Raw genomic sequence first — 115343 nt, 5'->3', positions numbered from 1 at the left:
GGTGTAGCAGATAAAGTCATCACAAAAAGGCTAGACGCGAGACAGGTTTTTCAAGAATTTGGAGCAGATGCCTTTGATAAGATTTTGGTAGACGCTCCCTGCTCAGGGATTGGCCTCTTACGCCGTAAGCCAGACATCAAGTACAATAAGGAAATAGCTGATTTTACAGCGTTGCAACAAGTGCAACTAGAGATATTGGACAATGTTTGTCAAAGTCTTAGAAAAGGTGGTATAATGACCTATAGCACCTGCACGATTGTCGCAGAAGAAAACGCTCAAGTGGTGAAGGCTTTCCTAGCCCAGCACCCCAATTTTAGACAAGTAACATTAGAACATAAAAGAAAGGATATTCTGCAGGACGGATGTATTCTGATCACCCCGGAATTATATGGGAGTGATGGTTTCTTCATCAGTCAATTTCAGCGGATATCCTAAGAGGAGGAAATGGACCAAATGGAAATTTCATTATTAACAGATGTAGGTCAGAAACGGACAAACAATCAAGATTATGTCAATCGTTATAAAAATCGAGCGGGTATTGATTTGATCGTTTTAGCAGACGGTATGGGCGGGCATCGAGCAGGACACATTGCAAGTGAGATGGCAGCTACCGATCTGGGGATTTCATGGGTGGATACGCAAATCCATACCTTGAATGATGTTCGTGAATGGTTTGCCCTTGTCTTAGAGCAGGAAAATCAAAAGATTCATGAATTGGGCCAGACAGAGGAATACCGTGGTATGGGGACAACCTTAGAAGCTGTTGTCATCATCGACAATCAAATGATCTATGCCCATATCGGAGATTCACGAATTGGTCTAGTCCGTAATGGCGAATATAGCCAGTTGACCAATGACCATTCCTTGGTAGGAGCCTTGGTTCGAGCAGGGCAGTTGACCGAAGAAGAAGCGAAACATCACCCACAGAAGAATTTTATTACTCAATCCATCGGTCAGCAGCACCCTATTGAAGCAGACATTGCCTTAAAAACATTGGAAGCAGGGGACTATATTCTGGTCAATAGTGACGGTCTAACCAATATGGTTTCTAACGAGGATATTCGAGACATTGTTCTTAGTGATGTTCCATTAAACAGCAAGACCGAAAGTCTTATCCGCTTTGCTAATAATGCTGGTGGTACAGATAATATTACGGTAGCCCTTATCCACATTACCGAGGAGGCTAGGCAATGATTCAGATTGGGAAAATCTTTGCTGATCGCTACCGAATCGTTCGGCAGATTGGGCGCGGTGGCATGGCAGATGTCTACCTGGCAAAAGATTTGATTTTGGATGGCGAAGAAGTGGCGGTCAAGGTGCTTCGGACCAACTATCAAACCGATCAGATAGCTGTGCAACGTTTTCAGCGTGAGGCTAGAGCCATGGCAGATTTGGATCATCCAAATATTGTCCGCATTTCAGACATTGGTGAAGAAGATGGACAGCAATATTTGGCGATGGAATATGTCAATGGTCTCGACTTAAAACGGTATATTAAGGAGAATGCTCCTCTCTCAAATGATGAAGCAGTGAGGATCATGGGGCAAATCCTTTTGGCCATGAGAATGGCGCATACCCGAGGTATCGTACACCGTGATTTAAAACCACAAAATGTCTTATTGACCAAAGAAGGAACAGCCAAGGTAACGGACTTTGGGATTGCAGTAGCCTTTGCAGAAACGAGCTTGACCCAGACAAATTCGATGCTGGGGTCGGTTCACTATTTGTCACCTGAGCAGGCTCGTGGATCAAAGGCAACCGTCCAAAGTGACATTTATGCAATGGGAATTATCCTGTTTGAAATGTTGACTGGAAGGATTCCTTATGATGGAGATAGTGCCGTAACCATTGCGCTCCAGCATTTTCAGAAGGCTCTACCTTCTGTACGAGAAGAAAATCCTAGTGTGCCACAGGCGCTTGAAAATGTTGTGTTAAAAGCGACAGCGAAAAAGCTCACAGACCGCTATAAAACAGTGGCGGAGATGTATACGGATATAGCCTCTTCGCTGTCAAGTAATCGTCTGAATGAAAAGAAGATTGTCTTGGAAGATGGAAAAGTGGATACCAAAACCCTACCGAAGCTATCGCCACTTGCGACCGAGCAACGCTCATCCACTGCTAAATCTCCAAAGGGGACTTCCCTAGCTCAACCTTCAGGGCGTCCAATAGCACCTCCGACAAAGACCAAGCGAAGAATGAGAACGCGTTACAAGGTGTTATTAGGGGCAATTCTATTGATTGTTGCCGCTGTTGCTACCCTTTTACTGAATACTCCTGCTACCATTAAGGTTCCAGATGTGAGTGGACAGACGGTAGAGGTGGCTAAGGAAATGCTAGAGACAGCAGGTTTAAAGGTGGGCAAGGTGATAGAAGAGCCGTCCTCAGAAGTTGGAGAGGGGAAGGTTATTCGTACCAACCCAGCAGCGAGTACTTCTAAACGGGAAAGGAGCCTTGTTGATATCATTGTGGCGACCACCGAAGCAGTAACGGTCCCTGATGTCGTCGGCAAGGACTTTGACGAAGCGAAGATGGAACTAGAGGCGGCAGGATTTGTCGTTAAGGAAACACAAGAATACAGCGACAGCGTAGAAGCAAAGAAGGTCATTGCGACAGACCCGAAGGCTAATTCGTCCAAGACCAAGGGAAGTACGGTGACAGTGACAGTATCAAAGGGAGAGGAGCAACATCAAGTCCCAGATGTCACTGGTAAGAGTCTAGAGACAGCTATGCAAGAATTAAAAGCAGCAGGTTTGGAGGTTGGAACAACGAGGGAAGAGTATGATAGCCGCCAAAAAGGGCTGATCATTCGCACAGATCCAAGTGTCGGAGAGTCCTTGGCTAAGGGTTCTGTAGTGAATCTCGTCATCTCAAAAGGTCCAGCCCCCATTATGCCGAACTTTGGTGTGCTAAAAACGACTTATGCAGATGCGCGCAGGCAGTTACAAAATTTAGGAATCAATATCAGTGTCGAAAAAGTCGAAGATCCTAATTACACTGCTAATGGAGAGTTAGTGGTAGGGCAATATCCAGATGCCGGCAGTGCTATCGGGGAAAGCGTGACCCTCTACGTATCTGTAGCGGTTCCTGCTGGGTCAACAACTAGTAGCAATATTGAGACAAATAATTCTGGAACCAGCTCGACAACGACTGGTAGCTCGGGTCATTAAAAAAGAAGAGCAGATGCTTTTCAGAGGGTAGGGAGGCTCAATATGGATAACAGCCTAGTTTACTTACTCTAAATAAAATGAACTCTTAGAAGCCTTGAATCTTGGTTTCTAAGAGTTTTTGCTTTGTTTGCTTCAACAGTCTAGGAATAGACTGTTGAAGGTTGGCAATAGAGCGAGTGTAACTCGTGTCAAACAGTCTAGGAATAGACTGTTGAAGGTTGGCAATAGAGCGAGTGCCACTCGTGTCAAACGCCCTTTGTATCTTATGTAACTGAGTTCGGACTAAGGTCTGTGTGAAAAAGATAATTCTTCCTAGAGTCTCTAGACTCTGCGTCAGAATTCCTATTTTCACTCAGACCTTTTAACGTCCTCACATCTTAAATGAACTCGAGCTACAACTCACTGAAAAAAAGACCAATCTCATTGGTTGCAAGACAACCTGCTTTGATTGTCTATTTTGTCTAGGAGTTGCTTCAACAGTCTAGGGATAGACTGTTGAAGGTTGGAAATAAAACGAGTATTACTCGTATCAAACGCTCTCGTATCTTGTATTGAACACGGGCTATAACTCGCTGATAATAAAACTAATCCAGTGGAGTGAAACAGTTTGGCGAATTGTTTCAGCTGGTCACCCAAAAACAAGAAAGTGACCATAGAAGCCCGAACCTAGAAATTAAAAAGTGAGAGAATTTGTCACTGAGCTTAAAAACTAAGAAGTGAAGAAAAATACTTCTATTTACTGTCTTTAGTGAATAGGCTGAAAACCTCCACAGGAGCTTTTCACTCGTCGCATTTCCTATTTTCGCTTTGAGTTTTTCACGCCCTTTGTATCTTATGTTTCCTTTTGATTTTTATTGAGTAGGAGTTGTGATGACTATGAATGAGAAAAGGTTGTTTGAGGTGGCTGTTCTTCACTCTGAAAAGAGGACCTTCCTTTTCCTACTCTAGAAGGAGGTAATTCTGAAGAATTTTGGTACAATAGTAGGGAAAGGAATCACGAGATGAGAAAAGTCCAGTTTTTTTTATTAGTAGAAAGTATTATCTTTACCTTGGCCTGTTTTGATGTCTTGGCAAGCGAGGCGGCCCGTATCATCCTGCTTGTCGCTCTCTTATTACTGGTTTTATGGTATGGGACAGGGAAAAAGATAGGCAGTGTATTTTTATCCAGTGCTATTTTTTTAATTCTTCTTGTCTTTGTCCTAAATCCCTATTTTATCATCGGTGTGATTTTCCTTCTAATCTATATGGTTATCAATTTCTTTTCTCGCTATGAGAAGCGGAATCAATACACGCATCTGCATTTTGAGGATACAGCACTTCAAGCCCATAAACAAAAGACTAAGTGGTTTGGCAATCAAGATCATTCGCAGGACTCTTACGGTTTTGAGGACATCAATATCGTTCGTCTCTTTGGCAATGATGTTGTTGATCTCGATGAGACGATTTTGGTCGGTCGAGATAATATTGTCGTAGTGCGTAAGACGTTTGGAAAAACAAAAATTATCCTCCCGATCGATGTCGAGATTTCTTTATCAGCAGCAAGCCTGTATGGCAGGGTCTATTTCTTAGGGCTATCCTACTGGGACTTACGCAATGAGAGTTTTTCTATTGCCAGTCCCTACTACAAGGAGTCTCATAAGCGAGTAAAAGTGGTAGTTAACTGCATCTTTGGCGATGTGGAGGTGGTTCGTGTATGATTAAGAAAGGGACTATTCTTCTTCTCGCCTGGTATGCTACTTTGATTATCTTGGTGGTGCTATCAGCTGTTTTTCCCCTGCTCCCTCCCTCTCTCCTTGATGCTGCGGTGTGGGTCTCAACGGAACAATTTATTTTCACGATCCTTCTTTTAATTGTTGTTCTGACCTTTTTCTTGGTCGTTTTGGTCCAATCTGTTTCAATCGTTGCAACTCAAGGGATACGACAGAAAATCCGTTCCATCATTCAAAATAAGACCATTCGCACGTCATCAGAAGAAGATCAACTCTTACTACAATTATCAGAAAAAGTGCGGAATTTGACCCATCAGGTTCAGTTGATTGATAATCAGGATTTGGTAAAAAAAGAAGAGATTGTAGAAGGTGAACGCAGGCGGATTGCTCGTGATTTACATGATACAGTCAGCCAGGAATTATTTGCTAGTAGTATGATTTTATCAGGTCTGTCTAGTAGTTTAGAAACGCTTCAAGCGGAGACCTTACAAGAACAGCTCACCATTGTCAAAGATACGATTGAAACAGCGCAGCGTGATTTGCGCATCTTACTCTTACATCTGCGACCGAGTGAGTTGGACGGTAAAGATTTGGTGGAAGGTTTTGAAATGATATTGCGCGAGGTCAGTGATAAGAGCGCTATTGAAGTACATTTTCACCATGAAGTAGAGACCTTGCCGACGGCGATTGAGGAGCATCTCTTTCGCATTGCTCAAGAGATTATCAGTAATACCTTACGTCATTCAAAAGCTCGCCATCTGGATGTTTACCTACTACAGTCAGAATATGAAGTTCAGCTAAAGATGACAGACGATGGGGTTGGTTTCATCAAAAGCGATGAGCAAGAAGTGAGCTACGGTCTGCAAAATATTCAAGAACGTGTAGAAGATATGGCAGGAACATTGAAAATTCGCACCGCCCCTAATAAGGGAGTGGCAATCGATATTCGCATCCCATTATTGAAAGGAAAAGAACATGAGCAAGATTCGAGTCTTATTAGTGGATGACCATGAGATGGTTCGTCTAGGATTGAAAGGTTTTTTAAATTTACAGGCAGATATTGAGGTGATTGCAGAGGCAAGTGATGGGCAAGAAGGGGTTGCAAAAACTCTGGAATTGAGGCCGGATATTGTCGTTATGGATTTGGTTATGCCTCAGCTATCAGGGGTTGATGCGACCTTAGCAATCCTCAAAGAGTGGAAGCAGGCGGCTGTTTTGATTTTGACCTCTTATCTAGATAATGAAAAGATTTATCCTGTCTTGAAAGCAGGGGCTAAGGGATATATGTTGAAAACCTCTAGCGCTGAAGAAATTGTTCGGGCTATTCGGAAGGTCTATCGGGGAGAGCTAGCGATCGAAACAGAAGTAGAAAAGAAAATGGAAGATAAAAGACGTCATCCAGCTCTTCACGATGACTTGACAGCGCGCGAAAAAGAAATTCTAACCCTCTTGGCTAAGGGGTACGACAATCAGCGGATTGCTGACGAATCCTTTATTTCCTTAAAAACAGTCAAAACCCATGTATCCAATATCCTCTCGAAATTAGCTGTGAGTGATCGGACGCAGGCAGTCGTCTATGCTTTCCAGCATGGATTGGTGGCGCAAGAGTCGGAATCATGATATAATGGGAAGCACAAAAGGAGATTTATGGACGCGAAATTAAGATATAAGGCAAAAAAGATTAAAATGATCTTTTTTGATATTGATGATACCCTTCGGGTCAAGGATACAGGGTATGTCCCTGCCTCCTTGACCCGTGTGTTTCAATCCTTGAAAGAAAAAGGGATTTTGACAGGACTTGCCTCTGGACGAGCGATGTACGGAGTGGTTCCAGAGTTGCAGGCCTTGAAGCCAGACTATTTTGCCATGATTAACGGTAGTTTTGTCGAAGATGCTAAGGGGACGGTTATCCGTCAAAAAGCTATTCCCAGAGAACTGGTAGAACGTTGTATCGAGTGGACCAAGGCGGAAGGGATTGACTATGGATTGATGGGAAGCCATAAGGCGACCCTATCCCATCGCGATGAGCGAATCAGCAAGACGATTGATATTGTTTATGAGAATCTAGAAACGGAACCGGATTTTTATAAGGATCATGCCATCTATCAGATTTGGACCTTTGAGCAAGAAGGCAGGGAAGTGGAACTTCCTACAGAGCTACAAGAGAGTATGCGGAGTGTCCGCTGGGAAGCCATCTCATCGGACATCATCTTACAGGACGCTTCTAAAGCAGCAGGAATAGCAGCTGTGGTGGAGCATCTTGGTTTGAAACCAGAAAATGTCATGGTCTTTGGAGATGGCTTAAATGACTTGGAGGCCTTTGATTATGCTGGGATTAGTGTCGCCATGGGGGTTTCGCATCCAGACTTGGTAGCAAGGGCAGACTACATCACAAAAACTGTAGAAAACGACGGTATTTTATATGCTTTGGAGGAATTTGGTTTGGTAGAGAAAGAAAAGTATTACCCACAATTAGACTTAGAACAGGTAGAAGGACCACGAGCTAGGATTAAAACAAATCATGGAGACCTGTACCTGCAACTATTTCCTGAGATGGCTCCCAAGACGGTTGCCAATTTTGTGGCGCTTGCCAAAGATGGTTACTATAATGGTGTTATTTTCCATCGGATTATTAAAGATTTCATGATTCAGGGTGGGGACCCAACCGGAACAGGTATGGGAGGTGAATCGATTTATGGTGCTCCCTTTGAAGATGAGTTTTCAGAAGAAGTGTTCAATATTCGAGGGGCTCTTTCGATGGCGAATGCAGGTCCAAATACTAACGGCAGTCAATTTTTTATCGTTCAAAATACCCACCTGCCATATGCTAAAAAAGAGTTAGAACGTGGTGGCTGGCCAGAACAGATTGCAGAAGTGTATGCCACCCAAGGAGGGACACCGCATCTGGATCAACGCCATACCGTTTTTGGTCAATTACGTGATGAGGCGTCCTACAGTGTTTTAGATACTATCGCTGCTGTAGAAACAGGGGCGATGGATAAGCCAGTAGAAGATGTCATTATTGAAATAATTGAGATTGAGGATTAGGATGAGAATTGGGGATAAATTGCGGGGGACGGTGACGGGTATTCAGTCCTATGGCGCCTTTGTTGAATTGGAAAATGGCATAACAGGACTGGTTCATATTTCAGAAATCAAGACAGGCTATGTTGAAAATATCCGTGAGCAATTAAAGATTGGTCAGGAACTACTCGTTCAGGTGGTGGATTTTGATGAGTATAGCCATAAAGTCAGCCTATCTCTGCGGACATTGGAAGAAGAAAAGCAGAAGGTCCCGCGTCCTCACCGCTTTACAAGCGATCGCTACAAGATTGGCTTTGAGCCTCTTGCTAAGAGCTTGCCACATTGGATAAAAGAGGCCAAACGTTATTTAGAAAGACAATCATAAACGCCATAGTGTTTTAGCTTTAAAATAGATTACCGGAATTATCCAATACCTATAAAATAAGTTACCAACAAAAGATAGAATACAAGAAAGCGAGTTCCAATAATCTGAGAGAGTGTTGGAACTCGCTTTCTTGTATTTTAAAATAATTACCCTCAATGAATATCGGAAAATAGTGACTTTCATTATTGAGAACTGTAGCAGGTAAGCGACAAGGAGTCGTGTGTTGGATATTACAGCTACAAGATGTGAGGAGATATTATACTCTTAAAAAATCAAAAGGATAGATAGGTTGGAAATAGAACGAGTGAAACTCGTGTCAAACGCCCTTTATACCACAGCCCAGACAGCAGTCCAAGATTAAGATTAACCTATACCCACAATTTATATGCTGTTCTTATATTCCGCAAAAATAGTACTGGAAATCAAATAAACATCCCCCAATGAACGAGTTAACGCAACATATAGCTTATTTCGTACTTCATTGGATAGAGTATCCCAATTTGATAGAGTGCTGGTTGGTTTGGTTAGTATTATGCAAGTTTTAGGATAGGTATCACCTTTTGAGTAAGACCAATTAATAAAATTACTAACACCTGGGCACTTAAACCTATTATCCCAAACCAATTTGGGAATATTAGAGTTCATTAATATAGGTGTAGCATCAGAAATATTATCTAGCCACTTAATTTCTCCATTACTATCAGATGAAGATTCGATTGGAATACCTAAATGATTATTGATAAAGCTACAAACTTTCGGAGCTACCCTACGACTTTTTACTAGAGTAGTTGTGTCAATTATGACTTTTTTAGGTAATTTTTGGGACAAATCATCAACAGAAGATATTATAGAAAATGGAAGGTCTGAGCCGTTACCGTCTCTTCGTATATTAGCAACCAAGCTTTGAAATATATCACCTACAGCAACAACATTGGTTTCAGGTGACTTCATAAGATATTCTATAAGCTTAAAATCCCAGCCGTTATAATCTTGAAACTCATCTATGTAAATCGTATCACAAAAATATTTCAATCTATTGAGTACATTCTTTTTAAAATCACGATTCTGTTTCATAAAAAACTTACTTAACCTTGTTACATAGAATTTATCATTTAATAAAAAGTGATTAGGATTATCTAGCTTAAAATAGTTACCATAATCACGAGAGTCTGTTGAAGGTTTAATATTTACCTCAACCCCTCTACTTTTTATACCTGGAAAATTAGCCACAGGTTCAAAAGGTCGAACTAATTGATTATAAACAAATGAATCAAATGTCGAAATTCGAATATTTTCTGGAATCATCCCATCAAAACGCTTCAATAATTCCTTACGAATAATCTCAACATTTCGATGAGTGAATGTAATAAGGTATACTCGTTCTTTATCAGAAAAATCGTTTGCAATAAAATACGTTTTTCCAGCACCTGCGGACGCCAATACTACTCTTTTATCCATCGAACCGCCTCAATTAAATATTCCGGAAGAGAGAGTGAGCTAATCTCACTTTCAATAAGTAGAGCATTTTCTGTTTTATTTTTCAACATATGCGCACACGCTTTGGCCATTGTTTTACCATCATATTCTGCCTTCGTCTGTTTATTCTTATATTTTTCATCAAAAAACTCCGTGTTTTTATTATAAAAAGCGACTTCGAGTGTCCAATTATCACAATTACTGTCAGAAAAAATACTAAATAAATCCGTATTGTTATACTGTTCATCTTTACCGTCATTATCGGTAATTACTGCAACTTTCTTATTTAATGACTCTGCAATTTTGCGATATCTTTCATAGGAAATGCTACCCATCGAAATTATTTCAATACCATCCGCTTCAAGTCTACTACCTACAACTTTCTCGTAGATAGCTGGGAGGATGATATATTCTGCAGCCCCCTCAACTAAAATTACTTTTTCAGCCAATATAAACCTTAAAACATCCAAGTTGTCAATTTTTGAAAAATACATTGATGTATCACTATCTAATTTTTCTAACTTTTTTATTTCTTTATCTGACAACCATATTACATTTTTTAAATCAAGTCTACTTACCACCAGAGAGCTGTGAGATACAATAATCACTTGCTCGGTAGTTCTCTGTTTTAGTAAATTAATTAATTTTCTCGTATTGGTAAAGCTTAAGTGGTTCTCAGGTTCATCGATAAAAATAACATCAAATATTCCATTCGATAGAGATACTTCTGTTTTTATTAGGTTTTCCTTACCTTTTCCCATATCTTGAATCGAAACATTATTTTCATAAATATCAATTAATTTAAGAATATCCGTCTTGCTGGAATCAAATCCAATGTGTTTCTCGCTATCAATTTCCAATTCTGTTTTCTGGTTAGTAATAAAACTTTGAAGACTTTGCTTAAATTTAGAGGCTATCTGTCGATGTGTTACCGAATCTACTTTAGCATTATAAAGACTCCGTGCATACCCACCAAATAAGTCATATTTTTGAGTAGAATTATCTAAAAAAATGATATCACCTGAAAGTAGTTGACGCTTATAACTTTTCCCTTGGAACGTGGTCCATGAAGAGCGATAATATTCGATCGGAACTACATTATTCTGAGCAAATTCAGAAAAATTAACATCGTTCAAAAAGTCCATATCGAGACTATATTCGAACTTAATACCACAACGACATTCATTGTTTTTAGGGTTATCATAGTGCAATCCAGAAAATTCTGATGCCTTCAAAGAGTTTCCAAAATCTAAAAATACTTCAATATCAATTCTTGGAAGTGTATCTTTGCTAGGGTTATCGAAAAAGTCCTGAACTTCTTCTTTGTTTAGATATCTATCAAATGATGAATCTGAACGATTAAAAATAGATTGATTCAAGACTATATCTAAAGCTACCAAAAGACTGGATTTCCCGCTTTCATTTTCTCCTACTATCACTGAAACATCATCATTAAATTCCACATTCAATTCTTTAAATTTTTTAAAACCTTTAATTCTAATTTCTTTAATTTTCATTGCAGTACATCTTTCGTATTTTTTCTATAACACTATTGTAACACACCTTAATATTCTATGTTATATTCTGTAAAACTGAATCGAATGTTAAAGTCCTGTTGGAAAGGGAGATTTAAGCCTTTGAATTTTTAGTAGTTAACACCAAATGGTCTATATAAGATTTTGCTCGTCGGTATTCTGAAGAAATAAGAAAATAAATCGAGGTGAAGTTTGGAGGCAAAAAATATTACAAAGCATTGTGAATGTTTTAGAGATTAAAGATAAGTAATAAACCTATTGATGCCTATATTTATGAGTAATTGTTCGGATTTCATAAACTAACGACATAATAACGAAAAAATATTGTAAAAATAAAGTAAAATCAGCACATTTTATGAGATATTATGGTAGAATAGGTAGTAGATGGTTAACTTTTAGTTTTAACTTTTTTAACTGTTTTTGAATTTTTGAGAACTTGAGGGTTGCATGAACGATTAAAATCTGATATACTATTACAGTTGTTACTTAAAAATCGAATCTTTCAGAATCTTGAAAATTTTCTGAAAACATTCATTTTATCAACAATAAAAAACCATTCCAAAAGAGGAATAGTTCTTTACATTTAAGAAGGCAACTGACTACTCCCAATAGTCAGACTGATTGCTTATTTCGAAACGCAACTACTTAGTAGGTGTTTTGAAAATATATTTTATATACCGTGACGATGGAATCGTCGCGGTTTTTTCTTACTCTTGCAAGAGGTGGATGAAGCCTCAAGGGCTTCATTGTTGCTTTGTTCTACTAGAAACACCATTCGACATTTCAAGTAAACAAGGATAGCGACCAACAGCACATTGACCATAAACACAATAATCGTAAAAAGATTTGGGTTGATGAACATTGTAGCTAAGCTATACATCAGATTTTCGAGTGTTGAGTCAAGCGTCGGTTGAATAACACCCTCAGAGACTTGAATCAATTTTGATTTCTCAAATTTTGGCATAGCAACCACCTCCTTTCTTTTAGGATAACCATCTAAAAGAAATAAGCGACACAGTAAAGCCTTTTTAAATTATAAAACACCCACAAAACAATCCAACCACAAACACTAAACCGTTCTTTATGATAGCGTTAATAGAAAAGATAGATGGCTTCCAGAAAACTGGAATATCTATGGTTCTGTCACCTTATCTGAACGATTTGTTTTTTGTTTTATCGTTGAATTATTTTGAAGGTGTTTTTTCCGTCCAGTCTAAATCAGTTTTTGGGGTCTCCCCAACTTCTTCGATATTATCATACATTAAATTTTGAGAGTTGTCAAGAGTGGAACGCTACCATGATATCCCTGCTACAATAGTAAAGCAAGGAGGAAAATGTGAAGAAAATCATCAAGCGATATCAAGAAAAAGGCTCTGTCGTTATCGGCTACGCCCGTGTTAGTTCAACAGACAATCGCCAAGAGTTGGGCTTGGAAGTCCAAAAAGAAGCCCTAAACTTTTGCGACAAACTCTACATTGAAAAAGAATCAGGTGGTAATCAAGAGCGACCTCAGCTTCAAAAAGCTCTCAAGCTCGCCAAGGAATGTGCTGAAAGTGGCATAGAAACCAGCTTTGTAGTATATAAGCTAGACCGCCTAACCAGAAAAATGCTCCACCTATCCGCTATCATATCGGAGCTAACCAGCTACAACATTCGCCTTCAATCCATCCATGAACAAATTGAAACGGATTCGCTAACAGGCAAGTTCTTCTGTCTTATGCTGGGCTATGTGGCAGAATGGGAGCTTCAAGCTATTTCGGCACGCACCAAAGATGGACTGCGTAAAGCTAAAGAACGCGGTGTGAAATTAGGCAATAAAGGCATATCAAAATCCAAAGAAAAGCAAGTTATTAGAAGTTATCTGGAAGAAGGAATGACCGTTCGAGACATCGCCAGCCAGTTCCAGATTTCTACCGCTACCATTTACAGCGTCCTGAAGCGTAACAATATCCAAACAAACAGAAAAATTAACCCAAAAATCGTTGACAAAATCTAGAAAAAATAGTAAAGTAAACTCGTAAAGGTGTTTTAATAAACGGTCGTTTGTTAAAACAATCAAAGCTATCAATAAAAAATATTAGAAATGCTGATTTGACGGGTTTTTTGAAGCCTTGCCAAGTCGGCATTTTTTGATTTTTCATTGTTTTAGTTAACGACCGTTCACTAAAACACGCTCAAACCCTATTGTAGCAGGGATTTTGGGTGATAAACAAAAAATATTCATCATGATATGGAGGAAAAATCATGAAAAAAATCACAAAAAAAATCAACATCGCTCTTGTCTGCACTGCACTTCTTGGCGGAGTTGTATTGCCAGCAACCTCAGTATTTAATACTGCTATTGTCTATGCGGAAACCTATGTAAATACTTCCGACCAACTCATCGGCGTAGTCATATTGCATATCGCGGAAAATACAGACGGAAGTTCATTCCGCTTGAATGGAGATGGGGGCTATATTGAAGTTGAGCCAGGAGCAGAAATCACATCTTCCGCGCCGCAATATGACGGATATACATTGTCACACACCACCTACGCTCCACCAGCATGGGACGGAGGAGATGGTGTACTACGCTATGTATATAAGCAAAACACAACCACGGAACAACCGAAAGACTCAGCGCAAACCGTATCATACATAGTTCAAATGATAGACCAAGATAACAAAGTTCTACAAAGCGAAGTTAGGACAGGTATTGAAGGAGTTGGAGCTACAATTTCAATTCCTCAGCTAGAAGGCTACTTATTTAGAGGTTATCAAATACCGACAGGGTCTGATTTTTCAGGCAAGCAAACTGAAATTTCGTTCCCAATTCAAAAAGATGCTGTCATTACCTTACGCTACCAATTTATTCCTCCAACAGATGAAATCATCAGTCCAGAGAAACGGGCAGAATATCAGTCAGTTTATGATGAATTTCATAGGACAATACTAGAAGCATATACAGTATATAAACAAGAACTAGGAACTGATGGAATCGCCTATGATAAAGTTGAAAATTTATCAGGTGACTTGCAAGCAATCCATAGTGAATTGGTAATAGATACACGATTATTAGACTCTCCTTTAGGAACAGTATTATCAGACGATTACTTTATTAGCGGCTTGGCTTGGACAGATGATTACTGGAACTATCGTATGGAGCAATTAAAAGAGAATACTCAAACTCTTAAAACAGCCTTAGCTAATATTGCTAAATCAAAAGCTGATGTGAATAATAGGGATACCAATACTGATACAAACACTAATGTTGGAGAAAATAATGATAACTCTAATAGTAATGGAGCTGACGCCACGTCTAATACTAACACTGCAATTGTAGACAACCCAGCTGAAAATGGTCAGGAAGACAATAATCAAACTGATACCAATAACTCTGGTGCTACTACAAATAAACAGGATATAAATTCTAAATCTGCTAATACTACCGCACAATCTGCCTTTCAGCAGTCTAGCATTACCGAAAATATTTCAAGCGATAAAAATCAAAAAGCAGATACTAAAGTGCTTCCAGAAACAAATTCTACAAAATCAAGTATATTAAGTTTTGTTGGTATTGGAATTTTAGGGGTTATGGCATTTATTAAGCGATATACAAAAAGACATTCTAAATAGTCTTTAATCTTGCACAAGATACTATTTCACTAATGTGAAAATGATAAATAAAAGGTGGCTAAAATTTTAGCTACCTTTTAACTATTTTATTAAGGTGTGTGAACTCAGATTATTTAGACTGCTGAGTGTCATACTTCTATTTACCGTCCTTTTATTTCTAGCCGCAAGATTTTATACTTTCGTAATTTATTATTTTAAGTAGTGGTCGCTGGAATTTTAGTTACGATACCTATTACTTCTTTTGTAGCATTAGCATTTTACAGAAAAAAGAATAAGTAACTAATCTGCCCATAGATACGGGACAGATTAGTCAAGATACTCATATTATTTTCTACTATTAGTCGTGTTCATCAAAATGAACACTATAAAACTGTTCTTCCGCATCCCAATGTGGCTTAATTATGCTTGCACTGCTTACAGCAAGATAGCCAAATGTTCTTATCTCATCTATATTATCTAGGATTCTATTTACCATTTCATCATCTTTATCCGAATCTCCAGTTCCGTCAACTTTTACGAAATTAACAAATTTACCGTCATAGTACACAGGTTGGTCAAAATCCACAATAATATCATAATCAGAATAGCCAACTTTCTGACACCCGGGAATCACAGCCATCGCCGAACGATTTAATAGGTTAAATGATGCAAAAGTTGATACAGCTATAAATGCAAATACTACAAAACGCTTACCTTTCTTAAATAAAAGCACAGAAGCAACGATAAAAATAACCAACAACACTAATAAAGGCAAGATACTATCTCCACTAATACCAGTATTTGGTGCAGATATAGATGATTGTTGTTTACCATCAACACTTACTATCTTATCTGAATTAGCCTGAGTAGTATTTTTTGTTTCGCTTGTATTATTAGATGCTGTATTGTTGCCAGTAGGCTTATCAAGACAAACCTCGGTCTTTTTTCGAATATTATCCATGGGAACATCCCTTCTTAATTATGCTTATACTTTTATATTATACATATAAATACATATAGTTTCAATAGGATATTTTACGGTTTTTCTGTATACACTAAAACGGCTGAAGATTTTAGCCGTTTTTGCTTGGTTTTAGTATTCGCATCGCTATTCGTTTCGAGTGAGATTTTGTTGGCGCACCACCGCCGTTTCTGAGGTGTTTCGTCAGGCGACTTATTATCTATTCTGGGTTATTTTAGGGTGGTCAAGGTATTTTATTACTGCTGTATAGAAACTCCTATAACTCTTAGTAATGGATACGGGAGGCATACCTAATTCACAAAAACAAACCAGCCATTGCCACCCTCAAAATCAATCAAGCTCAATATGAATTTCCCATACTGTATCAAAAAAATGTCTATTAATATTTGAATAACTACCTTTGATAATTAATCCTCCGTATCGCCAATTCCTGCCCATATAACATCTGTTTTAGCATTAAAATATTCATCAGACTCTGATTTTGAAATCCATTTTCAGATTGTAAAAACTACATCGAAATAGACTGGACTTCCTTACTGGAGAGAGTTATCATTGTCCAGTAATAATAGATAACAGATAAGGAAATTATGAACGACTACAAAGCTAAACAAGAATTAATAACACTTAGCGAAGAAATCCGCCAACAAACTTTTTGGGGTTTGATACCAGAAACGGCAAAGTGGGATTGTACCGAACTTGGAGCCTATTTGCCAGCCATAAGCTTGCCAGCGTTTATTTCTAGCCTAACTGTAAAAAATGGTGTTATGAGCTACGCTGTAACGAGTTTCGAACAATTTACCAAACATACTGAACTATACGAAATTAACGCTACACTTTGGGAATTTATGGTAAAACTTCAAGCGGTTATCGAAAGCCAAACCGAAAAAGAATTTTATCAAAACTTGCTTGAGGTTTTGCATACGGAAGTTTATTTTATCAAAGAATGGGATGATTAGAAATGCCTCAGCTGAATAAGCTGGGGTATTTTTACGATAATCGATACCCCTCTAATTCTTCCACACTTCCTGCCTCCTCCACCTTCTCAACTGGCGCAAGGTAAAAATCAATCGGCAAGCCAGCTAATTGTCGGGCGAATAACTTGGCTAGCTTTTCAAAAAAATCATCATCTGTTTCAATTTCTAAAATTTCCAAAAGTTTCAAGCCGACAGTCGTAAAACTGTAACTTTTGAAAGTTATATCAAACGGCTCTTCATCTGTTTTGAACGCAAAAACCAAATTATCGTTTTGGAAACCCGCAAGCTCGTCTTCTACCGAAACAGGGTTATCCACCCTTGCCCCAATATTGATAAGCCCAAATTCCTCCATCAAAAGAAACTCCGCATTGCCAATCCCGAATTTTTGATAAAGTTGAATCTCCTCAGTAGTCACTGGGGCGTAGAGATAATATTCCTCATCTTCGTCAATAATCACTAATTTTGCCAAGGTCTTGAAAACAGAAATCTCTTTGCTGGTCATCTGCTCAACCGTCGCCCAAAATTTAGGAGGAATATTTCCGTTAAGGGCTACCTCGTCTAGTTCATTTTCCCAAGCTGGCAGAGTTGGGGGATTTTTCACTTCAGAAACTTTTGCGTTATTATAGTTGGCAGTTTTATTGTGTCGACAAACCAAAGCATAGTAAAAGCTCTCAGCTAAGAACAAATACGGTCGGTTGTCTTTATTTTTGACATAGGATTGAGTCAAGCCTAGATAAACTTCTTGACTCAGATTGGAAGATTCTTTAATTAATCCGTAAACTGCCTCGAGCATTTTCTGGATATCAAAATTACCATTTCGGAAGTTTTGATTTCGTAATCTTAGCTCAACGCTCGCGATATAAGTTTGAAAACCTTCGGCAGAGATTAAATCTTCAATCTCGAAGAAAATATTTCTCCCCTGATTGACCCCAGAAAAGACCTTTGATGCAACGTCACTGGGGTAATAATAATCTGTAAGTGCCATCAAAATAGCCTTTGTCATCGAGGTTGGATTTTTCCAACATCGATTTTCTTTTTCTAGTAAATGAAGTAAGTTTTTGACCGTGAATATTTTATCTCCTTTTCGCAATAAAATCGCAAGGATTTGGCAAAAATTGGGCTCTTTATCTTGCTATACTGTAACCAAGTTAGCTAACCCAATTATATCAAAAGGAGGATTCTTATGTCCAATCTACCTCAACATTACAAAGCAGAAACTCTGCCAGCTACCGCTCTCAATCCAGCCAAGCTGGCAATCGCTCGAAACCTGTCGCAAGATATGGCAGTTGTTCAAGCCAACGAGCTTTTGGCTCAAGATATTTTGAACAAGGTCGCCACGCTTTCAGAGCTGGAAAGCCAGATTGTCGCCCAAAATCCCCAAGCCCTGGAGCGGACGGATTTTATTATCAAGGCATTCACTTACGCCTCGATTCAACGGTTCAAATAGGAGGCACTTATGGAAAACTGGCAAATCTGGTGCTTTCTTGGTCTGGCGTTTATCTTCTTTCTTGGTCTGTTCTTGATTGCTTTGGGCGAAGAGGAAGAACAAGCAGAAACTTATTCTCAAGAAGAATTGGCTCTGTTAGAATTTCTCGAAACCCGCCAAGCGGTGAATGAGGACTTCTTAAAAGCCCAAAACCAACTATTGAAAGAATTATTCGATGAAAGGAGACGATTTTAAGTATTTTTTACAACACCGAACAAGTTGGGCGGAAAAATTCCGCCTGACCTCTGTTCTTGGCGTTCGCATCGCTCCAAAAGTTCAAACTGCTCACGGTTTGAAATCCCTTGTTTCTGAGGTATTCTTGGAGCGTCTGACAAGACAGAAAGGATTTTCAAATGAAAACAAATCAAGATACTACCAACCAACACTCGCCTAAAAAGTTCAAAACCATTCTCGCAGACCCACCTTGGGACGTGGCTCAAAAAGGTACGCACGGAGCAATCAAACACTATAAATTGATGACAGTGGAAAACATCAAAAAGATGCCCATCGCAGACCTCGCCGAAGACAACGCCCACCTCTGGCTTTGGACTTATCCAGCCGTTCTCTAACAATCGTTCGACGTGGTGCGAGCCTGGGGCTTTGAGCCAAAGTCTATCTTCACTTGGGTTAAGCCACGCCTCGGCTTAGGAAATTATCTCCGAAATGCCACAGAACAAGTCATATTTGCCACACGAGGCAAGGCTCCTATCAAATTCAAGGGGCAAATCAACTGGGGAATATTCCCCGTTCAAGACCATTCTCATAAGCCCGAAGAACTTTACAGTATCATCGAACGCTGTTCAGGTGGCGACTACCTCGAACTCTTCGCCCGCCGTCCCGTACCATCGGATAAAAATTGGAGCGTTTGGGGCAATGAAATCGAGAGCGACGTTATCATTCCAAATTATCCAGTCCCAGAATACTTGAAAGATGCTCGAGATTTTCGAAAGGTAGGACAGGATGAATGAAAAAGTTAATAGGCTACATTGTCGGTTTCTGCCTGTTGGCGATACTAGTCAATTATTCTGTCCAGCTTTTGGTCGATATTTGGCTGGAATTGGTGGTTGGCTCTATAATGTCTTTAGGCTTTTACGTCGCCATAAAACTCATCAAACATCATCAGGATTGGAGGTAGTATGAAAAGACCAACTCATCTGTCGTGGCAAAGTATGGATTGGACGAGACCTTTCGAATTCGAAACTATCTGTAATTTTACAACGCAACTCAACGGCTATTCTCGTCGCCAGCCCTTTGTCTGGGAAATTCGTTTGACACCAGAAAAAGCCAGCCACCTTATCGGAGCTGACTCAATTGATTTGCGATTCTTGAAAGAAATGATGACCGCACACAACCCTGTTCGTTTTGAGAAAACTAAGCGAGCAAAAGTGACCTCAGCCTATAACATCATTCTATCAAAAAATCACTACGCCTTAAAAACCAAAGAAGTAGACAATCTCGTTCGGAGTTTCCTGTCGCAATCTGGCACTTTAAAAAGAAATGAAGAGATTGTTCTCCAGTTGATTGTCGGTAAATCCTCCTCTCCAAAACCAATTCTCAAGGAACTTGGCAATCCAGACGCTACTTTCTGGCAAAAAGTGACTGGTAATATTCCGCCACTTTCGTCAGATAGCAAGGCTCTGATACGAGAAAAACTTCATCATAGTCAGTTTCAAGTTAGCTTGCGTCTTGGTATTCGAGCTGACAATAAGGCACGAGAAATTCAAATTTTGAAAAGTGTTTTGGCTTCACTTCGAATTTTGGAGCGAGCTGGATCTAAATTCCACGCCAAGCCAACTTCGGCAGAAAAACTAAACCACGGGCATTTGCCGTGGCACTTCCAGACGATTCTTTCAAGTATTGAACTCGCCAGCCTCTTCTTACTACCAGCTGGCGATGCTCAATATAGAGGCGTATCATCTCTGTCGCCCAAAACTATTTTACCACCAATTGGCTTTTCGCAAAATACCAAACGTCTCTTTGGATATAGTTTGGAAAAATCCCCGAGGTTTATCGGTATTCCAGCGCGAGAGGGATTGTCACATACTTGGCTTTTGGGTGGCACTGGGAGTGGAAAATCCACTGCTATGCTCAACTTGATTTTAGCGGATACTCATGATGGTCGGTCTGCGGTAGTGATCGACCCCAAGGCAACCCTGGTTTCAGATATTCTGGAACGTCTGCCCAAGGAACGAGACTCTGATGTGGTGATCTTAGACCCTAGCCAAGCTGGACAGGCTGTTTCAATAAACCCTTTCGACTTGGTAAAATTCGGCGTTCCAGCAGAATTGGTTGCAGATATACTTCTGGGTGTTTTTCAAGAAATATTTGAAGAATCTTGGGGTATTTACACGCAGGATATTCTCAGCCATAGTTTTCACACCTTAGCAAAAGTGGACGGCTCGACGCTCCTTGACCTACCAAAACTCTTAACCAACAAAGCCTTTCGGCACGACCTTTTGAAAACTATTTCAGACCCATTCTTGCTGGATTTCTGGCAAGGTTACGACACCTTGAGCGACTCCGCTCGGCAAACCATGATTGCTCCAGTCCTTAACAAATTTCGGAGCGTCTTGCTTCGTCCAGCCTTGAGAGCGGTACTAGGACAATCTTCAGGCAAATTCCCACTGAAAGACATTTTCGACAAGCCAAGACTCTTACTTGTTCCGCTAAACAAAGGCTTAATCGGTGCAGAAAATGCCAAATTCATCGGAGCGATTTTGTTGGGCTGTTTGTACCAATTGACACTTCTGAGAGCCAAGGAAACCGTTCGAAAGCCTGTCTTCATCTATATTGATGAGGTTGCGGATTATCTCAAATTACCGGTTCCTCTAGAAGATGCATTATCCATGTCTCGAAGTTTAGGTGTTGGCTATATTTTGGCCAATCAGTTTTCGAAACAGTTCCCCAAATCGCTTCGAGAGTCCATTTATGCCAACTGCCACAACCAGATTATCTTTGGGCTTTCAATGAACGAAGCCAAGGAACTGGCTGGGCTTGTTCCTGAACTTTCTGCAGAGGATTTTTACAAATTGCCTCCGTTTCAGGTTTATGTCAAAGTGCCAATCGTGAAAAATACTTTCAAATGGTTATCTGCCAAAACACTACCAGCTCCACCTGCCTTTCGCAAGAAAGATGAGATTTATGGCGAGAGTTTCAAACGATACGGTTCAACTTTCAACGAAGAAGCACCGACCAAAAACATCACAAAACCACTTTCTGGCATTGGACGAAAGAAAAAGGAGGTTTCAGATGAGGTTAACTAAACGAGATTATGAAGTTTTGAGCTTACTCAACCGTTGTCGCTACGCCACAACCAAACAATTAGTGGAACTGTATTTCAGAGAGAATAAACCTAAAACAGCCACAAGGCGAGCCAATCTCCTCACCAAAAAACTATCCAACCTTGGGCTTATCCATCATCTGGAACGCCGAATTGGTGGCGTGCGAGCTGGGAGCGGTTCCTACATTTGGTATATCACACACAAAGGAATTAAGGTTCTGCGCGAGATTGAGCCAAGTGTGAAACTCAAACTGAAAAATCGTTATGAGCCAATACGCAACCACCTCAAACATCAGCTGTTCGTGACACAGTTGTTTGTGGAACTCTACAAACTTCACAGTGAAAACAAGCTATTTCTGGAAGATTTTTCCTTTGAACCAAAATGTTGGCGGAGCTTTGCGACCTTGTTTTCACATTTTACACTCAAGCCTGACGCTTTCGCGAAACTAATCATTGGTGACTTCGAAGATGCCTATTTCTTCGAGGCAGACAACGCCACGGAACATATCGGCAGAGTGATTGCCAAATGCAAGCAATACATCGCCTACTTCAATACAGGTATTGAGCAACGAGAAAACGAGGTCTTCCCATTGGTGGTTTGGATTGTGCCAGATGAAAAACGGAAGATAGGCATTTTGAATCGAATTAGAGAAGATTTAGACGCTTACTGGGAGCTTTTTGAAGTGGTAACATTGGACGAATTTTCAGGTTTTATACTAGGAGGACGAGATGACTAAGGAACAGAAGCGTAAAATCGGCAAAGTGACATTCGTGATTGTGAGGAGGTTTACTGGAAAAGAAACTCTTGAGAAGAAACTCCAGCGCTTGATTTTGGAGAAGAATTGACTGGACTTTTCGCCCCAAGAGAGCTATCATGTCAGTGGGTTATAGGTGAATCGAAAGGAGCACACTATGAACAAAAGTACATTGACATTTGAAGAAATCAAAACGCAGAATTTGGAAAATCTACCAGATAGGATAACCGCTCTGTATTGTCGCTTATCCGCTGAAGACGCTAACGAAGGCGAGAGTAACTCGATTTCTAATCAGAAACAGATCCTCGCTCAAGTGGCTACGCGTGAAAACTTGCCAAATCCATTCTTCTTCGTGGACGATGGTTTCTCAGGTTCGAACGCTCAGCGACCGGACTTTCAGAAGATGATGAACCTAGTTGAGACTGGCAAAATCCAAGCAGTTGTCGTCAAAGATTTAAGCCGTCTCAGCCGAGATTACCTCCTGACTGGGCAACTGACCGAAATCACTTTTCCGTCAAAAAATATCCGCTTCATCTCCTTGAATGAAAATCTGGACAGTAACAAACGCAACAGCCAAGATGCCTACCTCGCACCTCTGGTGTCCCTGTTTAATAACTGGTATTCGCTTCAGTGTAGTGAAAAAATCAAGTTGTCTAAGCACACCAAGGCAAAGACTGGCGAGAAAATCGGCTGGATTGCCCCATACGGCTATCTCAAAAATCCAGAAAATCCCAAGGAGTGGCTGATTGACGATTATGCCAGCCAAATTGTGAAGCGAGTTTTTCGAGAATACCTCGCAGGCAAGCCGCTTTGCCAAATTGCCAGAGGGCTTCGAAGAGACAAGATTTTGACACCCGCCAACTACAAGAAACAGCTGGGGATTTCAAATTATCGAGTTCTTGAAAGTGACCCATTCCACTGGAAAAGTCAGATGATTTGCCAGATGCTCGAGAAAGAGGAGTATACTGGTGCAACAATCAATCTCAAGACTGCAAAAATTTCCTACAAACAACGAGGATGCAAATTGCGACCTCGAGAAGATTGGTTGATTTTTCCAAATACACACGAAGCGATTATTTCGCAGGAGGATTTCGAAATGGCACGCAAAATGCTTGGTCATAAGCGAGTAAAACGCAAGAATCACTGGAAAGATACCGCTGGACACGAAAATCTCTTCGCTGGGTTGGTCTTTTGCGAAAATGGACACAAACTCAGTTTTTGCCCACAACAAAAAGACAACACAAACCTTGACCACTACAAGTGTTATCGCTATCACCGAGCTGGCGACACCTGTTCAGGCTCTCATTACCTTCGCAAAGAAACTCTGGAAGAATTAGTGTTAGGCGACCTTCAGCAACTAATTTCTTCTATTCAATTTAACGAGGAAGAATTGCTCACAAAACTGAAGTCTCGCTTCGACATTCGAGAGAGTAAAAAGCAGGATAGCTTACGCAAACAGTTAAATAAAGCCAAAAAACGTTCGCTGGAGTTAGACACAATTATCCAAAGGCTCTATGAAAAGCAACTGCTGGATGACATTAGCGACGAGCGTTTTCGAAAACTGGCGGATAGCTACGAAAGTGAACAAGCTGAACTCAACCAACAAATTCAGGAATTTCAAGAGGTTCTGATTAGCCAGACCGAATCTGCGGAAAACATTGACAAGTTTATGCGAACTATCCGCCAATACACAAAACTCGAAACTTTAACAACGCAGTTAGTGAATGAGTTAATTGACAAAATTATCATTCACCAACCAACTGGACGTGGCAAAAAACGACAAGTCACTATCGAACTACATTACCGATTTATTGGAGAACTATAAGACAAAACGAGCGAACTAAAACTCGCTCGTAGAATAATAACTAATGGACTGCTCGTTGAGGTGTGGACATTGTATCTTATGTCTACTTTTAATGTTTATTGGGTATTAGGTTATGGAAAAGGCTATGCAAACTGCTAATTTTCATATAGGACAGTGGATAGGTAACGTTCTCCATTGTCAGGGAGAATGGCTAATACCTTTTTACCGGTTCCCAATTCTTTTGCCACTTCAATCGCAGCGTGAATAGCGGCACCAGAAGAAATGCCGACAAGGAAACCTTCCTTTCCTCCGACAGCTCGGCCAGTTGCTAAGGCATCCTCTGATGTGACGCGGATAATATGGTCGTAAGACTGAATATCTAAGGTATCTGGAATGAATCCTGCTGAGATTCCTTGGATTTTATGCGGTCCAGGTGCCTCGCCGGATAAGACAGCTGATTCATCGGCTTCGACAGCGTAGATGCTGATAGCAGGATTAGCCTGTTTAAGGGTACGAGAGACCCCCGTAATGGTGCCACCTGTTCCAATTCCAGAAACGAAAGCATCGAGTCCTGTGGGACCAAAGGCTTCTAGGATTTCTGTACCAGTGGTATCCTCGTGGATTTTTGGATTGGCAGGATTTGAAAATTGCAGTGGCACCCAACCGCCTCGTTCTTCTGCGATTTCATGAGCTTTGGCGATAGCCCCTTTCATTCCTTCGCTTCCTGGAGTTAGAACCAGTTCTGCTCCGTAGGCTTGAATAATTTTACGGCGCTCAATGCTCATGGTATCAGGCATGACGATAATCACCTTGTAACCTTTTGCAGCTCCGACCCAGGACAGTCCAATTCCAGTATTGCCGCTGGTTGGCTCAATAATCGTATCACCCGGTTTAATCCTACCATCTGCTTCGGCTTGCTCAATCATGGCAAGGGCAATCCGGTCTTTCACAGATGACCCAGGGTTGAAAGCCTCTAGTTTTACATAAACATCTGCTGCTCCTTCGGGTACGAGATGATTGAGTTTCACGATAGGGGTATTCCCAACTAATTCAGTAATATTTTGATAAATAGCCATACAGCACCTCCACTTCTTGTTGCTATCAGTATACTCTGGTCGTTAGTATTTGTAAAATATAAAAAACCTATTGTGGTGATAGCTGTTTTTAATGCACAGGAATTTCAACGATACGGGAATCGGCACTGGTAACCTGGATTTTTCCATGGTAAAATTCGGTCAGGCTACTGATAATATCTTGCCTGTCCTTTTTATCGGTGAAAATCATGGTCCGAATATCTGCCAAAAATTCGGTGTCATATTCTTCCAAGTTGTGGGTCATCCGCCATTTAGCAAATTCCTGATACTGGGCGTAGTTCATCGTAATGACCATTCCTTGTTGCTCTTTGACTTCGACCATTCCTAGTTGAGCAATAGCGTGGGCGACAGCACCGGCATATGCCCGAATCAAGCCTCCAGCTCCCAGTTTAATGCCGCCAAAGTAGCGAGTTACGACGGCAGCTACATTGGTCAACTGATTGTTTTCTAGGACTGTGAGCATGGGGACACCGGCAGTTCCAGAAGGCTCTCCGTCATCGGACGAACGCTTTATTTCCATATTTTCACCTAGGATAAAAGCAGAGCAGTTATGGGTGGCGCGGTAATGCTCTTTCTTGATTGTGTTGATGAAATCACGGGCTTCTTCTTCTGAAGCGACTCGCTTTAAATGGCAAATAAAACGAGATTTTTTAATATCTTCTTCTGCGAAACCGTCAGTAGCGATGGTTTTATATTCTTTCATATCATGATTGTACTAAGTTTTTTTGAAGATGACAAGTGTTCTACTCCTAGTAATGACGAATATAATAAGTATGAAGGATCTAACCAATTATTATGGACGCTTGTTTACCCACCACCAACTGACTGACCAAGAGCGCTCGCAGGCTCACAGGCTGGCAAGCCAGACGGTTGACAGGTGCTGTTTCCGTTGCTCAGCGGTATTTGAAGAGAAACATCGACTCCCCAATGGTGCCTTGTATTGTAGAGAATGTATCGTATTCGGACGTGTACGGACAGATGAGGATTTGTACGTTTTTCCACAGCAGGTGTTTTTGCCGCAACAGTCCTTAAAATGGCAAGGGCAGCTGACCGATTGGCAGCAAGAGATTTCAGATGCGTTGCGTCACAATTTTCAAGCACGGCAAGATACCTTGATTCATGCCGTGACAGGTGCTGGAAAGACGGAGATGATCTATCAGGTGGTTGCAGATGTGCTTGATGCAGGTGGCGCTGTCTGTCTAGCTAGTCCACGGATCGATGTTTGTATCGAATTGCATCGGCGATTGCAAGAGGATTTTACCTGTCCTATCAGTCTCTTATACGCCGCAGGTGATTCCTATTTTCGTACGCCCCTAGTGATTGCGACGACCCATCAGTTGCTTAAGTTTTATCGTGCTTTTGACCTGGTCTTGGTCGATGAAGTGGATGCATTTCCTTATGTGGATAACCCCATGCTCTACCGAGCAGTAGAAAATGCTATCAAAAAAGAGGGAGTAGTCCTATTGTTGACTGCTACCTCGACGGATGAACTGGACAAAAAAGTCCGTGCAGGAACCTTGCGCTTGCTCCGCCTATCCCGGCGTTTCCACGGCAACCCCTTAGTCGTTCCACAAAAGGTATGGCTACCTCATTTTGAAGATTCCCTAAGGAAGAACAGGATTGCCTCCAAACTGGTTCACAAGATAGCAGAGCAACAGCAGACAGGCTATCCCTTGCTGATTTTTCTGCCGGAAATTCAAATGGGCCAGCGCTTTGCCCGCCTACTAGCCAACTATTTTCCTAATGGGGCTATCGATTTTGTCTCCAGCCAAACAGAGAATCGCCTTGAAATCGTTGCCCGCTTCCGAAAGAAGGAGAGTAGCATTCTTGTTGCGACAACGATTTTGGAGCGTGGTGTCACCTTCCCTAAAGTGGATGTATTTGTCATCGAAGCCAATCATCCTCTGTTTACTTCATCCTCTTTAATTCAGATTGCTGGGCGAGTAGGCAGAAGCATGGAGCGGCCGACAGGAGAAGTCCTCTTCTTTCAAAACGGGACCAACCGTGCGATTGAACGGGCAATTCGAGATATTCAAGTGATGAATAAGGAGGCAGGTTATGGCAGTATGTCTACTGTGTCAGCAAGCTCTTAAAAAGCGCTTGCTATTTTCAGATATTCTTTTACTAAAGAAGGAAGCAGACGGCGTCTGTAGGGAGTGCAAGGAGCAGTTCCTGCCCATTTCTGACAGGCACTGTCCAACCTGTTTCAAAGAAGGTGAGAAACAGTGTTGTGCCGATTGTGTGTATTGGCAAAAAAAGGGCAGGATGGTTAGTCACGAAAGTCTCTATCGCTATAATGAGCAGATGGCGGACTATATCAGTCGCTACAAATTTCTCGGAGACTATCTCCTGCGCCTGGTATTTGCAGCTGAAGTAAAGAAATATTTTAAAGGTAAAGGGAGCTATACCCTCGTCCCTATTCCGCTCAGTGAGCATAGGATGGAAGAAAGGGGCTTCAATCAAGTGAGCGGTCTACTAACTGCTGCAGGTCTTTCCTTTCAAGAACTCCTTCAAAAAGAAGAGACCAAAAAGCAATCAGAAAAGACGCGGCAGGAACGCCTGTCCCTCCATCAACCTTTTTCCATCAGAGAACAAGCCACTATTCCAGACAAGATTATCATAGTCGATGATATTTATACGACAGGAGCGACCATACAGTTAGCTAGGCAACTGCTGATGAAAGAAGGAGCGAAAACAGTCAAAAGTTTTTCACTCGCCCGTTAGTAAACGCTTGCAAAAGAATGGTGATGTGGTATAATAGTAGTGAACAAAAGCGAAAGCTTAGAAAGAGGTATGTACTATGATTAAATTTAGCATTCGTGGAGAAAATATTGAGGTAACAGAAGCTCTTCGTAGTTATGTCGAAGAAAAAGTGGCTAAGATTGAAAAATATTTCCATGCAGATCAAGAATTAAATGCCAAAGTAAATCTAAAAGTCTACCGTGATAAACGCTCAAAAGTGGAAGTGACGATTCCTCTGGGATCGATTACTCTTCGTGCAGAGGACATTTCTCAGGATATGTATGGGTCCATTGATTTGGTAGTGGATAAGGTTGAACGTCAAATCCGCCGCAATAAGACAAAGATTGAAAAGAAGAATCGTCAGAAAGTATCTACCAGCCAGTTATTCACCGAAGAGTTAGTAGAGCAGGTTGAAGAAGATGTAAAAGTTGTTCGTACCAAACAAGTTGATTTGAAACCGATGGATTTGGAAGAAGCTATTCTACAACTTGACTTGCTAGGGCATGATTTCTTCATCTATACAGACGCTAAGGATTCAACCACAAATGTTATTTACAAACGTGAGGATGGGGATTTAGGCTTGCTAGAAGTTAAAGTTTAAAAATTAGCTCTTCATAAACAAAACACAGACAGAAACAGATTCTCCTGTTATCGGTCTGTGTTTTTTAGCGTTTTTCAGTGGAATGGTCTTTCTAAGCCTTATTAGAATAGATATTTTTCTGAAAGAAAGACAAGAGCAAAAGTCTTATGGCAGCATCTATGCTATAATGAAAGGATAGAGAAAGGGAGTAGATATGAGTCGATTGATGCCAGGGCGGGTTCGTCAAGAAGGAATCTTGCTCTACGAAAGAGGACAAGTAGCAGTCAAGCAGCTAAAAGATAGGCAACTTTTTTTAAAGATTGAAGAAGAGGATTTTTGTTATGCCCTAGAAGAAGGGAGACAGTCTTGTAGTTGTGAGATATTTGCTCAAAAAGGCTACTGCAAGCACCTAGCTGCGGTCGAATACTTTTTGAAAAATGATGTGGAAGGAAGGAGTTTAGAAAAACAGCTTTCCATCGGAAAAAAAGAGCATGAGGAAACGGTGCGCAGGACCTATTTTGGGAGCCAATTCCTAGATGGTATTTTAGAGACCGGTCAGGACCTTCCTGTTCACTATCGTTTAGCGGTTGAAGGGCAGATGATGCTCTTTGACCACAATATTGACTGGACGATAAAGATTCAACGGGGTATCGATTCAAGACACTACATCATTCGTGATATTGGGGCCTTTTTACAGACAGTAAGGGAGGGAGGCTATTATCAGATTGGCAAGCATTATTACGAGCCGATTACCTTTGAGCAGTTTGATGCAGCCAGTCAAGATTTGGTGGTCTTTTTGTGGCGCTTAATTCCGGACAAGAAAGCAGGAGATCTTGAGATACTGGCTCACTATGGGCGGCATTTACGCCTGCCGCTTTCTAATTTTGAAGAGGGGTTAGATATCCTGATGCGATTAGAATCTTTTGAGTTTCACCATGATACGAAGAAGTATAAACATTTACAGCTCCTGCCCTTGGATGCTCATGCGGGCTGCTACTTTTTTGAAGTAGTCGTTCATCAATCCATGATAGAGTTGCGGGTTCAGGAGCAATCTTTTCGGGACTTGTTTAGGGGGCGTTACCTGCTAGTGGATAATCGCCTGTACTATCTAGATAGGAGACAGGAGCGGATACTAGCTAGGCTCAAGACGATTGTTCCAAATGAAGCTGGAGAAAAGGTGGTCCAATTTGATTTCCAAGATCAAGAACGTCTAGCTTTGAGTTTGTTGGAGCTACAGCTAGTAGGCAAGACTAAGGCTCCTAAACGTTTTGCTATTCGAGATTTTCGCCCCCATTTTCACCTTTCATTGCAATCTGATGGTGAGATTGAACTGCGTCTAACCTTGGCGTTTGACAAGAAGCAGGTCACGAGTAAAGAAGAGCTCAGTCTCTTACCTTTTTCTTATCATTTCCAACATTTAATGCAGGTAGAGAAGGCCATCAGGGAAGAAGGGTTTAAAGGAGGGTTTGTTGCCCATCATCCTGAACTTCAGCCTGCAGAATGGTATGGTTTTTTTCGGCAGACCCTACCGAGATTTCGGGCCTTGGGTCAGGTGCGGTTATCGAGCGAGTTAGAAGAAAGGCTGATAGATACTCAGCCGACTATTCGGGTAGAAAAGAGAGGCTCCTTGCTGGATATTTCCTTTGATTTTAAAGAAATTGCTGAGGAAGAAATCGATCAAGCGGTAGCGGCTCTATTGGAAGAAGCGACGCATTTTACCAGTCAGTCAGGGAAGGTCTTGTTCTTTGACGAGGAAACAAGACGACTGAGCCAGACCCTGCGGGACTTGAGGGCTCGTTATCAATCAGAGGGTCACCTATCACTTGGAGGCTTCGCTTCTTATCAACTAGCCCAGACTTGGGCCGGGAAAGACGCCGTTCAATTTTCGGAGGATTTCCAGCAATTAGCCTATGATTTAGCCCATCCGGAATCCTTTGAGTTGCCCCAGCTCCAACTGAAAGCGGACTTACGCGACTACCAGCGCCTGGGGGTAAAATGGCTATCGATGTTGGACCACTATGGTTTTGGCGGTATCTTGGCCGATGATATGGGGCTAGGAAAGACCTTACAAACGATTGCCTTTTTGAGCGGTCGTATGGAAACGGATACGAAGGTCCTCATCCTAGCTCCCTCCAGTTTAATTTACAACTGGCAGAGCGAGTGCCAGACCTTTGCGCCGACTCTGGATGTGGGAGTAGTCTATGGGAGCAGGGAAAAGCGATGGGAACAGATTCACGAGAGGCATCAAATCACCATTACAAGCTATCCTTCTTTTAGACAGGATATTGAGCTATATCGGCAGTATCACTATGACTATCTGATTTTGGATGAAGCACAGGTCATGAAAAATACCCAGAGCAAGATTACCCAACTTTTGAGAGAGTTTGAAGTGGGAAATTGTTTTGCCCTTTCGGGAACGCCGATTGAAAATCATCTGTCAGAATTATGGTCGATCTTCCAAATCGTCTTACCGGGCTTATTACCGAATAGGACAGCATTTGCCAAGCTCTCAGCAGGAGAAGTTGCCCGTATCATCAAGCCTTTCGTCTTGCGTAGAAAGAAAGAAGATGTGCTCGTAGAATTGCCTGATTTATTGGAAACCAATATTTTAAATGAATTGAGTGCCGATCAGAAAAGGATCTATTTAGCCCAGTTGAGGCGAATGCGCTCAACCGTTAGGAAGGCTAGCGATACGGAGATTCAGCGGAGGAAGATGGAAATTTTAGCAGGTATTACTCGGCTACGTCAAATTTGTGATACCCCTAGTCTTTTTATGCCAGACTACAAGGGAGAAAGTGGGAAGTTAGAGAGCTTGCGAGAGCTACTGCTTCAACTAAAAGAAGGGGGTCACCGCGTGCTCATCTTCTCTCAGTTCCGTACTATGTTGGATAGGATTGAGGGAGAATTAGAAGCCATAGGTCTCAGTAGTTATAAATTGACAGGTTCTACCCCAGCCAATCTCCGCCAGGAAATGACAACCGCTTTTAATGCAGGGAGCAAAGATGCCTTCCTTATCTCTCTAAAGGCAGGTGGTGTAGGCCTCAATCTGACAGGAGCAGACAGCGTGATTCTGGTGGATCTCTGGTGGAATCCAGCTGTAGAGGCTCAGGCCATCAGTCGTGCTCATCGTATGGGCCAGACCGAGAAAGTTGAATGTTACCGTCTGATTACCCGTGGCACCATCGAGGAAAAGATTCAGATGTTGCAAGAAAGCAAGAAACATCTAGTGACGACCGTTCTTGATGGCAATGAAAGCCGTGCTACTATGACAGTAGATGACATTCGAGAAATATTGGGTCTCTGATGGAGGTGGGACAGAAACAAGCCGTAAGGAGACAGTCTTTTCGTTCGTTGAGTTCTTTATCAGTTTTCTTATGGCTTTCTTATCGCCTGTATGGGGTGGTTTAAAAAGAAAAAAGATAGTCAAAGTAGGCAAGGTATGGTATAATAGTCGTTTGAAAGGAAGATTGTATGATGAGAATGCAGACAAGATTTCCCTTAGTAGCTGACGATGAGTTAATAGTGGGAGAAAATCCTGATATGAGATTATATGAGGAGGGGGACTTGATTAGTAATATCAAGGGCCCTTATCAGGATAGGGAATTTGGACAAGAGGTAGCCAGTCAAGCTGGTTCACCGTATAGCGGAGAGGAGCGTGGTACAGAAGAAGCCCTGTTACCACCGCTTTTTAAAGCGACTCCAAGCCCCTACTCTCGAAAAGAGCGTTATCAAAAGCCGGTTTCTCAAGGAGTCACTACATCACAGGTTAAAACGCAAGGGCAGTTGGCGCGTGAGACGGCGCGTGAAGATTTGAAGAAAAAGCGCTCAGCCTCTTATCTACATCAGGAACCACCTCGTCACATTCTGCCAGAAAAACATCAGGTAACAGCACCTCTGGTCAAAAAGTCAGTGCCTCAGCTAACAGCTTTGGCAAATCGATTACAACAGACAGATTATATTTTGGCAGATATGCCCGCAGTTTATTCCTTGCAAAAAGAAGACAGAGAGCAGGAAGTGCCTGTCAGAAAAAATTCCTATGATTTTTTAAGGAAAAGTCAAGTGTATAATTACCCAGAGCGCAAGGTGCAACGGGAGCGACGCATGGCACAGGAGTTAAACCTAACACACATGGAAGAGGGATTGGAATGACAAAAAATTACCATTTTATAGGGATCAAGGGCTCAGGAATGAGTGCCTTGGCTTTGATGTTGCATCAAATGGGACACAAGGTTCAAGGAAGTGACGTTGAGAGATACTATTTTACTCAGCGTGGCCTTGAACAAGCAGGGATTGAGATTGTCCCATTTAGCGAAGCGAACATTACTGCTGATGTCGAATTGATAGCGGGAAACGCCTTTCGACCAACGAATAATGTAGAGCTTGCCTATGCAGATGCAACTGGCTTTTCCTATAAACGTTATCATGAGTTTCTTGGTCAGTTCATGCGTGATTTTACCAGTTTTGGAGTAGCAGGAGCACATGGAAAAACTTCAACAACAGGTCTCTTGGCACACGTGATGCGCAATATCACGGATACCAGCTATCTGATTGGGGATGGGACTGGTCGTGGTTCAGAAAATGCCCAGTATTTTGTCTTTGAATCAGATGAATATGAGCGCCATTTCATGCCCTATCATCCAGAATATAGTATTATTACCAATATTGACTTTGACCATCCAGATTACTTTACCAGCCTAGAGGATGTCTTTCATGCCTTTGATGATTATGCCAAACAAGTACAAAAGGGCTTGTTTGTCTATGGTGAAGACGAGCAGTTACGTCGTATTACAGCAACTGCTCCAATCTACTATTACGGTTTTAGCGAGGACAATGACTTTGTAGCCTACGATTTGCGCCCTTCAACGACTGGGTCGCAGTTTAAGGTACGCTATGCTGGACAGGAGCTGGGGGACTTCCAAATTCCGACCTTTGGACGCCATAATATCTTGAATGCGACAGCCGTTATTGCGAATTTGTTTATTGCAGGATTCGATTTGGGCTTGGTGGCAGAACATCTTAGAACCTTTGGAGGAGTAAAGCGCCGCTTTACTGAAAAGATTGTGAATAGTAAGGTGATTATTGATGACTTCGCTCACCATCCAACTGAAATCAGTGCAACGATTGATGCAGCTAGACAAAAATACCCAAGTAAAGAAATCGTGGCGATTTTTCAGCCACATACCTTTACGCGAACCATTGCTCTGCTAGACGAGTTTGCCCTGGCGCTGAGCGATGCGGATGCGGTGTACTTGGCTCCGATTTATGGATCTGCCCGAGAGACCGATAATGGTCAAGTGAAGGTTGAAGATTTGGCGGCTAAGATTACCAAAAAAGGAGGGATTATATCACTTGAAAATACTTCTCCTTTGCTGGATCATGACAAGGCTGTCTATGTTTTTATGGGGGCAGGAGACATTCAGTCCTATGAATACTCATTTGAACGTCTATTATCCAATCTATCGCATAACGTTCAATAGGAAATAGAGGCTGGGACTGACAAGCTCAACCTCTTGTTTATGTGTTTTAGACAATCGTGAGTATCTTTGACGATTCCCTTGAAATAGTCCGGACGGGAATGACTCTCTTTTCGAGTGTTATTCCTCATTGGTGAGTCTGGGGACTTATACTCTTTAAAAATCAAAAGGATACTTCGTCAACTTGCCTTGGTGAACGCTAGTTCTACCTTCGGCTTCGTTTCCTAGTCTACTTTTGATTTTTATTGAGTATTAACAATCCTATCCCAGACCCTAAAACAGTTATTGTCTAGGAGCATTAGGGGAGAAAATATTTTTATAGAGTATTATTTTGCAAGTAGTGAGTGATTGGTCTATTCTATATTTAAAGCTACAACACCATACAATAAAGAGGAGAGATATGGAGATTCGATACGCGAGTTCGACGGATCTTGAGGAGATCAATAGGATTGAGCAGGCTAATTTCAGTCCAGAAGAACAGATTGCAAAAGGAGTCCTAGGCTCTTATTTGGAGCATGAGAAAAAGACCTGTCTCGTCATAGAAGATCACGGTAAAGTAAGTGGCTATATCCTAGCCCTTCCCACAGAGCATGCGACTGTAACAGACGATTTATTTGAAAGACGTGAACCTGTAGCGGGTCCCTTACCATATTTAGCCATCGTCAGTCTTTCTGTGGCAGAAGCCTACCAGGGACAGGGAGTAGGCACCTTGTTATTGGCAGCCATCAAGGAGGTTGCAGTTCAAGGCTCTTACGACGGAATTAGTCTAACCTGTAAAGACTACCTCTTGTCTTACTACGGGATGTATCAATTTGAAAATCTAGGGCTCTCCACTTCTCAGTTTGGGGGCAAAATTTGGTATGATATGTACTGGTCCTGTCCATGATATACCAGCCTGCTTGATTTTGTAGTGCTTTTAGGATATAATGGCTTGTAACTGTTTGAAAGGAGCTTTATAGTGACAAAAGATGCACGTGAAAAGGATGTGCCGTCTTCTGGTTTCCGTGATAAAATTTTACGTGAACTAGAAGGAATCAAAGCCACATCTGCTTCAGAAAAAGCTGATTTTCTCTCTGACACTTCAGAATATCAATGGCTGGAAGGGGATTTGACAGATACGCTAGACCTTCAACGTCCATCATTGACTGAAATGGTTAGCGAAGAAGAACTCTTGGAAGAGACGATTGTCTCGCCTGATATGAATAGGATTTTTGAGGACCCCCAATCAGATATGCGATTAAGACGGAGCCGAAATCGGAAAAAACAAGATACTGTGGCCAAGCGAATTGTAAAATTTGTGATGCTAACAGTCGTCTGTTTGCTAGTGATAACAGGACTTTCAGTCTGCTTTTACATCAAGTCAAGTCTAGAGCCGGTAAATGCTCAGGCTACGGAAATGGTCCAAGTGGAGATTCCAGGTGGGTCTTCTACCAAGGAGATTGCGCAGATTCTCGAAAAACATCATCTAATTAAAAATGCAATGATTTTTAATTATTACTCAAAATTAAAAAGCTATAATAATTTTCAAAGTGGCTTCTACAATTTGAGTCAATCTATGTCTGTAGACCAACTGGCCAAGGCCTTGCAAGAAAGCGGAACGGAAACAGCTCAAGAGCCAATTGCAGGAAAGATATTGGTTGTAGAGGGATACACGATTAAGCAGATTGCTCGAGCGATTACAGACAATGTTCATACATCGGATAAGGAAGATAAGACTCCGTTCACAGAAGCAGCTTTTCTTGAAACTATTCAAAATGAAGCATTTATCAATCGAATGGTGGCAGCCTATCCACAGTTACTGGGTCATTTACCTGCTCCAGACAGTGGTGTCAAGTTCCGCTTAGAAGGTTATTTATTCCCAGCGACCTATGAGTATTCCACAAAGACAACGATGGAAGAACTCATCGAACAGATGCTTGCAGCCATGGATAGCCGCCTGCAGCCTTACTACGCTCAGTTAGAAGCGAAAGGCCTGAATGTCAATCAGCTCTTGACCCTGGCATCGCTCGTTGAGAAAGAAGGGGCAACTGATGAGGACAGGCGCAACATCGCTAGTGTATTTTTCAACCGTCTAAATATTGACATGCCTCTCCAATCAAATATTGCTATTTTATATGCAATGGATAAGTTGGGCGAAAAGACGACCTTGAAAGAAGACACCCTGATTGATACTGGTATTCAATCACCTTATAATATTTATACCAATACTGGCTTGATGCCTGGTCCAGTAGATAGCCCGAGCCTTTCTGCGATTGAAGCAACCTTTGCTCCAAATAAAACAAATTATTATTATTTTGTAGCAGATGTAACGACAGGCGCTGTTTACTTTGCTGAGACAGGTGAAGAGCATAATCAAAACGTTGAAAAATATGTCAACAGTAAAGTAAACAATTAGAGTACTGGCTTAAATAAAATTATGTGGTTTTCCGCATAATTTTGTTTTCATCACAGCAGTTACGATATCATCAACATAAAGGAAGAATAAAAATATGGCAGAAAAAACCTACCCAATGACTATTGAAGAAAAGGAAAAATTGGAAAAAGAATTAGAAGAGTTAAAACTCGTACGTCGTCCGGAGATTGTCGAGCGGATCAAGATTGCGCGTTCATACGGCGATTTGTCAGAGAACTCTGAGTATGAAGCAGCAAAAGATGAGCAAGCCTTTGTCGAAGGGCAAATCTCTATGATTGAGACCAAAATCCGCTATGCAGAAATTGTCAACAGCGATGCTGTGGCGGCAGATGAAGTAGCGATTGGCAAGACAGTGACAATCCAAGAGATTGGTGAGACAGATGAAGAAGTCTATATGATTGTGGGATCGGCAGGGGCAGATGCCTTTGCTAATAAGGTATCAAATGAAAGTCCTATTGGCCAAGCTCTTATCGGTAAGAAAACGGGCGATGTTGTTACTGTTCAGACACCTGTTGGCAGCTATGATGTGAAAATCATCAAGGTAGAAAAAACGAAATAAAGGTCGAGCGTTTTAGAGGCTTTACTAGAGAACTTTAGGGAAGCCGGTACCTCGACTTATACTCAATAAAAATCAAAAGTAGACTAGCTTTCACAATTGAGAATTGTGAAAGGTTGGAAATGAGATTAGCGCCGCTAATTTCCTTATAATCGAAGATGAAGGTAGAACTCTGTTCCATCTTGTTTTAAGGGAACAGGCTGAAAACCTCCACTGGAGCTTTTCACTCGTCAAGATACGAGGACGTAAAACAACTCCTAGACAAAATAGGAAATGCGACGAAGAAGCCTCTGCTTCTAGGAGTATTTATCTTTTTGTCAGTGAGTTGTAGTCCGAGTTCAATTCACCGAGACTCTTGACGACGTATCCTTTTGATTTTTAAAGAGGATTAGGACCGATGTTTCCTGCACCAGCTTTCGTGCTGGTCTTTTTTTATGTCGATTAGTCAATGAAAAAAGCGACCGAAAAATAGGAGGCTGACACAGTGTTCAACTCACCGAGACTCTTGACGACGTATCCTTTTAATTTTTATTGACTATAAGATAAAGTGCTAACAAGCATGATATAGTTGTTTAGTTTACTTTTAGTACTAGGCAACGAGCTGCAGGCTGTACTGGAGTACGGCAAAGCGAGTTAACGAAGTAATAAAAGTTAAACTAAATGAGTATAAAAACCCTGAAGAACAGGGTTTTTGTCTACCTATATGGATATAATGTATTTACCGTGAACGTTGCTTCCCAGCGTTGCGGTTTTTCTTTTTCGATGATGCTGTTGTTATCGCAGTATCTGTCCTCGGTGTTATATCCTTGACACGAGTGCTTGTGTGGATTGGTTTTGGAGGATTTTGTTCAAATTCTTCTGCAATCTGTCTGCGTAGTTTTGGCTTAAGAAAGAAGTTGGTAATGGCTTGTTGGACGATTCCAATCAGTCCGCCGACTACCCAGTAGAGGGTTACACCAGCAGGAGAACTCCATGAGAAGAAAACAATCATGAGCGGGTTCATCAGCATCATTGATTTCATCTGCTGCCTTTGCTCTTCTTCCATGCCGACCTGCATGAGAAGGGATTGGCAGAAATAGAGGATACCAGCTACAGCTGTGAGAATAAGGCTAGACTTGCCAAGCGCAATTCCCATAAAGCTCGCTTCTGCGATGCCTTCTGTATAACGAGCTGCGTAAAAGAGGGCTGAGAAAAATGGCATTTGAATGAGTAGTGGGAGGCATCCCATCCCACCAAACATGCTGACTCCGTACTCTTTTTGAGTAGCAAAGAGTTCTTGTTGGGCAGCTAATTTCTCTTCCTGGGTACTCGCATTTTTCATTCGCTCTTGGATGGGTCCTAGAATCGGTTTGAGATAATGCATTTTCTCAGACTGGTAGGTAGCTTTCCAAGATTGGTAGATTCCAAGTGGCAAGATGAGTAAGCGAACACAAATGGTGACCACGATAATCGCTAACCCAAATCCTAGCCCCTGATTTTCGGCAAAGAATTGAATGACATTTCCCATCGGCTCAACGAGGAGTTTGTAGACCCAGCCTTCTCCAGTTGGGACACCATTTTTGGTCTGAACACAACCAGATAGGAAGAAGAGCATAGATAGGACAAGTCCTGACAACACAATACGGTTTGATTTTTTCACTTTCGCATTTCCTTTTTTACATGATACACCCTATTTTACTTGTTTTGGAGAAAATATACAAGTCTTTAATGCCACTGCTTGACTCGAAAGTCCTTAAAGGTTTCAAAGTTTGCAAGGGATACATCCAGATAGGTTACCTTGGACATTCGAGAGGGTCCCTTGCGAATTTCTTGGATGAATTGACTGAGCTTGGCGGGTTTTTCCGATTGGGCGAGGATGGTCACAGTTCCGTCTGCATTATTCCAGACGCGGCCGTAGATATTGCCGATTTCTATTGCCAGATACTGGACAGCCCAGCGAAAGCCCACTCCTTGTACCCGACCAGAGGCAATCATTTTTACTTTTTGCATGCGTTTCTCCTTTTGACAAGACCTTTACTTTATTATATCATTGTTGATAGTGAAAGAAAATGGGGAATTGTATGGAAGTGATTCGTTCCAAGTCCAACCGACTGATTAAGGAAACAAAAAAACTGCACCAAAAGAAGTATCGCAAGCACTCCTATTTGATTGAGGGCTGGCATTTATTTGAAGAGGCTTGTCAGGCACATGCTACCATCGAGCGGGTCTTTGTTACAGAGGAAGCCTATCCAAAGGTGATAGGAGATTTTCCTGTGACGGTCGTTAGTTCTGAAATCATACAGGAGTTAGCAGATAGCCAGACACCGCAGGGGGTTGTTGCACAAGTCGCCCTCCCAAAGACTGAGATGCCAGAAGAGTTTGGAGGAAAATACTTGGTCCTAGAAGATATCCAGGACCCAGGAAACCTTGGGACAATGGTGCGGACAGCAGATGCGGCAGGCTATGATGCAGTCTTTCTATCAGATAAATCTGCGGATATCTACAGCTTAAAGACACTGCGGTCTATGCAGGGGAGTCATTTTCATCTACCCATTTATCGAGTCGCTATAGAGGAGCTACTCGCTCAATTCAAAAACCAAGGGGTACAGATACTGGCAACCACTTTATCGAAAGATTCTATTGACTATAAGGCAGTTACTGCGGTAGCATCATTTGCTATTATTATGGGGAATGAAGGACAGGGAATTTCAACAGTAGTCGAAGGTCAGGCAGACACCTTACTTCATATTAGCATGCCAGGCCAGGCAGAGAGCTTGAATGTGGCGGTGGCTGCGGGTATTCTTCTTTTTAGCTTTATTTAAGCTAGAAGCTATAATGTATGGTATAATAGAAAACGAGGTGATAGAATGACACCCTATACAGAAGATGAAGAGTATATGGCCTATGTCGGGCATTTAATAGAAAAGCCCAAGGTACAGAAACTCAAGACAATCCCTCATCATTATTATTCGACCCGTTTGGAACACTCCATCAATGTATCCTATACCAGTTATAAAATTGCAAAGAGACTAGGATGGGATGCCAAGTCAACAGCGCGCGGTGGTCTTTTGCATGATTTATTTTATTACGATTGGCGTGAGACCAAATTTAAAAAGAGTCATGCCTGGGTTCATCCACGGATTGCAAAGCGCAATGCTGAGAAATTGACTGATTTGAACAAGGTGGAAGAAGATATCATTGTTAAGCACATGTTTGGTGCGACGATTGCCCCACCGCGTTACAAGGAAGCCTGGATTGTGACCTGTGTCGATAAGTATTGGGCCATAAAAGAGGCAACGCTTCCCTTACAAAAAATGTGGAAACAGCGCCGCTTTCATGGTTATTAAATCGTTATTCATTAGAGGAGGATTAGGATGAATCAAGAACCACATATTATAACTCAAGTGGATCATACCGCTTTGAATCGTTTCTTTGGCAAAATTTATGGCTTTGTCGCAGCAGGGATAGGGATTTCCGCTCTGGTAGCCTACCTGTCTATGACCGCTTTTAGAACCTTTACCATCAATCTCTTGCTAGGAGGGTCGTTTGTCATCTGGCTGCTGATGATAGTTGAAATTGGTCTCGTCTTTGCAGCTTCTCGTATGGCGGCTCAAAATAGCCCCTTGGCCTTGCCAATGTTTCTAGCTTATTCGGTGATGAATGGCTTTACACTGAGTATCGTGCTACTCGCCTATACAGGTGAAACCATTACAACAGCCTTTCTAACAGCCGCCTTGATGTTTGCGATAATGGCTGTGATTGGCTTGACAACGAAGAGAAATCTTTCAGGTATGGGGCAGGCACTCTATGCAGCCCTGTTTGGAGTGATTATCGCCAGTGTTGTCAATCTCTTTCTTGCAAGCTCGGGTATGAGTTTTATCATTTCCATCATTTCAGTTTTGATTTTCTCAGGTTTAATCGCTTATGACAATCAACGTATCCGCTATATCTTTGAAGAGACCAATGGCGAGGTCGGTCAAGGTTGGGTTATCTCTATGGCTTTGTCCCTCTATCTGGACTTTATTAACCTTTTCTTGAACCTATTGCGCATCTTTGGTTCGCGGGATTAGGAAGAAAGGCATTATTTTAGATAGGGAAAGATTGCTAGGGCAATCTCAGATTGAAGAAAAAGTCCATTTCGGCTCATTTTCTTCAATCTTTTTCTTTTGCCAAAAATACCGCTATCTCAGTATTTTTAAGAGCTACTTCAGATAAGGTTCACACTCTGAATTTGCTATTTTTCGACAGTTTAGAAGTTTGTCTACCTTCTCAGATTGCTAGGGCAATCTTTTTTCGTATCCTTCCCCCCAAAGTCCTCCTTGTGACATTCCACTTGTTTTTATAAAGTCCCAAGAAACCTTCCACTTTTTTTCAATAAAAATTGAAATCGTTTTCTATTTTGTGGTATACTATACCTATAGAACAGATGAGGAGGATTATCCATGGCAGTTAAAGATTTTATGACGCGAAAGGTTGTCTATATTTCACCGGATACGACGATTGCACATGCAGCGGAATTGATGCGTGAGCAAGAGATTCATCGCTTACCTGTCATTGAAAATGATCGCTTAGTGGGTCTTGTGACAGAAGGAACGATTGCAGAGGCAAGCCCTTCAAAGGCGACCAGTCTATCCATTTATGAGATGAATTACCTATTGAATAAAACAAAGGTCCGTGACGTGATGATTCGTGATGTCATCACCGTATCTAAATTTGCAAGTTTAGAAGATGCGGTTTATCTGATGTATAAGAACAAGGTTGGCATTTTGCCTGTTGTAGATAATGACCAAATGGCAGGAGTTATTACAGATCGTGATGTGTTTGCAGCTTTCTTACACGTATCTGGCTACGGAGAAGCAGGGGTTCGTGTGCGCTTCTTGGTAGAAAATAAGGCAGGAGAGCTTGAAAAGATTATCAGACTGATTTCAGACCAAGGTTATAATATTGTCAGTACTGTTCAGATTGCGGATAAGTCAGGAAACGTGGTCATTGAAGTCCAGATTGACGGCAAGGTGGACATCCAGCAGGTAGCCTTGATTTTTGAACAGGCCGGTATCAAGGTGGACAGCATGATGCCAACTCAGACGAAAAAAATATAAAAAGAGCAAGCTGCTCTTTTTATGTTGGGTGAATCTGATGTTACTGCTCAAACTAGGAAGCTATCCCAAGGCTGCGTCAATAGCCTTGTGGAGGTTATTGAATACTCTTTAAAAATCAAAAGGATACGTTGTCAAGAGTCTCGGTGAATTGAACACGCCCTAAACTCTGTGCGAAAAAGATAAATACTCCTAGAAACTCCAGTTTCTTCGTCGTATTTCCTATTTTCGCTTTGAGTTTTTCACGGGCTTTGTATCTTATGTAACTGAGTTCGGACTAAAAATGTGAGAAAAAAGATAGGCAGCTGTTTCGGCTTTAGCCGATTACAGATGAGAATCCCTTGGGGATAGGCAGCTGTTTCGGCTTTAGCCGATTACAGATGAGAATCCCTTTGGGATAGCAATAGTCAGGGGATTTCAACAGTTCGGGGAACTGTTGAAACTGGTCACCTATAAATACGAAAGTGACCACGGAAGCCCGAGCCTGAAAACGAAAGAGCGAGGTTAGCGGTTGTCGGAGTCATCTGCTTCGATTTCCTATTTTTCATTCGCTTTTTACACGCCCTTTGTATCTTGTTAGAGAGTAGACGAGGAAAGAACCCCACTCACAGTTGATGGTGAGTGGGGTCAAAGTCATTGTTTAAAGGGTTGTTTGTTGCTGTCCAGTGTAAAGCCTTCTCCCAGGACCTCATGGGCATCGGTAATGGTGATAAAGGCATGGGGATCGATGCGATGGATCAGGTCTTTCATTTCTTGGAGCTGGCCTTTGTAGATAACGGAGTAAACTAGGTCGATTTCTTTTTTACTATAAAAGCCTTGGGCCTTGATAAGGGTGATGCCACGTTCGATATTTTCATCGATAGCTTGAGCCAGCTCTTGTGATTTTTCAGAGACAATCATGACGCCCTTGCTACCGTAGTTCCCATCGCTAATAAAATCAATGACACGGGAGACGATGGTGACCATCATTAAGGTATAGAGGACGCTGCGGAGATCGTGAAAGACCAAGATGGTCAGCACCAGCACTAGGATATCGATTGACAAAATAATCTGTCCAATGGTGAAAGAGGTGTACTTGTGGCCGATTCGAGCAAGAATATCACTTCCTCCTGTCGTGCCACCAGCCTTGAAGATTATTCCAAGACCTGCTCCTAGCAGGATGCCACCCAGGATAGATACTAGGACTAAATCTCCTTCCAAGGGAATATGAATCGGAATGCGCTCAAAGAGAGCTAACCAGGTAGTTACGCCTAGAGTACCTACGATACTATAATAGAGCGTTTGCTTTCCTAAAATTTTCCATCCGAGGAGAAATAGAGGAATGTTGATCAGGATATTCATCAACCACGGCTGAATACGAAACAGATAATAAATAATCAGATTGATTCCTGTTGCACCCCCCTCATAGAGATGGTTGGGGATAATCAAGTAGTTGAGCCCAAAGGCAAATAGCCCTGCACCTAGTATAATAAAAAAAAGATTCTTAAATCGTAGCACTCCACTACCCCTTTCGGTTTATCTACTTCCATTCTAACAGATTAAAAGGGCTTACACAAGATAAATGCAAGATAGGAAGCCAAGACAAAATAAAAAGTGCTTTTTCTTGGCTTTTTTGGTAGAATAAAAGAAGTTGTGTTCAAGGGAAATGACGATACTTTTCAAAAGTGAATCAGAATGATAGGGGATCTGTATGACAAAAGGAATATTTATCACGTTGGAAGGACCAGACGGAGCAGGAAAGACGACCGTTTTACAAAGGTTGGTTCCGCGCCTAGAAGCACTAGGAAAGCAGGTTACTACGACCCGTGAACCGGGAGGTGTGGCGATTGCAGAGGACATTCGCTCTGTGATCTTGGACCCTCAAAATACAGCCATGGATGATAAGACAGAGTTGTTGCTGTATATTGCAGCACGACGTCAGCATTTACAAGAACGCATTTTACCAGCCTTAGAAAGTGGACAGCTACTCTTGGTTGATCGCTTTATCGATTCCTCAGTTGCGTATCAAGGCTTTGGTAGGGGCTTGGATACCGAAGCGATTGGCTGGTTAAATCAGTATGTCACAGATGGGCTCAAGCCAGATTTGACACTCTATTTTGATATTGATGTAAAAGAAGGACTGGCACGGATTTCTCGCAATAGCACTCGTGATATTGACAGACTCGATATGGAGACCCTAGAGATGCATGAGCGTGTGAGAACTGGCTATTTGGCAATTTTGGAGAAGGAGTCAGACCGTATTGTCAAAATCGATGCCTCTCAGTCGTTGGAGGAGGTTGTAGAAGCAGCCTTTACTGTCATCTATGACCGCTTTTTAAAAAATAAAACATGAAAAAAGAAGAATTACAGGGCTTACAGCCCCCTATCTATCAGTTGTTCCAGACTGTTTTGCAGCAAGGGCGTTTGGCACATGCCTACCTTTTTTCAGGTAATTTTGCCAGTTTTGAAATGGCCATCTTTCTGAGTCAGGCGATTTTTTGTGACAATAAGGTGGCAGGTATTCCTTGTGGACAGTGTCGCGCCTGTCGCTTGATTGAGCAGGGAGAATTTACGGATGTGAATGTTATCAGTCCCCAAGGGAATACTATTAAAACAGAGACCATCCGTGACCTGGTGAAACAGTTTTCTCAGTCGGGGTTTGAAGCGAACCAGCAGGTCTTTATCATTCGAGACGCGGAGAAGATGCACCCAAATGCAGCGAATTCACTGTTGAAGGTCATTGAAGAACCTCAGAGCGATACCCGCATCTTTCTACTGACCAATCAGGAACAAGAGGTATTGGCAACGATTAAAAGTCGGGTTCAGATGGTGGACTTCCCCAAAAATATACACATTTTAGAGCGATTGCTGGAAGAAAGAGGCTTAGTGAAAACCCAGGCTCAGCTACTTGCTCGCCTTGCGACCACTATTGAAGAAGCTGAGCAACTAGCTGGTCAGAAATCTTTTTTAGAATTGATGGCGGTGGCAAAAAGGTGGATCGAGGTGCTGTTAACACAACCCAACAAGGCCTATTTACAAGTGGGCCGCTTGATTCGTTTGGTGGATGAAAAGTCAGATCAAGCACGTCTGTTTCATTTGCTCACCCTGTTGTTAGCAGAGCAGATGGCAAATCCGCTAATATTGACCTACTTGGAGAATCTACAGCTTGCTCAGCTACAATGGCGGAGTCATGTTAGTCTACAAAATGCCTTAGAATACTGGTTGTTATCAACAGAAAAACAAGTGAAAGGATAGGAGATGGACAAGAAAGAGATTTTTGATGCCTTGGATGGTTTTTCCCAAAATCTGCTCGTCACTCTTGCAGAAGTAGAGGCAATCAAGAAACATCTACGCGGTGTTATTGAAGAAAATACCGATTTGCGCTTGGAAAATTCCAAACTGAGGGAGCGTTTGGAAAAAGATGACCGAGAGCAGAGTCGGACGGCTAATTTTGGAAAGGAAAACTTGGAGAATATCTACGAAGATGGCTTTCACATCTGTACCTTTTCCTACGGACAACGTAGGGACAATGATGAGCCATGTATGTTTTGTTTAGAACTATTGAATAGAGAGTAAGCATGCAGATTCAAAAATCAGTAAAACATTCCCTGCCCTATGGTACCTTGTATCTAGTAGCCACACCGATAGGGAATCTTCAAGATATGACCTTTCGGGCGATTGAAACCTTGCAAGCGGTGGATGTCATCGCAGCAGAAGATACACGTAATACAGGACTTTTGCTCAAACATTTCGAGATTGAAACGCGCCAGATGTCTTTTCATGAGCATAACGCTCATGAGAAAATTCCTCTTTTGCTAGACATGTTGCGCTCTGGGCAGTCTATTGCCCAAGTCTCAGATGCAGGGCTTCCGAGTATCTCAGATCCTGGACATGATTTGGTGAAGGCTGCGATTGCAGAAAACCTTCCAGTCGTTGCCTTGCCGGGAGCCTCTGCAGGGATTACGGCTTTGATTGCTTCGGGTTTAGCACCGCAACCACATATTTTTTACGGATTTTTACCTCGGAAGTCGGGGCAACAAAAGGCCTTTTTTGAGGAAAAAAAGACCTATCCTGAAACGCAGATTTTCTATGAATCCCCCCATCGGGTCACAGCAACACTGGAAAATATGCAGGCTATTTATGGAGACCGTTCTGTTGTTGTCGTGCGGGAATTGACAAAATTGTATGAAGAATACCGGCGTGGACAGATTAGCGAAATCCTTCCTTCTATTGCGGAGAATCCCTTGAAAGGCGAATGCTTAATCATTGTATCAGGTTATGACGGAAAAGCAATAGGGGAATCCCCCGAGATCGATTTGGTAGCAGCAGTAGAGAGCTTGATTGCTGGTGGCTCAAAGCCCAATCAGGCCATCAAAGAAGTTGCGAAACGCTATCAACTCAGAAAACAGGAAGTATATGATAAATATCATGGACTGGAGAAATAGATTTCCCAGTCTTTTATCTATCCATTAAGGGATGGTCTGAGGCTCCTTTTCGCACAGAGTTTAGGGCGTGTTCAATTCACCGAGACTTTTGACAACGTATCCTTTTGATTGTTAAAGAGTATTAGACTGCTATCAAAAATGAACTAGCTGGTACTGGCTGTAGAACAGCGCTCCATCCTATTTTTGGCTTCCAATCAGGATAGGTCTTGCCTGAGGCTATGGTTGATTTTCGCAGGGTATCCATTCGTTTGCTCTTCCTGTTTACTGGGCAGGAGGAGCCGTTATATATCTTCCGTAATAGAGGGGAGCGGATAAAATCCGAATGAATCTACTGGATAAGAAAAAAAGATAGAGTTGTCTGAAAATTTGTGATATAATAAACAAAATCTTTTTAATTTGGAGGGATAGGATGACAATCTATAATTTTTCTGCAGGACCTGCAGTATTGCCAAAACCCGTTTTAGAAAAAGCCCAGGCTGAATTTCTGGATTACAATGGCTCAGGCATGAGTGTATTAGAGATGTCGCATCGTTCCAAAGAGTTCGATGAAATTATAAAAGGTGCTGAGGCGACCTTACGCGAGCTAATGGCTATTCCAGACAATTATAAGGTTTTGTTCTTGCAAGGTGGGGCATCGCTTGAGTTTACCATGATTCCGCTTAATTTTGCAAAAGGCAAGAAGGCCTACTATCTAGTGGGTGGTTCATGGGGGAAAAAAGCCTATACAGAAGCTGTCAAGCTCTCAAAAACGATTGCCTTTGAGCCGATTTTGCTAGGGTCAACAGAAGAAATAACCTATAGAGAATTACCGAGCTTTGATAAGAGCTTAATCGACCCTGAGGCAGCCTATGTGCATCTGACCACGAATAATACCATTGAAGGGACAGCTGTTTATAGGATTCCAGATACCAATGGTGTTCCTGTTATTGCAGATATGTCGTCTAATATTTTAGCGGCTCGCTACAATGTAGAGGACTTTGCCATGATTTATGCTGGTGCCCAAAAAAATATTGGACCTGCTGGTGTGACGGTCGTGATTGTTCGGGAGGATTTCTTAAATGATACTCCAGTCTTATCCAGTATGTTAGATTACCGCATTCAGGCTGAGAATGAGTCGCTTTATAATACACCTCCTGCTTATTCTATTTACATTGCCAAACTAGTTTTTGACTGGGTCAAGGACATCGGTGGGGTTGATGAAATGGAGAAGCGCAATCGCGAAAAATCAGGCCTTTTGTATCATTATATCGATCAGTCGGATTTTTATAGCAATCCAGTTAGCAAGGTGGAAGAGCGCTCAGTAGCCAATATCCCTTTTGTATCTCCGACGCCAGAATTGGATGCAAAATTTGTCAAGGAAGCGACTGCAGCAGGCTTTAAAAACATCAAAGGGCATCGTTCAGTCGGTGGGATGCGGGCGAGTCTTTACAATGCCTTTCCGTATCAAGGAGTGGTTGATCTGATTGCCTTTATGAAGGCTTTTGAAGAGGAGAATGCCTAATGGAAATTCGACTTGCTCACCCCAACGAAGTGAAGGCGATTACTCAGATTTTTGAAGATGCACGGGCTTTTTTAGCCCAATCAGGTAGTAATCAGTGGCAGGGAAGTTACCCGAGTCCAGAGGACATCTTTGATGATATTCTATCAGGTCGTGGCTATGTTGCGATTGTCAAGGGGCAGGTGGCAGCCTATGCGGCAGTTCAAACTGGGAATGAGGCGGCCTATAACGGAATATATGATGGCAAGTGGCTACATAACCATTTTATCTATACTACTTTTCATCGTGTAGCCGTTAGTGAGAAGTTTCGTGGCCAGCAAGTGATTCAGACCTTTTTACAAGGTTTAATTGAGGGGCAAAAAGGTCCAGATTTTCGATGTGATACCCATGAGAAAAACCTAGTGATGCAGCATATCCTGGAAAAATTGGGCTTTGTTTACTGCGGAAAAGTACCGATTGACGGGGAACGCTTGGCCTATCAGAAGATAAAGGCTAAGAACGAAACGAGTCTTTACCAAGAAATTGCAGAAGATGACCGCTGGATGCTGGGCAGAAATGATTAAATAGAAGAATAGAAAGAAGGAGAAGGGATGGACAGACGCCACCCCTTTTAGGAAAGAAGATGGTATTTAGTGTACGAACCTTTAATAATATTAACCAGATTGGCTTGAAGGAATTGGGAAATAAATTTCAGATTGACGGAGATCAGGCAGTGAACCCAGATGCCTTTATCATCCGTTCTGAAAATCTGCATGGTGTTGCTTTTCCTGAAAATCTAAAAGCCATTGCCCGTGCAGGCGCAGGCACTAACAACATTCCCATTGAGGAAGCAACTGCCCACGGCATCGTTGTCTTTAATACGCCAGGTGCTAATGCCAATGCGGTAAAAGAGGCGGTACTGGCATCGATTTTGTTATCCGCGCGTGACTACATCAAGGCTACTGCTTGGACGAATACCTTATCAGGTGATGATGTACCTAAGCAAGTAGAAGCAGGAAAGAAGCAGTTTGCAGGAACTGAAATTACAGGGAAGACTCTCGGGGTGATTGGACTCGGTGCTATTGGAGCCAGGATTGCCAATGATGCCCGCCGTTTGGGGATGAATGTCTTGGGGTACGACCCGTATGTGTCTGTCGAAACAGCTTGGAGCATCTCGAGCCATGTCAAACGGGTCGATGATTTGAAAGAGATTTTTACCCAGTCAGATTATATCACAGTTCACGTACCACTCAATGATAGCACCCGCGAATTATTGAATGTAGAGGCCTTTTCTATGATGAAAAAAGGAACCACGATCATTAACTTTGCCCGTGGTGAATTGGTCCATCATCAAGACTTATTTGATGCTATTGCAACAGGTGTTGTGGGTCACTATATCACAGACTTTGGGACAGAAGACTTGCTCAACAAGCCACATATTACCGTTTTCCCGCATGTCGGAGGATCGACAGAAGAAGCGGAACTCAACTGTGCGGTTGCCGCTGGACAAACCATTCGTCGCTTTATGGAGACGGGGGAAATCACGAATTCGGTCAACTTCCCCAACATGCACCAGAGCCTTTCAACACCTTTCCGTATTACCCTCATCAATAAAAATGTGCCTAATATGGTAGCCAAGATTTCTACCGCTGTCTCCAGTCTCAATATTAACATTGATAATATCTTGAACCGCTCAAAAGGGGACTATGCCTATACCATGCTTGACTTGGATGAAGCCGATAAGGAAAAAATTATGGCGCTTGCGGCTCAATTTGAAGCTGATGAAAATATTGTCAAGGTCCGGATTATTGAAAGAGGGAAATAAGATAGGGATGGATAAAAAAGACCGAAAAGACTATGTGAAGGAGTTAAGAGAGCGGTTTGAAATATTTCAAATCAATCTTGTCACTGCTCTCTGGATTGATAAGGAGACAGGGGTCGAGTATCTCCGGTTAGGAGATGGTGAATTGCGTCCCTTGTTCAATCCGGAAGGAAAACCAAATATCAATAAAAAATATAAAGATGACTTATTATAAAATGTTCTACTCGTCCCCTTTAGGAGACATGTCACTGATTGCAACAGATAAAGGATTGCGGGGAATTTGGTTTGAAAACCAGCAATATTTTGAACGTGGAGTATCAGAACTCCCTTTGCTAGAAAACCATCCCATACTTATGCAAGCGACCTCCATGCTGGATACTTATTTTGCAGGTCAGGCGGTAGATGTATCTGCTATGCCTATCGATGTCCCAGCTACGTCATTCCAAAAAGCGGTATGGCAAATCTTGCAGGAGATTCCTTGTGGAGAGACCCTGACCTATGGACAAATTGCTCAGCGTTTGGGTTGTCGCTCTAGCCAGGCAGTCGGCGGGGCTGTTGGAAAAAATCCCATCTCTGTTCTGATTCCCTGCCACCGAGTTGTTGGCAGTCAGGGACAGTTGACAGGTTATGCAGGCGGGGTAGAAAAAAAGCGCTGGTTATTAGCGCATGAATCATTGATGAAGAAAGGAGACTCTTGATGTTACTCTTTTATGAATATCCAAAATGCTCAACCTGTCGGGCGGCGAAGGCTGAATTACAGGCTCTAGGACTCGACTTTGAAGCGATTGATATTAAGTCTAATCCCCCTCAATCCAGCCAGTTGAAAGAATGGATGGAAGCTACAGGACTAGAACTTAAAAAATATTTCAATACATCGGGGAATAGCTACCGCACTCTAGGCTTAAAAGACAGATTTGACCAGTTAACGGTGGACCAAGCCTTGGACTTATTAGCAAGTGATGGAATGCTGATTAAAAGACCCCTTCTGATTCAAGATGGGAAGATTCTACAGATTGGCTATCGGACTGCCTATAAGGAATTAGGCCTGTAGTCTAGCTGGGTAAGAAGCCGTCTGCCATCATGACGGTAGGTGGGAAATCCCTATGATATAGTCGTTTAGTTTATCTTTTATTACTTCGTTAACTCACTTTGCCGTACTCTAAGTACAGCCTGCAGCTCGTTGCCTAGTACTAAAAGCAAACTAAACAGACTATAGACTGTAAAAAAATGAAAATATGTTGAAAGAATGCATGTGGCTAGAAAATGGCTACATGCTTTTTCTTCATGTCTACATCTTGGCTGGGATAGTTCTGCTTGACTTTCTCAGAGCATAGGACCAAGAAATAGCTTGCGCTACCCATTCTTGTTTCCCTTTCCTTTACAAGGCCGTTCATGAAAAAGAAGTTGAAAACATCGGGATAGAAAACTCTCGATGTTTTCAACTTCCTTAGAATCGTTTATCTCTGCCTGCCTTTTCTTACTGCGATGTAGTGTCCTTCATTATCGGCAAACGTAATACTCTTTAAAAATCAAAAGGATACGTTGTCAAGAGTCTCTGTGAACGCTAGTTCTACCTTCGCCTTCGTTTCCTAGTCTACTTTTGATTTTTAGTGAGTATTAGAATCGTTTATCTCTGCCTGCCTTCTCTTACTGCGATGTAGTGTCCTTTATTATCGGCAAACGTAATACTCTTTAAAAATCAAAAGGATACGTTGTCAAGAGTCTCTGTGAACGCTAGTTCTACCTTCGCCTTCGTTTCCTAGTCTACTTTTGATTTTTATTGAGTATAACATTGCTCATCCCTTGGTATTCCATGATAGGATTGGTGGTAACCCCTGCCTGGGTCAAGCGCTCATACTCAGCCTCTAGGTCTTCTGTTTCAAATAAAAGGCTTGGAAAGCCAACATTCATATTAGGATTGGCTTTTGCTACCCACTGTTGGTCGTGAATGCCAAATTTAGTTGCGGCATCAGATGAGGGGGCAACTTCATAGGAAACAGCTTCGCCGTGGTCGGCTGTTTCTAAAAGGACAAAGCCCATTTTTTCTGTCCAAAATGTCATAGCCGCTTTGGTATCTGTCACATAGAGCATGGTCGTGGATGCAGTAATCATTTGTTCTCCTTATAGGTCAATTTCCATCACGATTGGTGTGTGGTCTTGGCGGGCGCCTGAGTCAATCATTTCTGATTTTTTTACCTTGTCAGCCACTCGGTTGCTGGTCAGCCAGTAGTCGATTCTCCAGCCTGTATTGTTAATCTTGCTGGTCTTACTACGCTGTGCCCACCAAGTGTATTGGTGGGGGAGGTCCCCATGCAAGTAGCGGAAGGTATCTGTGAAGCCTTTGGCAAGTAAATTGGTAAAGCCTTCACGCTCTTCATCTGTAAATCCTGGTGACTGGCGGTTGCTGGCAGGATTTGCAAGGTCGATTTCGTGGTGGGCAACGTTGTAGTCACCTGTGGCTAGAACTGGCTTTTGGCTATCCAGTTGTGAGAGATATTCGGCATACCGAATATCCCAGAGTTGGCGGTCGGATAATCGCTTCAAACCATCGCCAGCATTTGGCGTATACACCTGAGTCACATAAAAATCATCAAACTCCAAAGTGATGATGCGCCCCTCAGAATCCATGGTTGTCGGCGCCCCAATTTCTGGGAAGCTAATGACTGGATTCAAGTCTTTTTTATAGAGGAACATAGTTCCTGCATAGCCCTTACGAGCTGGCTCAACAGAAGAACGCCACGTATGTTCATAGTTTGGAAAAAGTTCTTCAAGGATTTCCAAGTGCTTGTTGGTCGGACCTTTTGCTGATAATTTTGTCTCTTGAATGGCGATAATATCTGCGTCTTCTCTAACTAGAGTCTGTAAAACAGCTTGTGAAAGCTGGGCGCGAGCAGAGTCGCTCGTTAAGGCTGCGTTTAGGGAATCAATATTCCATGAAATGAGTTTCATACTGTATCCTTTTCTTATTGTTATTTTTATATTATACCAAAAAAAGAAGAGAGCAAGCCTCTTTCTAGCTCAGACCTTTAGGAAAAATAGTTGAAAATAACAAGAAATTTTCCTATAATAGACAAAAATTAAATGGAGGTTTTAATGAAGTTTTATTCCTATGATTATGTGCTAAGTCAAATTAGTAGTGCTAATTGGGTACTGGGGGTGCTTGGTCTGTTAATTTTAGTGGCGGTTGCTTTTGTAGCATTTCAATATTACCATGCGAAAAAAGATAGCAAGTATCGCGAACTATTCATGATTTTACTCAATGCCTTGCTTGTCACAGTTCTAATTGGGATAAGCCAGTTTCAGGATAACCAAGTGTCAGATAGTCAGTACCGCACCTCCCTACATTTTATTGAAGTGGTGTCCAACGAGTTACATGTAGATAAATCTGAAATCTATATCAATACCGCCGCTGCGACAGATGGAGCAATTATGAAGGTAGGAGAACACTTCTACCGTGCTATCAGCGGTAATGAAAGGGATACCTATCTTTTAGAAAAAATGGATTTATATAAGGTAGATGTTGAATTGGTGGAGGTGGACAGATGACCTTATCTTATCTAGATATTGCGATTAAACTAGGGCTAGGTTTGATTTCCCTTATCTTTGTCATCAATGTTTCTGGTAAGGGCAATCTTGCGCCGAACTCTGCTAGTGACCAGGTACAAAACTATGTTCTCGGTGGGATTATTGGCGGAGTGATTTATAGCCCGTCTATTTCGATTTTACAATACAGCATTATCCTCTTGATTTGGACGATGTTAGTTTTGAGCTTAAAATGGATGAAAACCCACAATCATTTTCTTAAGCGCATGATTGATGGCCAATTTACAATCTTGATTAAAAATGGAACAGTAGATGTGGAAGCCTGTCGTTCGGTTGGTTTGACGGCATCAGATGTAGCATTAAAATTGCGAGGACAGGGGATCTATCAGCTCAAACAGGTCAAGCGTGCCGTTTTAGAACAAAATGGTCAGCTGATTGTGGTGCAGTCAGGCGAGGAAAATCCTAAGTATCCTCTTATTGCAGATGGTACTATCCAGACGGACGTTTTGGACTCAATCGATAAATCAGAAAGCTGGCTTCTTGAAAGACTAGCAGAGATCGGTTATTACGAAGTAGCAGAAATTTTCATTGCCGAATATGACAGGGGAGAACTCAATGTTGTGACTTATTAACAAAAGAGCTAGGTAGTCTCGGTAGATTGGTCGTAGAATTTCAGTTTTATCTGGCTCTTTTTTGTGGTATAATGGGGAGAATAGAAGTGGGTTTCATTTGCCCTGAAAGGAATAGACATGACAGAAAAGAATTTTTATATTACCACCCCAATTTACTACCCTTCTGGAAAACTTCATATCGGAAATGCAACGACAACGATTGCCTGCGATGTCTTGGCACGCTACAAGCGTCTCATGGGCTATGATGTCTTTTCTTTGACAGGACTCGATGAGCATGGTCAAAAGATTCAAACCAAGGCAGTAGAAGCAGGGATTACACCACAGGCCTATGTAGATGGCATGGCGAGGGAGGTTCAAGAACTGTGGAAATTGCTGGATATTTCTTATGATAAATTTATCCGCACAACAGATGATTACCATGAGAAAGTGGTGGCAGAAGTCTTTGAACGCTTGTTGGCCCAAGATGATATTTACCTGGGAGAATACGCTGGCTGGTACTCGGTTTCAGATGAGGAATTTTTTACAGAAAGCCAGTTAGCCGAGATTTTCCGAGATGAGACAGGTAAGGTTATTGGCGGGATTGCCCCTTCTGGTCACGAGGTGGAATGGGTATCAGAGGAGTCTTACTTTTTACGTTTGAGCAAGTATCAAGACAGATTGGTTGAATTGTTTCAGGCGCATCCAGACTTTATCCAGCCAGACGGTCGTATGAATGAAATAATGAAAAACTTCATCGAGCCAGGCTTGGAAGATTTGGCAGTATCTCGTACATCATTTACTTGGGGTGTACCTGTGCCATCAGACCCCAAGCATGTGGTTTATGTCTGGATTGATGCCCTCTTGAACTATGTGACAGCTCTCGGTTACGGTCAAGAAAATCATGCGAATTTTGATAAGTTCTGGAACGGGACCGTTTTCCACATGGTTGCTAAAGACATTCTGCGCTTCCACGCTATCTACTGGCCGATTCTTTTGATGATGCTTGACTTGCCATTGCCAGAGCGTCTGATTGCCCACGGCTGGTTTGTCATGAAAGATGGCAAAATGTCTAAGTCTAAGGGCAATGTCGTCTATCCAGATATGCTGGTGAAGCGCTATGGATTGGATCCTTTACGTTATTACCTCATGCGAAGTCTCCCGGTTGGATCAGATGGAACCTTTACACCCGAGGATTATGTCGGACGAATCAACTATGAATTGGCCAATGATTTGGGAAATCTTCTCAATCGGACGGTAGCTATGGTCAATAAATACTTTGACGGACAAGTCCCTACCTATGTAGAAAACGTGACAGCTTTTGATGGAGAGTTAGCCAATGTAGCGGCAAGTTCTATTATTGAATACCATAGGCAGATGGAAGCGGTGGATTATCCGCGCGCTTTGGAAGCTATCTGGACCTTGATTGCTCGTACAAATAAATACATTGATGAGACAGCTCCATGGCTATTGGCAAAAGAGGAAGAAAAACGCACGGAGCTTGCAGCTGTCATGAGCCACTTGGTGGCGAGTCTGCGCCTAGTAGCCCACTTGATTGCGCCATTTATGATGGCAACGAGTGCTGCAATCCTTGAACAACTAGGAGTGGATAAGGTAAGCAGTTTGCAAGAGTTAGCGCTTGCTGGTCTACCATCAGGGTTGACTGTTGCCTCAAAAGGTCAGCCAATCTTCCCGCGCCTTGAGATGGATGATGAAATTGCCTATATCAAGGAACAAATGGCAGCAGGTCGGCCAGCTACTGCCAAAGAATGGAAACCAGAAGAAGTCGATTTGATCTTAAATCGTCAGGAAATCAAATTTGATGACTTTGAAAAAGTTGAAATCCGTGTTGCAGAGGTGAAGGAAGTCAAAAAAGTGGAGGGGAGTGATAAGCTACTCCAATTCCGCCTGGATGCAGGAGATAGCGAGGATCGCCAGATCCTTTCTGGGATTGCAGCATACTACCCAAATGAGCAAGAACTGGTCGGTAAAAAAGTTCAAATCATAGCTAATTTGAAACCGCGTAAGATGATGGGGCATATCAGCCAAGGGATGATGTTATCTGCAGAACATGGTGATAGTCTAACTCTCTTGACGGTTGATCCTGCTGTACCAAACGGTAGTCTGATCGGTTAGGAAGCAGTGGAGGTTCAGCTGTTTTGGATATGCTAGCTGGAAGGTAGGCTACGAGGCTTACTGCTTGGCTGGTTGTGCTAGAAAAGACCAAAGACAGTTTTTCCTCTATGGAATGCTGTAACAGTGGCCATCTATTGCTGTCTATTCTGTAGAACAGTTGACAAAACAAATTATCGTAATCAAAAAACAGGTTGCTCAGAGAATGAGTAGCTTGTTTTTTTGCGAATAAAATAGAGAGGAGGGCTTATGTTAGTTGCTAAAAATGAGCAGGGGCAGTCGATTTGTTTAGTGGGCCAGCAAGCAGTAGTAGGGAAGAAGTTTTTTTGTCCAGGCTGCAGCAGCCCCGTTCGTTTGCGCCAAGGAAAGGTGGTACGAGCTCATTTTGCCCATGTCTCTTTAGGGGCTTGTCACTATTTTTCGGAAAATGAGTCTGCTCAACATCTCTTATTAAAGGAGTGCTTATATCAGTGGGGTGTGAAGCAACATAGGGTAGAAGTGGAAAAGCGGCTACCTGAAATTGAGCAGATTGCAGATATTGTACTAGGGGATAGGCTGGCTCTTGAAGTTCAGTGTTCTAGCCTCTCCCTAAGTCGCTTACAAGAACGAACCCAGGCTTATCAGCAAGCAGGTTATTGTGTACTGTGGCTATTGGGAGAACGTCTATGGCTGAAACATCGCTTGACTAAATTGCACAAGCAGTTCCTAGCCTTTAGCCAATATCTAGGCTTTTTCGTCTGGGAGTTAGATTTGAAACGCAAGACATTACGCCTGCGTTATTTGATTCATGAAGATTTGCACGGTCACCTGCAATGCTTGACTAGAGAATTTCCCCTAGGAGTTGGCGATTTGCTTGCGACCTTACGTTTTCCTTATCAAGCGAGGAAAGTATCCGTTTTGAAAGGGAAACAAGACACACAGTTACTTGACTATATTGCGCGTCAACTTTATCATCACTCTCCGAAGTGGATGGCGGCTCAAGCCCAGCTATACCAGAAGGGGGAAAATCTCCTCACCAAATGTTTGGATGATTTTTATCCCCAAATCCGGCCACCTCAGTCTACACTCGGATTTGCTCAGGTTCAACAGGATTTAACAGATTACTATGCTAACTTTCAGGCCTATTACCAGCAATTAGAGTGTAGGGAGGAACAGTATCTTTATCCCCCTGTCTTTTATCAGAGAATCCTTCAGAAAAAACCTCATCAAAGGTTAGAAAGGTTCTTGGATTTATGATAGAATGAGAGATACGGAGGTAAACCACTTATGTCAAAACAACGCAAGGATATTGATGAAATCTACCAATGGGATTTGACCACAATTTTTCCAACAGATGAGGCATGGGAGTCAGCTTTTACAGCTCTTCAGGCAGATGTGGAGGGAGCAGCTGGTTTTTCAGGCCATTTGTTAGACTCAGCGCAGAGCTTACTAGAAATCAGTGAGGCACAACTGGGACTCATGCGTCGAATGGAAACTCTTTATGTCTACGCATCTATGAAAAATGACCAAGATACCCGTGAAGGAAAGTACCAAGAATGTCAAGCTAAGGCCTTGAGCTTGTACGCAGCCCTTTCACAAGCCTTTGCTTTTTATGAGCCAGAGTTTCTGGAGGTGACAGAAGAGCAGTTGGCAGCCTTTATGGAGGAAGAGCCAGCCTTGAAGCAGTACAGCCACCAGTTTGAAACCTTACTGGCAGGCAAGGCTCATGTCTTATCACAGGAAGTAGAAGAGGTGTTGGCAGCAACCAGTGAGATTTTTGATGCACCATCAGAAACCTTTTCTATTCTTGACAATGCCAGTATCTGTTTTCCAGAGGTGGCCAACGAAGAAGGACAGCTTGTTCCCCTCTCACATGGTAGCTATATTTCTTTTATGGAATCAAGCAACCGAGAGGTACGTAAGGAAGCCTATGAAGCTCTGTATAGCACATATGAGCAGTTCCAGCATACCTATGCCAAGACCCTGCAATCAAATGTAAAAGTCAATAATCTAAAAGCTCGTTTGCGCAACTATGATAGCGCTCGTCAAGCAGCCTTGTCTAAAAATTTTATACCAGAGTCTGTTTACGATACCTTAGTAGAGGCTGTTAACCAGCATCTCCCCCTCTTGCATCGTTATATTCAGCTGCGTAGGAAGCTGCTAGGGATTGATCAACTGAAAATGTACGATATGTATACCCCACTTTCTGATGTGGATTACCAGATTACCTATGAAACTGCCTTGAAAAAAGCAGCCGATACCTTGACGATTTTTGGTGAGGAATATAGCCTACAGGTGAAGGAAGCCTTTGAAAATCGCTGGATTGATGTCCATGAAAATGAAGGAAAACGCTCGGGAGCTTATTCGGGAGGTGCTTATGACACCAATGCCTTTATGCTCTTGAACTGGCAGGATACGCTGGATAATCTCTATACGCTTATCCACGAGACGGGTCATTCGCTCCATTCTATGTTTACCCGTAAGAATCAGCCCTATGTCTATGGACATTATTCCATTTTTTTGGCAGAGATTGCCTCTACAACTAATGAGAATTTGCTGACAGAAAAACTATTGTCAGAGGTTGAGGATGATAAGAGTCGCTTTGCTATTTTGAACCATTATTTGGACGGTTTCCGGGGGACAGTATTCCGTCAGACCCAGTTCGCTGAGTTTGAGCAGGCAATCCATCAGGCAGACCAAGCAGGAGAAGTACTGACAGCGGACTTCTTAAATCATTTGTATGCAGAAATAAATGAGAAATACTATGGCCTATCTGCTGAAGAAAATCCACACATTCAATTTGAATGGGCTCGCATTCCGCACTTCTACTACAACTTCTATGTCTATCAATATGCGACAGGCTTTGCAGCCGCATCAGCTCTCTCTCATAAGATTGTGCACGGAACCCCAGAAGATAAGGAACATTACCTTGATTACCTAAAAGCAGGTAGCTCAGACTATCCACTGAATGTCATCAAGAAAGCAGGTGTGGATATGACGAAGGCAGACTATTTAAATGACGCTTTCAAGGTCTTTGAAGCCCGCTTGACAGAGCTAGAATCCTTGGTAGAAAAAGGGGTGCATTTGTGAGAAACTCCAGTGGAGGTTTTTAGCTTACTTGTTTAAAGTAGGATGGAGCTATTGAGAAAAGTCGGGACTTTTCTTATTTCCAACTTGAAATAGTTATCAACTAATTCACCTACCTTCCCCTTCGTTTCCTTGAGTATAAATATAGAGAAAGAACAGCCGACTCCTTGTTACCAAGGAATTCCGCTGTTCTTTTTGTTTATTTTGGTCTTGTGCATGAAGCCTTGACCTCAATGTTTCAACTTCTAAAGATAAAAGCTCTCGTTAGACCCAATCGTCTTGTTTAGCTGCTACCTATCAGAGCCTTAGAGTACGAAAAGAGAATGTCCTGAAAGATAGAACATTGTCTACTAGAAAGCGTGATAGATACTTTCAGTTGCTTCCTTGTCCCTTAAAAGCGTCGTATAGGGTTTTATAGAGTTTTTTCTGCTCTTTTTTCTGAGAATTGAATTCTTCTTTTCCGTAGTCAATATTTGCTACCACAAACCCCTCGTCATCAGTAGAAAAAGTGAAAAATTCTAGTCCAATTAATTGATTGTGCTTAGAGTCTTCTATGGTATTTTCTCCTAAAAGGTTGTTAAATTGTTTGACTTCTTCCTCACTAACTCCGAAACCCATAGCGGTTCCATCTTCAATGATATTGGAAAAGACTTCTTCTGAGGAGGACACTTCTTTTGCTGTTATCAGGTAGATAGCCTCTGCTGTTTCTACCTGTCCTACTTCATTCCATTTTTTCGTATCACTAGAAGAAATCGTGTAGACAGTTAAATCTACCGTAGGTTTAGTCGGATTGTCTTGTTTGATGACTTGTCGTCCAACTAAGAAAATGGCGAGTAGTCCAGCGACTACTATCAAAATAATAGATATTTTCTTTTTCATATCTTACTCCCTATATCTTTCATATGAATGATACAATCAACTTTATTATATACCTCTGGATCATGGGTTGCTATAATGACATATTTATTTTCAGTTGCTTCATTCAATAATAAATGAATGATGTCATTTCCAATCTCACTATCCAAAGCACCTGTAGGTTCATCGGCTAAAATAATTTTACGTGGTTTCAATAACATTCTGGCAATCGCTACACGCTGAGCCTGTCCTCCAGACAATTCATAGATTTTTTGATTAAAATAGTCACTAGAAAGCCCTACTTTTTCAAGAACCTCAGCTATTATTTTTTTGTCTTTAGTGATGAGTTTCAAATTATCATATACTGTTTTGTTTTCGATTAAAGAATAATTTTGGAATACATAGCCAATAGTATTTTTAAAGAAGGTTCGTTCTTTTGTTTTCCAAATATCTTCCCCATCAACTAAAACATTTCCACTGTCAATTTTTTCGAGTCTTCCGATGATATTCAGCAGTGTACTTTTACCTGAACCAGAACCTCCAATCAATGCATAGCTCTTCCCAGCTTCAAAGCTTAACTGTAAATCGGTAAATATCTCTTTTGAACCGAATGTTTTTGTAACATTCAAAAGGTCAATCGTCATTGTTCGTCTCCTTTCAAAATTTGAGTGTATTTGTCAGATAATTTTCTAAAACTCATGATGGTTGAAAACATTAAAACCATTAAAGAAATAGCACCAATAGTTAATAGCTCTATCTGTCTAGTCATCATAAATGTAAATAGGATAGTCATTGTAATGGTTATAACAAAATATTTGAGGCTAGAAATGGCGATACTGGTTTTTGAAAGACCGAGTATTATTTTTTTCACGTAATCATTCTGTTTTGAAGCTATCAATAGTTGAGCATATTGATAAATGAGTAGAAAGACAATAGAGTAAATAATCTTCTGTAATATTTTTGAAAGAAAGACTTGGTGCTTCAAGGATTGAAGATTCAGTTGCACAATTTGGTAAACATCTACTGGCTCCATTGAAAAGTTCAAATGGGCACTCAGATCATTCATTTTCCTTATTGCTTCAGGACTAAAAAGAGAGTTATTTACGATGTTGCTAGCCAAAGAAAAATCCTTGTTTTCGATCATTTTATCAGTGTCTAACACAACGACTATATTATCTGTGGTAGTTGCTGCGCTTGCTAAATGTGAAATATCTTTATTTGCATGATAATCATCCCCATTCTCATTGAAATGGAAAAATGTTTTCCCATTAGGAATGATTTGCACGGTAAGATCTTCTTTGGTATAGCTTGTTCCAGTAAATTGCTCTGCCACAACGGTATTCTCGATTGATTCCCTACTGTCTTTGAATTTATCGGGAATATAGATGGTTGCTACCTTATGATTTAAAATTTGATAGTTCGTTCCACTTACTTTATTTTGTACAATAGCACCTGTTTGATTGATATAAATCAGCTCTTTGTTTACTTCTGGATTCGTTATCCCATCACTTTTTAATTGCTTGGAAAAATCTTCTGTGAACTCAGAATCTTTCATAAAATCTGGAATATATACCGAAGAGGGGTCAATATACAAAAAATCTAATGTTTTCAAGGCTGAGGCTATCTGTAGATACTGATCTTCTAAATCGTTTATTTTCTCGTTATGAGTAGATTGATGTTCAATCCCCAACAACTCTAGCCTTTTCCAGTTTTTCACGTAGTTCCATGGTTCTAAATTTTCTATCTGAATGCTTATTCTTGCTTGGCTAATCTTGGTTTCTTGTAAAAAAATCCCTGAGATAATGATGATGCCAGAAATAATGACCAGCCATATGATAAAGAGTAGTTTATTTTTTGCCTTATTTTTGATAATTTCAATCGGTTTTTCAATTCTAATGGTCAGCCAAAAGAGGACAAAGGTGATGATGTCAACGATTTGGAAGAGGACAACATTCGTTAACAGCATGGAGAAAAACAACTTGGAACTGTAGGTGAAGAATCCGCTACCCAAAAAAGAACTGTAAGCAATCATCAATAGAGCAAGCATGGTCAGTTCAAACGTAAGCGAAATGACATAATCTCTTCTTAGGTTGTATACTGGTAATCCTAAAGAACGTCTGATGACCCCTTCTTTAATATGTCTCGATCTAACAACAAATAAAACAACTAATAGGGTTAAGTAGATGGATACCATTAGCAACAACCTTAAATCCCCAGTAAATTGTAAGAGTCCTCCTATATACCAAGGGTAAGCACTATATATTGTTTGCAGTCCGGTAGTCGTAAGTGGTTGTAAACTAGTTGCGTCCATTTTTCCTAGGGTATAATACATCCCTGTTATGGGTACAGACTTTAACTGTTCATAGTCAGCGTCATCGAAATTTATATAGGTCACCTGACCTGAACTCTGGACAATCGGCTTGTAAATCGTAACATTTTTCGTTTTGGATAGGTCACTAATCGTCTTGTATATTTCGTGATTAGAAAGGTTACTTTTCCCTTGAATGGAAAAGGCACCATCAATGGGTAACGGCACTGGGTTGTGCGTATCGCTAATACTAATAATACCAATTGCAGCCATCAAACAAAAGAAGAAGCCAATGACTCCTAATTTTAATTTCATAAGTCCTCCTATTTTTAGCACAAAACCCCAATATCATAGGTTTTTGGCTTTCATCTACTATATTTAAAATCCAAAATAATCCCAATATGCATCCAATCGGGCGTCATCCAAGATTTTGTTGCACTTGGCATTGCCCACTCATATTTTTGAGAATCAGTTGCTAATTCCATTCAGAGCTGGAGCTGGATGTGCTGTTACTGCACTGGCAACACTAGCTGTAGTGGTAAATCCAACACCTAAAGCGCTTACAGAGAATAGGACTAAGGTCTTAGTACTCATTCTTTTTTTCATAGTACTTCTCTTTAAATTTATATTAGTGAAGAATGAGAAAATCTTCAATAATTATAGTAACATGTTTTATTCTAATTTCAAACTATTTATAAAAGATGTTTAGTAAGAAAATAAGGTTTTTTCTATTTTGAGAATAGGTGTGAATGTTTGTAGATTTTACTATAGGAAAACATGGGGGAGTGGTTGCTTCAATATTTATATTTATTCAGAACTAGCAGCTTCATACGCTTGTCGTGGTCTATAAAGGATTAGTTGACCAAGCAAGTGCCTTGTGTTATACTGAAAAAATGGTAGAATCATACAGTAAAAACGCAAATCACAATATGCGCCGACCAGTTGTCAAAAAAGAAATTGTAGAACTGATGCGAACACGTCAAGCGCAAAATACAGGCTTTTTAAAAGAATTAGAAGACTTTGCCCGCAAGGAGAATATTCCCATTATTCCCCATGAAACGACGGCTTATTTCCGTCTGTTGATGCAAGTCTTACAGCCTGCTTCTATCTTAGAAATCGGAACTGCTATAGGCTATTCTGCTCTCTTAATGGCAGAAAATAGTCCGGCCTCCAAGATTACGACGATTGATCGTAATGAGGAGATGATTCGTCTTGCCAAAGAAAATTTTGCCAAATACGATACCCGACATCAGATTGAATTGCTAGAAGGAGAGGCTATGGATATCTTGCCTAATTTGGCAGATGATAGCTATGATTTTGTTTTTATGGATTCGGCCAAGTCCAAGTACATCGTCTTTTTGCCAGAAGTGTTGAAGAAGGTGAAGCTGGGAGGGGTAATCATCCTCGATGATGTCTTTCAAGGTGGAGATGTGACGCGTGCTATCACAGAAGTTCGTCGTGGCCAGAGAACGATCTATCGAGGCCTGCAACGATTGTTTGATGCGACCCTAGATAACCCAGATTTGACAGCGAGTCTGGTATCGATGAGCGATGGCTTACTCATGCTTAGAAAAAATGTAGATAAGGTGGGCCTTCGTACAGAAGAAATTTAAGTAAAATTTAAGCATTTGTGGTATAATGAGACAGTCAATAAAAAAGGAGAAGCAATTCATAATGAAGACTAAAAACATTCTTGCGGGGGCTGTGACCTTGTTTGCAGCAGTGACGCTAGCCGCATGTTCAACTGGGACCAATAAAGATATTGTGACCATGAAGGGGAATACGATTGATGTATCAGAATTTTATGAGCGTGTAAAGACCAACCAACAAGCCCAACAAGTTCTTTTGTCTATGGTTATCAATGATGTATTTGAAGAGCAGTATGGGAAAAAGGTTTCTTCAAAAGAGGTAGATGAAGCCTATGATAAAATGGTGAAGCAATATGGGGAGTCGCTCACGGCAGCTCTAACTTCAGCAGGATTGACGCAAGAGACCTATAAACAACAAATCCGTGCCAACAAGTTGGTTGAATTTGCAGTAAAAGAAGCTGCTGAAAAAGAATTGACGGATGAAAAGTACAAAGAACTTTACGAGGCTTACACGCCAGAGGTAACCGCTCAGATCATCAAGCTGGGTGATGAAGCAAAGGCCAATGAAATTTTAGCGCAAGCACAGGCCGAAGGGGCAGACTTTGCTCAGCTGGCGAAGGATCATTCGACGGATACCGCAACGAAAGAAAATGGTGGGACCGTTAAATTTGATTCCACTTCTACTACGGTACCAAATGAAGTAAAAACGGCAGTCTTTGCCTTAAACGACGGTCAGGTAGGGGCTTCTGTTGTCAAGAGTGTGAATCTTTCAAACTATCAAACGAGCTACTATGTAGTAAAGCTAAATACCAAGTCAGAAAAGGCCGCAGATTGGAAAGAATACAAGGATACCTTGAAAGATAGCTTTATCAAGTCAAAACAAAATGATGCAACATTTGTGAAAGGGATTATTTCAGAGGCCTTTAAGACAGCTAATGTCAAAGTGAAAGATCAAGCCTTCCAAGGCATCATGTCACAGTACATCACAACTGGAGATTCCTCAAGTGCTTCAAGTTCTGCTTCTTCAACAGAGGCGTCAAGTAGCTCTGAGACTCAGGAATCAAGTTCAGATCAATAAGATTAGGAATGGGTGTTCAAACTCCCTTATATATCAATCGTTTCGTTTGCTTTTAGGACTAGGAAACGAGTTGCAGGCTGTTGAAGGTTGGAAATCATACCGACAATAGTCAGTAACAATCGTTGAAGGAATAGAAGAGACGCAGCTGTTTCGGCTTTAGTCAATGATAGCTGTGGCTACCTTTAGGTATAAACGAAATGATTATAACAGAGAATTGGCGGTCGGTGCGAGCCATATAAGGTTGAACATCTTGCTACTTAATCGAGGACAATTACATAGAAATGAGAATGACAAGGTCATTGAATGAAGGTGGTACCGCGGTTTTTCGCCCTTCGTTAGTGTCCTTGTCTTTTCTTTTTGGAGAACACCTACTCACTGAACATCACCATCATGAGAACATACAAGTTACGATATAAATAAAAAAGGAGATTGGAAAAATGAAACAATTATCGAGTGCACAAATTCGCCAAATGTGGTTGGACTTCTGGAAGTCGAAAGGACATGCTGTAGAACCATCTGCTAATCTTGTCCCAGTTAATGACCCAACGCTTTTATGGATTAACTCCGGGGTAGCCACCTTGAAAAAATATTTTGACGGTTCGGTTATTCCTGAAAATCCACGTATCACCAATGCCCAAAAATCTATCCGAACCAACGATATTGAAAACGTTGGAAAAACAGCCCGCCACCATACGATGTTTGAAATGCTTGGCAACTTCTCCATCGGTGATTATTTCCGCGATGAAGCTATTGAGTGGGGATTTGAACTCTTAACGAGTCCAGAATGGTTTGCGTTCCCTAAAGAAAAACTGTATATGACCTATTATCCAGATGATAGAGATTCCTACAATCGCTGGTTAGCTCTGGGAGTTGATCCGAGTCATTTGATTCCACTGGAAGATAACTTCTGGGAAATTGGTGCGGGACCTTCTGGACCAGATACAGAAATCTTTTTTGATCGTGGTGAAGCCTTTGACCCAGAAAATATTGGCATTCGTCTCTTAGAAGAAGACATTGAAAATGACCGTTATATTGAGATTTGGAATATTGTTCTCTCTCAGTTCAATGCGGATCCAGATTTGCCGCGTTCTGAGTACCAAGAATTGCCGAATAAAAATATTGATACAGGGGCAGGCCTAGAGCGCTTAGCAGCTATTTTTCAAGGGGCTAAGACGAACTTTGAAACAGACCTCTTCCTACCTATTATCCGTGAAGTGGAAAAACTGTCTGGCAAGACCTATGACCCAGACGGGGATAATATGAGTTTCAAGGTGATTGCAGACCATATCCGCGCCCTTTCTTTTGCGATTGGTGATGGTGCCCTCCCTGGAAACGAGGGGAGGGGATATGTCCTGCGTCGCTTGCTCCGCCGTGCCTCTATGCACGGTCAACGCTTAGGGATTACAGAACCGTTTCTATATCGTTTAGTGGAAACCGTTGGTCACATCATGGAAAGCTATTACCCTGAGATCCTTGAAAAACGTGCCTTTATTGAGAAAATTGTCAAAAGTGAAGAAGAATCATTTGCACGGACCATCCATACAGGTTCACAATTTGCGGAGCAGTTGATGGATAAATTGACAAAAGAAGGTAAGACAGTTATTGACGGTAGTGACATCTTTAAACTCTACGATACCTACGGTTTTCAAGTGGAGCTGACAGAAGAATTGGCTGAACACCGCGGTATGACCCTTGACATTGCAGGTTTTGAAGTGGCGATGCGAGAGCAACAGGAGCGTGCACGTGCTTCGGTTGTCAAGGGTGGTTCAATGGGGATGCAAAATGAGACTCTAGCCGCTATTATAGAACCCTCAACCTTCGTTTACGATACAGATGAATTGACAGCAAACTTGTTGGTAATGATTACGGGGAATGAGCGTGTGGATTCTCTAGCAAGTGGAGAGGCCCTACTGGTCTTTGATCAGACACCTTTCTATGCGGAGATGGGAGGACAGGTCGCTGACCATGGGGATATTGTGGATGAAGCTGGTCACCTGGTGGCTCGTGTGACAGATGTTCAAAAAGCGCCAAATGGTCAAGCGCTCCATAAGGTTGAAGTCCTTGGAGACTTGCGCACAGGTGCAGTCTATACCCTAGCCATTGATACCGCTCGTCGCCATCGCGTAATGAAAAACCATACGGCGACCCACTTGCTTCACGCAGCCCTACACCGGGTCATCGGTAGCCATGCGACCCAGGCTGGCTCACTCAACGAGCAAGAATTCTTACGCTTTGACTTTACGCATTTTGAAGCAGTAAGGACTGAGGAACTTCGTCGTATTGAAGAAGAAGTGAATGCACAAATCTGGGCTACCCTTCCAGTTGTAACGGTTGAAACGGATATTGAAACGGCTAAAGAGATGGGAGCGATGGCTCTCTTTGGTGAAAAATACGGGAAAGAAGTTCGTGTTGTTACCATTGGAGACTATTCTATTGAGCTCTGTGGCGGAACACATGTAGGAAATACGGCTGAAATTGGACTGTTCAAAATTTTGAAAGAAGAAGGAATTGGATCTGGAACACGCCGTATCGTAGCTGTAACCAGCCGGGAGGCCTTTCTTGCTTATCGCGAAGAAGAAGAATTACTGAAGGCAGTGGCTTCAACCATCAAAGCACCCCAAATCAAAGAAGTACCAAACAAGGTCGCAAGTCTCCAAGAACAGCTGCGTGAATTACAAAAAGAAAATGCTAGCCTGAAGGAAAAAGCTGCAGCTGCTGCAGCTGGTGACATATTTAAGGATGTCAAAGAGACAAAGGGTGTGCGCTATATTGCACATCAGGTGGAAGTATCAGATGCAGGTGCTCTTCGGACTTTTGCTGATAACTGGAAACAAAAAGATTATTCGGATTTATTAGTGCTGGTTGCAGCGATTGGAGAAAAGGTCAATCTCCTTGTCGCAAGTAAGACAAAAGAGGTGCATGCTGGAAATCTAATTAAACAACTCGCACCGATTATCTCCGGACGAGGTGGAGGAAAGCCGGATATGGCCATGGCAGGAGGAAGTGATGCAACTGCCATTAGCCAACTCTTGGCAGAAGTGGGCAATCAATTATAAGATGTGAGGACGTTAAAAGGTGTAAGTGAAAATAGGAATTCTGGCGCAGAGTCTAACAGAGAGTTTACTGAGGCAAACTCCTATTTCCCGCCTTCAAAGGTATACTATACCTTTGAAGCTAGGAAGAATTATCTTTTTCACACAGACCTTAGTCTGAACTCAGTTACATAAGATACAAAGCCCATGTAAAAAGCGATCGAAAATAGGAACCTGCCAGAATGTTTGGAGAACATAAGGCGGGCTCCTATTTTTTCAATGGTTTCAAGCCAGTTTTTCTCTTCGAGAAAAACAAGAAAACCACCAGCATAGTTGGTGGCTGATAAGGTTGTGAGCCTCCATTTCTTTTTCCTGCTATCACTAAAGAAAAGAGAAATGAAGAGACTATAGACCGTAGAGGTAATCGTCATCCTGCATGGCTTCTACACTACCTAAAAGATAGCCGTTTCCAACTTGGGAGAAGAAATCATGGTTGGATGTACCTGTTGAGATACCATTCATGACAATCGGGTTGACATCGTCGGCTGAATCAGGAAAGAGTGGGTCTTGCCCTAGATTCATGAGTGCCTTATTGGCATTGTAGCGAAGAAAAGTTTTGACTTCTTCTGTCCAGCCAACACCGTCATAGAGACTTTCTGTATAGCCCTCTTCATTTTCATAAAGTTGATAGAGGAGGTCGTACATCCAGTCTCGGAGCTTATCTTGCTCTTCTTCTGATAGCTCGTTAAAACCGAGTTGGAATTTGTAGCCGATATAGGTTCCGTGTACGGATTCATCGCGAATGATGAGTTTGATGATTTCAGCCACATTGGCGAGTTTGTTATTGCCGAGATAGTAGAGTGGCGTGAAAAAACCGGAGTAGAAGAGGAAGGTTTCCAAGAAAACACTGGCAACCTTTTTCTCTAATGGGCTACCCGTTTCATAGATTTCATTGATGATGCGAGCCTTGCGTTGAAGGTATTCATTGCTATTGGTCCAGTCGAAAATGTCATCAATTTCAGATTTTGTGTTGAGGGTTGAAAAGATGGAAGAGTAGGATTTAGCGTGGACCGATTCCATGAACTGGATATTATTATAGACAGCCTCTTCGTGTGGTGTCCGAATATCTTGACGAAGTGCCTGGACCCCTGTTTCAGATTGGAGAGTGTCAAGAAGGGTCAAGCCTCCGAAAACTTTTCCAACGAGGTCTTTTTCTTCAGCACTTAGCTTGCGCCAATCATCCAAGTCGTTGGAGAGTGGGATACGGGTATCGAGCCAGAATTGCTCGGTCAACTTTTCCCAGGTGGATTTGTCAATCACATCTTCAATAGCATTCCAGTTTATGGCTTTGTAGTAGGTGGTCATTTGATTCTCCTCAGTTGATTTGGTGAACATTAGTACATGGTTCTACCAGATTCGGTATCTGTTGTGACTTCTTGGATACTGTCCCAATGCTCGACGATTTTGCCGTTTGCGTCAAAGCGGAAAAAGTCCATGGTGATGTACTCCTTATTGTCAGGCTCTCCCCATATTTGATGAGTATGAAGGGCGACGAGATCGTCTTGAGCAACTGCCCGAACAAACTCAATGGATTTTTCTGGATATTCAGCCTGCATGCGCTCAAAATAAGCAATGAAGCCATCAGGTCCATCTTCCACATGGGGATTGTGTTGGCGATATTCGCTTCCTATATACTCTGCAACAGCTTTTGCGGGATTTCCTTCAAAGGCTGTTTTGTAGAAAGTGATAGCGGCTTGTTTATTTTGTTCTAACTGAGACATTAGAATTCCTTCCCATAGTTCTTCTTTATGGCTTTATAGTCGCATTGTCTACACAGCCTTTTAAACGTGCAGTCAAGCAAAGATAGTTCTGTTGATAAGGCGACTATACTGTTTACCAACGGTTAGTGGGGCAAAGAGAATGGGCTATCTTACCAATTCCGTCATGTTATGAGTTAGTATGTTAGATTACACAGCTTTCGCATTGATTTGCCCCAACCTCGTCACCATCGTCTGTAAAGGTACGGACATAATAGATCGATTTGATGCCTTTATTGAAGGCATAGTTTCGTAAAATCGACAAGTCGCGTGTGGTCTGCTTGTTTTCTGTTTTCCATTCATAAATACCTTTTGGAATGTCGCTGCGCATGAAAAGCGTAAGAGACAGACCTTGGTCAACATGCTCTGTCGCAGCTGCATAGACATCGATGACTTTTCGCATATCCATATCATAGGCCGACTTGTAGAATGGGATGGTTTCTGTTGCAAGACCCGCTGCCGGATAGTAAATCTTACCGATTTTCTTTTCCTGACGCTCTTCAATCCGTTGGGTAATCGGATGAATAGAGGCAGAAACATCATTGATGTAGCTGATGGAGCCGTTTGGAGCGACTGCTAGTCGATTTTGGTGGTAAAGCCCATCTGCTTGTACCTGATTACGAAGAGCAATCCAGTCCTCTGCACTCGGGATAAAGATTCCTTCAAAGAGTTCTTTGACGCGGGCAGATTGTGGTTGATAGTCACCGGTGATGTATTTGTCAAAGTAAGAACCATCTGCATATTTTGATTTTTCAAAGTTATGGAAGGTTGTTTTACGTTCCCGGGCAATAGTATTCGACTCCACCAGAGTCCAATAGTTGAGAAGCATAAAGTAGATATTGGTAAACTCCACGGCTTCTACTGAGCCATAATCAATCAAGTTTTGGGCAAGGAAGCTATGTAAGCCCATCGCTCCGAGACCGATTGAATGCGCCTGACTATTTCCGTGTTTAATTGATGGAACAGCTGAGATATGTGAGTGGTCCGTTACGTAGGTCAGGGCGCGTGTCATAGTGCGGACAGAGCGACCGAAATCAGGCGATTTCATAAGGTTGACAATGTTGGTTGAGCCGAGATTGCAGGATACGTCCGTCCCCATTTTGAGGTATTCTTGAGAGTCGTTCAATTTGCTTGGCACCTGTACTTGAAGAATCTCTGAACAGAGATTAGACATGATAATTTTACCATCTACAGGGTTGCTACGGTTGGCAGTATCGATATTGATGACATAGGGATAGCCAGATTCTTGTTGGAGTTTTGAAATTTCTGTCTCCAGATCACGGGCTTTCACCTTGGTCTTGCGAATGTTTGGATTGGCCACCAACTCATCGTATTTTTCGGTAATGTCAATGTAGCTGTAGGGGACACCGTACTCACGCTCGATGGAATACGGGCTGAAGAGGAACATATCTTCATTTTTGCGAGCCAATTCGTAGAATTTGTCTGGAATAGTAATCCCAAGAGAAAGCGTTTTGACGCGGACTTTCTCATCGGCATTCTCTTTTTTAGTAGAAAGAAAGGCGATGATGTCTGGGTGGAATACATCAAGATAAACAACTCCTGCTCCCTGACGTTGGCCTAATTGGTTGGAGTAAGAGAAGCTGTCCTCAAACAACTTCATGACAGGGACGACCCCTGAAGCAGCCCCTTCGTATCCCTTGATTGGCGCCCCAGCTTCACGCAGATTACTAAGGGAAATACCAACTCCTCCACCGATACGAGAGAGTTGGAGAGCAGAGTTAATCGAACGTCCAATTGCATTCATGTCATCTGTCACCTGGATAAGGAAACAAGAGACCAATTCTCCGCGACGTGCTCGACCAGCATTTAAGAAACTTGGAGTGGCAGGCTGATAACGGAGATGAATCATTTCATTGGCCAAGTCCATGGCCAAGTCCTCATTGCCTTCTGCAAAGTACAGTGCGTTGAAGAGGACACGATCCTCCATGCTTTCTAAGTAGTAAGCCCCGTCGTTTGTCTTGAGGGCATACTGGTTATAAAATTTATAGGCCGCCATAAAAGATTTGAAGCGGAAATTTTGCGCCTTCAGGAATTGTGCTAGTTTTTCAATAAAAGCAGGGGTGTATTGCTCTAAAAAGTCCTGCTCAAGATAGTTTTCCTCTAACAAATATTGGATTTTATCTGTAATGCTAGCAAAGGATTTGGTATTTGGTAGTACATTTTCCTTAAAAAAGGCTTCAAGGGCTTCTTGATCTTTATGAAGTGGGATTTGTCCGTTGATGGGACGATTGATTTCATTGTTTAGGCGGAAGTAGGAAACATCCCCTAAGTCTTTCAAACTCATACATGAACTCTTTCTATGTTTTTATAGTAGCTGGTTAGGCTGAAACAAGATGTTTTAATTTTCCAGGTTGGAAGCCAGAGAAGCTCTCTGTCTCTGTCTCAATGACAGGGGCGGCAGAAAAACCTAGACTCTTGACATGATCGATAAATTCAGGTTGTTCATCAAGGTTGATTTCCCTGAACGAAATCTGGTGTTGGTCCAAGAACCGTTTGGTCATCTTGCATTGGACACAATCATTTTTTGAATAGACAGTAATCATACAGTTCTCCTTTTTTTAATCACTCATATAGGATACAATGAAACAGGGAAATTGTCAACCGGGAAAACTAAATATAGTGTTCTTTCGGAAAGATAGACACAATATATAGTACAAAAGGCGGTCTTATGCAGTTTGAAAGCGGGTCTGCGTTGCTTACAGAATCTTTTCATATTTTTGCATATAAAAAATTATAGAGACCCAGGTTTTGGCTGAAAGGGATTATTTGTAAGAACGATAAAAAATTCTTGAAAATGATTTCAAAAAATGGTATAATGTCCTTTGTAAGGGTTATCACAATGAACCTTCAATATTGAAAAAATAAAAGGAGAATCCAAATATGGCTTCAAAAGATTTCCACATTGTGGCAGAAACAGGTATCCACGCACGTCCAGCAACTTTGCTTGTGCAAACAGCTAGCAAATTCGCTTCAGATATCACTTTGAACTACAAGGACAAGTCAGTAAACCTTAAATCTATCATGGGAGTTATGAGCCTTGGTGTTGGTCAAGGAGCAGATGTGACCATTACTGCTGAGGGTGCTGACGCTGATGATGCGATCGCAGCGATTACTGAAACAATGGACAAGGAAGGATTGGCATAAGAGTATGACAGAAATGCTTAAAGGAATTGCAGCATCTGATGGTGTTGCGGTTGCTAAGGCATACCTACTCGTTCAACCAGATTTGTCGTTTGAAACTGTTACAGTTACAGATACAGATGCAGAAGAAGCTCGTTTGGATGCTGCTTTAGAAGCGTCAGAAAACGAGCTTTCTGTTATTAGAGAGAACGCAGTAGCAAGCCTTGGTGAAGAAGCGGCAGCTGTTTTTGATGCCCATTTGATGGTTCTTGCAGACCCAGAAATGGTCGGTCAGATTAAAGAAACCATCCGTGCGAAGAAAGTGAATGCTGAAAGTGGCTTGACAGAAGTTACAGACATGTTTATCGCTATCTTTGAAGGGATGGATGATAATCCCTACATGCAGGAGCGTGCGGCAGATATTCGGGACGTGACCAAGCGTGTCCTTGCACACTTGCTGGGTGTTCGTTTGCCAAACCCTGCAGCGATTTCAGAAGAATCCATTGTGATTGCGCATGACTTGACACCGTCTGATACAGCACAGTTAGATAAGAACTTTGTAAAGGCATTTGTAACGAATATCGGTGGTCGTACAAGTCACTCAGCCATCATGGCTCGAACGCTTGAAATTGCAGCTGTTCTCGGTACAAATAACATTACTGAAATTGTAAAAGAAGGGGATATTCTTGCGGTAAATGGGATCACTGGTGAGGTCATCATCAATCCAACCGAAGAAGAAATTGCAACATTTAAGGCGGCAGGTGAAGCCTACGCTAAGCAAAAGGCGGAGTGGGCGCTGCTGAAAGATGCCCAAACTGTCACAGCTGATGGTCAGCATTTTGAGCTGGCTGCCAATATTGGTACACCGAAAGATGTTGAAGGTGTTAACGATAATGGTGCAGAAGCTGTGGGACTTTACCGTACAGAGTTTCTTTATATGGATTCGCAAGATTTTCCGACAGAAGAAGAGCAGTATGAGGCTTACAAGGCTGTTCTTGAAGGAATGAATGGAAAACCGGTTGTTGTTCGTACAATGGATATTGGTGGAGACAAAGAACTTCCTTACTTTGACCTTCCGCATGAAATGAATCCTTTCCTTGGTTTCCGTGCTCTCCGTATCTCTATTTCTGAGACAGGTAACCAAATGTTCCGGACACAATTAAGAGCCCTTCTTCGCTCATCTGTTCATGGGCAATTACGCATCATGTTCCCAATGGTAGCCTTGATTACGGAATTCCGCGCAGCAAAAGCTATCTATGAAGAAGAAAAAGCGAAATTGCTTGCCGAAGGTGTAGCGGTTGCAGATGATATTCAAGTAGGTATCATGATTGAAATTCCAGCAGCGGCCATGCTTGCGGATCAGTTTGCCAAAGAGGTTGACTTCTTCTCAATCGGGACAAATGACCTTATTCAGTATACCATGGCTGCCGATCGGATGAATGAGCAAGTATCATACCTTTACCAACCTTACAATCCATCCATCCTTCGCCTTATCAATAACGTGATTAAGGCAGCGCATGCAGAAGGTAAATGGGCTGGTATGTGTGGAGAGATGGCGGGAGATCAACAGGCAGTACCCCTTTTAGTAGGGATGGGCTTGGATGAGTTCTCAATGAGCGCAACTTCTGTCCTCCGTACACGTAGCTTGATGAAACAGTTGGATACTGCTAAAATGCAGGAATATGCAAATCGTGCCTTGACAGAGTGTGCGACAGCAGAAGAAGTCCTTGAGTTACAAAAAGAGTATGTGACTGTGGATTAAGCCAATCCTTCTGTGATATATCACTCGAAAACAAAGAGGTCCAATGGGACCTCTTAGATTGAAGAAAAGGTCCATCTTGGCTCACTTTCTTCAATCTTTTTCTTTTGCTAAAAAAGATAAAACTCTTAAACAACTGCAATATCAGTATTTTTAAGACTTGTTTCAAGCCAATGTTCATACTCTGAATTGGCTATTTTTCTATAGCTTATACTCAATAAAAATGAAAAGTAGACTAGCTTTCATAATTGAGAATTGTGAAAGGTTGGAAATAAGATTAGCATCGCTAATTTCCTTATAATCGAAGGCCAAGGTAGTTGAAATAAGAGAAGATACAAAGGGCGTATAAAAAGCGATTGAAAAATAGGAGGCTGCCGCAGTGTTCGATGAACACGAGAAAGCCTATCTTTTTTCCGAGCTTTTAGCCCGTGTTCAATTAAGATGTGAGGACGTTAAGAAAATGTAAGTACCCAAAGGGCATCCATATCTGTAAAGCAGGCAAAGCCTGCAACAGCTACGGCAAAAATAGGGAATTGGGGCAGGTGACTTCGACAACCGCTAACCTCGCTGTCTAATTTTTAGGCTCGGGTAGAAATAGTCACTCCTCTGACTATTTCTATCTTTTTCACACAGACCTTAGTCCGAACTCAATTCCACAAAATACAAAGCCCGTAAAAAACTCCAGTGGAGCTTTTCAGTCTATTTCTTACCTTCAATTACTAAATAATCTATAGAATTATTTTACTTCCCTGACTAGATTCGCTTCTTAGTCTTTAGGATCGGGCTTCTGTGGTCACTTTCTTGTTTTTCGGTGACCAGTTGAAACAGTTCACCGAACTGTTTCAATCTCATCTGTAATTGGCTAAAGCCAAAACAGCTGCCTATCTTTTTTGCACAGAGTTTAGGGCGTGTAAAAAGCGACTGAAAAATAGGAGATTGACGACGTGTTCGTTGAACACGAGGAAATCTATCCCTAAAGAGATTCTCAGCTGTAATCAGCTAAAGCTGAAACATCTGCCTATCTTTTTTCCGAGCTTTTAGCCCGTGTTCAATTCACCGAGACTCTTGACAACCTTTTAAAGAGTATTAGAGGGTTTATCGACGTTCTAAGAGGTCTAGTGGACCTCTTTTTCATGAGTCGGGTATGCGGGTGTTTTTTGCGATAGTCTTTGATACTCTGCGAAAATCAAAATGATGTAGTCTTTTTATTGACTATAAATATAGAGCAAAAGATTATGGTGTATTCATTATTTTCTAGAATACAACGACGGGCTTGTTCCTCCTAAAATGAGGAACAAGCCCGTCGTTGAAGTATTGATAATGTCGTTATCCGTTGAGCAGGGACTGCTCCGTTTTATGACTTATGGTAAAACTTGTTGTGTTGGTAATTAGGGTCGAAGGTGACGTTGATACCGAGTTTGCGGAGGACATTGCGGTCTTCTTCTGGCAAGGTCACGGTAGAATGGCATTCGCTTCCTTTTAAATTTCCTAGTTGTTTCATAGCCAGGTCTGCTTCAGGTTTATTCATAGCGGTAATGGCAAGGGCGATTAGGAGTTCACTAGAGTGCAGACGTGGATTACGATTCCCGAGGTGATTGATTTTGAGATTCTGAATTGGTTTGACATACTCAGGCTCGATTAGATGGGTTGTCTTGTCAATCTTAGCGAGATTTTTGATCGCATTGATGATGACGGCGGCGGAAGGTCCAAAGAGGTCAGAGGTTTTTCCTGTCACAATCTCCCCGGTCGGTAGCTCAATCGCAAGGGCTGGTTGGCCGGTTGCTTCAGCCTTTGCCCGCGCAGCAATCGTTACTTTGCGGTCGCTTGCTGAGACGCCAACTTCATTCATCAAGAGTTCAATTTTTTTCACAGCTGACTCTGGGACACGCTCGGCCTTGAAATCTACCAGGGTCTGGTAGTAGCGACGGATGATCTCCTCTTTAGAAGCAGCGATGGCAGCTTCTTCATCCACGATTGAATAGCCTACCATGTTGACTCCCATATCAGTCGGTGATGCGTAGGGAGACTCAGCCAAAATGCGTTCAAACGTTCGATTGAGTACAGGGAATACTTCAATATCACGATTGTAGTTGACGGCTGTCTTGCCGTAGGTTTGCAAGTGGAAAGGGTCAATCATATTGAGATCATCTAGGTCTGCGGTTGCGGCTTCATAGGCGAGATTGACTGGATGATGAAGGGGTAAATTCCAAACGGGGAAGGTCTCGAATTTTGCGTATCCAGCCTTGATGCCATGTAGTTGATCGTGGTAAAGCTGGGAGATACAGGTTGCCAACTTACCAGATCCAGGTCCCGGTGCAGTCACCACAATCAAATTGCGACTGGTTTTAATATAGTCATTTTTTCCCATCCCTTCAGGGGAGATGATATGGTCAATGTCTGACGGGTACCCCTTGATAGGGTAATGGAGGTAAGACTGGATACCATTTTTTTCTAACTGGTGACGGAAAGTATCGGCGGCTGGTTGGTTTGTATACTGGGTAATGACAACAGAACCGACATAGATGTCTAGGTCGTTAAAAGTGTCAATCAGGCGTAGCACCTCTTGATCGTAGGAAATACCAAGATCGCCACGAGCCTTTGAATGCTCGATATTACTCGCATTGATGGCAATGACAATCTCTACCTGCTCCTTTAATTCCTGTAGGAGTTTGATTTTGTTATCTGGCTCGTAACCAGGTAGGACGCGAGCGGCGTGGAAATCTTCCAGCATTTTCCCGCCAAATTCCATGTACAATTTTCCGTCAAATTGCTGGATGCGCTCTAAAATATGGTCACGCTGTAATTGTAAGTATCTAGTTGAATCAAAAGCAATTTTTTTCACATTTTTCACCTCTTTTAAGATTATAATAAAAAGTCTTTAAAAATAAAACGATTTGCCGTTATTTTTGTAAAAATAAAAAATTAAATAAATACTTAATTTTTATAAAGTTATTATTGACTTATTGAAGAAAAGGTGTAGAATAGAAGAAAATAACTGTTTCGTACAGGGTGAAGTGAGAGATAAAATGAAAGATATCGTATTACTTTGTAAACAAGAGCGAGGCAAGGTGAGTCTCTCTCTTTTACTCACATTTTTAACAGCTACAGGCAGTCTTTATATTCTCTACAGTAGAATGGCTATTTTAGATATGCTTTTTGAACAATCAAGCGCAATCTGGTATCAGCTCGCTTTTCTAATTCTACTTTTGGTTGGAGTTGAATGTGTCAACTGTTCTATTCAAATTATCAATGCACAGCTTGTCCAATCATGGAAGTTACACTTAGGTAGGTGTATCAGTAGGAATATCCAGAATATGGACTACCAGCGTTTTCATGAATCGGAAGAAGGGGATCATTTGGCGAATTACACCTATAATCTCGAAGTTGTTTCTACCTATCTCCTGACTCCCTTATTATCCTTTGGTCGTTGTTTGGTCATGGCTGTGCTTGCCTTTTTCTTTCTTGCTTTCATTAGTACTTGGTTGGCAGTGTTCGCCCTCTGCTCTATGCTGGTTCTGTTTTTTGTAGGTGGGAGATTTGGCAAGAAAATCAGCCAAGGGTATACGAATCTATCTCTATTAAACGGCCGATTCACCAGTCGTTTAAAAGAATATATCGCAGGCTATGATGTATTGAAAAATTTGCATCAATTATATTTGTTGCCTCAAAAAATAGAGGAATGTCAGCAACAAAAGGAAGAACAAGAGTATGAGATTTCACGTCTGCTGGCATTTGCTCTTTTGAGCTATCAAAGTGTGCAACGCTTGTTTGAAATACTGATGTTTGCACTGACAATTTTTCTCATTGCGCAAGGAAAAATTAGCCTTGGAGCGATAGTCTCTGCGCCGGCTATCCTGATAGTCTTTTTAGAATCTTCAGGCAGTCTCACGGATTTATATGCCAAGTTGCGAGGAACAGATGCGCAGTTACATGGTCTTATGACAGTTGGCGATTTAGTGGAGGAGGAATTTCCACAACCAACACGCAGCATCTCCTTTTCTGGGGTAGGCTATTCCTATGGAGCTACGCGAGTTTTTAAAGACTTGAATTTGCAACTGCATCTGGGTGGCAAGTATGCTCTGATTGGAAGAAGTGGAAGTGGAAAGTCCACTCTATTCAAATTATTGCTAGGACGTTTGGTCTGCAAAGAGGGGGAGATACGGATTGATGGACGGTCTTATCTACCGAAGAAAGATGTCAATTTTTCACAGCAAATTGGTTATATGACCCAAGATGTCTTTCTCTTTACAGATAGCATCCGATTTAATATTTGCTTGGGACAACCCTTTACGGATGACGAGGTTTGGTCGGTATTAGAGGAAGTAGGACTAGAACAGTTAGTCAGGGCTTTGCCTGAACAATTAGAGGAAAAAGTTGGAGAAAGGGGGGAGCGATTTTCAGGTGGTGAAAAGCAGCGGATTGCTCTAGCAAGAATCTTGATACGCAAGCTATCGATTGTCTTACTAGATGAAGCGACATCAGCGGTGGATAGACCGACAGCACGCCTTATTGAAGAAAAGCTATTGACCGATCCTGATAAGACGGTGGTGATGATTTCTCACCATTTGCAGGAGGATTTACAACCCTACTTTACAGATATTATTACCCTGTCTAGATAATTGACTGCAGGTGAATGATTCTTTGAAACCAGTCACTAAGGGATGCTTACCACTTACTGAAATAGTCTTGTCTTTAGGCTGTTTCCCGCTATAATGAAGGTAGAAAATAAAGGAGAACGTAGATGAAAAAGATGATACGAAACCGGTTGTTTATGCTTTCATTTGTGGCAGATATGGTGTCCAATTTTGGAGATGTACTCTATGCTTTAGCTTTGATGAATTATGTCTTGGTGCTTCCCAATACCAAGTTGGCCCTATCTCTAGTGACCGTATCGGAAACGTTGCCGATTTTGCTGGGTCTCTTTATCGGTATGTGGGCGGATCAGACCAAACATAAATTGGATACAATCGTGGGGACCTTACTCATTCGGATAGTATTCTACCTCGTGATAGGCTTGGTCATGGGCTATTCACCGGCCTTGTGGATTGTAGGAGTGGTGTGTCTCATCAATCTACTGTCAGATCTGGCAGGTCAGTATGAATCCTGCTTGTTTATGCCGATTAGTTTGCGGGTCATTGCCCACGAGGATCGTGAGGCTGCTGCTGCCTTTCGTCAAGGCGTTGGAGCGGTATTGCAGATTATCTTCCAGTCTAGTGGTGCGGTATTGATTGGAGTGATGACTTATCAACAGTTAGCTTTTTTTAATGCGGGTACCTTCTTGGTCAGCCTTCTCCTCACCTTGAGTATCCGTCCAGCCTTGAAGAAATTGCTACTAGCCAATCCCCTAAAGCAAGAGGTGAAAAAGGCAAAGAGCTGCAATCTGATGGTGGGGATGAAAAGGAGTTTGCAGGCTTCCTATCAAGCACTGCAAGGGATTCCAGCTGTAAAAGGTGTGATCGTGGTGATCACAGCCCTGAATGCTCTCTTTGTCGCTTTATCCCCTCTGTTACTCTTATCAATGAAAGAAACATCTAGTTTTATCATTGTCAATGCTGCCACCACCATTGCGATGCATTCTATCATGTACCTAGTCGGATCGATATTAGGCAGTTTACTGACAACCAGTCTCTTGAAAGATAGGAGTATTATTCAACTGGTCATATGGGTTGTCCCTATCCCCCTGTTTATCTTTGTTAGTTTTTATTTCCGCCTAATATACGGGGTTTTTATCTTTGTATTTGTGACAGCGGTCTTTGCAGGGGTGTTAAATCCCAAACTCAGTGCCTTGCTGTATCGTACCTTACCTGAACATCAACTGGCCACAATCAGTACAGGAATATCCACCTTTGTGCAGTTGGGAATGTTGCTCACACAAGGGGTGGTAGCAGTATTGGTCGTGTTATGCTCTGTCCGCACGATTTCGCTCATCTTTTTCTTGCTTTCTTTGGGGCTTTTGGTCTATACTATAAGGACCTATGGATTAGTTTTACCCGAGCCAAGAAATCGGAAAGCGAGGATAAATACTGCCTTTAAGAAATAGGCTAAAAACCTCCACTGGGGGCTTTTCAGTCATCAGATTTTCTATTTTTGCTTTGAGTTTTTCACGGGCTTTGTATCTTGTGTAATTGAGTTCGGACTAAAAATGTGAGAAAAAAGATAGGCAGCTGTTTCGGCTTTAGCCGATTACAGCTGAGAATCCCTTTAAGATATAGGCTGAAAACCTCCACCGGAGGTTTTCACTCGGAAAATTTCTTATTTCCCAGCTCGGGCTTCTATGGTCACTTTCTTCTTTCTAGGTGACCGTTGAAACAGTTCACCGAACTGTTTCAATCCTATTTTCGCTTTGAGTTTTTTACGGGCTTTGTATCTTACTAATTGAACACGGGCTAAAAGCTCGGAAAAAAGATAGATTTCCTCGTGTTCAACGAACACGTCGTCAATCTCCTATTTTTCAGTCGCTTTTTACACGCCCTTTGTATCTTAATTATAAAAGCACTTTACTGGCGAATATAGGTTCTAAGAAATATAGCATTTGTAGTAGAAGAATAGGATATACTTATGGAATTACTCTATAGTGAACATCGTAGTGAAATTGTAGAATTTTTAATGGCTCCTTTTGTTGTCCAAAAGGAGCAAATGGAGGCACTCGAAGAGCGGAATCAAAAGGAAAAAGAGATTTTAAAAGAGGCTCTATTCGTGCAGCAACAACTGCGGTTAGTCTTTGAGACGCTGCAAGACCGATTATCCATTTGTTTAATGGGCGAAAATATTCCCTTTCTGCATTATCTGTATTTTGAATTGCTTGAAGAAGGGCAAGATCCTCAGACACTGGAAGAGGCTTGTCAGTTATTGGCAAATCTTCCTCAACAGATGATAGAGCGGGCGATTCGCTCTGCTTTAATCGTCTTTAATCGGGATGAGGCTGAACAGAAAGAGGATGTGTTGGAGCTTCTAGAGCAGACAGAGATGAAGGCTGAAGATAAGTGGAAATGGTTTCAAGTCATTCGTAGACCCTTGGAGACAGTTCATGAGCAGTTAGCCCTGGTCTTAGAGGTGGCTCCCTTGTATCGTCCATATTATGAGGCTTTTCAGCAACAGCGTTTAGCATTTGCGCACCGCTTTTCTTATGAGGAAATGTATGGTGAGCAGGGTTTGTACCAGTCAAGTGGTGTCGAAGAGTTGGGTCATGATAGGATTCATTTTCTTGTCCTGAGTCCGTGGTTGACGCATTTTTTCTACGTTTATAATCGCTATTATCAGACCTACTCCATCATCTTGTATGCTTCGGTGGATATTGATTACATCTTGTTGATGCCCCCTTCAATGGATGAGAATCTGCTGACAAGGATGTTAAAAATCATGAGCGATGAGACCCGTTATAAGGTTATGGTTGCCCTGACCAAACCATATGCTAAGAGTAAGGACCTTGCGACCGAATTAGGGATTACGGGTGCTGCCGTCTCCTTTCATACCCAAAAGCTCCTCAATAATAAGCTCTTATTGTTTAATACAGAGGACAAGACGGTCAAGTTTGATGCCAATAAGGAGTTGCTGCGGGAAATGATTGCCAAAATAAAGGAAGATTTTGACTTGTAAGAAGATGTGTAGAGGTTGGGCTAGGGGTGTAGAAGCGATACCTATTTTTAAGGCCTCCTCTTTTTTTGTTTCTTTGCCACTCCTATAAAAGTATGCTATAATAGTAAGAAATTTGATGAGGTAGAGTATGACCAAAGAACCATTTATCAGTAAAGAAATGTTAGAAAAGATAACCGCAGAGTTTCCGACTCCTTTTCATTTGTACGATGAAAAAGGGATTCGTGAGAAGGCGCGTGCCTTGTATAAGGCCTTTTCTTGGAACAAGGGCTTTAAGGAATATTTTGCGGTCAAGGCCACTCCGACACCAGCTATTTTAAAGATTTTGCAGGAGGAGGGCTGTGGGGTTGATTGTGCGACAGATGTTGAGGTCATGATGAGTGAACAGTTGGGCTTTACAGATATTATGTTTACTTCAAATGATACCCAGGGAGCAGAATTCGTCTATGCTAGGGAAGTGGGAGCTATTATCAACTTAGATGCCTATGAGCATATTGCATTCTTAAAAGAAGTGGCAGGGATTCCAGAAGTGGTCTGCCTTCGTTACAATCCTGGAGGAGTCTTTTCACTCGGTACGGACATTATGGATCATCCAGCAGAGTCAAAATTTGGGATGACCAAAGCGCAACTGCTTCAAGGTTACCGAGAATTAAAAGAACTCGGTGTGAAGGAGTTTGGTCTCCATGCCTTTTTAGCATCCAATACTGTGACCAATGATTATTATCCAACATTGGCGAAGCAATTATTTGAATTGGCTCTTGAAATCCGTGAGCAGACAGGTGTGATCCTTGACTTTATCAATCTATCGGGTGGTATCGGGGTTAACTATCATCCAGAGCAAAAAGCCAATGATATTGCTATTATCGGAGAAGGGGTCCGACAGATGTATGAGGAAATCTTGGTACCTGCTAGTATGGGCGAGGTGAAAATCTATACGGAGCTAGGTCGCTTTATGTTAGCTCCTCATGGTCATTTGGTGACCAAGGTTCTTCACCGCAAGGAAACCTATCGAACCTACATCGGAGTAGATGCTTCAGCTACTAATCTGATGCGTCCAGCCTTTTATGGTGCTTATCATCATATCACGAATATTAGCCGCCCAGATGCCCCTCTTGAGGTGGTGGATGTGGTCGGTTCCCTGTGTGAAAACAATGACAAATTTGCCGTTCAGCGTGAATTGCCAAAGGCAGAAGTGGGAGATACCTTAGTGATTCATGATGCAGGAGCACACGGCTTTTCAATGGGATATAACTATAATGGTCGCTTGCGTTCGGCAGAGATTTTGCTCCAAGAAGATGGTAGGGCACGGATGATTCGTCGGGCGGAGAGACCAGACGATTATTTTGCGACTCTCTATGGCTTTGATTTTGAAAGGGAGACCTACCATGAAAAGTAAGAACTGGCTACGGTAAATGATGGTCGCTGTTGGTTGTTGCTCTTACTGCCTGTGACAGTGAGGGTAAGTCTTTGAAATTCCCCGTAAATTTGGTATAATAAGGAGAATTGATTTTCTAAATTTAGAAATAGGAGATAGAGATGAGTATAGGTTTTACAATCGTCTTGATTATTGCAGCCTTCGCTGCTGGAGTTGCTTTGGGTATTTATCTTTCACGCAAACAGGTGGAAAATTATATTGCTGATAAGCCTGTTTTAGATGAGAATGCTCTGCGTGCCATGATGAGTCAGATGGGACAAAAGCCAAGTGAAGCGAAAGTACAGCAAGTGCTTCGCCAAATCAAGAGTCAGCAAAAAATAGCGACTAAGAAAAAATAATCAAGTGGGGGAAGTGGGACACCAGTCGAAATGTCGGAAACATCGACTGTCCTCGCTTTCCCATTTTTTCAGTTATTGTGGTTCGTATAGGTGTGAACAACAATACGAATACAACTGGTAACTGGATTCAAGCTACAGCCCACTACTAATAAAACGAATCCAGTGATTAGTTTTATCCGAGTCAAGAAATTGGAAAGCGAGGATAAATACGCCTAGCTTCAAAGGTATAGTATACCTTTGAAGGCGGGAAATAGGAGTTTGCAAGTGCAAACTCTCTGTTGACTTCTTCGTCATGTTTCCTAATTTTCATTCGCTTTTTTCACGCCCTTTGTATCTTGTAATTGAACACGCCCTAAACTCTGTGCGAAAAAGATAAATACTCCTAGAAACTCCAGTTTCTTCGTCGTATTTCCTATTTTCGCTTTGAGTTTTTCACGGGCTTTGTATCTTACTATAAGGAATCATTATGGATAATCGACCTATTGGATTTTTAGATTCGGGTGTGGGAGGTCTGACAGTAGCGCGTGAATTGATGCGTCAACTTCCCCACGAAGAAATCGTATATATTGGAGATTCAGCTAGGGCTCCGTATGGTCCGCGCCCTGCTGAACAGATTCGTAAATACACTTGGGAATTGGTTCAGTTCCTACTAACGAAAGATGTCAAGATGATTGTCTTTGCCTGTAACACGGCAACGGCAGTGGCTTGGGAAGAAGTCAAGGAACAGTTAGATATACCAGTACTCGGAGTGATTTTACCGGGGGCTTCTTCTGCAATCAAGGCTTCCAAGACAGGAAAAATCGGTGTGCTAGGTACAGCCATGACCATTCAATCAGATATTTATCGGCAAAAGATTCAGGCTCTTTCTCCTGATACCCAGGTCACGGGTCTTGCCTGTCCCAAGTTTGTCCCCCTAGTGGAGTCCAACAATTATCAGTCAAGTCTAGCGAAAAAAGTAGTCTATGAAACTTTAAAAGAGATGAAAGGAAGAGCTGATACGGTCGTGCTAGGGTGTACTCACTATCCCCTACTTCGTCCGATTATCCAAAATGTCTTGGGACAGGAAGTAACCCTGATTGATAGCGGGGCAGAGTGTGCGCGAGATATTTCCGTACTTCTTAATTATTTTGAAATTAACCATAGCCGAACAGTAGCACAACCGCGGCATCTCTTTTATACAACGGCTAGTCCAAAAGCCTTCCGAGAAATTGCAGAAAACTGGTTAGGCAAAGATATACACGTGGAGCATATAACATTATGACAGAAAAAATTTACGAATATAAGGACACTAATGATTGGTATGTTGGGAAATGGGGAGAGTGTAGTGGTCTGACTTACTTTGGTGATGAGACGAGATACAAAGCGCTTCAGACCCCGTTTCATCAGTTGCTGGGTCAATTATCCCTAGAGGGCTTGCAGGTCCATGTGGTGAAATTTAGTGCGATGACTTCCTTTCTACACTTTCTAGTCCAAATCATCAATGAAGAGCTGGGGAGGAGTTTGTCTGTTCTCCAACACAAGGGGGCGATCCTTCTTGTGGAGGGACAGCAACTGATGGCAATTCATCTTCCACAGGAAGGACTAGGAATGGATGCCTTTTTTGGGCAGGCTGATGTGCCAACAGCAGTAGGGGATACCATCTTGATTGCCACCAGAAATGAAGGAAAGACGGCTGAATTTCGTCAGTTTTTTGAAAAATTAGGCTATAAGGTAGAAAACCTTCATGCTTATCCTGACCTTCCAGATGTGGCAGAGACAGGTACAACCTTTGAAGAAAATGCGCGTCTCAAGGCTGAAACGATTGCAAACTTGACAGGTAAGATGGTCTTGGCAGATGATTCAGGTCTCAAGGTTGACAAACTTGGTGGCATGCCGGGCGTCTGGTCGGCCCGTTTTTCAGGTCCTGATGCGACTGATTCACGTAACAATGCTAAATTGCTTCATGAACTGGCAATGGTCTTTGATGTAAAAGATCGCTCAGCCCAGTTCCATTGCACCTTAGTGATTGCAGCACCGAATGTGAAGAGTCTCGTTGTTGAAGCCGATTGGGAGGGCTATATCGCGACGATTCCTCAGGGAGAAAATGGCTTTGGCTACGATCCGCTTTTCTTAGTGGGAGAAACGGGTCGTACGGCAGCCCAGTTGACCTTGGAGGAAAAAAATAGGCTTTCCCATCGGGCTCAAGCACTCAAAAAATTAGTAGAGGTATTTCCAGTATGGCAAGAGCAGCACAACAAACATTTTTAGTCATGAGTGATTCGCACGGTGACCGTGCGATTGTTGAAGAAGTAAAAGAGCGGTACAAGGACAAGGTTGATGCGATTTTTCATAACGGAGACTCAGAATTAGAGGCTAGTGATTCCCTTTGGGACGGCATCTATGTGGTGGGCGGAAACTGTGATTACGATTCTGCCTATAAGGATCAGCTTGTTGTTCAGCTAGGAGATGTGACAGTAGCGCAAACGCATGGGCATCTCTATGGAATCAATTTTACTTGGATGAGGCTCGATTATTGGGCAGAAGAGGTGGGGGCGACGATTTGCCTCTATGGACATCTGCATGTTCCTGATGCCACGGTAAGAGGTGAGACCCTTTTTATTAACCCTGGCTCCATTCGTCAACCACGAGGAATGATTACAGAATGCCTCTACGCCCTTGTCACGATTTTTGAGGATCATTTCCACATTGACTATTACAATCGCAATCACCAAGTCTATGCGCCTCTAACAAAGGATATTCCCAGATGATTACACACGAATTTGAAGCCTTTCTCCTAGCACAGGAAGAAACCTTTTTAACCCCAGCTAATAAGTTGGCCGTCATCATTGATACGCACAACATTGACCACGCCAAACTCTTGCTCAGTCATATGACCTATTCGCGTGTCCCTGTTGTCACTGAAAATAATCAGTTTGTCGGGACAATCGGCCTGCGAGAAATTGTCAAATATCAGGCTGAAAATGAGTTGACAGATGAGCAGTTAAACATGGATATTTCATTGATTGTGAAAAAGGATGTCGCGACAGTGGGAGCGCATTATCAGTTAGAAGAAGTGATGCGAAAATTGGTGGATCAGGCCTTTTTGCCAGTCGTTGGTGAACGGGGAGAATTTTTAGGTATTATCACCCGCAAATCCATTTTAAAGGCTGTCAATGCCCTCCTCCATCATTTTACGTTTGGGTCAATACGATGAAGGACATGACAGATTCTATTCAAGCCTTTTTGGCGACAAAAAATGTATCTGAAAACTCAAAGACTGCCTATTTCTATGATTTACAGCAGCTTATGAAGCAGTGTGAAGGTAGTCCAAGTCCCTCTAAATTAGCTCTATATCAAGCCTTTTTACAGGAATTAAAGCCTACAGCCCAAAGGCGCAAATTATCTGTGGTCAACCAATTTTTATACTATTTATATGAGCAAGGACAAGTAGAGCGTTACTACAAGGTGAAAGTAGCGCAGCGGGTCTCACCGCAGCCTGCGATGATGATCCTAGAGGATAGGAGTTTTTTATGGGAAGAGAGCCAGTACAAAGTTGGACAGCGGATTGCCCTTTTAATCGCTTATTTAGGCCTACAGCCAAGTGAATTGGCTGTCATGAAACAAGCAGATATAGACCTGAATTTTCAGATTTTGACCGTTGTGAAATCTGGCCAAAAACGGATTTTACCGATTCCAAAACAACTCCTTTCGACTTTAGAAGGAGGAAAAGGGGTCTATCTGTTTGACAAGGATGGCTCCCCTTATTCCCGCCAATGGTTTTTCAACCGCTTGGGAGAATTTTTAGAGGAACAAGGAAGGTCGGAGTGGACTGCCCAGAAGTTGCGCACACAGTTTATCCTCAGCCAGCTAGAAGCTGGTAAGGATCTCATAGACATTGCCAAGCATCTAGGCTTGAAAACGACGACTAGTCTGGAAAAATACAAACATGGATATTAAACTAAAGGATTTTGAAGGCCCGCTTGATTTGCTCCTTCATCTGGTATCTAAATATCAAATGGATATCTATGAAGTTCCGATTACCGAAGTGATTGAGCAGTACCTTGCCTATATCGCAACCCTGCAAGCCATGCGTCTTGAAGTCGCAGGAGAATATATGGTCATGGCCAGTCAGCTGATGCTAATCAAGAGCCGTAGACTGTTGCCTAAAATCGTTGAAGCAGAAGAAATGGTGGATGATCCTGAGCAAGAATTGCTGTCACAATTAGAGGAGTATCGTACCTTCAAGGCTCTCAGTGAGAAATTAAAAGAACAGCATGATGAACGAGCACATTATTTTTCTAAGCCCAAGCTGGAGCTGGTCTATGATGATGTGACCTTGACCCAAGACAAGTCAGTGATTGACATTTTTCTTGCCTTTTCAAAGGTCATGGCTGAGAAGCAGGAAGAATTGCGTAGAACCCATACGACCATCGCACCGGATGAATACAAAATCGAGGATATGATGGAACGGGTGCGCAGTCAGTTCCAATCAGGGAAACGCTTGGCTTTGCGGCAATTATTTGTTCAGAGTCGCGACTTGAATGAAGTGATTACGATTTTTTTAGCTACTCTTGAAATGGTCAAGGGTCAGGAGGTGACCGTGGAGCAGACAGAGAATTTTGGAGAGATTTACTTGATAAGGAGTGAAGAATGAGCCGATTAGCTGAAATTGAGGTGCTGTTATTTGTGGCAGGAGAAGAAGGTTTGACGGTGCGCAATATGGCTGAAATGCTAGAGTTACAGCCTTCAGCCGTGATACAACAGCTTGAAAAGTTAAGCCAAAAATATCAAGAAGATAGCCAGTCTGGTCTTGCTATTTTAGAGTCGTCCAATCGCTATAAATTGGTCACGAAAAAAGAGTTTGCAGACCTTCTACGTACCTATGCTAAAACACCGATGAACCAGTCCATGTCACGTGCCTTACTAGAAACCTTATCCATCATCGCTTACAAGCAACCCATTACAAGGATTGAGGTTGATAGTATTCGCGGGGTCAATTCAAGTGGAGCAATCAGCAAGTTGCAAGCCTTTGATCTGATTCGGGAAAATGGTAAGAAAGAGGTATTGGGACGTCCGAATTTATACATCACGACAGAGTATTTTCTCGATTATATGGGCATCAATCAGTTGGAAGAATTACCGGATGTGTCAGCACTCAATTTGGTAGATGAAGAAACCGAATTATTCTTGGAAAGAAAAGAGATAGAAGAAGATGAGAATCAATAAATATATCGCTCATGCTGGTGTAGCTAGTCGTAGAAAGGCTGAAGAGCTGATTAAGCAGGGCTTGGTGATGGTCAATGGTCAGGTTGTACGTGAGCTTGGTACCATCATTAAATCGGGTGACCGAGTTGAAGTGGAGGGGCAACCAATCTATAACGAGGAAAAGGTTTACTATCTCCTCAATAAACCACGCGGGGTCATCTCAAGTGTATCAGATGATAAGGGGAGAAAGACAGTGATCGATCTTTTGCCGCAGGTTACCGAGCGGATTTATCCTGTGGGACGCTTAGACTGGGATACGTCAGGGCTCTTAATCCTGACCAATGATGGAGACTTTACGGATGAAATGATTCACCCACGTAACGAGATTGACAAGGTCTATGTAGCGCGTGTAAAAGGGGTCGCTAATAAAGAAGTGTTGCGTCCCTTGACGCGCGGCGTTATCATTGACGGGAAAAAAACAAAGCCAGCTGTCTATAAGATTTTGAAGGTGGATCCAGTGAAGAATCGCTCGGTCATAGAATTGACCATTCATGAAGGGCGCAATCATCAGGTTAAAAAGATGTTTGAAGCTGTTGGTTTGCAGGTAGACAAGCTGTCGCGGACTCGCTTTGGAAATCTCGATTTAAGAGGCCTTCGTCCAGGAGAATCCCGTAAATTAAATAAAAAAGACATCAGTAAGCTCCATACCCTTGCTGTGGCGAAGAAGCAGAAAAAATGACGACTATCTTGATTGGTTTTGTACGCCTGTATCAGCGCTTTCTCTCCCCTCTTTTTCCTCCTAGTTGTCGCTATCAACCAACTTGTTCAACCTATATGATTGAGGCGCTACAACAGCATGGACTGAGCGGTTTTTTGATGGGGCTTGCCCGTATATTACGCTGTCATCCCTTTGTAGCAGGAGGAAAAGACCCGGTACCAGATACCTTTAGCTTGAAACGACAGCAGACAAAAGAGTAGCCCTCTCACGAGTGTCAGACCAAAGGTATTCGGATACTCTTGATAGTTGCTTAACTGCTCTTAATGGGATGAAAAACTCCAATGGAAGTTTTCACTCTATTCCCTTTAAATAAGGTGAACGAGTCTTTGGTCTTTGATTGTATAGTATGTTTAGTTTGCTTTTAGTACTAGGCAACGAGCTGCAGGCTGTACTTAGAGTACGGCAAAGTGAGTTAACGAAGTAATAAAAGATAAACTAAACGACTATAGTTCCCCGTGTCAGGGGGATGGGACTATCTTCCCCTTCTTAAAAAGTGGTATGTGTAAGGAGTTCTAGAGCATTAGAAAACCTCTTTTCCCTAGTTTGATGACTTAGAGATAGCAAAGATAAAATGGGTAAGGTTCAAAAATTAGAAAATTTTAACGGTATTGCTTGACGCGTCCACCTGCTTGCGTTATAATGGAAACAAGATTTTCATTGATTTAAATCAAACCTGTTGTGATTTAAGTGAATGAAATCCTCATTCACCATGCTGTTTGCTGAGCTTGACTCCGGGCAGTGTGGCTATTTTTTTGCAATGAGATAAGTAGTATATCAGAAAGAGTATGAGGAAAGACGATGAATATCGAAGAATTATCCTATCAAGAGACACAATCCTACAATCATGTGGTCTTGTTTGAGCCACAAATTCCGCAAAATACAGGCAATATTGCTCGTACCTGTGCTGCAACCAATAGTCCGCTTCATATTATCAAACCGATGGGCTTTCCTATTGATGATCGCAAGATGAAACGGGCTGGTCTGGACTATTGGGACAAGCTGGAAGTTCACTTTTATGATGGTTTAGATGATTTTATGAGTCAGATTGGAGATGGCAAGCTCCATTTGATTTCTAAATTTGCAGAAAAGACCTATTCTGATGAAGTTTACAACGATGGTTGTCACCATTATTTTATCTTCGGTCGTGAGGATAAGGGCCTACCTGAGGACTTTATGAGAAATCGTCCAGAAAAAGCCCTCCGAATTCCGATGAATGATGAGCATGTTCGCAGTCTCAATGTGTCCAATGCTGTCTGCATGATTATCTACGAAGCCTTACGTCAGCAGGCGTTTGTAGGGTTAGACTTAGTTCACCAGTATGAGAGTGACAAATTGAAGTAGGGACTTGCCTTAGCAAGTCTTTTTTGGTATCATGAGAAATAGTTAGTGGAATGATGCACTAACACATACTTAGAAAAGGATTAACTTCTAGCCTTGAGAGCCGATCCGTTATGGTTGGTAGGCTTGCTTTGCATGATGTTGATTTTTGGAGAGTATAGGTCTTCGGGGCAGGGTGTGATTCCCTACCGGCGGTGATAGTCCGCGAGCGTAAGCTGATGTGGTGCAATTCCACAACCGACAGTATAGTCTGGATGGGAGAAGACGGAGAACGATGGATTGGTCGTACCAATAATCTGGAAGCCAAAAGCTGTTTTCAGAGGTTGAAAATGCGCGATAGAGTCGCTCTCCACTTCTCTAATTTGTTAAAAATTGGAGGAAGAAGATGACAAATACACGTAAAATGGCGCTCATTGCCATTCTCTCAGCAGTTTCCTTTCTGCTCATGTACTTAAAATTTCCCTTGATTCCATCAGCTAGTTTCTTGGAAATTGATTTTTCAATTATTCCTATCTTAATCGGAATGTTGATGTTAGATTTAGGTTCGGCCTTTAGTATTCTCTTCATACGGACGATTCTCAAGTTTTTATTCAATAATAACGGTCCGTCGACAGTGATAGGGCTGCCCATGAACATCGCAGCCCTCGCCGTCTTTATGGTTGCCCTGTATGCGATATGGAGTAAGAAGCAGACATTGAGACAGTACCTTATCGCTTCCAGTGTAGCTACCATAGGTCTGACACTGGTCATGCTGATGTTAAACTATGTGTATGCTATTCCAGTTTACGCAACATTTGCTCATTTTGACATTGGGCAGATTTTAGGAGTGAACAACTATTTATTTGGTATGGTCTTGCCCTTTAATCTCTTAGAAGGTATGCTGTTCTCACTGGTCTTTTATGCAGTGTATCGTGCAGGTCAGCCAATTTTAAGGAAATTGTAAAAAAATTAGTAGATACTTCTTATATGAAACAGACACAACTTTACTTCCGAAATGCTTCTTTTGCAGCCCTCTTTTTTGTAATGCTAGGCTACGTGGTAAGATTCTATCCTCAGCAACTGGTGAGCTTTGACAGCAGCATACAGACAGCCTTACGAGGGAATCTTTCGGCGCTTACGACCCTATTTTGGACCAAGATTACCCTACTTGGGAATGTAGCGGTTCTATTACCCATTTGTTTAGCTGTTGCATTTTTTTGTTACCAAAAGAATTGGAAGATGGAAAGCTACTTTATACTGTTGAGTTTTGCAGTGATGGGAGCTATGTCGACAGCCTTGAAATATGTCTACCAACGCCCTAGACCTAGTATCGAGTGGTTGATTGATACAACTGGTTACTCATTTCCGAGCTGGCATGCGGCTTCTACCTTGATGATGGCAGGTGTCATGGTCATTTTACTTCAGCAACACTTGAAAAAAGGTAGCAGAAAGTGCCTTATGCAGATAGGCTTGCTCATCCTTGCCATGCTCGTCGGACTTTCTCGAATCTATGTCGGCGTTCATTATCCAACGGATATTATCGGAGGATGGCTATTAGCTATCGCTCTGTTACAGCTTCTCTTTCCATTCTATGATCGTTTGCGGTTTCAGTGGCGGTTTCAGGGAAAACAGAAATAGGGGAATTTAAGTCAACAATAAAAACAAACCAAGATTGGCTCTCGATTACGGGTCCTCAATCTTGGTTTGTTAGTTTATTAGTCGCTGTTTCCAATATTTTTAACAGGTTGTTTCTCTACTTGCTCCAGTGCAGATTTGATGGTTTGTGCAAAGAGCCTTGCTCCCTCAACGGTGGTCTCGTGATTACTACCATAGTGAATGTTATCCGTTCCAACCCAAATTTGAGGGTTATTCTTAGCGACGGTATTCCAATCAGCAACCGCAATGAAATCGTAGTTTTTAGCTAGTTCACGAACATAATTCGCATATTGCTCGGCAACCGGGTCGCTATATTGGGCGGAGTTTCCGTCGTAAGGAGTGACTAGAATGAGATGGTGTCCATTTGGAAGAATGGAGATGATGTTCTCAAGGTCCTCCTTATAGCTATAGACAATATTAACCCCTGTCGCGATGACAACATCTTTCATGAGTGCCTGATTATCAATGTTGTTTTGGAGAATCTCGGCCGCCTGAGCGACATTACGGCTCCCTTGGGCATCTATAAAAGCAGCAGGGAAGAGAGCAGTGAGTTGCTCGGTTGAGCGTAAGGTGACGGAATCACCAATAATTGTCAATCCTTCTGTCACCTCAAAAGAAGAAGCCTTGCCTCTTTGAGCCAGCTGTAGGGTTTGTCCCATACGGTTATTGGATTGATACAGATTATTGATGAGCGACTCCCGTTCAAAATTTCCCAAGGCAGGAGCAAATAGGCTGATGCCAAGCGCTACAACTAGCAGGCTGGTAGCAGTAGCCCAAATCCATCTTGCATATGGTCTGAGGTCGAGTTCGATGTTGAATACTTGCCCCTTTTTTCCAGCAAGGAAAGGCTCTAGCACATAGAAGGAGAGGCTTGCCAATAGAATGGAGAAGGTTAAGGTGAGTAGCACAGCGAGTGTGTGATTAAGCACCTGAGAAAAGATGATGTAAAATGGCCAGTGAAAGAGGTAGATACCGTAGGAAATGTTGGAGAAAAAGATTAGGATAGCGGGTTCTTTCACCGTTTCCGTCTTTTCATGCAGGACGCGAGCGGCATAAATCATAGCAGCTGTAGCTAGGCTTGAAAGGAGAAATCCGAATAGATAGGTCCAAATGCTGTCAAATTTTAAGACAAGAAGGAGAAGTAGTTCAAGGCCTAAACCAGCTGCAAGGACAGCCAGTGTGTGTGTTAGATTCCATTTGGCAATCACTCGTTCAAATGGCCGAGTGAGGCTTTTTAGCCCTGTTAAACTAGCCAGCATACTTCCTAAGAAAAATGGGAAGATATGGGGCCATGTCGCAAAATAAATGGTTGAGAAACTGTTGACAAAGAAGCTCGAAATGAACATGGCTAGAAAGCTGATGAGGAAAAGGCCGCTAGAGGTAAGAAATAGTATACCGCGGAGCTGTCCCAGCGTTTTTGCAAACCGTGCTATCCCCCAGATAATCAATGCCCAGATGAGATAAAAATGAACTTCAATAGCCAGGCTCCAAGTGTGAAGGAAGAGGTGTGGTGTGAATTGATTTTCATAAGAAGCTCCTGCTAAGAGTTCAAAGAAATTGGTCATGAACCCTAGTGCAGCCATCAGTTGCTGTCCAATTCCGGCAATAAAATCGTTACGGACTAGCAGAGCAAACGGTGTTGTAACGAGAAGTGTGAGGACAACTGGTGGAAAAATCCGATAAAAGCGACGCTTGAAAAATCGTTTGAAATCAATCGTTTGATGACGGGCATATTCATCTAAAAATAAGGCGGTTGTCAGATAGCCAGATAGGGTGAAAAAGAGGTCTACTCCGACAAAGCCGCCTGGAAAACGTGAGAGATAGAAGTGATAGAGTAGGACAAAGAGCATTCCCAGTACTCGTATTGTTGAAAGCCATTTAATTCGCATGTTGATAAATTCCTTGTTTGAATGTTCCTTCGTAGATAACCTTTGCTTGAGTGGTCAGTTTTCCCTCGCCGTCTGCAATGCCGTTTTTAAACTCTCCCTCGTAGGTCCAGCCACTGGCAGAGCGAAAGGTTCCCTTGCCATCAAACATACCATTTTTAAACTGTCCTTTGTAGGTATCACCATTTTCAAAGGTAAGGGTGCCTTGCCCAGATAGTTTACTAGCAATGACTGTGCCGTGATAGGTGATTTTTCCACTATCTAGGCTTAGTGTTTGCTGGCGTGGAATGCGTCCGAGAAATACTGACAAGGCACAGAGGATTATGAGGGCAACGCAGGCCTTTTCAATCCTAGAACGTGTCAGGTAGGACGGTAGATTCTTTACATCGATCGTTTGCAGATGATGAATCAACTTATTCATAGATCTTCTCTTTTCTAGTCGTTCTTTTATACTATCATTTTTAGGAGGGGAATAAAATTGTTTATACCTACAACAAGCGATTCTTCCAGGCTAGGCAACCAGCACTTACCATGCGGTAGGTTTCCTCAAAATCTCCGGTATACCAAGGGTCTGGGACACTTGTTTGGGCAAAAGGATAGAGTTTATCATGTAAGCTGGTTGGCAGCATCTTTTTCAGGTCTGCCATATTCTGACTATCCATACCGATGATGTAGTCATATTCTTCTGCAAGGGCTAGGCTAATCTGCTGCGAACGCTTATGTGAGTCATAGGGGATTTGGTGTTCTTGCAGGATCTGTCGAGTCCCCTTATGAATGGGATTACCGTGCTCCCATGATGATGTCGCCCGACTTTCCACGATGATCTGATCTGTGAGATTTTTCATGACAAATTCAGCCATGGGACTGCGACAAATATTTCCAAGACAGACAAAGACGATTTTTTTCATACCCCACTCCCTCCTTATTCTTCTCTTCTATTATACCGCATTTTATCCTAAAATGGTTTCTTTGTTTCCTGTGAATATTGAAACTTTTCTCATAAAAGTCGAAATACTTGCAATTTTCCTATCCTTTATTTATAATGATTATAAATAAGAGAAAGAAGGTAACCTATATGATGAATACATTCCATCAATCACCAGCGGAAATTGCGAGCTTTGCAAAACCGCAAGTAGAACCAGAAACAAAGGCTCTTTTGAACCAAGCAGTCGCTGACTTGTCAGTTGCACATTCTATCTTGCACCAGGTACATTGGTACATGCGTGGACGTGGCTTCCTTGTATGGCATCCTAAAATGGATGACTATATGGAGGAGTTGGATGGCTACCTCGATGAGATCAGTGAGCGTCTGATCACCTTGGGTGGAGCACCGTTTTCTACCTTGAAGGAATTTAGTGACCAAAGTCAGCTAAAAGAAGTACCAGGAGACTATAGCTTGTCTATGGAGGAGCAACTGGGTCGTGTTGTAGAGGTCTTTCGTTATCTTGTCGGTTTGTTCCAACAAGGATTAGATGTGACAGATGAAGAAGGAGACGATGTAACAAATGACATTTTCAACGGTGCAAAAGCAAGCCTTGAAAAACACATTTGGATGCTTCAAGCAGAATTAGGACAAGCACCAGGCTTGTAACATGGTCACCAGCCGTTGAGTGTATTGGATTTTTTGAATCTACCAGGATGGAGTCCGCCCCCGTTGAGACTCCTCATTAGCTATCGAATGTTGATAGTACCACTCGCCTTGTCGAGCAGTAGTCTGCACGGTTTTGTAGCCAGTTCAGTTTTTGATTCCATAAAATGGTCTATTCTAGTATGAAAAGACAATATCCTCAGAGATAGCTATCGTTGAACCCAGCACCAGTAGGCGCTGGGTTTTTAGTACGATGGGCATGTTATATATGGGGTTCAAGTCTCCTAAGAGACCTGCTATCATGATTCCCAAGCCTGAAGTAGAACAAAGAGGGACTGTTCAATTACAAGATACAAAGCCCGTGAAAAACTCAAAGCGAAAATAGGAGTGAAACAGTTCACCGAACTGTTTCACTCTCCCAGACTAGTGGAGCAAGTACTAAAAGCAAACTAAACATACTATAAAACATACTATAAAACATACTGTGTGGAATGGTTAACTAAATTTGTTTAAATTCTCTTGATTTTTTATCTTAATTTTCGAATAAATAGATAAGGACATCTAGTTCAATAAAATATTAGGAGAAAACTACTATGATATATTTCAAAATAGAATTCATCTCATATCACAATGTGACCACCGTACGACCTTTAGACTATGATAGTATTATTGACGAAAGTTAGGTGGAGAACGTTTAAATAAGTCAGTCATTAGCTATTTTTTATTATCTATTTGTTGAGAAAACAATGCTTGGTTTTTGATGAGTAAAACATTTAATAAGGTCGTAAAACATGATAGAATTATCCCATAAAAGATAAAGGAGACAATCATATGTCAGGACAAATTCGTGTATCCCCAGAAACGCTCCATTCACGTGCTCGTGAATATGGAAAAGCGTCAAATGATATTACAACCATTTTGAATAATCTTCAACGTTTACAAGATACTCTTCGTGGAGAGTGGGAAGGTGCTGCGTTCCAAGGGTTTGATAACCAATTTAATGAATTGAAACCCAAGGTACAAAATTTTGCCGAGTTGATGCAACAAATCAATGCGCAACTTGATAAGACTGCTCAAGCGATGCAACAAAATGACCAAGATTTGTCTCGTAACTTCGGTCTTCAGTAATCAAAAAATGGTAAGGTTGGGGAGGAATCCTCAGCCTTCTTACATTATGTAGTTGTATTAAGGAGAAGATGTGAATAGGAAAGTTTTGTATAGCTTCGGCTTACTATTATTACTCGTTACAGTAGTGGTATCTTTTTTGGGAATTGTAAAGCCGACACCAATTAGTCGAACGAACTCTGAAACATCGGGACAAGAGGTGGCTATTAAGGTTGCTGTTGTGAATGAAGATACTGGAACAGTCTATAATGGGCAGCAGGTGAATATCGCAACGACATTGGTTAACTCATTCATTACTAAAAATCACTATGCTGTAGAGGTTGTTTCTCGATCTATTGCAGAGAGTGGCTTGAAGAATGACACCTATCAGTTGATGATTATCTTCCCTAGTAAGTTTTCGGAGGAAGCGTTAGCACTTGAGTCAGCTTCGCCAACTAGGGCAAATTTTCAGTACCAAATTTTGTCAGAAAAACAGCTGACCGTAAAGCAAGCTGAACAGGCAGTGGTGGATTTTAAAGAACTTTTCAATAAGGATTTGATTACTATTTATTTTACCAGTATTATCGGTAATCTGAGAACTGCTCAACATCAAGTAGCTGATGTGGTGGCTAATGAACAAGAATCCCTTGCAACATTTACGAATCGGCTAAGTAGCCCTTTGCTACAGTATGCTCAACAGTTTACAGGTATCAGTTCAGCTCCCTCTGGTTTGCTGTCTACCTATTCGGGCTTTAATAAGGATTTGCTAAATAGTAATGAGGCTTTTAACTCTATTATTTCGGTTGACAAAACATATGAAGGCACTATTGAACACATCAAATCTCAGCAAGATACTTGGAAACACTCTTTAGAGAATAGGGAGAAGCATCTATCAGCGTTTGACGAGGCCTTTTCAGCTCTATCAGTTGAGGAGCAGTTAGCAAAGTTATCTGAAATCAATACCTATATCAGTACTCACTTAGCAGAACCTGCTGTGTGGGATGAAACGAACAAGGCTGTAGAAGCGTATAACCAAGATATTCAGACCCTTCTTGAGCGTCTAAAAGCTCTCAATATTGAAATTGATACGACTTTATCTAATTATGATACCAAGATAAAAGAAGCAGTTGCGTCATCTCTAAAAGAAAATGCTGCGGTAGTCAATGGTGCAAACCAGACACTGGGGAGTTATATCAAGAGTTTGAATGATAGTATGACAAGTCAGATTGCGAATAAATGGCCTACTTTCTACTATGATGATGCCACGATTGACAGCTTGTCTCTGTCGGCTTTGGATAAGCAACATTTAAAAAATGTCAATGCGTTTATGCACTGGTATAGCCAACAAACGGAAAAATCTCTTCCAATTCATAAAATGATGACTGTTGAAAATGAGGAATTTTCGGCATTGAAGAGAGACATCAAGTCTAAAATAGAGAGTCCTCGCTCAATGGTACTGCCTGCTTTTGAAGGGAGGTTAGAACGCTTCATTTTAACGGTTCCCACAGGCTATACTCTGAATGTGCCAGCTTATTCAGTAACGGACCTAGGAGGAGGGAAGTACCAAGTTCATCTTCCAGAGAATGTGCCAGCAGGGACAGTGATTGCTTACTCACTCGGTGTTCAAGATGAGATGTCTCTCAGTATCTTCTCCCCTATTTTGGTTGAGGGTACAGTTGATACAACAGAGAATGTGGCTGTTATTAAGGAAACCAGTCCCTACGAAGCAAAGACAGAAGAATCAGAGACATCATCGTCGTTAACCTCAATCGTAGCACCAACTACTACGGAAACAGGTGCGAGTGATGGGGAAATGCTCGCACAGTCTATCGTAAAAGAGACTGTAACAATGACCAAAACCATTACCATTACTAGGACGAATCAGACGGATATAAAGGTTATCAAACGTCAGTATGCTCTGCAAGATAAGATGTCCGATTGGGCCTATGATCCTTTGACAATATCCAAAGCAGTCTACACGGATGTAAATAGCTATCTGCAGTTGTCAGGTATCGTATCTGCTTACTATGGTTTAGATTTGACCCAAGGGGGATATGCACCAAGTACGATTGTAGCTGCAGATGGTTCAGTAGCAACCTTGGCAAATAGTAATGATTTGCAATCAATCGTAACTAGTTTGATCAAAGCTACAACAGTTGAGGCATTGAAGTCAGACTTGAAATGTTCAGACGAAGAACTAACCAACATCGAGAACCGCTTGGCGAATGTAGCCAATCTGACAGCTAATATCGCTGGTCTACGAACAACGACCAATGATTTAATAAGCCAACTGACTCAGCTGATTGAACAGACTTCGACAGTTGATAAAACAATCAAAGATAAGCCTGTTTTCACTGAGACCGAAAAAGTAGAGAATACAGATATGGTAACAGTAAGTATGGATATGAATAGGGATTTAGCCAAATTGATGGCTGCAAGTCAGACTCTCATGCTGAATACCCGTTCTAATCAAGCTCTTTCTGAAATCATTGAGGGTAGTATCAAACAACTCACTAGTGATGTGACAAGGTTGGAAAAGGATGGTGAGTCGTTGAGTGGACGTGTTGCTGAATTACAACAGGTCATGGCGAGTGAATATGGTTCAAATGAAGAATTTCTCCGTAACTTTTCAACCGTATTAAGCAATACTAGGACTGGGAATACTAAGAATGAAGCAGTCTATGACTACCTCTCTAATCCAGTAGATGCTGCTAAGATTGGTAATGTAGTTTCGGCAGTAACGGCAACTCAGCCACAGGCAACTCGGCAAGATGAGCGTTCAGGTCTTTTGATTATCTTGATGACGTATCTGGTGAGCTTAGTTTCTGCTTACCTTATGCAACATGCGAATAAGGAAGAGTTACAAAAACGGACGAACGTGACGGAACGTCTATCTTGGAAAAATGCGACAGGTCCAATGGTATTTTTAAGTGTCCTTGCTACTGTTGCAGGATGGATGATTGCAATGATATCTGGAGTAAAACTTGGCTTTCCTATGGCTCAAATGGGCTCATTTGTGGTGCTTCTCATTCTCATCAGCCTTACGATGACCTATAGTGTAAACCTACTGATGGATAAGCTGAAAAGTTTAGGTTTCCTCCTCAGTGTGGGAGCGTTGTTACTTTACATTGTTTCAGCAACTCAGCTGTTTGATACTTATTATGTGAATCCCACTCAGTTTTTAGCAAAACTTTCTCCGCTAACCTATTTAGAAGAAGTGGTGAAGAATGTTATCAATCAACAAGGCAATACCATGCTAGCGACAGTGATGCTACTCAGTGTAGCTACTGTGCTTGGGGTTGGAACTGTTTTCTTATATCGACAGATTGAGGGACGGAAGTAATATGAAGAAATGCAGTATCCTATTTTTTCTCATGATGCTCAGCCTGATGACAAGAACCGTTATTTTCGCAAATGACGGTTCCTTGCAGATTGATACTTCTCTAGATAAGAACAATGAAAAGACGGAGCTTCATTATTTTGAGCAGGAGGGTGACTTAATAAAATTATTCCATCCAGAGACGGAGAAGCGAATTGAAACTCTTCAAGGAAAAGATGAGGAACGGTATCAGGAGACTAAGACTGGTTTATTTGTTACTGAAGTAGCGAAAGAGAATAGTATCAGCAGTTATCAATCACTTTTATTTACCTCTCAAACCATCGTTACGAATCGAGACAATTATGGTGTTGCGTTAAATGAAAAGCAGGAAGTCCTATCTTGGCCAGCTATTCTTTTGTTTTTAATTGCTTTATCTGTTATGTTACTCTCGTTTCATCTCCCACGAGTTTGGGATAAAACTCCAACCTCAACTAGAAAAAACGAAAGAAAATACCTCGAATAGTCATAAAAAATTAGATTTGTTCGTCTTTGGATTTAATTGTACGTTTCTTAGAACGTATAATAAATAATTTTGAACTTCAAAACCTTTTTGTCTCAAACGCTAAGTATGAAAGGTGAACGAAAAGGCTGTAGTAGAGGATAGAAAGGACTAATGTACATGGAAGATTACATCAATATTAGTATGAACTGCTCACCCTATCTGTCTCAAGAATTGGATTTACGAGTTCCGACAGGATTAACGATTAAAGAGTTGGTGCAGATTGTTTCGGAAACCTATGACTTGGGGATGCAGGTCTTGAATCCCAGTGTACGGAATAAGCAGTCCGGAGAGATATTGGCAAGTACGAGTCACTTAGAACTGGTAAAAGATGGTGTTTTATTGCAATTAGAAACGGTATGATGATGGGGACGAGTATGGAAACACAAAAACGTGAATGGCTCATTGAGGATGTTAAGGGAAATCGTGAGGTAGCCTATACCTTATTAACTGCTGAACATCCTCTTTTTATGACTCAAAAACTGATAGAAGAAGATGGGAAATTGCTTATTGAGGGTCTAGTGACAGATGAGTACTATGGATGGGATGAGGTCGAACATTTCATCAATGAAGAAAAACTACGGCACTTATTGAATATCAGTCAGCTGTTTTCCTCATTGGAGGATTCTATCTATACTTACGAATTGACACCCTTCAATATCGTATTTTCACGGAATGCAGAGCCTCTATTGGTGTTTAAGGGAATCAAGGGACAAATTCCTCCTTATGAAGCTACCAGCAAAGAAATCCTTATCACTCATTTTAAGGCGATGATAGTCTCACTTCTGGATAGAAAGATTAGCTATGAAAGATTACTAGATGGACAGTTGCCTTTTTACAAGGGCAACCTGTTTTGTGAGGCGGTGGTTAAAGCTGAGAACTTGAATGACCTCATTGCTTTATTACATGAAAAATACCAGGATGAAAAGAAACGAAATAGGGAAACTTTTTCACGTGTGTCGAATAAGGTTATTTCACGTTTAAAGTGGGCGACGATAGGGACATCTGTGATTGGCTTTCTTTCTCTCCTAGGAATTCTCTATTTTGTCTTGTTTGCAATACCGACTCAGGAGATGATTTCTGAGTTACGCTTAGCCTTTGTTCATCAAGATTATTCCACAGTCGTATCAACAGTCAAGAATACAGATTCGAAAGCTCTCAGTCAAGATGATAAATATATAGTCGCTTATTCAGTCATTATGACCGAACTGTTGACAGAAGTACAAAAGGAAGAACTTTCAAACATTTCAAAGCAGTCAAATGCAGATTATCTTCGGTATTGGGTGTTGATTGGCCAGGCTCATATTGATGAAGCCATGGACATTGCTAGCTACTTAGATGATCCTCAGTTGATGATGTATGGTTTGACAAAGAAAATGGATGAAGTCCAACGGAATCCAGATTTAACATCTGAAGAGCGGACCGAGCAGTTGAACAGTTACAAAGCGAAATTAGAGGAATTTAAGAAGACCTATTTGAGGCCAGAAACGACTGAATCAACGACAGATTCGACAAAATCAAGATAGGAGATCGGCATGTATTATTTTATTTATCAAGACAATGTCTATCCCCTCTACCCAGGGACAAGCTATCGTCTAGGGGAAGCTCTTGCATCTGATATTTATCTTCCTTCTGTTGAAGAGGTTCACTTAGAAGTTGGAGAACAAGGGATTGCATTATTGGGGAGAAGCTATGGCTACGGTTGCCATTTTCTCTCGTTGAGGGAAGGTTTGGAAGTGACCTTGCTATCTTTTAAAAATGAGGTCTACTATCTTCTTCCTGAAAAAATCGTATACCTATCCGATAGGCAAGAAGCAACGATTCGATTGGTTGATTTTACTGAAGAGATTTTGTTGACCTTGGATCAAAAAGAGAAAACAATTTACAGCTCTTCTCCCTATTTTATCAATGGGAAGAAAACAAGTGGGAAACAAGTGATTCAGGACAGGGATACCGTTGTTTTTGAAGAGGGAATTGTTCTATCCATTCAGAGACAGGTTTTGTCCGTCCAATCCTTATTTACCATCGAAACGGAGTTACTGCCATTTTCAGAGTTGGTTCTTGAAGATCGTTCTAAAGAATTTCACCGGTCACCACGTATTATCCTAAGAGAGCCAGAAGAGAAGGTGACCATTGCTTCAGCACCGACGGAAGATGATAGTAGAAAACAGTCTCTTTTTAAGCTCCTTATTACGCCCCTGGCGATGACTATCTTCACAGTTCTAACGGTCTATTTTACACGTAGCGGTGGAATGATATTTATGATGATGGGGATGTCTGTTATGACAATCGGAACGTCGATTCATTCCTATTTTTCAGATAGGAAATCTCTCAAAGAGACTCAGGAACAAAAAATTAAACATTATCTCTTGTACTTGGACACCAAGTATTCCCAGTTGGCAGCACTTCGTCAGGAACAAGGGAATGCCTTAACCTATCATTACCCAGCGACGGGGACAATCCTTGAGATGGTCGAGGCAACTGATCGTCGCATTTATGAAAAAACACCCTATCATTTTGATTTTCTTTCCTATCGTTTGGGGCTGGGGGATGTCTTATCTAGCTTTCAAGTGGAGTATGCTGATTCAGAGTTAACAAAGTACAATGAGGTGGCCCATCAGAAAGTTCAGGAGCTTCTTTCTTACTATCAAGTTACTGACAATGTGCCCATAACCCATACCCTGACAAATCCTATTGGCTATATTGGGACTCGCCAAGTCGTCATTGAGCAGGTTCAACAGATGATGATGCAGTTGGCTACTTTTCAAAGTTATCACGATGTACAATTTATTCCTATTTTCCGTGAGGAGGAATTGGAGTTATGGAATTGGAGTCGCTGGTTACCACATACAAAAATCAAGGTACTGAATAGCCGAGGTTTTGTCTATGGTCAGCGGACCCGCGACCAACTCTTGACCTCCCTCTATCAAATCATCAAAGATAGGAAGTTGGATAGTGAGCAAGAGAGTGGCAAAGAGAAGCAATATGCCCCGCGTTATGTCCTTTTTATTACTGATTTGAGTCTGATGTTGGATCATAATATCATGGAGTATATCAATGAAGATTTATCTCATTTAGGTATCCATTATGTTTTTGTAGAAGAAGTGCTGGAAAGTCTTCCTGAACATGTGAAGACAGTGGTTGATTACCGAGGAGATAAAAAAGGAACCTTACTGTTGCAAGATGGACAGTATACCGATAAGAAGTTTACTCCGCTTCCTTTTGTCAGCCTAGCTGATAAGGAAAATTTTGCGAGAAACTTGGCAGGTATCCACCATGTTCAGACCCTTCGGAACTCCATTCCAAATAGTATTACTTTCCTTGAGATGTACGGGGTGAATAAGGTTGATGAACTCAATCTTTTACAACGCTGGCAGGAAAATGAGACCTATCAGACCATGGCGGTCCCTCTAGGTGTTCGGGGAAGGGATGACATCCTTTATCTCAACCTCCATGAAAAAGCCCATGGTCCCCATGGATTGATTGCAGGGACGACAGGTTCGGGTAAATCGGAACTAGTCCAAACCTATATTCTCTCCCTAGCTGTGAATTATCATCCCTACGAGGTTGCTTTTCTACTGATTGACTATAAGGGTGGCGGAATGGCCAACCTCTTTGCGGACTTGCCTCACGTCGTTGGTACGATTACGAACCTAGATGGTAACCAAGCCAATCGTGCATTAGTCTCAATAAAAGCAGAGTTGAAGAAACGCCAACGAATTTTCTTAGAAAACGATGTCAATCATATCAACCAGTACATGAAGCTCTTCAAAGAAGGTACAGTTGCAGAACCCCTTCCTCATCTTTTCATCATTAGTGATGAATTTGCGGAGTTGAAAGCCAATCAGCCGGACTTTATGGATGAGTTGGTGTCTACCGCCCGTATCGGTCGTTCGCTGGGGGTTAAACTTATTCTCGCTACACAAAAGCCAAGTGGGGTTGTGAATGATCAGATTTGGTCCAACTCCAAGTTTAAAATAGCCCTCAAGGTACAGGATGCCGCGGACTCTCGTGAAGTGATTAAAACACCCGATGCAGCAGAAATTACTCAGACAGGTCGCGCTTATCTGCAAGTGGGGAACAATGAAATTTATGAACTCTTTCAGAGTGCTTGGTCGGGAGCGGATTACGATCCAGAAGGACGCAATCATGTCCAACGTGATACAACCGTTTATGAAATTACAGATAGTGGTCAGTATCATGCTATTAACAAAGATTTGAGCGGTTTGAAGAAGAAAGAAACCAAGGCCTTACCAACAGAGTTGGATGCGATTGTGGAGGAAGCACATCAGTTGTTTGAAAAGCTAGAAATCCCTAAAGTAGCTAGCCCATGGTTGCCTCCCCTTGCAGAAAAAGTCTATGCCAAGGACTTACAGTCGATTGCTTTCAAGGACTATTGGGGACAGTGCCATCAATTCCAGCCAATTTTGATCGGTTATCAGGACATCCCAGAAAAACAAGAGCAATCTCCCCTATATTTTGATATGGAACATCGGGGGCATATACTCCTGGTTTCTAGTCCTGGCTTTGGCAAATCTACCTTCCTGCAGAGCTTTACCATGGATGTGATGAGAAAACATACACCAGCCCAAGCTCATTTCTATCTCTATGATTTTGGGACCAGCGGCTTGATTTCTCTCTCGGATTTTCCACATGTGGCTGATTATTTTACCTTGGATGAGACGGACAAGATTATGAAATCCCTGCGATTCTTACGCAAGGAAGTCAAGAAGCGTAAGGCAGCTTTGTCTAAGGCGAAGGCTACCAATCTCAACCAGTATAATCAACTCTCAGAAGAAAGTTTTCCTACCCTTTTTATTGAAATCGATGGTTTTGACAGTGTGATGGATGCAGTGTTTGTCGATACTTTCTATGATGTTTTGAATGTGATTGCCCGAGATGGTGCTTCCTTGGGAATGTATCTTGTTGTTACCCTTTCTCGATTAAATGCCATGCGTCTTCAATTACAATCAAACTTTAAGACCAGGTTATCTCTATTCTTATTTGACTCGAGTGATTTGTCAGGTGTTGTTGGCCGTTCTAACATTCCACTTGATGAAATCAAGGGTCGTGCAATTACCAAGTTTGATGAGCTTGTCCAATTCCAAATGGTGTTGCCATATAGTAGCGAGCATTACACGGACTATATCGAAGAGGTAACTCAGGAACTGGAGGCTATGAAAGCGACCTACAGCGGGCAAGTTCCAGCAAGGATACCGATGTTACCGGAGAAAGTGACCCAAGATGTGATGGCTGATAGCTTAGCGACGAGTCCAGACCTCGTCTTGGGACTTGAGAGGGAAGAGGTGGTTCCAGCTACCTTTAGCCTTGAGAAGCCTATCTTGATGGCATCAGATAGTCCAGTCTTTGTCACAAACTACTATAAGTTGTTCGATTTCCACCTAGAGCGCTTAGCAGGGCGTTACAAGTCTGTTCTCCTTGATCCGAGTCAGCGAGTAGGTAATTCTTTCTTTGAAGGGGCGCAGCGATTTACTAGCTCTCTAGAAGTTGAACATGTTATGAAGGTTATTCTTGATGACTGTAAGAAGCGGATTGCAACACCGAATCCTGATTATCCAAAATGGTTGATTATCATTCCAGATGTAGCAGCGACAGCGATGGCAGCAGGAGTGAGTGAAGCAGATTTCAAGCAACTGCTTGTAGAAGGTAGCCAATATGGGGTGACTGTCATATTGATAGGCACTTATCAAGACCTCATCTCCAATACATACGATAACTTTGTGAAGTTGTCTGTACAGTTGGTTGAGCAAGTCTTCCTTGGGGTACGCATCAGTGATCAGACTCATACCCGCTACCCCTATATGAACAATGAGCCATCCCTTCGACCGAATCAGGGCTATATCCTACATCCCGAAGGCTATGAGTTTGTTCAGTTATTAGAAATTTATACTCTTTAAAAATCAAAAGGATACGTTGCCAACTGTTGATTTTTATTGAGTATACGTCTGATTGTACAAACAGGTCAAGAACGGGTTGATACAGACAGTGTTCTTGAAAATGCTTTGTTTTCTGGATTGAACGAGAAGCAGGGCTGGCTTGACTTAGCCTTAGGGGGTGTCACGCTAGCAGTAGGAGTTGCGGGTGGACAGGTTGGCTATCACGGGACAAAACTACTTGGAGGAAGTGAAGCCGATGCCCAACGTGCCAGTTTAGTTGGCAGTATCTTGGGCGGGTATGCGGTCTCATCCGTTATCGAATGTTGCCGGCACCACTCGCCTTGTCGAGTAGTAGTCTACACGGTTTTGCAGCTGGTTCAGTTTTTGATTCCATAGAATGGTATATTCTAGTATGCAAAGACTCAATCATCTAACTTAGAGACTGTTGTAACCGGTGCCAGTAGGCGCTGTTTTTTTGGCAGACCTGCCACCGTGTGACATTTGTCATCCACTGTATTGACAAATCTATCTGGTGAGGAAAAGTAGAAAAGATTATACTGATGGTGTAGCTAGCTATTCCTACTCTTTGAAAATCAACATGATAGGGATAGACTGTAGAAGGTTGAAAATAGAACGAGTGCAATTCGTGTCAAACGCTCTCGTATCTTGATGAGTGAAAAGCTCGATTGGAACTATTGAGAAAAGCCAGACTACCTTCGGCTTCAAGTATAATTCTATTTTCCCTTTCACAATTCTTAATGGTGAAAGTTAGTCTGATGTTGATTTTCATTGAGTATCCGATTCTTTAAACCTTAAAACGGAAAGGCTATGATGAACACTAAGGAGGATGATATATGAGCATGCTGGAAGTGAAACAGATTTCCAAAGTAATGAAAGGAAAAAGGATTTTAGAGAATATCTCCTTTGATATTGATAAGGGGGAGTGTGTTGCCTTGATAGGACCAAATGGGGCTGGAAAGACAAGTCTGATGTCTTGTTTACTGGGGGACTGGCTTGTTACGGATGGGAGTATCTCTATTCAAGGACGTCCGGTTACAGACGCAAGTTTGAAGCAGCTGATTGGGATTTTACCACAGGAAAATGCAGCACCTGCGCGTCTCAGGGTTAAGGAACTAATTGCTTTTTTCCAAGAAATTTACCCTCATTCCCTGTCGAATCAGGAAGTGGATGACTTACTTTGCTTTTCTTCAGAACAGAAACATCAGCTGGTAGAAAAATTATCTGGTGGTCAGAAACGTTTGTTGTCCTTTGTACTCGCTTTGATCGGTCGCCCGTCTCTCCTTTTCTTGGATGAGCCAACAACTGCGATGGATACTTCAACCCGCCAGCGTTTTTGGAAGATTGTACAGACCTTAAAAGAAAGTGGTGTAACGATTGTCTATTCTTCTCATTACATTGAGGAAGTAGAGCATACTGCTGATCGGATTTTAGTCTTGCATCAGGGGCGTCTATTGCGGGATACGACACCTTTTCAAATGCGTTCGGAAGAACAGGAAAAACAATTTATAGTCCCGAAAACGTATCAAGCTATTGTGGAAACATGGAAGAATATTTATGGCATTGAAGTAAGCCACGATCGACTATGTTTTATGACGAGAGAAGTAGAGGCAGTCTTTCAAGCACTTCAAGAGATGAACTGTCCGTTGATAGAGATTGAAATGGTCAATAAAACCTTGCTCAATACCCTATTTGATACGACAAAGGAGGAAGAAAAATGAAGGCTTTAGTAAGGATTGAATATCTTTTCATCAAACGAAATGTATTCGGATTTATCATGGGAATTGGTATGCCGGTAATCTTTTTCCTCTTGTTTTCATCCATGTTTGATGCTTCTTATGGCGATACAAGTCTACTGATGAGGAACTATCTGTTGACCATGACGGCTTTTAGCATGAGTAGTTTCGGGCTATTTAGTTTTCCAATGATGTTGGCGGAGGATGTACATAGTCGCTGGCTCTTGCAGATCCAGCATTCGCCCCTTCCGCTTACCCAGTATTATCTTGCGAAGGTGTTGAATGTTTTTGCTTCCTTCATGATTTCGATTGTTATCAATTTTGTAGTTGGAGCAGTCTTACGAGATGTGCACATGACGGTAGCACAGTGGTTGGTGTCAGCCCTTTTACTTCTAGTAAGTAGTGTAGTGTACTTAGCCATCGGTTTAGCCCTCACCGTGCTTAATAGTAGGCAGACGATGAGTGTTGTTGCAAATATTCTTTATTTTATCTTGGCGATTTTTGGTGGCAGCTGGATGCCGTATGAAACCCTGCCAAGCTAGATGCAGTCGCTAGCTCATCTCACACCGTCTTACTATGCGAATCAACTAGTACTTGCTTATGTCAATCAGGGGCGTCTACAATTTCACTCTTTACTCGTGGTCTTGTTTTATACTATAATAGTAGCAGGTCTAGCCTTAGTGTTAAAAAAGAAACAGGAAGTGAGATAAAGTGAATCTATTCAACAGACTCAAACAAGTCCACACGATGTACTACGTGTCTTTGTTGTACCTGGTTTTTCCTCTGTATTCCTCGTTAAGTGGCTTCTATCCATTGTATCTCTTTCCCATGACAGTGATGTTTGCGCTGGGCTATATCAGTCTGGTGATAATGGAGCACCCCTTGTGGTTAGGTATTTGCTGGTCCTATCTTTGTCTTTATATCATCGTAGTCACTTTTATGGGGAATCCTATAAGTTCCATGTTCTGCTTTTTCTTATCAAATCTCTTAACATGGCGTTTTCAGACAGACAAGCTAGCGAGTTTTCGATATTGTACTTTTTATTTGGTCCTACTGTCGACTGTATACCCTATTTTGGTGTATGGAGATTTACCTACACAAATTTTTCTCTTGACCATGGACATCATCTGCCTTGGTATGATGTATTCGATGAAGCAATCGCTTAAGAGAGCCGAGATTGAAAAGGAATTGATGGACAAGAACATTTCAATCAATCTACTCTTGGCTGAAAATGAACGCAATCGGATTGGGCAGGATTTGCACGATACCCTAGGGCATGTTTTTGCTATGATGAGTGTCAAGAGTGAGTTGGCATTGACCCTGATGGATCGTGGTTCGTATCAAAAAGCTAGATAAGAAGTCCAAGACTTGCACGACATTGCTAAACATTCCATGCAGGAAGTGCGACAAATCGTTCAAGCCTTGAAGGCTCATAGTCTTGAGGAAGAGTTACGGATTATCAGCAATATGTTAGAATTAGCAGGGATTTCCCTCAGTATTGAGAAGGAAGAAGTAGCGCTTAACAGAGAGCAAGAGGCTACTCTAACCATGGCCTTGCGAGAACTGTGCAACAATCTTATCAAGCATAGTAAAGCGAGAACTTGTCGTATTGAATTGACTGAAAAAGATGGCTGGATTCAGGTTTTTGTAGAAGATGATGGAGTTGGTTTTGAGCAGGTGACGGGAGAAGAACTACACTCCATTCGTGATCGTTTGATTCGCTATCAGGGTAGAGTAGAAATCGTTTCGGACTATCAACCAACGCAGATTCAGTTGCTGATTCCAAAAGGAGAAAAAGATGAACATACTAGTCGCTGAGGACCAAAGCATGCTGCGTGATGCACTTTGCCAACTGTTGGGATTGCAGGACGGAGTGGGCCAAGTTTTTCCCGCTAAGAATGGTTTAGAGGCACAGGCTATTTTACAAAAAGAACAGGTGGAGGTGGCAATTTTAGATGTCGAAATGCCTGAAATGACAGGTCTTGATGTCCTTGAATGGGTGAAAGAGGCTCTCCCAAGTATGAAAGTAATCATGGTGACGACCTTCAGACGGCCTGGTTATTTTGAACGCGCCCTCCAATCAGATGTAGATGCCTATGTCTTAAAAGAGCGTAGCATTTCCGAACTGATGGAAACTATTGGTCGTGTGCTTCAGGGGCAAAAGGAGTACTCACCCGAACTAATGGAGAGCTTTTTCATCCTGAAAAATCCCCTGACCCATCAGGAGCAACTCATCCTTCAAAAGGTCGCTCAAGGCTTGTCTAACAAGGAGATTGCTGCTCAAATGTACCTTTCAAACGGAACGGTCCGTAATTACATGTCTACTATCCTTAGTAAACTCAACGCTGAAAACCGCACAGAAGCAACCAACATCGCCAAAGAAAATGGATGGCTTTAACAGTCTAGCAGACTGTTAAAGGTTGGAAATAGGGAAAGCGTAGTTTTTCCCCAAATACAGTCTAGTAGACTGTTAAAGGTTAGAACTCTTTCTTTCACAGTAGTTAGGGCTTGGGTTTGTGACAGGAGAGGTGAGAGATAGGTCCGCTGCTCTTTTCATCTATTGCAATATTGCCTGAGATTTGCTACACTTTTTCTATGGAGAAACTTTATGATGTGCAACAGTTATTAAAGCAATTTGGAATCATTATCTATATGGGCAATCGTCTATATGATATTGAGATGATGCAGATTGAGCTTCGTCGGGTTTATGACGCAGGATTGATCGAACGTCTAGATTATATGGAAGCTGAGTTGGTGTTAAAACGGGAGCATCGTTTGGAATTAGATTATCAAGAGAAAAAGGAGTAGTATATGTCAACACTTTATGTTGTGTTATTGTTTGTAATCGTATTAGGAGCTTGGATGGCCTTCAATTATTGGCGTTTGCGTCGGGCGGCAAAGGTAGTGGAGAATCATGTGTTTGCAGAAAAAATCCACGGCGGTCAGCTGGTTGATTTGCGTGAACCAACAGAATATCGAAAAAAACATATTATGGGGGCCCGCAATATCCCCTCTCAGCAGTTGAAGCAAAGCCTGGCGGCGCTGCGAAAAGACAGACCTGTTTTAATCTATGAAAATGATCGTGGTCAACTGGTCATGCAGGCAGCTTTTCTATTGAAAAAAAGCGGCTACAATGACATCTACATTCTAAGTTATGGTCTAAATGGCTGGGATGGAAAAGTGAAAATAGGCTAGAGGATAGCAAATGAAGAGAGCAGGAATGCTCTTTTTCTATATTTTTTACAGATTAAATGAGCGGTAAGTATGCTATAATAAGGACTATGAGAATTATTTCTGGAGATTATGGTGGGAGACCGCTCAAAACCGTGGCAGGAAAGACGACGCGTCCGACATCCGACAAGGTTCGCGGCGCCATGTTTAATATGATTGGTCCTTACTTTCATGGAGGACACGTTTTAGATTTATTTGCAGGAAGTGGTGGACTATCCATTGAAGCTGTTTCGCGTGGCATGGCGCAGGCTACTTTAGTAGAGCGGGATAGACAAGCGCAGGCAGTTATCCGAGAAAATATTGCCATGACTAAGCAGGCCAGTAAGTTTCAACTCTTACCAATGGAAGCTAAGCAAGCCCTGCAGCTGCTGCAAGGCCCATTTGACCTAGTCTTTTTGGATCCACCTTATGCCGAGGAGACGATTGTGGAGACTATCACAGAGCTGTGCCAGAAACAGCTACTGGCAGAAGAAGTCATGGTGGTTTGTGAAGTGGATAAGCGGGTGAGTCTCCCAGAAGAAGTCGCAGATTTGGGAATTTGGAAAGAAAAAATCTATGGAATAAGTAAGGTAGTTGTCTATGTCAGATAAAATTGGACTGTTTACAGGGTCATTTGATCCGCTTACAAATGGACACTTGGACTTGATTCAACGAGCCAGTCAGCTATTTGATACCCTTTATGTAGGCGTTTTTGTCAATCCGCATAAGCAAGGGCTTTTTGGGAGTGAGCAGCGGAAGCGCTTGATAGAAGAAGCCCTTGCTGAAATGCCGACAGTCAAGGTATTAGTTGCACAAGACGAGCTGGTTGTCGACGTTGCGCAGAAAATCGGTGCAAGATATCTGGTGCGCGGGTTGCGCAATGGACTGGATTTGGAGTATGAATCTAGTTTTGATTTTTACAACCGAGCATTAGCTCCAAAGATTGAGACAATTTATCTCCTAGCAAAGCCGGAGTATAAATTTGTCTCTTCGAGTCAAATACGGGAGTTATTGTATTTTAACCAAGATATTAGCTCCTATGTACCAAAAAACATTAGCAAGGAATTGATGAAGAATGAAAAAAAATAAAAAAGTACTCTTAATATTCTCGATGATTGTATCGACTTTCCTATTGTGGACGGCCTTTCTCTTCCCTCTTCCCTACTATATCGAAAGTCCTGGTGGGGCATCAGATGTTCGTACAGTATTGACGGTGAACAACAAAGAAGATGATAAAGCAGGCTCCTATAATTTTGTCTATATACAAGTTAGACCAGCAACAGCTGTTCAGCTCTTGCTTGCTGCATTTGATTCTCGATCGGATATTATTTCCAAGGAGGAATTGGCTGGAGGTGCTGATACGGAAGAATTTTACCGCATTAGTCAATTTTACATGGAGACTTCGCAAAATATGGCCAAATACCAAGGATTGACTTTGGCAAAGAAGGAGACATCGTTAGAGTTTTTTGGAGTGTATGTCCTCAATATAACAGAGGATTCGACCTTTAAGCACATCTTGAATATCGCAGATACGGTCGTGAGTGTTAACGGCAAGACCTTCCAGAGTTCACCGGAACTGATAGAATACGTCAGCAGCTTGCAACTTGGAAGTGATGTCAAGGTCGGCTATCTGAGTGCTGGTCAAACTAAGACAGCAGATGGAAAAATTATCAAGCTAGCAAATGGAAAAAATGGGATTGGGATTGGTCTTGTTGATCACACAGAGGTGAAAAGTAGTGAGCAGATTGATTTTCAGACAGGTAATATAGGGGGACCGAGTGCAGGATTGATGTTTACCTTAGCCATCTATACTCAGTTGGCAGATCCTGATTTGCGGGATGGTCGCATGATTGCAGGGACTGGAACGATTGAGAGAGATGGTTCAGTCGGTGATATCGGCGGGGCAGATAAGAAAGTTTTATCTGCTGCAAAAGCAGGGGCTAGTATTTTCTTTGTACCGAACAACCCTGTTGATAAAGAGATTTTGAAGCAAAAACCAGATGCTAAAACCAATTATGAAGAAGCAGTAGAAGCTGTTAAAAAGAATAAATTGGATATAGAAGTTGTCCCTGTGACCCATGTTCAAGAAGCTATTGACTATCTGAAGAAAACCAAGGATCAATAAGGGGAGGTCTGGATAGTCTCCTTTAAGATGTGAAGCCGTTAAAAACCGAATGAAAAATAGGAGGCTGCCGCAATGTTCGATGAACACAAGAAAGCCTATCTTTTTTCCGAGGTTTTAGGCTGAACTCAATTACACCAAGATGTGAAGCCGTTAAAAACTGAATGAAAATAGGAGGTTGTCGCAGTGTTCAAAGAATACCTGCTTAACCTCGCCCCTTCCATTTGATTTTTAAAGAGTATTATCTGAAAAATGTCTGTAGCTAGGAAATGGGAGACAGGCATTTTCTTTATCTTTACGCCCGCCATAACGTTTTTGATGCTACCTATCAGATGAGAATATTCTGAAATTTCTATTTAAAACTCTTTGCCCTATCAATATGGTGCTGAATCGTGTTATAATGATAGGGTTACTAGAAAAAGAGAGAAGGAGGAGGCATGAAAAAGGAAATTGCACCTGAATTGTATAATTATAATAAATTTCCTGGGCCTAGTTTTGCCCGTGTTGGAGACAAGGTTGTAGCAGAAAATATTGAATTAGACCTCTTAGAAGACTACCGAGATGCTTTTGGCCAACGCTTTTCTTCCCTTATGTTGAAATTTGATTACATCGTGGGAGATTGGGGCAATGACCAACTCCGTTTGAAAGGCTTTTACAGGGATGAGAAGGCAGTGAAGCCTGATTTGAAAATTAGTCGCTTGGATGATTATTTGACAGAGTTTTGTAACTTTGGTTGCGCCTACTTTATATTAGGAAATGCTAGACCACAGGAACCAGTTGTCGAAGTGGAGGAGCGCCCAAGTCGGAAACGTCGTAGCCGTAACAACCGTAGAACACAGCACGCCT

The 115343-nt window shown here is 41.9% G+C and carries 109 protein-coding genes, 2 pseudogenes and 1 riboswitch (2 of these 112 running past the window's edge); of the genes and pseudogenes, 87 read left to right on the top strand and 24 right to left on the bottom strand.

Features of this window, described 5'->3' with window-relative positions; genetic code table 11:
- The 8 genes from rsmB to BVE84_RS02325 all read left to right on the top strand — a co-directional run.
- Window positions 1-435 carry the 3' portion of a 16S rRNA (cytosine(967)-C(5))-methyltransferase RsmB gene (rsmB, locus tag BVE84_RS02360; RefSeq protein WP_076995476.1) on the top strand. It extends 876 nt beyond the left edge of the window, so only the last 435 of its 1311 coding nucleotides appear in the window; the start codon falls outside the window, past its left edge; it ends in the stop codon at window positions 433-435.
- A gap of 18 nt (window positions 436-453) precedes the next feature.
- Window positions 454-1194, top strand: a complete 741-nt coding sequence (locus BVE84_RS02355) for a Stp1/IreP family PP2C-type Ser/Thr phosphatase (RefSeq protein ID WP_076995489.1) — start codon at window positions 454-456, stop codon at window positions 1192-1194.
- Window positions 1191-3167: a Stk1 family PASTA domain-containing Ser/Thr kinase gene (gene pknB / locus BVE84_RS02350; protein ID WP_076995475.1), complete on the top strand. Its 1977-nt coding sequence runs from the start codon at window positions 1191-1193 to the stop codon at window positions 3165-3167. The genes BVE84_RS02355 and pknB overlap by 4 nt, the downstream gene beginning before the upstream one ends.
- Before the next feature lie 1001 nt (window positions 3168-4168).
- On the top strand, window positions 4169-4864 hold the full coding sequence (liaF, locus tag BVE84_RS02345) for a cell wall-active antibiotics response protein LiaF (RefSeq protein WP_076995474.1): 696 nt from the start codon (window positions 4169-4171) through the stop codon (window positions 4862-4864).
- Window positions 4864-5883 carry an envelope stress sensor histidine kinase LiaS gene (locus BVE84_RS02340; RefSeq protein ID WP_076995488.1) on the top strand — a complete coding sequence of 340 codons (1020 nt, stop codon included), beginning with the start codon at window positions 4864-4866 and terminating at the stop codon, window positions 5881-5883. The genes liaF and BVE84_RS02340 overlap by 1 nt, the downstream gene beginning before the upstream one ends.
- On the top strand, window positions 5852-6496 hold the full coding sequence (locus tag BVE84_RS02335) for a response regulator transcription factor (RefSeq protein WP_076995473.1): 645 nt from the start codon (window positions 5852-5854) through the stop codon (window positions 6494-6496). Before BVE84_RS02340 ends, BVE84_RS02335 begins: the two co-directional genes overlap by 32 nt.
- 27 nt (window positions 6497-6523) lie before the next feature.
- Window positions 6524-7924: a bifunctional Cof-type HAD-IIB family hydrolase/peptidylprolyl isomerase gene (locus BVE84_RS02330; protein ID WP_076995472.1), complete on the top strand. Its 1401-nt coding sequence runs from the start codon at window positions 6524-6526 to the stop codon at window positions 7922-7924.
- A 1-nt stretch (window position 7925) separates the two neighbouring features.
- Window positions 7926-8285 carry a S1 RNA-binding domain-containing protein gene (locus BVE84_RS02325; RefSeq protein WP_076995471.1) on the top strand — a complete coding sequence of 120 codons (360 nt, stop codon included), beginning with the start codon at window positions 7926-7928 and terminating at the stop codon, window positions 8283-8285.
- A 381-nt stretch (window positions 8286-8666) separates the two neighbouring features.
- On the opposite strand, the gene BVE84_RS02320 is transcribed toward BVE84_RS02325, so the two are convergent.
- The 3 genes from BVE84_RS02320 to BVE84_RS02310 form a co-directional block, all read right to left on the bottom strand.
- Entirely contained in the window at window positions 8667-9743 is a 1077-nt protein-coding gene (locus BVE84_RS02320) for a UvrD-helicase domain-containing protein (RefSeq protein WP_076995470.1), read from the bottom strand.
- The gene (locus BVE84_RS02315) at window positions 9728-11278 is read right to left on the bottom strand and encodes an ATP-dependent nuclease (protein WP_076995469.1); all 1551 of its coding nucleotides are present in this window, start codon (window positions 11276-11278) and stop codon (window positions 9728-9730) included. Before BVE84_RS02315 ends, BVE84_RS02320 begins: the two co-directional genes overlap by 16 nt.
- A gap of 688 nt (window positions 11279-11966) precedes the next feature.
- On the bottom strand, window positions 11967-12260 hold the full coding sequence (locus BVE84_RS02310; protein WP_076995468.1) for a hypothetical protein: 294 nt from the start codon (window positions 12258-12260) through the stop codon (window positions 11967-11969).
- Between the two features lie 372 nt (window positions 12261-12632).
- Between BVE84_RS02310 and BVE84_RS02305 the strand changes: the two genes are divergently transcribed.
- Together BVE84_RS02305 and BVE84_RS02300 are read left to right on the top strand one after the other, a co-directional pair.
- Window positions 12633-13292 (top strand): recombinase family protein, encoded by a 660-nt coding sequence (locus BVE84_RS02305; RefSeq protein ID WP_076995467.1) that lies wholly within the window; start codon window positions 12633-12635, stop codon window positions 13290-13292.
- 248 nt (window positions 13293-13540) lie between these two features.
- On the top strand, window positions 13541-14911 hold the full coding sequence (locus tag BVE84_RS02300; RefSeq protein ID WP_076995466.1) for an LPXTG cell wall anchor domain-containing protein: 1371 nt from the start codon (window positions 13541-13543) through the stop codon (window positions 14909-14911).
- A gap of 337 nt (window positions 14912-15248) precedes the next feature.
- Here BVE84_RS02300 and BVE84_RS02295 read toward each other — a convergent pair whose 3' ends face one another.
- Window positions 15249-15851 (bottom strand): LPXTG cell wall anchor domain-containing protein, encoded by a 603-nt coding sequence (locus tag BVE84_RS02295; protein ID WP_076995465.1) that lies wholly within the window; start codon window positions 15849-15851, stop codon window positions 15249-15251.
- A 608-nt stretch (window positions 15852-16459) separates the two neighbouring features.
- On the opposite strand from BVE84_RS02295, the gene BVE84_RS02290 reads away from it, so the two are divergent.
- A complete protein-coding gene (locus BVE84_RS02290) occupies window positions 16460-16828 on the top strand; it encodes a hypothetical protein (protein ID WP_076995464.1) in 369 nt (122 codons plus the stop codon).
- Window positions 16829-16859: 31 nt separating this feature from the next.
- Here BVE84_RS02290 and BVE84_RS02285 read toward each other — a convergent pair whose 3' ends face one another.
- Window positions 16860-17849 carry a DUF2806 domain-containing protein gene (locus BVE84_RS02285; RefSeq protein ID WP_228062150.1) on the bottom strand — a complete coding sequence of 330 codons (990 nt, stop codon included), beginning with the start codon at window positions 17847-17849 and terminating at the stop codon, window positions 16860-16862.
- Window positions 17850-18029: 180 nt separating this feature from the next.
- Here BVE84_RS02285 and BVE84_RS02280 point away from each other — a divergent pair, with 180 nt between their 5' ends.
- The 7 genes and pseudogenes from BVE84_RS02280 to BVE84_RS02255 all read left to right on the top strand — a co-directional run bounded on the left by BVE84_RS02280 (window position 18030) and on the right by BVE84_RS02255 (window position 24192).
- Window positions 18030-18293: a hypothetical protein gene (locus BVE84_RS02280; protein WP_076995463.1), complete on the top strand. Its 264-nt coding sequence runs from the start codon at window positions 18030-18032 to the stop codon at window positions 18291-18293.
- A gap of 9 nt (window positions 18294-18302) precedes the next feature.
- Entirely contained in the window at window positions 18303-18527 is a 225-nt protein-coding gene (locus BVE84_RS02275) for a hypothetical protein (protein WP_076995462.1), read from the top strand.
- 158 nt (window positions 18528-18685) lie between these two features.
- Window positions 18686-19300: pseudogene (locus tag BVE84_RS02270) on the top strand (MT-A70 family methyltransferase).
- Window positions 19301-19468: 168 nt separating this feature from the next.
- Complete coding sequence (locus BVE84_RS02265; protein ID WP_076995461.1) at window positions 19469-21595, top strand: type IV secretory system conjugative DNA transfer family protein; 2127 nt, start codon at window positions 19469-19471, stop codon at window positions 21593-21595.
- Window positions 21582-22349, top strand: a complete 768-nt coding sequence (locus BVE84_RS02260) for a replication-relaxation family protein (RefSeq protein ID WP_076995460.1) — start codon at window positions 21582-21584, stop codon at window positions 22347-22349. Before BVE84_RS02265 ends, BVE84_RS02260 begins: the two co-directional genes overlap by 14 nt.
- Window positions 22342-22458: a hypothetical protein gene (locus BVE84_RS11365; RefSeq protein ID WP_341864563.1), complete on the top strand. Its 117-nt coding sequence runs from the start codon at window positions 22342-22344 to the stop codon at window positions 22456-22458. Before BVE84_RS02260 ends, BVE84_RS11365 begins: the two co-directional genes overlap by 8 nt.
- An 81-nt stretch (window positions 22459-22539) precedes the next feature.
- Entirely contained in the window at window positions 22540-24192 is a 1653-nt protein-coding gene (locus tag BVE84_RS02255) for a recombinase family protein (protein WP_228062149.1), read from the top strand.
- Window positions 24193-24326: 134 nt separating this feature from the next.
- Here BVE84_RS02255 and cysK read toward each other — a convergent pair whose 3' ends face one another.
- Window positions 24327-25247, bottom strand: a complete 921-nt coding sequence (cysK, locus tag BVE84_RS02250; RefSeq protein ID WP_076995458.1) for a cysteine synthase A — start codon at window positions 25245-25247, stop codon at window positions 24327-24329.
- Between the two features lie 88 nt (window positions 25248-25335).
- Window positions 25336-25968, bottom strand: a complete 633-nt coding sequence (locus BVE84_RS02245; protein ID WP_076995457.1) for a YigZ family protein — start codon at window positions 25966-25968, stop codon at window positions 25336-25338.
- Window positions 25969-26038: 70 nt separating this feature from the next.
- Between BVE84_RS02245 and BVE84_RS02240 the strand changes: the two genes are divergently transcribed.
- The 9 genes from BVE84_RS02240 to greA all read left to right on the top strand — a co-directional run bounded on the left by BVE84_RS02240 (window position 26039) and on the right by greA (window position 37033).
- Entirely contained in the window at window positions 26039-27358 is a 1320-nt protein-coding gene (locus BVE84_RS02240; RefSeq protein WP_076995456.1) for an ATP-dependent helicase ComFA, read from the top strand.
- Window positions 27324-27989: a ComF family protein gene (locus BVE84_RS02235; RefSeq protein WP_076995455.1), complete on the top strand. Its 666-nt coding sequence runs from the start codon at window positions 27324-27326 to the stop codon at window positions 27987-27989. Before BVE84_RS02240 ends, BVE84_RS02235 begins: the two co-directional genes overlap by 35 nt.
- A gap of 76 nt (window positions 27990-28065) precedes the next feature.
- Window positions 28066-28608 (top strand): ribosome hibernation-promoting factor, HPF/YfiA family, encoded by a 543-nt coding sequence (gene hpf / locus BVE84_RS02230; protein WP_076995454.1) that lies wholly within the window; start codon window positions 28066-28068, stop codon window positions 28606-28608.
- A gap of 193 nt (window positions 28609-28801) precedes the next feature.
- Window positions 28802-31891 (top strand): pilus expression-regulating Snf2 family helicase, encoded by a 3090-nt coding sequence (locus tag BVE84_RS02225; RefSeq protein WP_076995453.1) that lies wholly within the window; start codon window positions 28802-28804, stop codon window positions 31889-31891.
- 167 nt (window positions 31892-32058) lie between these two features.
- Window positions 32059-32736, top strand: coding sequence for a divisome accessory protein ZapJ (gene zapJ / locus BVE84_RS02220; RefSeq protein ID WP_076995452.1), 678 nt, complete (start codon window positions 32059-32061; stop codon window positions 32734-32736).
- Window positions 32733-34064 carry a UDP-N-acetylmuramate--L-alanine ligase gene (gene murC, locus BVE84_RS02215; RefSeq protein WP_076995451.1) on the top strand — a complete coding sequence of 444 codons (1332 nt, stop codon included), beginning with the start codon at window positions 32733-32735 and terminating at the stop codon, window positions 34062-34064. The genes zapJ and murC overlap by 4 nt, the downstream gene beginning before the upstream one ends.
- Before the next feature lie 397 nt (window positions 34065-34461).
- Window positions 34462-34947 carry a GNAT family N-acetyltransferase gene (locus tag BVE84_RS02210; protein WP_076995450.1) on the top strand — a complete coding sequence of 162 codons (486 nt, stop codon included), beginning with the start codon at window positions 34462-34464 and terminating at the stop codon, window positions 34945-34947.
- Window positions 34948-34998: 51 nt separating this feature from the next.
- On the top strand, window positions 34999-36456 hold the full coding sequence (mltG, locus tag BVE84_RS02205; protein WP_083708187.1) for an endolytic transglycosylase MltG: 1458 nt from the start codon (window positions 34999-35001) through the stop codon (window positions 36454-36456).
- A gap of 94 nt (window positions 36457-36550) precedes the next feature.
- Window positions 36551-37033 (top strand): transcription elongation factor GreA, encoded by a 483-nt coding sequence (gene greA, locus BVE84_RS02200; RefSeq protein ID WP_076995449.1) that lies wholly within the window; start codon window positions 36551-36553, stop codon window positions 37031-37033.
- A 715-nt stretch (window positions 37034-37748) separates the two neighbouring features.
- Here the strand turns inward: greA and yidC are convergent.
- Both yidC and BVE84_RS02190 read right to left on the bottom strand, forming a co-directional pair.
- Window positions 37749-38669, bottom strand: coding sequence for a membrane protein insertase YidC (gene yidC / locus BVE84_RS02195; protein ID WP_076995448.1), 921 nt, complete (start codon window positions 38667-38669; stop codon window positions 37749-37751).
- Window positions 38670-38734: 65 nt separating this feature from the next.
- Window positions 38735-39019, bottom strand: coding sequence for an acylphosphatase (locus BVE84_RS02190; RefSeq protein ID WP_076995447.1), 285 nt, complete (start codon window positions 39017-39019; stop codon window positions 38735-38737).
- Between the two features lie 71 nt (window positions 39020-39090).
- On the opposite strand from BVE84_RS02190, the gene BVE84_RS02185 reads away from it, so the two are divergent.
- The 4 genes from BVE84_RS02185 to BVE84_RS02170 all read left to right on the top strand — a co-directional run bounded on the left by BVE84_RS02185 (window position 39091) and on the right by BVE84_RS02170 (window position 42108).
- Entirely contained in the window at window positions 39091-39831 is a 741-nt protein-coding gene (locus BVE84_RS02185) for a TrmH family RNA methyltransferase (protein WP_076995446.1), read from the top strand.
- Between the two features lie 45 nt (window positions 39832-39876).
- A complete protein-coding gene (locus tag BVE84_RS02180; RefSeq protein ID WP_076995445.1) occupies window positions 39877-40356 on the top strand; it encodes an HD domain-containing protein in 480 nt (159 codons plus the stop codon).
- A 27-nt stretch (window positions 40357-40383) separates the two neighbouring features.
- A complete protein-coding gene (locus BVE84_RS02175; RefSeq protein WP_076995444.1) occupies window positions 40384-41079 on the top strand; it encodes a Bax inhibitor-1/YccA family protein in 696 nt (231 codons plus the stop codon).
- A gap of 372 nt (window positions 41080-41451) precedes the next feature.
- Complete coding sequence (locus BVE84_RS02170) at window positions 41452-42108, top strand: CBS domain-containing protein (RefSeq protein ID WP_076995443.1); 657 nt, start codon at window positions 41452-41454, stop codon at window positions 42106-42108.
- Window positions 42109-42738: 630 nt separating this feature from the next.
- Here BVE84_RS02170 and BVE84_RS02165 read toward each other — a convergent pair.
- A complete protein-coding gene (locus BVE84_RS02165; RefSeq protein WP_076995442.1) occupies window positions 42739-43602 on the bottom strand; it encodes a YitT family protein in 864 nt (287 codons plus the stop codon).
- Between the two features lie 193 nt (window positions 43603-43795).
- Between BVE84_RS02165 and tmk the strand changes: the two genes are divergently transcribed.
- The 10 genes from tmk (at window position 43796) to BVE84_RS02115 (ending at window position 50879) form a co-directional block, all read left to right on the top strand.
- Window positions 43796-44437: a dTMP kinase gene (tmk, locus tag BVE84_RS02160; RefSeq protein ID WP_076995441.1), complete on the top strand. Its 642-nt coding sequence runs from the start codon at window positions 43796-43798 to the stop codon at window positions 44435-44437.
- Window positions 44434-45339 carry a DNA polymerase III subunit delta' gene (locus BVE84_RS02155; protein ID WP_076995440.1) on the top strand — a complete coding sequence of 302 codons (906 nt, stop codon included), beginning with the start codon at window positions 44434-44436 and terminating at the stop codon, window positions 45337-45339. Before tmk ends, BVE84_RS02155 begins: the two co-directional genes overlap by 4 nt.
- A gap of 3 nt (window positions 45340-45342) precedes the next feature.
- Window positions 45343-45660 (top strand): DNA replication initiation control protein YabA, encoded by a 318-nt coding sequence (yabA, locus tag BVE84_RS02150; protein WP_076995439.1) that lies wholly within the window; start codon window positions 45343-45345, stop codon window positions 45658-45660.
- A 2-nt stretch (window positions 45661-45662) separates the two neighbouring features.
- Window positions 45663-46529 (top strand): 16S rRNA (cytidine(1402)-2'-O)-methyltransferase, encoded by an 867-nt coding sequence (rsmI, locus tag BVE84_RS02145; RefSeq protein ID WP_076995438.1) that lies wholly within the window; start codon window positions 45663-45665, stop codon window positions 46527-46529.
- A gap of 409 nt (window positions 46530-46938) precedes the next feature.
- Window positions 46939-48030, top strand: a complete 1092-nt coding sequence (serC, locus tag BVE84_RS02140; RefSeq protein ID WP_076995437.1) for a 3-phosphoserine/phosphohydroxythreonine transaminase — start codon at window positions 46939-46941, stop codon at window positions 48028-48030.
- Window positions 48030-48590: a GNAT family N-acetyltransferase gene (locus BVE84_RS02135; protein ID WP_076995436.1), complete on the top strand. Its 561-nt coding sequence runs from the start codon at window positions 48030-48032 to the stop codon at window positions 48588-48590. Before serC ends, BVE84_RS02135 begins: the two co-directional genes overlap by 1 nt.
- A gap of 59 nt (window positions 48591-48649) precedes the next feature.
- On the top strand, window positions 48650-49831 hold the full coding sequence (locus tag BVE84_RS02130) for a phosphoglycerate dehydrogenase (protein WP_076995435.1): 1182 nt from the start codon (window positions 48650-48652) through the stop codon (window positions 49829-49831).
- Window positions 49832-49838: 7 nt separating this feature from the next.
- A complete protein-coding gene (locus BVE84_RS02125; RefSeq protein WP_076995434.1) occupies window positions 49839-50042 on the top strand; it encodes a DUF6440 family protein in 204 nt (67 codons plus the stop codon).
- Complete coding sequence (locus tag BVE84_RS02120; RefSeq protein ID WP_076995433.1) at window positions 50029-50526, top strand: methylated-DNA--[protein]-cysteine S-methyltransferase; 498 nt, start codon at window positions 50029-50031, stop codon at window positions 50524-50526. Before BVE84_RS02125 ends, BVE84_RS02120 begins: the two co-directional genes overlap by 14 nt.
- Window positions 50526-50879, top strand: a complete 354-nt coding sequence (locus BVE84_RS02115) for an arsenate reductase family protein (protein ID WP_076995432.1) — start codon at window positions 50526-50528, stop codon at window positions 50877-50879. Before BVE84_RS02120 ends, BVE84_RS02115 begins: the two co-directional genes overlap by 1 nt.
- A 713-nt stretch (window positions 50880-51592) precedes the next feature.
- Here BVE84_RS02115 and BVE84_RS02110 read toward each other — a convergent pair.
- Together BVE84_RS02110 and BVE84_RS02105 are read right to left on the bottom strand one after the other, a co-directional pair.
- Window positions 51593-51940, bottom strand: a complete 348-nt coding sequence (locus BVE84_RS02110) for a VOC family protein (RefSeq protein ID WP_076995431.1) — start codon at window positions 51938-51940, stop codon at window positions 51593-51595.
- 9 nt (window positions 51941-51949) lie between these two features.
- On the bottom strand, window positions 51950-52777 hold the full coding sequence (locus BVE84_RS02105; protein ID WP_076995430.1) for an exodeoxyribonuclease III: 828 nt from the start codon (window positions 52775-52777) through the stop codon (window positions 51950-51952).
- Window positions 52778-52921: 144 nt separating this feature from the next.
- Between BVE84_RS02105 and BVE84_RS02100 the strand changes: the two genes are divergently transcribed.
- From BVE84_RS02100 to pepF, 5 genes are all read left to right on the top strand, one after another.
- Window positions 52922-53374, top strand: a complete 453-nt coding sequence (locus BVE84_RS02100; protein ID WP_076995429.1) for a DUF3290 family protein — start codon at window positions 52922-52924, stop codon at window positions 53372-53374.
- On the top strand, window positions 53371-54003 hold the full coding sequence (locus BVE84_RS02095; RefSeq protein ID WP_076995428.1) for a DUF421 domain-containing protein: 633 nt from the start codon (window positions 53371-53373) through the stop codon (window positions 54001-54003). Before BVE84_RS02100 ends, BVE84_RS02095 begins: the two co-directional genes overlap by 4 nt.
- A gap of 117 nt (window positions 54004-54120) precedes the next feature.
- A complete protein-coding gene (gene metG, locus BVE84_RS02090) occupies window positions 54121-56115 on the top strand; it encodes a methionine--tRNA ligase (RefSeq protein WP_076995427.1) in 1995 nt (664 codons plus the stop codon).
- A 246-nt stretch (window positions 56116-56361) separates the two neighbouring features.
- The gene (locus BVE84_RS02085; protein WP_076995426.1) at window positions 56362-57348 is read left to right on the top strand and encodes a competence protein CoiA; all 987 of its coding nucleotides are present in this window, start codon (window positions 56362-56364) and stop codon (window positions 57346-57348) included.
- A 30-nt stretch (window positions 57349-57378) separates the two neighbouring features.
- Window positions 57379-59181 carry an oligoendopeptidase F gene (gene pepF / locus BVE84_RS02080; RefSeq protein WP_076995425.1) on the top strand — a complete coding sequence of 601 codons (1803 nt, stop codon included), beginning with the start codon at window positions 57379-57381 and terminating at the stop codon, window positions 59179-59181.
- A 369-nt stretch (window positions 59182-59550) separates the two neighbouring features.
- Here pepF and BVE84_RS02075 read toward each other — a convergent pair whose 3' ends face one another.
- From BVE84_RS02075 to BVE84_RS10825, 4 genes are all read right to left on the bottom strand, one after another.
- A complete protein-coding gene (locus BVE84_RS02075) occupies window positions 59551-60057 on the bottom strand; it encodes a hypothetical protein (protein ID WP_076995424.1) in 507 nt (168 codons plus the stop codon).
- A complete protein-coding gene (locus tag BVE84_RS02070; protein ID WP_076995423.1) occupies window positions 60054-60677 on the bottom strand; it encodes an ATP-binding cassette domain-containing protein in 624 nt (207 codons plus the stop codon). The genes BVE84_RS02075 and BVE84_RS02070 overlap by 4 nt, the downstream gene beginning before the upstream one ends.
- Window positions 60674-62656, bottom strand: a complete 1983-nt coding sequence (locus BVE84_RS02065; RefSeq protein ID WP_076995422.1) for an ABC transporter permease — start codon at window positions 62654-62656, stop codon at window positions 60674-60676. The genes BVE84_RS02070 and BVE84_RS02065 overlap by 4 nt, the downstream gene beginning before the upstream one ends.
- A gap of 153 nt (window positions 62657-62809) precedes the next feature.
- A complete protein-coding gene (locus BVE84_RS10825; protein ID WP_158071994.1) occupies window positions 62810-62947 on the bottom strand; it encodes a hypothetical protein in 138 nt (45 codons plus the stop codon).
- A 287-nt stretch (window positions 62948-63234) separates the two neighbouring features.
- On the opposite strand from BVE84_RS10825, the gene BVE84_RS02060 reads away from it, so the two are divergent.
- The 3 genes from BVE84_RS02060 (at window position 63235) to alaS (ending at window position 68064) form a co-directional block, all read left to right on the top strand.
- Window positions 63235-63954 (top strand): O-methyltransferase, encoded by a 720-nt coding sequence (locus BVE84_RS02060; protein ID WP_076995486.1) that lies wholly within the window; start codon window positions 63235-63237, stop codon window positions 63952-63954.
- Between the two features lie 58 nt (window positions 63955-64012).
- Window positions 64013-65008, top strand: coding sequence for a peptidylprolyl isomerase (locus tag BVE84_RS02055; protein WP_076995485.1), 996 nt, complete (start codon window positions 64013-64015; stop codon window positions 65006-65008).
- A 437-nt stretch (window positions 65009-65445) separates the two neighbouring features.
- The gene (gene alaS / locus BVE84_RS02050) at window positions 65446-68064 is read left to right on the top strand and encodes an alanine--tRNA ligase (protein ID WP_076995421.1); all 2619 of its coding nucleotides are present in this window, start codon (window positions 65446-65448) and stop codon (window positions 68062-68064) included.
- Window positions 68065-68445: 381 nt separating this feature from the next.
- Here alaS and nrdF read toward each other — a convergent pair whose 3' ends face one another.
- From nrdF to nrdH, 4 genes are all read right to left on the bottom strand, one after another.
- On the bottom strand, window positions 68446-69405 hold the full coding sequence (gene nrdF, locus BVE84_RS02045) for a class 1b ribonucleoside-diphosphate reductase subunit beta (protein WP_076995420.1): 960 nt from the start codon (window positions 69403-69405) through the stop codon (window positions 68446-68448).
- A gap of 29 nt (window positions 69406-69434) precedes the next feature.
- Complete coding sequence (locus tag BVE84_RS02040; RefSeq protein ID WP_076995419.1) at window positions 69435-69821, bottom strand: nuclear transport factor 2 family protein; 387 nt, start codon at window positions 69819-69821, stop codon at window positions 69435-69437.
- A 181-nt stretch (window positions 69822-70002) separates the two neighbouring features.
- Window positions 70003-72162, bottom strand: coding sequence for a class 1b ribonucleoside-diphosphate reductase subunit alpha (gene nrdE / locus BVE84_RS02035; RefSeq protein WP_076995418.1), 2160 nt, complete (start codon window positions 72160-72162; stop codon window positions 70003-70005).
- A gap of 34 nt (window positions 72163-72196) precedes the next feature.
- A complete protein-coding gene (nrdH, locus tag BVE84_RS02030; RefSeq protein WP_076995417.1) occupies window positions 72197-72421 on the bottom strand; it encodes a glutaredoxin-like protein NrdH in 225 nt (74 codons plus the stop codon).
- A 337-nt stretch (window positions 72422-72758) separates the two neighbouring features.
- Here nrdH and BVE84_RS02025 point away from each other — a divergent pair, with 337 nt between their 5' ends.
- Window positions 72759-73022, top strand: a complete 264-nt coding sequence (locus BVE84_RS02025) for a phosphocarrier protein HPr (RefSeq protein ID WP_018378296.1) — start codon at window positions 72759-72761, stop codon at window positions 73020-73022.
- Between the two features lie 4 nt (window positions 73023-73026).
- Window positions 73027-74760: a phosphoenolpyruvate--protein phosphotransferase gene (gene ptsP, locus BVE84_RS02020; RefSeq protein WP_076995416.1), complete on the top strand. Its 1734-nt coding sequence runs from the start codon at window positions 73027-73029 to the stop codon at window positions 74758-74760.
- Window positions 74761-76111: 1351 nt separating this feature from the next.
- Here the strand turns inward: ptsP and BVE84_RS02015 are convergent.
- Window positions 76112-77599 carry a DUF1846 domain-containing protein gene (locus tag BVE84_RS02015; protein WP_076995415.1) on the bottom strand — a complete coding sequence of 496 codons (1488 nt, stop codon included), beginning with the start codon at window positions 77597-77599 and terminating at the stop codon, window positions 76112-76114.
- Window positions 77600-77783: 184 nt separating this feature from the next.
- On the opposite strand from BVE84_RS02015, the gene BVE84_RS02010 reads away from it, so the two are divergent.
- The 17 genes and pseudogenes from BVE84_RS02010 to BVE84_RS01925 all read left to right on the top strand — a co-directional run bounded on the left by BVE84_RS02010 (window position 77784) and on the right by BVE84_RS01925 (window position 93040).
- Window positions 77784-79376, top strand: a complete 1593-nt coding sequence (locus tag BVE84_RS02010) for an ATP-binding cassette domain-containing protein (protein WP_076995414.1) — start codon at window positions 77784-77786, stop codon at window positions 79374-79376.
- A 122-nt stretch (window positions 79377-79498) separates the two neighbouring features.
- Window positions 79499-80797, top strand: coding sequence for an MFS transporter (locus BVE84_RS02005; protein ID WP_076995413.1), 1299 nt, complete (start codon window positions 79499-79501; stop codon window positions 80795-80797).
- Window positions 80798-81315: 518 nt separating this feature from the next.
- Window positions 81316-82353, top strand: coding sequence for a hypothetical protein (locus tag BVE84_RS01995; protein ID WP_076995411.1), 1038 nt, complete (start codon window positions 81316-81318; stop codon window positions 82351-82353).
- A gap of 127 nt (window positions 82354-82480) precedes the next feature.
- The gene (locus BVE84_RS01990; protein ID WP_076995410.1) at window positions 82481-83746 is read left to right on the top strand and encodes a diaminopimelate decarboxylase; all 1266 of its coding nucleotides are present in this window, start codon (window positions 82481-82483) and stop codon (window positions 83744-83746) included.
- Between the two features lie 140 nt (window positions 83747-83886).
- Window positions 83887-84123 carry a YneF family protein gene (locus tag BVE84_RS01985; protein WP_076995409.1) on the top strand — a complete coding sequence of 79 codons (237 nt, stop codon included), beginning with the start codon at window positions 83887-83889 and terminating at the stop codon, window positions 84121-84123.
- Window positions 84124-84589: 466 nt separating this feature from the next.
- Window positions 84590-85384, top strand: a complete 795-nt coding sequence (racE, locus tag BVE84_RS01980) for a glutamate racemase (protein ID WP_076995408.1) — start codon at window positions 84590-84592, stop codon at window positions 85382-85384.
- The gene (locus tag BVE84_RS01975) at window positions 85381-86370 is read left to right on the top strand and encodes a nucleoside-triphosphate diphosphatase (RefSeq protein WP_076995407.1); all 990 of its coding nucleotides are present in this window, start codon (window positions 85381-85383) and stop codon (window positions 86368-86370) included. Before racE ends, BVE84_RS01975 begins: the two co-directional genes overlap by 4 nt.
- Window positions 86340-86870 (top strand): metallophosphoesterase, encoded by a 531-nt coding sequence (locus BVE84_RS01970; protein WP_076995406.1) that lies wholly within the window; start codon window positions 86340-86342, stop codon window positions 86868-86870. Before BVE84_RS01975 ends, BVE84_RS01970 begins: the two co-directional genes overlap by 31 nt.
- Window positions 86867-87316, top strand: coding sequence for a cyclic-di-AMP-binding protein CbpB (cbpB, locus tag BVE84_RS01965; protein ID WP_076995405.1), 450 nt, complete (start codon window positions 86867-86869; stop codon window positions 87314-87316). Before BVE84_RS01970 ends, cbpB begins: the two co-directional genes overlap by 4 nt.
- 5 nt (window positions 87317-87321) lie before the next feature.
- A complete protein-coding gene (gene xerD, locus BVE84_RS01960) occupies window positions 87322-88059 on the top strand; it encodes a site-specific tyrosine recombinase XerD (protein WP_228062147.1) in 738 nt (245 codons plus the stop codon).
- Window positions 88049-88756, top strand: a complete 708-nt coding sequence (locus BVE84_RS01955; protein WP_076995403.1) for a segregation/condensation protein A — start codon at window positions 88049-88051, stop codon at window positions 88754-88756. Before xerD ends, BVE84_RS01955 begins: the two co-directional genes overlap by 11 nt.
- Window positions 88753-89328, top strand: a complete 576-nt coding sequence (scpB, locus tag BVE84_RS01950; protein WP_076995402.1) for an SMC-Scp complex subunit ScpB — start codon at window positions 88753-88755, stop codon at window positions 89326-89328. Before BVE84_RS01955 ends, scpB begins: the two co-directional genes overlap by 4 nt.
- Complete coding sequence (locus BVE84_RS01945; RefSeq protein WP_076995401.1) at window positions 89315-90046, top strand: pseudouridine synthase; 732 nt, start codon at window positions 89315-89317, stop codon at window positions 90044-90046. The genes scpB and BVE84_RS01945 overlap by 14 nt, the downstream gene beginning before the upstream one ends.
- The gene (gene yidD / locus BVE84_RS01940; RefSeq protein ID WP_076995400.1) at window positions 90043-90285 is read left to right on the top strand and encodes a membrane protein insertion efficiency factor YidD; all 243 of its coding nucleotides are present in this window, start codon (window positions 90043-90045) and stop codon (window positions 90283-90285) included. Before BVE84_RS01945 ends, yidD begins: the two co-directional genes overlap by 4 nt.
- Before the next feature lie 598 nt (window positions 90286-90883).
- A complete protein-coding gene (locus tag BVE84_RS01935; protein WP_076995399.1) occupies window positions 90884-91426 on the top strand; it encodes a tRNA (cytidine(34)-2'-O)-methyltransferase in 543 nt (180 codons plus the stop codon).
- 154 nt (window positions 91427-91580) lie between these two features.
- Window positions 91581-91693: riboswitch (FMN riboswitch) on the top strand.
- Between the two features lie 106 nt (window positions 91694-91799).
- Window positions 91800-92366: pseudogene (locus BVE84_RS01930) on the top strand (ECF transporter S component); the annotation flags it as partial.
- A gap of 23 nt (window positions 92367-92389) precedes the next feature.
- Window positions 92390-93040 (top strand): phosphatase PAP2 family protein, encoded by a 651-nt coding sequence (locus tag BVE84_RS01925; protein WP_076995397.1) that lies wholly within the window; start codon window positions 92390-92392, stop codon window positions 93038-93040.
- Between the two features lie 77 nt (window positions 93041-93117).
- On the opposite strand, the gene BVE84_RS01920 is transcribed toward BVE84_RS01925, so the two are convergent.
- The 3 genes from BVE84_RS01920 to BVE84_RS01910 form a co-directional block, all read right to left on the bottom strand.
- Window positions 93118-94947 carry an acyltransferase family protein gene (locus BVE84_RS01920; protein WP_076995396.1) on the bottom strand — a complete coding sequence of 610 codons (1830 nt, stop codon included), beginning with the start codon at window positions 94945-94947 and terminating at the stop codon, window positions 93118-93120.
- Window positions 94937-95365: an MORN repeat-containing protein gene (locus tag BVE84_RS01915; RefSeq protein ID WP_076995395.1), complete on the bottom strand. Its 429-nt coding sequence runs from the start codon at window positions 95363-95365 to the stop codon at window positions 94937-94939. Before BVE84_RS01915 ends, BVE84_RS01920 begins: the two co-directional genes overlap by 11 nt.
- A 67-nt stretch (window positions 95366-95432) precedes the next feature.
- On the bottom strand, window positions 95433-95852 hold the full coding sequence (locus BVE84_RS01910; RefSeq protein WP_076995394.1) for a low molecular weight protein-tyrosine-phosphatase: 420 nt from the start codon (window positions 95850-95852) through the stop codon (window positions 95433-95435).
- Between the two features lie 170 nt (window positions 95853-96022).
- On the opposite strand from BVE84_RS01910, the gene BVE84_RS01905 reads away from it, so the two are divergent.
- The 19 genes from BVE84_RS01905 to BVE84_RS01820 form a co-directional block, all read left to right on the top strand.
- On the top strand, window positions 96023-96535 hold the full coding sequence (locus tag BVE84_RS01905; RefSeq protein WP_167366953.1) for a Dps family protein: 513 nt from the start codon (window positions 96023-96025) through the stop codon (window positions 96533-96535).
- Between the two features lie 828 nt (window positions 96536-97363).
- Window positions 97364-97660 carry a WXG100 family type VII secretion target gene (locus BVE84_RS01900; RefSeq protein WP_076995392.1) on the top strand — a complete coding sequence of 99 codons (297 nt, stop codon included), beginning with the start codon at window positions 97364-97366 and terminating at the stop codon, window positions 97658-97660.
- 70 nt (window positions 97661-97730) lie between these two features.
- Window positions 97731-100979 (top strand): type VII secretion protein EsaA, encoded by a 3249-nt coding sequence (esaA, locus tag BVE84_RS01895; RefSeq protein WP_076995391.1) that lies wholly within the window; start codon window positions 97731-97733, stop codon window positions 100977-100979.
- 1 nt (window position 100980) lies between these two features.
- A complete protein-coding gene (gene essA / locus BVE84_RS01890; protein ID WP_076995390.1) occupies window positions 100981-101478 on the top strand; it encodes a type VII secretion protein EssA in 498 nt (165 codons plus the stop codon).
- A 150-nt stretch (window positions 101479-101628) separates the two neighbouring features.
- The gene (locus tag BVE84_RS01885; RefSeq protein ID WP_228062146.1) at window positions 101629-101877 is read left to right on the top strand and encodes a type VII secretion protein; all 249 of its coding nucleotides are present in this window, start codon (window positions 101629-101631) and stop codon (window positions 101875-101877) included.
- 14 nt (window positions 101878-101891) lie between these two features.
- Window positions 101892-103040, top strand: coding sequence for a type VII secretion protein EssB (gene essB / locus BVE84_RS01880; protein ID WP_228062145.1), 1149 nt, complete (start codon window positions 101892-101894; stop codon window positions 103038-103040).
- A gap of 9 nt (window positions 103041-103049) precedes the next feature.
- Window positions 103050-107432, top strand: coding sequence for a type VII secretion protein EssC (gene essC, locus BVE84_RS01875; RefSeq protein WP_076995388.1), 4383 nt, complete (start codon window positions 103050-103052; stop codon window positions 107430-107432).
- A 36-nt stretch (window positions 107433-107468) separates the two neighbouring features.
- A complete protein-coding gene (locus BVE84_RS01870) occupies window positions 107469-107807 on the top strand; it encodes a hypothetical protein (protein WP_076995387.1) in 339 nt (112 codons plus the stop codon).
- A gap of 458 nt (window positions 107808-108265) precedes the next feature.
- Window positions 108266-109150, top strand: coding sequence for an ABC transporter ATP-binding protein (locus tag BVE84_RS01865; protein WP_076995386.1), 885 nt, complete (start codon window positions 108266-108268; stop codon window positions 109148-109150).
- Window positions 109147-109707: an ABC transporter permease gene (locus BVE84_RS01860; RefSeq protein ID WP_228062144.1), complete on the top strand. Its 561-nt coding sequence runs from the start codon at window positions 109147-109149 to the stop codon at window positions 109705-109707. Before BVE84_RS01865 ends, BVE84_RS01860 begins: the two co-directional genes overlap by 4 nt.
- A 286-nt stretch (window positions 109708-109993) precedes the next feature.
- Window positions 109994-110521 carry a histidine kinase dimerization/phosphoacceptor domain-containing protein gene (locus BVE84_RS11085; protein WP_244157387.1) on the top strand — a complete coding sequence of 176 codons (528 nt, stop codon included), beginning with the start codon at window positions 109994-109996 and terminating at the stop codon, window positions 110519-110521.
- A gap of 12 nt (window positions 110522-110533) precedes the next feature.
- On the top strand, window positions 110534-110983 hold the full coding sequence (locus BVE84_RS10315) for a sensor histidine kinase (protein WP_228062142.1): 450 nt from the start codon (window positions 110534-110536) through the stop codon (window positions 110981-110983).
- Entirely contained in the window at window positions 110964-111563 is a 600-nt protein-coding gene (locus tag BVE84_RS01850) for a response regulator transcription factor (RefSeq protein WP_076995385.1), read from the top strand. The genes BVE84_RS10315 and BVE84_RS01850 overlap by 20 nt, the downstream gene beginning before the upstream one ends.
- A 197-nt stretch (window positions 111564-111760) precedes the next feature.
- Window positions 111761-111973 carry a YqgQ family protein gene (locus BVE84_RS01845; RefSeq protein ID WP_076995384.1) on the top strand — a complete coding sequence of 71 codons (213 nt, stop codon included), beginning with the start codon at window positions 111761-111763 and terminating at the stop codon, window positions 111971-111973.
- Between the two features lie 3 nt (window positions 111974-111976).
- On the top strand, window positions 111977-112360 hold the full coding sequence (locus BVE84_RS01840; RefSeq protein ID WP_076995383.1) for a rhodanese-like domain-containing protein: 384 nt from the start codon (window positions 111977-111979) through the stop codon (window positions 112358-112360).
- An 86-nt stretch (window positions 112361-112446) separates the two neighbouring features.
- Window positions 112447-112986, top strand: a complete 540-nt coding sequence (gene rsmD / locus BVE84_RS01835; protein WP_076995382.1) for a 16S rRNA (guanine(966)-N(2))-methyltransferase RsmD — start codon at window positions 112447-112449, stop codon at window positions 112984-112986.
- Window positions 112976-113464, top strand: a complete 489-nt coding sequence (gene coaD / locus BVE84_RS01830) for a pantetheine-phosphate adenylyltransferase (RefSeq protein ID WP_076995381.1) — start codon at window positions 112976-112978, stop codon at window positions 113462-113464. The genes rsmD and coaD overlap by 11 nt, the downstream gene beginning before the upstream one ends.
- Entirely contained in the window at window positions 113451-114500 is a 1050-nt protein-coding gene (locus tag BVE84_RS01825) for a SepM family pheromone-processing serine protease (protein ID WP_076995380.1), read from the top strand. Before coaD ends, BVE84_RS01825 begins: the two co-directional genes overlap by 14 nt.
- Window positions 114501-114934: 434 nt before the next feature.
- Window positions 114935-115343 carry the 5' portion of a YutD family protein gene (locus BVE84_RS01820; protein ID WP_076995379.1) on the top strand. 134 nt of this gene lie beyond the right edge of the window, so 409 of the gene's 543 nt are visible here — the first part of the coding sequence; it begins with the start codon at window positions 114935-114937; its stop codon lies off the right edge, out of view.

This window comes from Streptococcus azizii, from assembly GCF_001984715.1.
In the GTDB taxonomy this organism is placed as follows: domain Bacteria; phylum Bacillota; class Bacilli; order Lactobacillales; family Streptococcaceae; genus Streptococcus; species Streptococcus azizii.
Note: the sequence above shows the minus strand (reverse complement) of the source record. Positions and strands in the feature narration are given on the sequence as shown.

Bases quoted from the DNA above. Each gene is read 5' to 3' on its own strand.
- BVE84_RS02355 (WP_076995489.1), top strand. From the start codon at position 454: ATGGAAATTTCATTATTAACAGATGTAGGTCAGAAACGGACAAACAAT.
- pknB (WP_076995475.1), top strand. From the start codon at position 1,191: ATGATTCAGATTGGGAAAATCTTTGCTGATCGCTACCGAATCGTTCGG.
- liaF (WP_076995474.1), top strand. From the start codon at position 4,169: ATGAGAAAAGTCCAGTTTTTTTTATTAGTAGAAAGTATTATCTTTACC.
- BVE84_RS02335 (WP_076995473.1), top strand. From the start codon at position 5,852: ATGAGCAAGATTCGAGTCTTATTAGTGGATGACCATGAGATGGTTCGT.
- BVE84_RS02330 (WP_076995472.1), top strand. From the start codon at position 6,524: ATGGACGCGAAATTAAGATATAAGGCAAAAAAGATTAAAATGATCTTT.
- BVE84_RS02325 (WP_076995471.1), top strand. From the start codon at position 7,926: ATGAGAATTGGGGATAAATTGCGGGGGACGGTGACGGGTATTCAGTCC.
- BVE84_RS02320 (WP_076995470.1), bottom strand. From the start codon at position 9,743: ATGGATAAAAGAGTAGTATTGGCGTCCGCAGGTGCTGGAAAAACGTAT.
- BVE84_RS02315 (WP_076995469.1), bottom strand. From the start codon at position 11,278: ATGAAAATTAAAGAAATTAGAATTAAAGGTTTTAAAAAATTTAAAGAA.
- BVE84_RS02310 (WP_076995468.1), bottom strand. From the start codon at position 12,260: ATGCCAAAATTTGAGAAATCAAAATTGATTCAAGTCTCTGAGGGTGTT.
- BVE84_RS02300 (WP_076995466.1), top strand. From the start codon at position 13,541: ATGAAAAAAATCACAAAAAAAATCAACATCGCTCTTGTCTGCACTGCA.
- BVE84_RS02295 (WP_076995465.1), bottom strand. From the start codon at position 15,851: ATGGATAATATTCGAAAAAAGACCGAGGTTTGTCTTGATAAGCCTACT.
- BVE84_RS02290 (WP_076995464.1), top strand. From the start codon at position 16,460: ATGAACGACTACAAAGCTAAACAAGAATTAATAACACTTAGCGAAGAA.
- BVE84_RS02285 (WP_228062150.1), bottom strand. From the start codon at position 17,849: ATGACAAAGGCTATTTTGATGGCACTTACAGATTATTATTACCCCAGT.
- BVE84_RS02280 (WP_076995463.1), top strand. From the start codon at position 18,030: ATGTCCAATCTACCTCAACATTACAAAGCAGAAACTCTGCCAGCTACC.
- BVE84_RS02275 (WP_076995462.1), top strand. From the start codon at position 18,303: ATGGAAAACTGGCAAATCTGGTGCTTTCTTGGTCTGGCGTTTATCTTC.
- BVE84_RS02265 (WP_076995461.1), top strand. From the start codon at position 19,469: ATGAAAAGACCAACTCATCTGTCGTGGCAAAGTATGGATTGGACGAGA.
- BVE84_RS02260 (WP_076995460.1), top strand. From the start codon at position 21,582: ATGAGGTTAACTAAACGAGATTATGAAGTTTTGAGCTTACTCAACCGT.
- BVE84_RS11365 (WP_341864563.1), top strand. From the start codon at position 22,342: ATGACTAAGGAACAGAAGCGTAAAATCGGCAAAGTGACATTCGTGATT.
- cysK (WP_076995458.1), bottom strand. From the start codon at position 25,247: ATGGCTATTTATCAAAATATTACTGAATTAGTTGGGAATACCCCTATC.
- BVE84_RS02245 (WP_076995457.1), bottom strand. From the start codon at position 25,968: ATGAAAGAATATAAAACCATCGCTACTGACGGTTTCGCAGAAGAAGAT.
- BVE84_RS02240 (WP_076995456.1), top strand. From the start codon at position 26,039: ATGAAGGATCTAACCAATTATTATGGACGCTTGTTTACCCACCACCAA.
- BVE84_RS02235 (WP_076995455.1), top strand. From the start codon at position 27,324: ATGGCAGTATGTCTACTGTGTCAGCAAGCTCTTAAAAAGCGCTTGCTA.
- hpf (WP_076995454.1), top strand. From the start codon at position 28,066: ATGATTAAATTTAGCATTCGTGGAGAAAATATTGAGGTAACAGAAGCT.
- BVE84_RS02225 (WP_076995453.1), top strand. From the start codon at position 28,802: ATGAGTCGATTGATGCCAGGGCGGGTTCGTCAAGAAGGAATCTTGCTC.
- zapJ (WP_076995452.1), top strand. From the start codon at position 32,059: ATGATGAGAATGCAGACAAGATTTCCCTTAGTAGCTGACGATGAGTTA.
- murC (WP_076995451.1), top strand. From the start codon at position 32,733: ATGACAAAAAATTACCATTTTATAGGGATCAAGGGCTCAGGAATGAGT.
- BVE84_RS02210 (WP_076995450.1), top strand. From the start codon at position 34,462: ATGGAGATTCGATACGCGAGTTCGACGGATCTTGAGGAGATCAATAGG.
- greA (WP_076995449.1), top strand. From the start codon at position 36,551: ATGGCAGAAAAAACCTACCCAATGACTATTGAAGAAAAGGAAAAATTG.
- BVE84_RS02190 (WP_076995447.1), bottom strand. From the start codon at position 39,019: ATGCAAAAAGTAAAAATGATTGCCTCTGGTCGGGTACAAGGAGTGGGC.
- BVE84_RS02185 (WP_076995446.1), top strand. From the start codon at position 39,091: ATGGAAGTGATTCGTTCCAAGTCCAACCGACTGATTAAGGAAACAAAA.
- BVE84_RS02180 (WP_076995445.1), top strand. From the start codon at position 39,877: ATGACACCCTATACAGAAGATGAAGAGTATATGGCCTATGTCGGGCAT.
- BVE84_RS02175 (WP_076995444.1), top strand. From the start codon at position 40,384: ATGAATCAAGAACCACATATTATAACTCAAGTGGATCATACCGCTTTG.
- BVE84_RS02170 (WP_076995443.1), top strand. From the start codon at position 41,452: ATGGCAGTTAAAGATTTTATGACGCGAAAGGTTGTCTATATTTCACCG.
- tmk (WP_076995441.1), top strand. From the start codon at position 43,796: ATGACAAAAGGAATATTTATCACGTTGGAAGGACCAGACGGAGCAGGA.
- BVE84_RS02155 (WP_076995440.1), top strand. From the start codon at position 44,434: ATGAAAAAAGAAGAATTACAGGGCTTACAGCCCCCTATCTATCAGTTG.
- yabA (WP_076995439.1), top strand. From the start codon at position 45,343: ATGGACAAGAAAGAGATTTTTGATGCCTTGGATGGTTTTTCCCAAAAT.
- rsmI (WP_076995438.1), top strand. From the start codon at position 45,663: ATGCAGATTCAAAAATCAGTAAAACATTCCCTGCCCTATGGTACCTTG.
- serC (WP_076995437.1), top strand. From the start codon at position 46,939: ATGACAATCTATAATTTTTCTGCAGGACCTGCAGTATTGCCAAAACCC.
- BVE84_RS02135 (WP_076995436.1), top strand. From the start codon at position 48,030: ATGGAAATTCGACTTGCTCACCCCAACGAAGTGAAGGCGATTACTCAG.
- BVE84_RS02130 (WP_076995435.1), top strand. From the start codon at position 48,650: ATGGTATTTAGTGTACGAACCTTTAATAATATTAACCAGATTGGCTTG.
- BVE84_RS02125 (WP_076995434.1), top strand. From the start codon at position 49,839: ATGGATAAAAAAGACCGAAAAGACTATGTGAAGGAGTTAAGAGAGCGG.
- BVE84_RS02120 (WP_076995433.1), top strand. From the start codon at position 50,029: ATGACTTATTATAAAATGTTCTACTCGTCCCCTTTAGGAGACATGTCA.
- BVE84_RS02115 (WP_076995432.1), top strand. From the start codon at position 50,526: ATGTTACTCTTTTATGAATATCCAAAATGCTCAACCTGTCGGGCGGCG.
- BVE84_RS02110 (WP_076995431.1), bottom strand. From the start codon at position 51,940: ATGATTACTGCATCCACGACCATGCTCTATGTGACAGATACCAAAGCG.
- BVE84_RS02105 (WP_076995430.1), bottom strand. From the start codon at position 52,777: ATGAAACTCATTTCATGGAATATTGATTCCCTAAACGCAGCCTTAACG.
- BVE84_RS02100 (WP_076995429.1), top strand. From the start codon at position 52,922: ATGAAGTTTTATTCCTATGATTATGTGCTAAGTCAAATTAGTAGTGCT.
- BVE84_RS02095 (WP_076995428.1), top strand. From the start codon at position 53,371: ATGACCTTATCTTATCTAGATATTGCGATTAAACTAGGGCTAGGTTTG.
- metG (WP_076995427.1), top strand. From the start codon at position 54,121: ATGACAGAAAAGAATTTTTATATTACCACCCCAATTTACTACCCTTCT.
- BVE84_RS02085 (WP_076995426.1), top strand. From the start codon at position 56,362: ATGTTAGTTGCTAAAAATGAGCAGGGGCAGTCGATTTGTTTAGTGGGC.
- pepF (WP_076995425.1), top strand. From the start codon at position 57,379: ATGTCAAAACAACGCAAGGATATTGATGAAATCTACCAATGGGATTTG.
- BVE84_RS02075 (WP_076995424.1), bottom strand. From the start codon at position 60,057: ATGAAAAAGAAAATATCTATTATTTTGATAGTAGTCGCTGGACTACTC.
- BVE84_RS02070 (WP_076995423.1), bottom strand. From the start codon at position 60,677: ATGACGATTGACCTTTTGAATGTTACAAAAACATTCGGTTCAAAAGAG.
- BVE84_RS02065 (WP_076995422.1), bottom strand. From the start codon at position 62,656: ATGAAATTAAAATTAGGAGTCATTGGCTTCTTCTTTTGTTTGATGGCT.
- BVE84_RS10825 (WP_158071994.1), bottom strand. From the start codon at position 62,947: ATGAAAAAAAGAATGAGTACTAAGACCTTAGTCCTATTCTCTGTAAGC.
- BVE84_RS02060 (WP_076995486.1), top strand. From the start codon at position 63,235: ATGGTAGAATCATACAGTAAAAACGCAAATCACAATATGCGCCGACCA.
- alaS (WP_076995421.1), top strand. From the start codon at position 65,446: ATGAAACAATTATCGAGTGCACAAATTCGCCAAATGTGGTTGGACTTC.
- nrdF (WP_076995420.1), bottom strand. From the start codon at position 69,405: ATGACCACCTACTACAAAGCCATAAACTGGAATGCTATTGAAGATGTG.
- BVE84_RS02040 (WP_076995419.1), bottom strand. From the start codon at position 69,821: ATGTCTCAGTTAGAACAAAATAAACAAGCCGCTATCACTTTCTACAAA.
- nrdE (WP_076995418.1), bottom strand. From the start codon at position 72,162: ATGAGTTTGAAAGACTTAGGGGATGTTTCCTACTTCCGCCTAAACAAT.
- nrdH (WP_076995417.1), bottom strand. From the start codon at position 72,421: ATGATTACTGTCTATTCAAAAAATGATTGTGTCCAATGCAAGATGACC.
- BVE84_RS02025 (WP_018378296.1), top strand. From the start codon at position 72,759: ATGGCTTCAAAAGATTTCCACATTGTGGCAGAAACAGGTATCCACGCA.
- ptsP (WP_076995416.1), top strand. From the start codon at position 73,027: ATGACAGAAATGCTTAAAGGAATTGCAGCATCTGATGGTGTTGCGGTT.
- BVE84_RS02010 (WP_076995414.1), top strand. From the start codon at position 77,784: ATGAAAGATATCGTATTACTTTGTAAACAAGAGCGAGGCAAGGTGAGT.
- BVE84_RS02005 (WP_076995413.1), top strand. From the start codon at position 79,499: ATGAAAAAGATGATACGAAACCGGTTGTTTATGCTTTCATTTGTGGCA.
- BVE84_RS01995 (WP_076995411.1), top strand. From the start codon at position 81,316: ATGGAATTACTCTATAGTGAACATCGTAGTGAAATTGTAGAATTTTTA.
- BVE84_RS01990 (WP_076995410.1), top strand. From the start codon at position 82,481: ATGACCAAAGAACCATTTATCAGTAAAGAAATGTTAGAAAAGATAACC.
- BVE84_RS01985 (WP_076995409.1), top strand. From the start codon at position 83,887: ATGAGTATAGGTTTTACAATCGTCTTGATTATTGCAGCCTTCGCTGCT.
- racE (WP_076995408.1), top strand. From the start codon at position 84,590: ATGGATAATCGACCTATTGGATTTTTAGATTCGGGTGTGGGAGGTCTG.
- BVE84_RS01975 (WP_076995407.1), top strand. From the start codon at position 85,381: ATGACAGAAAAAATTTACGAATATAAGGACACTAATGATTGGTATGTT.
- BVE84_RS01970 (WP_076995406.1), top strand. From the start codon at position 86,340: ATGGCAAGAGCAGCACAACAAACATTTTTAGTCATGAGTGATTCGCAC.
- cbpB (WP_076995405.1), top strand. From the start codon at position 86,867: ATGATTACACACGAATTTGAAGCCTTTCTCCTAGCACAGGAAGAAACC.
- xerD (WP_228062147.1), top strand. From the start codon at position 87,322: ATGACAGATTCTATTCAAGCCTTTTTGGCGACAAAAAATGTATCTGAA.
- BVE84_RS01955 (WP_076995403.1), top strand. From the start codon at position 88,049: ATGGATATTAAACTAAAGGATTTTGAAGGCCCGCTTGATTTGCTCCTT.
- scpB (WP_076995402.1), top strand. From the start codon at position 88,753: ATGAGCCGATTAGCTGAAATTGAGGTGCTGTTATTTGTGGCAGGAGAA.
- BVE84_RS01945 (WP_076995401.1), top strand. From the start codon at position 89,315: ATGAGAATCAATAAATATATCGCTCATGCTGGTGTAGCTAGTCGTAGA.
- yidD (WP_076995400.1), top strand. From the start codon at position 90,043: ATGACGACTATCTTGATTGGTTTTGTACGCCTGTATCAGCGCTTTCTC.
- BVE84_RS01935 (WP_076995399.1), top strand. From the start codon at position 90,884: ATGAATATCGAAGAATTATCCTATCAAGAGACACAATCCTACAATCAT.
- BVE84_RS01925 (WP_076995397.1), top strand. From the start codon at position 92,390: ATGAAACAGACACAACTTTACTTCCGAAATGCTTCTTTTGCAGCCCTC.
- BVE84_RS01920 (WP_076995396.1), bottom strand. From the start codon at position 94,947: ATGCGAATTAAATGGCTTTCAACAATACGAGTACTGGGAATGCTCTTT.
- BVE84_RS01915 (WP_076995395.1), bottom strand. From the start codon at position 95,365: ATGAATAAGTTGATTCATCATCTGCAAACGATCGATGTAAAGAATCTA.
- BVE84_RS01910 (WP_076995394.1), bottom strand. From the start codon at position 95,852: ATGAAAAAAATCGTCTTTGTCTGTCTTGGAAATATTTGTCGCAGTCCC.
- BVE84_RS01905 (WP_167366953.1), top strand. From the start codon at position 96,023: ATGAATACATTCCATCAATCACCAGCGGAAATTGCGAGCTTTGCAAAA.
- BVE84_RS01900 (WP_076995392.1), top strand. From the start codon at position 97,364: ATGTCAGGACAAATTCGTGTATCCCCAGAAACGCTCCATTCACGTGCT.
- essA (WP_076995390.1), top strand. From the start codon at position 100,981: ATGAAGAAATGCAGTATCCTATTTTTTCTCATGATGCTCAGCCTGATG.
- BVE84_RS01885 (WP_228062146.1), top strand. From the start codon at position 101,629: ATGTACATGGAAGATTACATCAATATTAGTATGAACTGCTCACCCTAT.
- essB (WP_228062145.1), top strand. From the start codon at position 101,892: ATGGAAACACAAAAACGTGAATGGCTCATTGAGGATGTTAAGGGAAAT.
- essC (WP_076995388.1), top strand. From the start codon at position 103,050: ATGTATTATTTTATTTATCAAGACAATGTCTATCCCCTCTACCCAGGG.
- BVE84_RS01865 (WP_076995386.1), top strand. From the start codon at position 108,266: ATGAGCATGCTGGAAGTGAAACAGATTTCCAAAGTAATGAAAGGAAAA.
- BVE84_RS01860 (WP_228062144.1), top strand. From the start codon at position 109,147: ATGAAGGCTTTAGTAAGGATTGAATATCTTTTCATCAAACGAAATGTA.
- BVE84_RS11085 (WP_244157387.1), top strand. From the start codon at position 109,994: ATGACAGTGATGTTTGCGCTGGGCTATATCAGTCTGGTGATAATGGAG.
- BVE84_RS01850 (WP_076995385.1), top strand. From the start codon at position 110,964: ATGAACATACTAGTCGCTGAGGACCAAAGCATGCTGCGTGATGCACTT.
- BVE84_RS01845 (WP_076995384.1), top strand. From the start codon at position 111,761: ATGGAGAAACTTTATGATGTGCAACAGTTATTAAAGCAATTTGGAATC.
- BVE84_RS01840 (WP_076995383.1), top strand. From the start codon at position 111,977: ATGTCAACACTTTATGTTGTGTTATTGTTTGTAATCGTATTAGGAGCT.
- rsmD (WP_076995382.1), top strand. From the start codon at position 112,447: ATGAGAATTATTTCTGGAGATTATGGTGGGAGACCGCTCAAAACCGTG.
- coaD (WP_076995381.1), top strand. From the start codon at position 112,976: ATGTCAGATAAAATTGGACTGTTTACAGGGTCATTTGATCCGCTTACA.
- BVE84_RS01825 (WP_076995380.1), top strand. From the start codon at position 113,451: ATGAAAAAAAATAAAAAAGTACTCTTAATATTCTCGATGATTGTATCG.